Raw genomic sequence first — 115343 nt, 5'->3', positions numbered from 1 at the left:
CCGTTTGCATTTAGAGTTATTAGAAACAACACATCATATCGATTGTCATGAATTAATTGATCGTATTGATCGTTTAGTTAATACCGTCGAACAGTTATTAATGCTTGCCAGAGCTAGTCAAAAATTTACTGTTGGACACTATCAAAAAATTAATTTTCATGATGATATTATGTTGCCGCTTTTTGAAGAGTTATCCGAGCAAGCATTCCATAAGCAACAAGCGATTCAATGGAACATACCTGATAAAAAACTGATGTTTGAAGGAGATACCACTTTAATTAGATTATTGATTCGAAATTTGGTTGAAAATAGTAGTCGTTATAGTCCACCCAATACCAAAATTGTCGTTAATTGTTTTAAAGATGCAAAAGACATTATTATTAATGTCGTCGATGAAGGTAGCGGTATTGATGAGTCTAAAAGCGAAAAATTAACTCAAGCCTTTTTCCGTATGGATCGAAAACATGATGGAATAGGGCTTGGATTAAGTATTGTGAATCGTATTTCAAAGTTGCATCATGGATCGTTCACTTTAGAAAATCGTCATGATCATCATCAAGGGACCGTTGCTCAGCTACGTCTTACTGATTTACCTCATCAATTAAATTAGCCACCAGTGGATTATGCCAATTATCTTTGATGATTGATTTTAAAAAACGTTGCCATGTGCGCTCAATCTTCGATTTAGCAAAATAGGGGATATAGTTGGCAACCGGAATAAAGGTCGAATTACCAATATTATCTATAATGACAAGCCGATTTTTTTGTTCTGAAAGATGTTGAAATAATATATTTTTGCTTTTAATGGTCATCGTAATGATACGATTGTCAAGCAATGTCGATTTTAATGCTTTTAACAAAACAATTAATTCATCATAGTATTGTTGTGTTAATTGTTGGTCAGCAAGATATGTTTCGAGTGGTGTAGCGGTTTTGCCATCATAATTACGAATTAATTCGAAAAGATGGCCTTCACCAAAATTTGTTTGCACAGGGCCATAATATTTGGCTAACGAATCCCACGAGATATTGCGTTTAATAAGATGTTTGTAATAGGCAATTTCGCGGTTAGTTTCTTGTTCTGCCCCATCATTATAGTTGACTTTAATACATTGATCGGGATTAGTCGGATGGTGATAGCACTTCCTATGTAAGCCTTTGCTTATATAATCTTTATCGGTAAGTTGAATTATCTGAGTCATCTAAAATAATATGATTGAGTAAAATTAGTTTTAAGTTTAACAGCAAGCGTTTTTACTTGCTATAATTTTTTATGACAAAACCTAGCACTTTTACTATATTTCTGTATAATATTGCAACCCACGTTACAACAGTGTTCTTCCCAACACTGTTTTCGGTTGTCAAGGTTAATATAACAACTCGAAGGGGTTAGTTACTTAATCATTGCAATCAAAAAGTGTAAATAAATCGTTTGATTTATTAACGTGAGATTAATTAAAAATTGGATAAATACGAATGAGTACTTTTTCAGCTAAACCAGAAACAGTTAAACGCGACTGGTATGTTGTTGATGCAGCAGGTAAAACGTTAGGTCGTTTAGCTACTGAGATCGCAAGCCGTTTGCGTGGTAAACATAAAGCAGAATATACACCACATGTAGATACAGGTGATTATATTATCGTTATCAATGCAGAAAAAGTTGCTGTAACAGGCAAAAAACGCACTGATAAGATCTATTATCGTCATACTGGTTACATCGGTGGACTTAAAGAAGCGACTTTGAAAGAAATGATTGAACGTCATCCTGAACAAGTCATCGAGATTGCTGTAAAAGGCATGTTACCGAAAGGTCCTCTTGGTCGTGCAATGTACCGTAAACTTAAAGTTTATGCTGGTAGCGAGCACAATCATGCGGCACAACAACCGCAAGTATTAGATATTTAAGGGGATAGAAGATGGCTGATAATCAATATTACGGTACTGGTCGCCGCAAAAGTTCTGCTGCTCGTGTGTTTATTAAACCAGGTAGTGGAAATATCGTTATTAACAAACGTTCATTAGAGCAATACTTTGGTCGTGATACAGCTCGTATGGTTGTGATGCAACCTTTAGAGTTAGTTGAAATGACTGACAAACTTGATCTTTACATCACTGTTAAAGGTGGCGGTATTTCAGGTCAAGCGGGTGCGATTCGTCACGGTATTACTCGTGCATTAATGGAATATGATGAAACTTTACGCTCTTCATTACGTCAAGCGGGCTTTGTTACTCGTGATGCACGTCAAGTTGAACGTAAAAAAGTGGGTCTACGCAAAGCTCGTCGTCGTCCACAATTCAGCAAACGTTAATTGCAGACGTTACAAAATTATTTCAAAAGCCCAGCATTGTCTGGGTTTTTTTTATGACTAAAATTTATCACACTTCCAATTACCAAAGTCTTTTTTTTCATTTCATCGGATTATTTAATTGTGAGCCAACTGTTATTGATAAATTGTATCGGTTTTAATTGACTTAAACATGGTAAATTGTCAAAGTTTTTCACAATTAAAACGATTATTTGAAGAAAGATGATAAGAAAATTAATTTTTTTTAACAATTTTGTTATCCAATTTGCTAGAATAGAAACTCTCTAAACCTATTTTAAATTTTGCATATTTGGAGTGAACATGGTTGTTGCTGTTAATAAACGTTCTGTAATGACATTATTTTGTGATACAACAGATATCTATGGTCATCAGATCCGATTTGTGTTGGCAGAAAAAGGTGTGACTGCTGAAATTGAGTTTGTAACTGCTGATAATTTACCTCAGGAGTTACTGGATCTTAATCCTTATGGTTCAATTCCAACGTTGATTGATCGCGATTTAACACTGTATGAGCCTCATATAGCGTTAGAATATCTCGATGAACGTTTCCCTCATCCACCATTAATGCCTGTTTATCCGATTGTGCGTGCTAATTCTCGATTAACGATGTATCGCATTAAAAGAGAATGGTACAGTGCCTATGAAACCATTATCGCCGATCCAAATAGTGATGCCGCTAAAGTCGCACGTAAAAATCTTCTTGATGATTTAGTCTCAATTTCTGTCATGTTTAAAGAAAAAGACTTTTTTATGAGTGATGATTTTACGCTATGCGATTGTTATTTCGCACCTCTACTATGGCGATTGCCAATACTTGGTATAGAATTACCTAAAGTTGCGGAAAAAAATTATTTAGCCTACATGGCAAGAATTTTTGAACGCCCAGCTTTTATCAGTTCATTAACTGAAGATGAGAGAAAAATTAGAGTATAATAATTTATCTGCTCTAATTTATTATGTGATTTTAGAAGGTAATCTAAATGGATCCAAACCAAATGACTGCTCGACGCCCTTACTTATTTAGGGCGTTTTATGATTGGATTGTTGATAATGAACTTACTCCTTATATCGTGGTAAATGCTTCGGTATTCGGTGTTCTTGTACCGCAAGAGTTTGTGAAAGATAATCAGATCGTGTTAAATATTGCGCCACATTCCGTTGCGCAATATATGGCAACAAATGAAAAAATTGAATTTAATGCGCGATTTTCGGGTGTGCCACAACATATTGTTGTGCCGATGTCAGCCGTAGAAGCCATTTATGCTCGTGAAAATGGCGTGGGCATGGGATTTGAAGACGAACCCGAATATAAACAGCAACGCGAAACCGATATTCAGCAATCTGATAAAACCGAGAAGAAATCAACAAACCCATTCCGAGTAGTGAAGTAATAATTTAACCTAAAACGTGATAATAAATTCAGTTGAACAGTTGGTTAACTATAGAAGGTGATGATCAACTGTTTATTCCCACCTAATAGTGTATATTTATTTCATTAATCGGGATATGATATAGCAAATTAAATCATATTCCCGTTTAAATTCATGAGTAATGAAATTGAGTTAAAATTCCAGATAAATAATTGTGACATTGCTGATCTACAATCTTTTTTAAACCAATGGGCAAGTAGTGATGAGCTTGAGTTTTCGAGCTTATCGCACAATCAGCGTACATTTTCAACCTTATCTTTGTATAACTGCTACTATGACACAGCGGATAATTATTTGCGAAATCATCAATGTGGATTAAGACTTAGAGTAACTGAAAGCAACGAAAGTAAACAGTACGAAATGACGTTAAAACGTGATAGTCATGCTATCGCCGGTTTGCATGAACGCGCTGAATATAATGTTGATTTAAGTTGTCCACAACTCGATTTATCTCTATTTCCTGTAGGCGTATTTCCTAACAATTGTGACATCGAAAAGTTGCAGCAAAATTTAAAACCACTTTTTACTACTAACTTTACCCGTCAAGTGTGGTTAATCTCGTTTGCGAATAGCGAAATTGAAGTTGCTTTAGATATAGGCAAAATAACCTCAAATGGTAAATTTAAACCAATACAAGAAGTTGAACTCGAAATAAAACAAGGCAATAAACAAGATTTGATTAACTTTGCGATTGAATTAAGTCGTTTTAACTTACATCTTTTTTCGCAGAGTAAGGCTTCAAGAGGTTACCGTTTATTATTAAATAAACCTGTTACTTCTGAACTCTTTTCTGCACAAATTGAACAAGATTTACCAAATTTACTCAACTTTTGGCAACAAAATGAAGAATATGCTTTAGAAAATAATGATTTCAGTTATTATAAACAGTTACTTATTCAAATAAACGAAGTATTAATAAACCAAAATGTTCAAATTGAACCGGAATTTGAGCAATGGCAAATGGCGATACAACGTATTGACTCAATTATAAAGTTTGCTTGTAGCGAGGCAAACACAAAACTCAAACTTAGGTTAATTTCTGAAATAAATGGAATATAGGTATAACAATGAAATTGAACAAGACTTTTTTTAAATTACCACTATTATTAGTTTTATTTTATTGGTTATTTAATATTTTATATATCATAGTCTATGTTACTGGATTTAATGATTATCCTTTACTGTCAGATATGACAAATAATCAATTTATTCGGTATGTAACTAGGCAAGTCGTAATCAACTTCTTCTTCCAAATACCTTGTTCGATTGTTTTATTTGTTGTTTCCATCGTATTATTTAATAAATACTCCATTCATCAAATCAATTCGAGAAATATTTTTAATACTTTACTTGTTGCTATTTTATTTGCCTCAATGGAGGTTGCAGGACGATCGCTTTTCTACAGTGATATCTTTTTATGGGTTAGATCTAAACTTAATTATTCAAATTCTGTTATCTCTTCTTCGTCTCTAACTTATGAAATGATTAATTTTGTTAACATATTAATTAGTTATATTTTTATAACACTGTGGACTTATCTTAGTATCAAATTGTTGAATAAAAATTTTATTCGCAGCAATGACGTATTAACTCAATCTGAAAGTCAGCGGTTACATTTTGGGTTATTTATTTCGCTTTATAATTGTTATTTTAGCACGTTGTTATTTCCTCTAATTTTTTTCGGTTATTATCACAGTTTAACAAGTTCAATTATTAATCTAACAATTTTAGTTCTATTTTTATTCATGACTAATTTGATAGGCTATTTTTTGTTGAGAAAATGTTTTACAGGCGTAACAGAAATTTTAAACCTGAAAAAGCTTATATTTAGTTCGCTATGTATATTTATTTTCAATTGTATCTTGGTTGCAATAATTTTTTGGGTATCTGTTTTTCTGTATGAATATTTACAAGCATTCTATAGATTCTCCAATAACTTTTTATTGTGTTATACATGGATAACGATAGCAATGGTGTTTATTTTAAGTTCGATACTGGTTAGAATTATGACTAAACTGTTATTTGATTCAAAAAATAAAATTAATATCACGCAATAATACAAGTTGTTATAGATGTATTGGTAAAAATGAGTTTTAACGTAATACTCAGATTATGTTTTCGGTTATAGTAAATGGCGTTGATGCAATGATCTAACAAATCAAACCCGATAATACCTTGTGTGAGACAGAAAAATGCCCAAATCTAATCTTTTTAAAGATCAAAAGCAAAGCGTTATCAATCAGCTTCAACATTGCGATCCAGTACTGGTACAAGCAAACCTTGATATTTTAGTGCAAAGTAATTTTCTTGTTGAGGCATTTTCTCGTTTTCCACATTGGCTTGCTGATTTTGTACAAAACCCACCACTGGCAGATGAAAGACAATATTATCAATCTTGGTTGAATGAACAGTTAGTTTCAGTCATAGATGAAGCCTCGTTAATGAAAATATTAAGGCAATTTCGCCATAAAATGCTAATTCGCTTAGCATGGTCTCAATTAATAAAGGCAAGTAGTGATGAACAGATTTTGTTACAACTCAGTGAATTGGCAGAAATAATTGTTGTAAGGGCTCGTGATTGGCTCTATACATTAAGTTGTCAAGAATGGGGAACGCCAAGCAATATGCAAGGTAAACCCCAACCGTTATTGATTTTAGGTATGGGTAAATTGGGTGGTGGCGAGCTAAACTTTTCGTCTGATATTGATTTGATTTTCACTTATCCAGAACATGGACAGACACAAGGCGGACGTCGAGAATTAGATAATGCGGTTTTTTTTACGCGTTTAGGACAACGTTTAATTAAAACGCTTGATCAGATTACTGAAGATGGATTTGTTTACCGTGTTGATATGCGTTTACGCCCTTTAGGGGATGGTGGTCCATTGGTTCTTAGCTTTTCTTCTATGGAAGATTATTATCAAGAACAAGGTCGAGATTGGGAACGTTATGCAATGGTGAAAGCAAAGGTATTAGGTGATCAGCATGATACTTATACCCAAGAACTCTATCAAATGCTTAAACCTTTTATTTATCGCCGTTATATCGATTTTAGTGTTTTACAATCACTGCGAAACATGAAAAGTATGATTGAACGTGAAGTCCGTCGTCGTGGCTTAAAAAACAATATTAAACTTGGCGCTGGCGGCATTCGGGAAATTGAGTTTATCGTTCAAGTTTTTCAACTTATTCGAGGTGGTCGAGTGGTTGGATTGCAAACACGTTCGTTATTAAGTGCTTTGCAGGTTATTGAACAAGAATCATTACTGAAACTCAATGAAGTGATTTTACTTCGAGAAAATTATCTTTTTTTACGTCGTTGTGAAAACCTTTTACAAGCGATTAATGATGAGCAAACCCAAACTTTGCCAGACAATGAACTAGATCAAATGCGTTTAGCAACCAGTATGGGATTTAATAATTGGGAAAACTTTGAACAAGACTTGGCAAAAAGAATGTTGATCAACCGTGAAATATTCAATGAATTAATCGGTGATGAACAGTCCGAATCCACCCAGTCTAAACAATATAATGATAAGTTTGATGATTTATGGGTACCAGACTTAGAATTAAGTGATGTCAAAGCGGTGTTACCTAACTATTGTGATCAAACGGCAAATCAGCTTTGTCAATTGTTGTTACAATTTCGCAATGATATTGGTAAACGGACAATAGGTGTGCGTGGGCGAGAAATCCTTGATCAACTTATGCCGAGATTATTAGAAATACTCTGCAATGAAAAAAATGCCTTAATTGTGTTAGCAAGAATTTTTCCTTTGTTAGTCAATATTGTTAGCCGTACCACCTATTTAGAATTATTACTTGAATATCCTACCGCATTGAAGCAGTTAATTCGGTTGTGTAGTGCTTCCCCGATGATTAGTGATCAGTTGGCACATTATCCGATCTTGTTAGATGAACTGATCGATATTCATTCACTTTATCAAACGGTTGCCCCTAACGAATATAAAAGTGAACTTTACCAATATTTGCTTCGCATTCAAGTTGATGATGAAGAACAACAACTTGAAGCGCTCCGCCAGTTCAAGCAGATGCAGTTATTGCATATCGCTGCTGCTGATGTGGCGCATGTTTTAACCACCATGAAAGTCAGTGATCATTTAACGTTTGTGGCCGAAGCTCTCCTTGATTTTGTTGTTCAAATGGCATGGAATCAAATGATAGCTCGATATGGCAAGCCAGAACATCTTACTGATGATCATAAAGGTTTAGTGGTTATTGCTTATGGTAAATTGGGCGGTTGGGAGCTGGGTTATGGGTCGGATTTAGATTTAGTTTTTTTACATGACTGCCCTGTTAACAGTATGACTACGGGTGAAAAACAGATAGATAGTCGTCAATTCTATCTTCGCTTAGTTCAGCGTATAATCCATTTATTCAATGTACGTACCAGTTTTGGTATTTTGTATGAAGTTGACATTCGTTTACGTCCGCAAGGGGAAGCGGGTTTATTAGCTTGTAGTTTAGCTGCTTTTGAGGACTATCAAATGCATGAAGCATGGACTTGGGAGCATCAAGCATTAGTCCGCGCCAGAGCCATTTATGGCGAAGTTGAACTTATTGAGCATTTTAAACAAATCCGACATAAAGTACTTTGTAAAGTACGTGATGAACATCAATTAAAAACCGAAGTTAGAGAAATGCGTGAAAAAATGCGTACTCATTTGGGGTCAACTCAACCGGATTCATTTAATTTAAAAATTGATCAGGGTGGAATAGGGGATATTGAATTTTTATCACAGTATCTTGTGCTTAATTACGCACATCATTATCCTAAAATGACAACTTGGAGCGATAATGTTCGGATATTAGAATTAGCTGCTAATTATCAGATTATGGAACAGGATGAAGCCCAAAAGCTCACTCAAGCTTATATAGATATGCGTAACGAAATTCATCAATTATCATTACAACTATTACCCAGCACGGTTGATAACTCCTGTTTTGTTGAGGAAAAACAAATCGTCAATCAAAGTTGGTCTAAATGGTTAATGAATTGAAAAATATTAATGTTGATGCTCAATTTAAACTTTATCAATTATGTAATCGATTGAATGTTATCAGTGAGTTAACGCTATTAAAATTGACGAAAAAAAGATGTTTTAGATTTGTTATCCCACTAAAGTGTTGAGTGGGATAATTTTACAAAATAGCGATAATAAAAAGATTTATTTAACTTCTTTCCATAAGATCATGTCTTGATCTTCAAGGTCGGATGCATCAAATCCAATCGGTTGGGGCATATCTTCGTGATCAAATGCTATATCTCCTCCATCAATTACGTGATCCCCCTTTTTAATTCCTTTGAAATCAAAAAGTGAAGTATCACAAAGATGCGATAAGGTGATATTTTGGGTTGCACGGAACATGGTTTCAATGCGTCCGGGATATTTTTTATCCCATTCATTAAGCATCTCTTTAATCACTTGACGTTGTAAATTGGGCTGTGAACCACAAAGGTTACAAGGAATAATTGGGAATTGCTTAATTTCAGCATATTTTGCAATGTCTTTTTCTTTGCAATACGCAAGCGGACGAATAATGATATGTTCACCTGAATCATTCATTAATTTGGGTGGCATTGCTTTTAGTTTACCGCCGTAGAACATATTTAAAAACAAGGTTTCTAAAATATCGTCACGATGATGACCTAGAGCAATTTTTGTGGCGCCCAGTTCGGTTGCGGTGCGATATAAAATTCCACGGCGCAGACGTGAACAAAGAGAACAAGTTGTTTTACCTTCTGGTATTTTTTCTTTGACAATACCATAGGTATTTTCTTGAACTATTTTATATTCAATGCCTAATGACTCAAGGTAATGCGGTAATACATGCTCAGGAAATCCCGGTTGCTTTTGATCTAAATTAACGGCAATAAGATCAAAATTAATAGGCGCACTGATCTTTAAATTTAATAAAATATCAAGCAAGGTATAACTATCTTTACCGCCTGATAAACAGACCATAATACGATCGCCTTCTTCGATCATATTAAAATCAGCGATCGCTTCACCAGTAAGGCGACGCAATCGTTTATGGAGTTTGTTTTGATTATAGGTTTTCATGACAAATTAATACGTTATTCTGATCGTCCCATATAACGACGTTCGGCGATATGAATTTTGACCTTTTCATTGTTATCAATATATTCTGGAACTTGAATAACAAGTCCTGTTGATAATGTGGCTGGTTTGGTGCGAGCACTTGCTGATGCCCCTTTGATACTTGGTGAGGTCTCAATAATTTCTAGATCAACCGTTTGTGGTAATTCCAATGCAACGACTTCGCCATCAGCCATGAGTACTTGAATGCCGTTCATGCCACCTTCTGGAATAAAAAGAAGTTCTTCTTCAATTTGTGCTTTTTTGAAAATAAATGGCGTATAGTCTTCATTGTCCATAAAGACATATTCATCACCATCGATATAGGAAAAGCTGACTGGACGTCGAAAAAGTTCAATGGTTTCGATAATATCGTCACCTTTAAATCGCTCTTCAACTTTACCGCCTGTCTTGACATCGGTAAAACGCATTTTATAGAGTGTACTTGCACCACGGGCACTTGGACTTTGAACATCAATGTCTTTAACCAGTAATAGTTTTCCATTATAAGTGACGGCATCGCCACGTTTTATTTCATTTGCTTTTGCCATAATAGTTTCTTTGTGAGGTTTTAAAATCGAATTTAAAATTTAGCTCGCTATTTTACCGCTATCTTGCTATTGTCACCATCAAAATTTATCGATGTTCCTTAAATTAAAGGAATCTTATGACAGAATTGGTTAAATGTCGTCAAAATTGTGGGGCCTGCTGTATTGCACCTTCGATCTCGTCCATTATTCCCGGAATGCCCAATGGCAAGCCTGCCGGTGTGCCCTGTGTCCATTTAGATAGTCGTTTTCAATGTCAACTCTTTGGACAATCCTCCAGACCAAGGGTTTGTTGTCGATTAAAGCCGTGTATGGAAATGTGTGGCAGTAATCGTGAACAAGCTTTAGATTATTTAACTCAATTAGAACAGGTCACTAGCGCCTAAATATTGCTAATATTTAACAAACTTGCGCTATTATTAGAATTATTTATCTCGTGTTGTTTTTTTTTTGATACACTTCACCGCATTTCATTATTTAATGATAAATATACACAATAATTAAGATAAATAGTGTTTTCTATCAATTTGTTAAAATAACCGATTGGAAACTGAAGTTTTCTTAATTACCTTTACTCTCTTTAAAAGAAGATTTTTGTTATGAAAAATAAATTAAAACGGGATTTAAAGGCTCGCCATTTAGCCATGATTGCAATCGGTGGTTCAATTGGGACAGGGCTTTTTGTTGCATCCGGTGCGACAGTTGCACAGGCAGGGCCTGGCGGAGCTTTGCTTTCCTATGCCATTATTGGTGTAATGGTGTACTTTTTAATGACCAGCCTTGGTGAACTTGCAGCATATTTACCTGTATCTGGGACATTTGCGACTTATGGCGCGCGTTATGTTGACGAGGCGTTCGGATTTGCGATTGGTTGGAATTATTGGTACAACTGGGCAATTACCGTCGCGGTCGATCTGGTTGCTGCGCAGTTGGTCATTTCGTATTGGTTTGATGCCGGAGCGTATAGTTGGCTTTGGAGTTTGCTATTCTTAAGCATTATCTTCTGTTTAAATTATATTTCTGTCAAAGGTTTTGGCGAAGCTGAGTTCTGGTTCTCATTAATTAAAGTTGTGACTGTTATCATTTTTATTGCAGTTGGCTTATTAATGATTGTCGGTATTTTACGTGGGAGTGATAGCACTGGTTGGCAAAATTGGACTGTTGGTGATGCGCCTTTTGTTGGTGGCTTTTCTTCGATGATTGGTGTTGCTATGGTGGTTGGTTTTTCATTCCAAGGCACAGAACTCATTGGTATTGCAGCCGGCGAATCAAAAGATCCTGAAAAAAATATTCCTAAAGCCATGAAACAAGTTTTTTGGCGTATTTTGCTATTTTATATTTTTGCAATTTTAGTCATCAGTTTAATTATTCCTTATACCGATCCTAATTTACTTCGTAATGAGGAGACCGACATTAGTGTCAGCCCATTTACATTAGTATTTCAACATGCGGGCTTATTATCGGCAGCAGCCATAATGAATGCGGTTATTTTAACGTCAGTCTTATCCGCAGGTAATTCTGGTTTGTATGCCTCGACACGTATGCTATATGCCTTAGCAAAAGAAGGAAAAGCACCTAAAATCTTTTCAAGATTATCTTCAACGGGTGTGCCTCGATTTGCATTATTAGCCACAACATTTGTTGCTATGTTATGTTTTTTAACATCAATGTATAAAGATCAAGAAGTTTATTTATGGCTTCTTAATATGTCGGGGATGACCGGATTTATTGCTTGGCTTGGGATTGCGATTAGTCATTATCGATTCAGAAAAGGATACATGGCTCAAGGTTTTGATGTGAATAAATTACCTTATCGTTCAAGTTGTTTCCCTTTTGGCCCTATATTTGCTTTTGTACTTTGTCTCACCATCACCCTTGGGCAAAACTATGAAGCATTTTTACAAGATACCATTGATTGGAATGGTGTAATAGCGACTTATGTCGGTATTCCGTTATTCTTTATTATTTATTTGGGTTATAAGATTGTGAAGAAAACTAAATGGGTGAAATACGAAGATATGGATTTTTCTCAAACAGATTAGTTTGAGAAAGTTGATAACATTTTTTCTCTTCCGTCGACACTTATGTCGACGGAATTTTATTAAAAAAGAGAAAAATAACCCATAAGGTTAGTTAATTTTTAAATAACAAGTTTGATAACGATATTAGCGACTACGGAAGATGATACGTGCTTTAGAAAGATCGTAAGGCGTCATTTCAACAGTAACTTTATCGCCAGTTAAAATACGAATATAGTTTTTTCGCATTTTGCCAGAAATATGTGCAGTAACGACATGACCATTTTCAAGTTCAACACGAAACATCGTGTTAGGAAGAGTATCAAGTATGGTACCTTGCATTTCAATGTTATCTTCTTTTGCCATTGGGGCCTCTTAATAATAAAAACAAATTAACTATACACAACTCGTTTATGATATCCCTTTTATTTTTGAGGGAAAGAAAAGTCAACTTTGGATGCTTTTCTTAAGTGACTAGTTCAGTATTTTATCATAAGATAAAATGATAGTGTGTATAAACATAAAAAAGCTCAACTTACAACATATAAGTATCGCCGCAAAATAATGCCGAAAAAACTCCCAGAAGTAAAGTCATTTCTAAATTTTCTTTGTCTGGTAAAGACCTTGTTGGTGGATATATTGCCAAACTTTTAGTGGTAATAGACCTTCACAACTTTGTTGATTCTTAATTTTTTGCCTGATTTGCGTTGCTGAAATATTTTCTAAAGGCGTATCAGAAAAATAGATACATCCTTGAGCAGAATCATGCAAATTTTTTATATTAGTCGTACGATTTTTATCAATCCATTGTTGAAATTCAACGTTATCAGTTCTTGCGGCATAATTTGGTCGCTGACAAATAATCAAATGGCAATAATCGAGTAATGATTGCCATTTATACCAACTGGGCAAATTCAGTAATGAATCTTGCCCCATAATGAATGCAAGTGATGCGGTTTTCCCGTTTTCATGACGCCATTGCTTTAAAGTATCGATGGTATAAGAAGGTCGATTTACAGTGCTAGGAACAATTTCACGGGTGTCAATGGTAAACAAAGGTAAATCTTCAATGGCTAATGCTAACATTGCCAGACGCTGTTGTGTGGTTGCTTCTGGTTGCGCTTTATGTGGTGGTATTTTATTGGGTAATAAAACTATCTGTGTCAACCCCACTTCTTGCGCTAATGAAATTGCTGTACGTAGATGACCATAATGAATAGGATCGAACGTGCCACCAAATAAAGCGGTTAGCATTGATTTAATCCCATAAATTGCATCATCAAACTGGTCAAATTGTCCCAAATTTGCAATTGGCTATCGTGCTTTAAACCGATCTCAATATCGGTCAATTTTGCCAAAGTGGTAAATAAATTTTTGATATCACAACGCGTTAAATAGGCGGTATATAAAGCTCTTTTGTTTTGCCATATTTTATATTCATCAAACGCTTGTTTAAGCGATTTTTTTTCTGAAGATTTTTTTAAATTAATAAGTAGAATTAGCTCTCGTTGAAAAATTCGCATTAAAATCAGTGGTTCCAAATCATTCATTTTTAGTTGGTGTAATATATGTGTTGCACGTTTAGATTTATTGGCAACCATGGCATCAATCCAATGATAAGGCGTAAATACAGCCGAATCATTAATGTTATTTTCAACTTGATCATAACTAATGGTATGATTTGGATATAGTAATTTTAATTGTTCAATAATTTGTGTTAATGCGAGTAAATTACCTTCATAATAATAACAAAGTAGTTCAATCGCTTGTGGTTCGATGCTTATTTGTCTGTGCTGAAGATGACTTTTTATCCAATGAGGTAATTGTAAGGTATCGGGCGTGACGCAATTAACGACAACAAGTTTATCGTTTAACGCTTTATACCATGTTGCGTTTTCCTGGGTTTTAGTGATTTTGTTTAAACTGATTATTAGCGCAATTTCAGGGGTTAAAACGTCACTTAGTGTATTAAGCTTTGTTATTAAGGCTGTATTTAATGCATTATCACCAAAATCAAGAAAGATAAGAGTGTTATTCGAAAATAGATTTAATGCCTGACAACTGTCATAAATTGTTGACCAATCGGTTTGATTGTCTATCGTATATGTCAGTTGCTCATCGAATCCTTTCTGTTTAAAAGTATGACGCAATTGAGTTTGTGCATAATGTTGCAGATAGGGATCACTTCCTACTAATAAATAATAGGGTGATCCTAGGTGATTAGTAATTTGATCAGCATTGATTTTAATCATAACAACGTTATTTTTTGGCATCTACAGATTTTAATTTACCTATAATCTGTTTTGCTGCTTGCCTATACATTTCGTCTTCGATTAAATTTTGCTCTGCTGTTTTAGATAATGGCGTTGACGGATTATCAAAGAATGTACGGAATATCCGTACATTAATTGGATATATTTGCTTACCATTGATTACGGCTTGAGCATGGACGGTTAAAACTAATTGATATTCAGCAGCTTTACCGTCTTGATAAATCGATATGGTATTACGATCAATATTTTCATTGGTGATATTCAGTGTCGGATATTTGCCTGAAGCATCATCATTGACTAGTGTGATATGATTATCATGCAAGAGTTCTTTAACATATCTTGATAATTTACCGTAAGGATCATAACTTACGTAAGACATGGTTTTAAATCGTGCAGGTATCTCTGTTTCATTTTGCAAATGAAATCCACACCCTGTCAGTGATATTGCCATTAGCATGATTAAGACGATATATTTTTTCATAAGTATTACCACCAATTTTCGTTATTAACAATATTAACCAACAACCAAATTCAATAACTTACCTGGTACATAAATGACTTTACGAATAGTCACATCTGCCAAATATTTTTGTATATTAGGTTCTTGTTTAGCTTGTTCTACAACAAAATCTTGCTCAGCATTAGCAGGTACAGTGAATTTGCCCCGTACTTTACCATTAATTTGTACTACGATGAGTTTTTCATCTTCAATCATCGCTGATTCATCAGCAATCGGCCATGTTGTATCATCGATTGATTCACTATGTCCTAATGCTTGCCACATAATAAAACAGACATGCGGAATCATTGGATAAAGTAAACGAACAATCGCGTTTAAAGCTTCGTTCATTAATGCATAATCTTGATCGTTTTCTAAAGGTGCTTTTTGTAGACGATTCATAAACTCCATGACAGCAGCAATTGCCGTATTAAATGTTTGTCGACGTCCAATATCATCACTGACTTTGGCAATGGTTTTATGAAGTTCACGACGCAATGTTTTTTGTTCAGCATTCAATTGTGTCACATCTAATTTGACACTTTTACCTTGCTGCGCATATTCATACACTAAACGCCAAACACGTTTAATAAAACGGTTAGCCCCTTCAACACCTGATTCTTGCCATTCAAGCGTCATATCAGCAGGCGAGGCAAACATCATAAATAATCGAACTGTGTCAGCACCATATTTTTCAACCATTTCCTGTGGATCGATGCCGTTATTTTTCGATTTCGACATTTTAGTCATACCTGCATGCACAAGTTCATTGCCTTTGCTGTCGATTGCTTTACAAATGCGACCTTTTTCATCACGTTCAATGGTGACTTCGGTCGGTGATACCCAAATGCGTTCGTTTGTTGGACTGGTATAATAAAATGCATCAGCAAGTACCATACCTTGACAAAGTAATCGTTTAGCTGGTTCATCAGAACTGACTAAGCCAAAATCACGCATTAATTTATGGAAGAATCTAAAATAAAGTAAATGCATAATGGCATGTTCAATACCACCAACGTACTGATCGACAGGTAACCAGTAATTCGCTGCTTTTTCATCTAACATGCCCTTGTCATAGTGCGGACAAGTATAACGTGCGTAATACCATGATGATTCCATAAAGGTATCAAAGGTATCGGTTTCACGAAGTGCCGCTTGACCATTAACAGTCGTTTTTGCCCAATTTGGATCGGCTTTAATTGGACTGGTTATTCCATTCATTTCGACGTCTTCAGGTAAAATAACCGGTAATTGGTCTTCTGGCGTCGGAATGGTGGTTCCATCTTCAAGGGTGACCATTGGAATTGGTGCGCCCCAATAACGTTGACGGGAAACACCCCAATCACGCAAGCGATAATTGACTTTACGCTCACCAATACCCAATGCAGTCAATTTGTCGGCGATCGCATTGAATGCTTGCTCAAAATTAAGTCCATCAAATTCACCCGAGTTAAATAGCTTACCATGTTCTGTATAAGCATTTTCAGACAGGTCAGGAGCTTGCCCATCTTGATTTAAGATAACTGGTTTAATTGGCAGATTATATTTTGATGCAAACTCATAATCTCGCTCATCATGTCCCGGTACTGCCATCACAGCACCAGTGCCATATTCAATTAAGACAAAGTTGGCAATCCATACCGGCACTTTATTACCCGTTAACGGGTGAATAGCATAAAATCCAGTAGCGATGCCTTTTTTCTCCATTGTTGCCATATCGGCTTCTGCCGTTTTGGTATTTTTGCATTCTGCAATAAATTCAGCAATTTTCGGATTATTTTTCGCTGCTAATTGTGCTAGTGGGTGCTCAGCGGCAACTGAGACAAAACTTACGCCCATTAAGGTATCAGGGCGGGTTGTATAAACACGCAATTTATCATTGTAGTTTTCTACAGCAAAATCAAATTCGACCCCTTCAGAACGACCAATCCAGTTTCGTTGCATTGTTTTAACTTGTTCTGGCCAATCTTCAAGCGTATCTAAATCATTGAGTAGCTCTTCGGCATAGTCAGTAATTTTGATAAACCATTGTGGGATCTCTTTACGCTCGACGGGGGTATTACAGCGCCAACAGCAACCTTCAACGACTTGTTCGTTCGCCAGTACAGTTTGATCGTTAGGGCACCAGTTAACTGCTGAAGTCTTTTTGTAAACTAAACCTTTTTCATAAAGTTTAGTAAAAAACCATTGTTCCCATTTGTAGTATTCTGGTCGGCAAGTGGTGACTTCACGATCCCAATCATAACCAAAACCTAATAATTGTAATTGCTTTTTCATGTAAGCAATATTTTCGTAAGTCCATTTTGCTGGTGCGGTATTGTTTTTTACTGCCGCCCCCTCAGCGGGTAAACCGAAAGCATCCCAACCTATTGGTTGTAATACATTTTTACCATTTAGACGTTGATAACGTGAGATCGTATCACCGATTGTATAATTACGGACATGACCAAGATGCAAACGACCTGAAGGATAAGGAAGCATTGACAAGCAGTAATACTTCTCTTTAGATGCATCTTCAGTAACGTGAAATGTTTTGTTCTCTAGCCAATGTTGTTGAACTTTGGCTTCAATCTCATCTGGGCGATATTGTTCTTGCATGACGAATTAATGTCCTATCTATTATTGCTAATAAAAAATAATTTGCTAATTGTATTGGTTATTGGCACGTTTTACAAACGATATATGAAACAAGGAGAATGATTTGATACCAATATTTATAAGAATTAAAATCAATAGAGTTAACAAAATAAAAGAAATAAATCTTTGCTTCTCAATATATTTAAAAAAACTTAAGATATATTTCTAAAAATTTAAGGAATAGCTTATGGAAAATCGTACATTTGGATTTCGTTGTTTCACTCGTCGCTCATTTATTGTTTTAGTTATATCAGTTATTAGCTTTGCTTCATTTGTCGCAGGTTATCTCATTTTTTTATTTACCTCTGATGCTGTCATGCCTTTGATCCCCAAACAATATTTTATGGAGATTCTTTTTGGTGGAATCCTTGTTTTGAGCTTACTTTCTGGCGTTTTGTTTGCTATAAGTATTGTGAGTTTATTCCGTAAAAAAATGACGTTTAATGTCAATTCATATTCGATTAATATTGATGACCATAAAAAATTGAATCAAATGTTTCAATTTTCAGCATTACAAAAAGTAATAATGTTTAAAGTCGAAAACGCTGTTTGGATTAATCAGACACTTATCCTGGAATTTGACAATGAGCGTATTAATATGCAGATAGTAAAGGGAAGAATTCCACTATTATCCAAAAAAGATATCGATCAATTTTTTGAATTTACACAATATCTTCATGAACAAGTTCTCAAACCAGATTTTACATTATTCTCGGTGGATAAAACTTTATCATCTAAAACAGCTGAATTTCTAGTGGATGTTTCACATGATTTAGAATATCGTTACCTTTATATCAGAAAGTAGCTAATGCGCATATGTTGTTTGTAAATTAGTGATAAAACAATGGCTATTGAATGGTTAAATAGCCATCAACTGTTTTGATAAACGTTAACTGTCTTTTAATTGGTCAATATAATAGCTATCATTAAACACACTTAAGATACGAGAAAGAATGATTTTTCTCTTCAACCGGTATATTTTCGAAATTGGTTTAAATAAGTTCATCGACTTTTGGGGCTTCAATCTCATCTAGGCAATATTGTTCTTACGTGATGAATATATGTCCTATCTATTATTGCTAATAAAAAATAATTTGGTAACTCTATTGGCACGTTTTATAAACGATGTAAGAAACAAGAAGAATGATTTGATACCAATATTTATATGAATTAAACACAATAAAGTTAACAATATAAATAAAAAGAAATAAATCTTTTCTTCTCAAAGTATTTAAAAAAAACTTAAGATATATTTCTAAAAAAATATAAGGAATAGCTTATGGAAAATCGTACATTTGAATTTCGTTGTTTTACTCAGCGCTCATTTAAAAATTTAATGATACTCATTTGTTGCTTTGGTGTTTTAGTCCTTGGTTGTCTCATGTATTTATTTTTCTCTGATGCGATCATGCCGATGATTCCCAACCGGTACTTTGAGGTCATTTTTATTGTTGGACTGCTTGTTCCTGAATTATTTTCTATCTTTCTGTTTGCTATATGTATTGCTCGCTTGTTTCGTAAAAAAATGACGATTAATGTCAATTCATATTCGATTAGTATTGATGACCATAAAACATTGAATCAAACGTTTCAATGGTCAGCATTAAAAACAGTAATAATGTATAAAAGTACCGTAGTGCTATATCAAACGATTATTTTGGAGTTTAACAATAAGCTTGTTAATATGATGATGGCAAAAAGTATATATTTATCCAAAAAAGATATTGATCAATTTCTTCAATTTATACAATATGTCGAAGAACAAATTATAAAGCCAGATTTTACATTATCCTCATCGGATACAACTTTATCAACTAAACTTACCCAAGAACTAACAAAAGCATTAACAAATATAAATGATGATCATGGAGTATACCGTTATTTATATGTCAGAAGGTAACGAGGCAATGTTTCTTGATGATAAAATACTAATATGGCTATTTAAACAATTAAATAGCCATACTCGATTTTATACAAATTTGGATATGAAGTGATTAATGGTTAATTAGCCGCCATTAAAGACGCTAGTAAACCGTGAAAAGAATGACTTTTGTTGCTCTTTGGGTATGTTTTCAAGATTAGCTTGAATAAGTTTATCAACATTTTCGACTTCTGCCGTTAACCCTAATTCTTGATAAGCATTGCGCATTAACAATAGAGCAGATTTTGTTGAATCTGTATCGGGAAATAGGGATAGCATTTGTGTCACACGATTAATGACAGCGACATACGCCCCACGTTTGGTGTAAAATTCAGCCACTTTTAACTGATAACGTGCTATTCTATTTTTTAAAAAAACTAAGCGTTTTTGTGCATCAGCGGCATAATAACTTGATGGAAAACTGGAAACGAGGTAGGAAAAATCTTTAAAAGCCGTGATCGCATATTGGGAATCGCGATCTGAACGATCAACATTGAACCAACCTTGAATCATATTGTCATCTTGAGCCATATTAGATAGGCCACGCATATATATCACCCAATCAACATTTGGATGAGTCGGATTCAATTTTAAAAAACGGTCTATTAAGGCTACAGCTAGTGGTAAATCTGCAGTTTTGTAATATGCATAAATTAAATCAAGTTGAACTTGTTGAGAATAGGGACCAAAAGGGTAACTTTTATCCAATGCTTCTAAAACAGTAATACTTGATTTTAAATTACCACTATTAAGTGCATCTTGTGCTTTACTATGGAGTTCAACCTCTGATACATTTTCAACATCAGGCTTTGTTGATGTACAACCAATAAGCACACCACTTAATGCGATAGCCAATAACGAGTGTAAGCGTAATTTCATTCAGTTTCCAATCCAAAAAATAAACAATAACCGTTATGATTAGTATATAATACTCTAAAACATATCAGCTTAAAATAGATAAATTACATATGCAAGAATTAAAATTATCAAATCAAATTGAGTCAACTCAACTTGGGATGCGTTTAGACCAAGCATTATCAGAACTTTTCCCCGATTATTCTCGCTCAAGAATTAAAGACTGGATTATCAATAATAAAGTATTAGTAAACGATGTGATAGTTAATAAACCCAAAGAGAAAGTATTGGGTGGTGAAAAAATTATTATTCATGCTGAGATTGAAGAAGAGACTTATCATCAACCAGAAGATATTAAATTAAATATTGTTTATGAAGATGATGATATTTTAGTGATAAATAAACCACGTGATTTAGTTGTTCACCCTGGTGCAGGTAATCCAAATGGCACAGTATTAAATGCGTTATTACATTACTGTCCTGAAATTGCTCGCGTTCCACGTGCAGGTATTGTTCATCGGTTGGATAAAGACACGACCGGTTTGATGGTCGTTGCTAAAACTATCGTTGCCCAAACGCATTTAGTCGAATCGCTACAATTAAGAGAAATAACCCGTGAGTATGAAGCGGTAGCTATGGGGATTATTACGGCGGGAGGAACGATAGATCAGCCGATTACCAGACACCCTACCAAACGAACTCATATGGCTGTGTTTCCGACAGGAAAACCTGCTGTAACACATTATCGTGTTTTAGAAAAATATCGATTGCATACAAGATTGCGTTTACGATTAGAAACTGGACGAACACACCAAATTCGAGTACATTTAGCACATATTGCTCATCCTTTGGTCGGTGATCCTCTTTATGGCGGACGTCCAAGACCACCAAAAGGGGCCAGCGAAACACTTATTAACACATTACGAGAATTTGATAGGCAAGCATTACATGCAACCATGTTAAGGTTATATCATCCAGTAACGGGTGAGCAAATGGAATGGCATGCGCCTATACCAGAAGATATGCAAAGACTAGTTGAAGCATTACAAGAAGATACAGAATTATATAAACATGAGCTGGATTGGTGAAAGAAAAATGATTAAATCGATTTATCCTTACTGGTTTGCGCCGAAAAATGTTCGAGCGTTGACCACAACACGAATGGGCGGTGTCAGTATGCCGCCATTTGAAAGTTTAAATATGGGAGGGCGTACCGGTGATAATATAAATGATGTTGCAGAAAACCGAAAACGCTTAATTACCGCTGAACAAATACCCAGCGAACCTTATTGGCTTAATCAAACTCATAGTACTGTCGCCCTTGATATTTCACAAATAAAATTACAACCCCCCACTGGAATCGTTAATAATAAACAAATATTTGAAGCTGACGCGGCTTATACTCATCAAGCAAAGCAAGTGTGTGTTGTGTTAACAGCCGATTGCATGCCTTTATTATTTTGCTCTTCGAAAGGCGATGAGGTCGCGGCAGCGCATGCGGGTTGGCGAGGATTGTGCAATGGAATTTTAGAAGAAACCGTTAAAAAATTCTCCTGTAAACCATCCGAAATTATGGTTTGGATGGGACCAGCCATAAGTGCCAAAAAATATGAAGTAGGGGAAGAAATAAAAAAACAATTTGAGGCCATAGATCCAGAAGCAAAAAGTGCATTTAAATTAATCAATATACCAGAGCAAAAATATTTGGCCGATCTCTACTTAATTGCCAAACAACGTTTGAATTCAATAGGTGTAAATAAAATATTTGGTGGTGATTATTGTACTTATACAGAACAAGATAAATTCTTTTCTTATCGACGAGAAAACCGAACAGGAAGAATGGCATCAATGATTTGGTTTGAGTGATATTTAAAAAAATGGTGCAAACATTCTCAGATTAGCTGGCAAATAAAGAAACCAATCATGACGTTCCTCAGTTATTCTATTTTGGTGACTTAAAATATAAAACTTCTCTTCTGCCAGCTAAATAATCATTCTTACGTGTTTAACTTAGTGAAGTTAAGTTAATTTTCATTAAAAATTTATCTTTCATGTTTTGAGCAAGTTAATCTTGGCTAATAGTATGCAAAGTTCAAACATGTTATTCTTATTTTCGTAACAAAAACTTTATTAAATTATTAAGTTATATAATCATTACAATCGTTCAGGGCAAAATTATGAGCCGTTAACGGTAAACAGATGTGCTTTTTCGTGATTAATTATTCAATATTAGCAAATTTATGCGTTTGAATATTCAGTAACCATTTATTTTCAATACGATTTTGATTAATTTGTCCAAGTAATATGATTGTGTCATGCATGTTAAACTCGCCATTTCTTTCACAAGGCGATAAGTAATAGCGTTTAGCTTGAATATTTTGTTCAATATATTGGCAAAACGAAATGAAGTCAGGATGATTTTCAGCAACGATTCTCACTTCATTAGCAATTGACTGAACTATTTTTTGATAACGTGATTGATAGCAAAACTTAGGACTGAGAGCGATATAGTCAATTAAAGCGTCGACTTTGCCTAAACCATTACTTTCAATAGCAATAAAATAACCCGCTTGTTTAAGGGGGAAGAGTAATTTAGATAGATCTTTAACTAAGGTTGGCTCGCCACCCGTAATAATGATATTTTTGCTTTTATACTGTTTCACTTTGTCGAGAAGTTGATCTAATGTGAAACGGGTATATTGGCGAAAATTGGTATCACACCAACAACAATTTAGATTACAACCTGCCAAGCGAATAAAAATGGCGGGCATACCGGTATTATAACCTTCGCCTTGCAGTGATTCGAAGATTTCAACAATACGAAACTCAAGCATAGTTAACCCCGTTGATACTCGCAGTATGAGCTTGGGGTTTCCCACAGTTTAATATTGGATATGGGTAAATAGTTCGATAAACAATCAAAAATGTATTGACTCATTCCTTCAGCGGTTGTTCGACACGGAAAAGCGAATGTTTTTCGATCCATTTCTTGCAATAAGTTAGCAATACGGCATTCATTAACATTATTTTGGTGGTAAAGATAAGCATGATCGAACGGATCAATAATATGTTTTTTTACAATGGATTTGAGATCAGCGTAATCCATTACCATATCTTCGCTGGAACCCTTTTTAATGAGTTCACCACTAATTTCGACAATTAAACGGTAAGTATGACCATGCAGGTTATGACATTTCTTGTTATGCCCGTCTAACATGTGACAAGCATCAAATTGGAACTCTTTGGCAATTTTGAACATTTTACATTCCTAGTTTTTTTTCGTGGGATGGATCACGAACCACGGTTAGATAACCTAACAAAAGAAAGCGGTTAATATAATAGATATCAAGTTATTTGTCACCTTTCAATGATTATCTGAAACCGGATATCCTATTTAGGATGCGATTGTAAATATATTTAAATTTATCATTTTTAGGTCTAAAATGTTTTGCGTAAGTTAATTTTTATTATCTGTAAAAAAATTCTTGACAAGCTCTTGAAATTTTTCCTTCCACACTCATTTAGTCATTATGCAAATGGTATAAGTGTTTAATCATTTATGCCAAATTTATTGCTAAGGAGATAGATAATATGAGGTTAGATAAACTCACAAACAAATTTCAACAAGCTTTAGCTGATGCGCAGTCTTTAGCATTAGGTAAAGATAATCAGTATATAGAGCCTATCCATGTACTCTCAGCAATGCTTAATCAAGAAGGCAGTAGTGTTAATCCATTATTGGCAGCTGCTGGGGCAAATAATGCCATTTTACAACAAGAATTAAATCAATCCATTGACCGATTACCTCAAGTGCAGGGTGTCGGTGGCGAAGTTATCCCTTCTCAAGATTTAATTAAAGTTTTAAATTTATGCGATAAATTATCTCAAAAAAATGGAGATAGTTATATCTCTTCAGAGCTATTTATATTAGCTGCATTAGACGAAAAAGGGAGCCTTGGCGATATCCTAAAAAAATCGGGTGTCACTAAAGATAAATTTCTTCAAGCAGTCAATCAATTAAGAGGAAGCGACAACGTGAATGATCCAAATGCAGAAGATCAACGTGGTGCGTTGAAAAAATACACTATTGATTTAACACAGCGTGCAGAACAAGGTAAACTCGATCCAGTTATTGGGCGTGATGAAGAGATTCGCCGTACGATACAAGTGTTACAACGTCGTACCAAAAATAACCCTGTGTTAATTGGTGAACCGGGTGTGGGTAAAACTGCGATTGTTGAAGGATTAGCACAACGTATTGTGAATCGTGAAGTCCCCGAAGGATTACGTAATAAACGTGTCTTATCCTTGGATATGGGAGCCTTAATTGCTGGTGCTAAATATCGCGGTGAGTTCGAAGAGCGTTTGAAAGCTGTCCTTAAAGATATCGCTAAAGAAGAAGGTCGTATTATTCTGTTTATCGACGAAATTCACACTATGGTCGGTGCAGGTAAAGGCGATGGTGCTATGGATGCCGGAAACATGTTAAAACCAGCATTAGCTCGTGGTGAATTACACTGCGTTGGGGCAACAACACTTGACGAATATCGTCAATATATTGAAAAAGATCCTGCATTGGAACGTCGTTTTCAAAAAGTTTATGTGGCTGAACCGACTGTTGAAGACACCATTGCCATTTTGCGTGGTTTGAAAGAGCGTTATGAATTGCATCATCATGTTCAAATTACCGATCCAGCCATTGTGGCTGCGGCAACCTTATCGCATCGTTATATTTCAGATCGTATGTTGCCAGATAAAGCTATTGACTTGATTGACGAAGCTGCATCGAGTATTCGTATGCAAATGGATTCTAAGCCAGAATCATTAGATCGTCTTGAAAGACGTATCATTCAACTTAAACTTGAGCAACAAGCGCTTAAAAAAGAGTCGGATGATGCCAGTAAAAAACGACTTGAGATGTTAAATAATGAACTTGCTGAAAAAGAAAAGGATTATGCGTCACTTGAAGAAGAGTGGAAATCAGAGAAAGCTGCACTTTCGGGCACTCAGAATATCAAAGCAGAGTTGGAAAAAGCTCGCACTGAGATAGAACAAGCTCGTCGAGCAGGGGATTTAAACAAGATGTCGGAATTGCAATATGGCAAAATTCCGGAACTTGAAAAGAAACTCGCAACAGCTACGCAATTAGAAGGTAAAACCATGAAATTATTGCGTAACAAAGTGACCGATAACGAGATTGCCGAAGTATTATCGAAAGCGACGGGTATTCCTGTTTCGAGAATGCTTGAAAGCGAAAAAGATAAATTATTACACATGGAAGACGCTTTACATAAACGTGTTATTGGGCAAGATGAAGCCGTAGTCGCTGTAGCAAATGCTATTCGTCGTAGCCGTGCTGGTCTTTCTGATCCGAATAAACCGATTGGGTCTTTCTTATTCTTAGGTCCAACAGGTGTGGGTAAAACCGAGCTTTGTAAAGCATTGGCAAACTTTATGTTTGATAGTGAAGATGCAATGGTACGGATTGATATGTCTGAATTCATGGAAAAACATTCCGTTGCTCGCTTAATTGGTGCGCCTCCTGGTTATGTCGGTTATGAAGAGGGCGGATATTTAACCGAAGCTGTACGGCGTCGACCTTATTCAGTGATTTTACTGGATGAAGTGGAAAAAGCGCATCCGGATGTCTTTAATATTTTATTACAAGTCTTAGATGATGGTCGCTTAACTGACGGACAAGGTCGTACAGTGGATTTCCGCAATACGGTTATCATCATGACATCTAACTTGGGTTCTGATTTAATTCAAGGACAAGTTGAGCTTAGTTATGACGAAATGAAAGCATTAGTTATGACAGTGGTAACTAAACATTTTAGACCTGAATTTATCAACCGTATTGACGAAACGGTGGTCTTCCATCCACTGGGTCAAGAAAACATCAAAGCGATTGCTAGAATTCAATTGGCACATGTTGAAAAACGCTTAGATGAACGAGGTTATGAAATGGATATTTCTGATGCAGCGTTAGAACATCTTGCTAAAGTTGGTTTCGATCCAATTTATGGTGCAAGACCGTTAAAACGCGCTATTCAACAAGAAATTGAAAACCCATTAGCACAACAAATATTGTCTGGTAAATTAGTACCAGGTAAAACCATTCATTTGGATTTAGTAGGTGATAATATCGAAGCTAAACAGTAATCAACAAATAAACCGACCTTAGTGGTCGGTTTTTTTATTGTACCGATCCGTCACTTTAACAGTGTATATTGCGGTAAATAAGTCATCGACAATTTTAGATCTCTCAATAATCAATCGATCCATTCTCGTTTTAACTCATTTGCACTAATAATAACTTTAAAATGTTAATAATATTGAGTATTTCCTAATTGAAAAACATCAATAGAATTTAAATGACTTCATTTTTTGTGATCATGATCTCATCCTGAACGATTACAATATTGCCAAATCGATCATAAAACATCATAATCAATCATATCTTGATTGATTAAATGAAATTGCAATGAGAAAGGATATTAAAATGATTAAATTGATCATAAGTGATCTAGATGGGACATTTTTAAATAGCCAAGGTGATTATGACCGTCAGCTATTTTCGCAAGTGTATGCACTCATGGCTGAACAACAAATTCATTTTGTGGCATGTACCGGTAAACAATGTGAACGGGTTGAAGAACTCTTTGGTGATTACAGCGACAAAATCTGGATAGTCGGTGATAGCGCAACGACCATAAAACATAAAGGTGAATTTATTTATCGCTCATTCATACCTAACGAATTAGGACAGAGCATAATAAAAACCTTGGAACAAGTTAGTAAAGCGCACGTTATCATTGCTTGTACTGCTCAAGGAGCCGTCATCAAAGCCCATTTACCTGAACGATTAAAAGCTAAAGTCCGAGGTTCTTATGCAACCATAATTGAAGTGGATGATCTGACTCATATCGCTGATGACTTTATCAAAATCACTGTATATGATGAAAAAGGACAATGTTTACAAACTCGACAGCATTTAACCCCTTTTGAAAACCAAGCTTATATAGTGGTATCTGAAGCTACATGGATTGATATCACTCAGCATGATGTTCATAAAGGGAATACTATCAAAAAATTACAACAACTACTTAAGGTAAATTATCATGAAACCATGGCTTTTGGTGATGGTTACAATGACATAGAATTACTTGAACAAGCGGAGTATAGTTTTGCAATGCGTAATGCATTTGAAGAAACCAAAGCTGTCGCTAAATTTATCACCGGTTTCAATGATGATAGTGCGGTACTGAATACGATAAAGCAACTAATTGAATTGCAAAGCAAATGATGGCATGCTCAGATTGAGTTGATGACAGCTGAATCTATTAAGCGATTTCTATTTTGAGATTAAAATCTTCAAAGCCCTCAATTTTGCTATCTCGACTAGCGATAATGATATCTATATCTTCACAAGTGGCAACTTTATAGCGAGCAACTTGTTGCATTTTGTCGGCAATCACTGCGGCTATAACCTCATTGCTTTGCGTAATGACTTCTTTTTTGAAGCAGGCATCATCATAATAAACTGCGCTTAACCCCGCATGCGGGTCAAGTCCACAAACGCCAATAAAGGTTTGATCAAAGACCATATTTCGGATTTGATTAACGGTATCAGCGCCCATTGTTCCCCCCGTTAACGGATTAACTTTGCCACCTAATAAAATGAGCTCGCCATTGGTACGGCTACTTAAGACCGAAGCAATTTGAGGAGAATTGGTGACAATCGTTAATGTCAAATTTTGTGGGATATAACTTGCCATTGCTAAATAGGTGGAACCAGTATCAATAAAAATGCAGGAATTATTTTTGATTAATTTTGCACATTTTATTGCTACTGAAGATTTTTCGTCTACACATTGATTAATACGAGTTTCAAATGTGGCTGATTGTTTTAAATGGCTAACTGCTCCACCATATACACGCTTGCAAACACCGTCACGGGCTAGTTTTTGTAAATCTCGACGAATCGTGTGTTCTGAAACCCCTAACAATTTAATTAAATCAGCACTGACAACACGCCCTTTTTCAGTCAAAAGCTGCCGGATAAAAGATTGGCGTTGTTCAGGGAATGCATTATAATCAATCATCTAATATCCTTTAAAAAATTATGCTGATTTCTAAAAATATCTTTAATGATCATACCGTTTTTAAGCGAATTATCCTATGATTTTTTAAAAGGATAAATTACTTATGCCCCCGAATTTTTTAATTAACTTATTGATTGTGTGGTTTTTTTGTATTAAAACTTGATTAACCTTTCATATTTTATTTGTTATTATTTAGAACAGAAATTAAAATATCTTTTTTACCTGAGTTAGGTTGGAAGTAATGTCTATTGCTGTCGTTAATGTTAATCGTCAAGCTATTCTGCATAATATTGAGTATGTGAGACGAAATTCACCTAATAGCTCCTTAATGGCTATTCTTAAAGCAAATGCTTATGGTCATGGGATTGCTGGCATTGCTCAATTATTATCCGATAAGGTCGACTACTTTGGGGTTGCAAGACTTTCTGAAGCGCTTTTGTTACGGCAAATTGGGATCATTACCCCCATTGTTTTGTTGGAAGGTTTTTTTCCACATGATGAAATAACGGATTTAATTGATTTTAATTTGCAAACTGTGGTTCATTCAAGTTGGCAAATTGATGCGTTAAATGCGATTAAAATTGAAAATCAAATCACAGCTTGGTTCAAAATTGACACAGGTATGCATCGTTTAGGGTTTCGGTTTGATGAGGCTCAAGGTGAATTTAATCGATTAGCAAGTTGTTGCGTTGTGCGTAAACCATTAAATATTATCAGTCATTTTAGTTCTGCTGATGATTTTTCTTCCAACCAAACGTCAAATCAATGTTTGCTGTTGGACGAATTTGTTGAATCAATTTCTAACAAATCATTGCTTGATAAGCAATCTATTGCTGCTTCTGGCGGTATTCTTGCTTGGCCAAATTCACATCGTGATGTGATTCGATTAGGTATTGCTTTGTATGGCGTTTCTCCTTTTGAGAATCCCATTGCCGAATTACACCCAGCTATGACGTTTAAGTCAGAGCTAATTGCAGTAAGAAAGCATAAAAAGGGTGAATCTGTGGGCTACGGGCAAATTTGGACAAGTCATAAAGAGACAAAATTAGGTGTTGTTGCAATGGGGTATGGTGATGGATATCCTCGCGGTATACCCGAAAATACGCCTGTGTTAATTAATGGTAGACGTGTTCCTATTGTGGGGCGTGTTTCAATGGACATGATTATTGTTGATCTGGGACTGAATAGTTCGGATAAACCAGGCGACGAAGTCATTTTTTGGGGAAAGGAGTTGCCGGTAGAAGAAATTGCTAAATATACAGGTATTAGTGCATATGAATTATTAACGCGCTTAACTACACGAGCTAAGGTTCACTATATAGATAAATAAGTTATGATTAAAAAAATATTTTTATACACGTTTTTGGCAATAATTTTAGTTGTCACCGCTTCGCTTGCGTTGGGTTACTATTTTTTACAACAGTTTTCTAAACAGCATATTCATGTTAACGATGATAATAAAGTGTTTATTATCAAAAAAGGAACGTCAATACATCAGTTAGTTGAACAAATAGATCAAGCAAATTTAATGGATAGGGCTTATCTACTTCCTTATTTGTATAAATTAAATCCTGAATTAAGTTCTATTAAAGCAGGGGGATATAAGTTAGAACCCCATATGACTGTTGATGAGTTTCTAAAATTATTAGTGTCAGGGAAAGAAAGCAGTTTTACGCTAAGATTTGTAGAAGGGAAGCGAGCCAATGATTGGTTAAATACCATGAAAAATACCCCTTACATTCAACAAACTTTGGTTGATAAATCAAGCGATGATATTGCAAAAATTTTAGGTATTGAGGGGCCTCTTGAAGGGTGGCTTTCGCCAAATACTTATCTTTATACGGTCGATACCTTAGATATTAATATTTTAAAACGTGCTCATCTCACTATGAAAAATAACCTGCAAAGAGTGTGGGAAAATCGTGATAGTGGGCTGCCATATAGCACGCCGTATGAATTACTTATTATTGCCTCAATTATTGAAAAAGAGACTAGTCTCAGTTCTGAACGTGCGAATGTCGCATCTGTTTTTGTTAATCGATTAAAAGCAAAAATGAAGCTGCAAACCGATCCTACAATTATTTATGGTTTAGGTGATAAATATACCGGTAAAATTAGACGTATTGATATGACCGATAAGACTAATCCTTATAATACCTATGTCATTAATGGTTTACCACCTACGCCTATTTCAATGCCAAGTTTAGCGTCGTTAGAAGCTGCGGCACACCCTGCTGATACCAAATATCTGTTTTTTGTCGCTAATGGTAAGGGCGGACATACGTTTACGACGAATTATAATAGCCATTTAAAAGCGGTCAATGAGTATCGAAATAAGCTAAAAAAATAAAAATTGTATTTTTTCTTAAATTACCGCGGGCAGAACGCGGTAATTAACTTCTCAGATCTTTTCAATATCACCTTTTCAAATGTTTAAGCCATCATTAACTATTTGGATTGGGTCAATTCATCAAGTTGTTTTATCAGATCTAACAAATGGTCAGTATTCTTCTCTGACTCTTTTAACGCTTCTTCAAAATAGGGGTGTAACGCAAAGGGCGGAATAGCCGAATTTGCATCAATTATAGCTCGAATTCGGGGTATAAAAATCCATTGTAACCATTCGTATGATTTCATGGTATCAAGAGCAAAAGGTTGTTGGCTTAAAAAAGCATCCTGACTGGGTGGCAAGGCTTGCCATAAATCTATTTTTTTTAACGCTTGCTCAATTCGTTCTAATTGATCTTTAATTAAATTAGCTTGCATTTTGTTAGCAAGCAAATGCCTATAATATTGCCAATCAAAATAAGGCCCGGGATCTGTTTTACGTTCTGGCGCAATGTCACTGTGTCCGGTGATATTGTTAAGTGGATAAGTTTGTTGTAGTAGAAGGGTGACTTTTGCCAGTTGTTGATATTGCACTTCGGTAAATTTTTCACTATCACATCCTTCCAATTCGATTCCTATTGAAAAATCATTACAATTTTCTTGTCCTTCAAATGCTGATATACCTGCATGCCATGCTCGTTTATCAAAAGCTACAAATTGAATTATCTCACCGTCACGACGAATAAATAGGTGACTTGATACCTGCATTTGATAGATATCGGCAAAATAAGGGTGTTCATTTGGATCAAGCTGACCTGTGAACAGCTGTTCTACATAAGGGCCACCAAATTGATTGGGCGGAAGGCTTATATTATGAATCACTAATAATGAAATGGGTTTATCACTTGGTCGATCATTATAAAATGGTGAAATGACCTGTTTTACACCTTGTAACCAACCATTAACTATCTTTAAGGACATATCGACTCCTTATCTTATAAAAATTTGTTATCAAATGACTGATTTGTGATTTGACTTCCAATAATTTAAATAATGATGAAATCAGAAAAACAATTATTGTTATCCTTTTTCCATACTTGGCATACCGTTATTATTTCATTTTTTTTAAACGCTATAAAGTTGCTTGTGTTTCGTTAGTAATTTAATAACAGAGAATGAATATGAACAAACAATCGGGATTTTCCTTATTTGAACTCATGATAGCAATTATAGTAATTGCTATTTTAACGGCAATTGGTTTGCCTGCTTATCAAGGTTATGTAAAAAAAGCAGCCATGACCGATATGCTACAAGCCATGACCGCTTACAAAACAGCGGTAGAAATATGTGTAATTGAGCAAGGTGGATTAGCAAATTGTAATAATGCAAATAATGGTATTCCAATGACTAAATCAACCAATTATGTCACCTCAGTGACAGTCACAAATGGAATGATTGAATTAGTTGGACAAAATGCCTTATCTGGCTTAACAGTAACGATGACACCGACGCTGAATATAACCCATGGTAGTGTTGATTGGTCACGTACCTGTGTAACTAATCCTGTTGATGTAAGCTTAAATAGTGTATGTGAAGATATCTTTAAATTTTAAATTAATGCAACAATAAAATGGTTTTAGTCATGCAAGAAGATCAACTAGTCGACAGTATTGATAAATTATTGCTTAGAGCTTTAAAAAAACGTGCTTCGGATATTCATTTTGAACCTTATCAACAAAGTTATCGCATTCGTATGCGGATTGACGGTGTATTGCATACCATACTGGCTCCTCCTTTAACACTGGCAAAGCAAATCGTTGCCAGATTGAAAATAATGGCAAAGTTGAATATTGCAGAACAGCGATTACCCCAGGATGGGCAATTAGTAATAGATCGTTATGCTATGCGGATTTCAACCTTACCGGTTATGAATGGTGAAAAAGTGGTGTTACGCGTACTCGATAATCATGATTCACCGCTGTCGATTCACGATTTAGGATTTACGGATAGGGATCTTGCTCAATTTCAACAAATATTAAATTACCCACAAGGACTAATATTAGTTACAGGACCGACAGGCAGCGGTAAAACGGTAACGCTTTATAGTGGACTGAAAACATTAAACTTGCCTCATTGTAATATCTGTAGCGTGGAAGATCCGATTGAAATACCGGTTGAAGGCATTAATCAAACATCTGTAAATATGAAAATTGGGTTAAGTTTTGCAACCATTTTACGTGCTTTGTTAAGGCAAGATCCTGACGTGATGATGATTGGTGAAATTCGTGATCATGAAACAGCAGAAATAGCCATTCAAGCTGCACAAACCGGACATTTAGTCCTGTCTACCTTACATACTAATTCAAGTATAGAAGCAATAACACGTTTGAATCAAATGGGAATAGAACGATATCTCATCTCTGCTAGTGTTAAATTAATCATCGCTCAACGATTAGTACGTAAGTTATGTTGTCATTGTAAAGTGGTGGCGAGCGAGCTGATTAGGCTAGGACAAAAGCCGATTCCACATTATGTCGCAATCGGATGTGAGAACTGTGTAGGTGGTTACTCAGGACGAATAGGGTTATATGAATTTTTAACTATCACCCCTGAAATTCAACACCAAATTTTAAATCAACAGGTTATAACACCTTCAAATCAAATTTCTTTAAGGCAATCAGCTGAACAATTAATACAGCAAGGGATAACGACCTTAGCAGAAATAAATAGAGTATTAGGTGAAACATGAAAAGGCTCTATTATTGGTACGACATCAATTTTGTAGAACATAAAATTATAGCGGCTTCACAAAACGATGCGCGACGGCAATTATTATTGCAAGGTGATATCGCTATAAAATTCAAGGCAGGTCACTATGTATTTTCAAGTAGTTTTAAGCGTATTGAATTATTTATCTTGACAAAACAACTGGCTACCATGCTAAAAGCTGGATTACCTTTGCTTGAAATTTTGCATTTACTTGCGCATGAACACCCTAAACAGCATTGGCAATGTTTATTGACGGAAATTGCAGGGCAACTAGCTAAAGGAGAACGACTATCAACAGTACTAACTCAACATCAATCTGTCTTTCCACCACTTTATGCTGAAATTATTGCAACAGGGGAATTAACAGGACAACTTGATTTGAGTTTTGAACAATTGGCTTTTCAAATAGAGGCATCAATTAATTTACAAAAACGACTAAAAAAGGCATTGCGTTATCCATTATTTCTTTTGTTTATGTCAGTTGTTGTAACACTAATTATGTTATTGATCGTATTACCTAAATTTGTAGATATTTATCAAAGTTTTGACGCTGAACTTCCCTTTTTTACATTATTGATTATTGATTTGTCTCACTATATTCAGAATAACTATGGGAAATGGGTCGGCATGATTGGTTTGTTTTGGCTTATTTATCATTATCACTTAAAAAAATCTTACGCCCCAAAAATGGATAAATTAATATTGAAATTACCATTCTTGAATTCGTTAATTCATACTTTGCATTTAACCCAAATATTTCAGACTCTTTCGATAACTCAAATAGCAGGTATTCCTATATTGAGTGGGTTGAATGCGGTTGCAACAATTATGCAAAATTACCATTATCGTCATGTTATTTATCAAATTGTCGCCGGAATTGAACAAGGCTATTCATTCAGTGCTGTTATCGAGCAGCAAAGTTTATTACCTCCATTGTGCAGTCAATTGATCTTGGTTGGTGAAGAGTCAGGTACATTAGATTTGATGCTAAAACAACTAGCAGAATATTATCAGGAACAACATCAAACGCTGACTGATAATATGATACAGTTGTTTGAACCGCTATTGATGTTAATTCTAGGTTTGATTATTGGTAGCTTAATTATTGCCATGTATTTACCGATTTTCCAATTGGGGGATGTTATTCATTGATGATTTGGTTAATTATTGGATTGGGAATGTGTTTGGGAAGCTTCATTCATGTGGCTTACTGTCGTTTTAAGCCTATCTATTCAGGGTATGAATATTTAATTGCTATTTCTTTTCATCGCTCTCGTTGTCCACATTGTCACAAACAACTTAGATTTTGGCAACTGTTTCCTGTTTTTTCATGGCTATTACTGAAGGGACAATGCTGGGCGTGCAAAGGGAAAATTAATTATCGTTATATCGTATTTGAGATTTTATTTGCGGTTATTTTTGCTATTCTATTTTTGACAAAAGGCTGGACTTTAAATACGATTTTATTAATGATATTAGCGTGTTATTTTGTCTTATTGGCAATGATAGATCTAAAATATTATTTATTGCCAGATCTATTTACTCAACCCCTACTATGGTTAGGGATTTTAGCTGGCTATTTTAATCTGTTTGGCATTACGTTAAATAAAGCGATCACTGGCATTATTTGGGGTTATTTTTTATTAATTGTCCCTAAAGAATTATTTTATTTGCTGACCAAAAAACAGGGACTAGGGCAGGGTGATGTTAAGTTATTGGCTGCTTTAGGCGCATGGATATCTTATGAAGATCTTCCCTTGTTGTTAGTTTTTTCATCATTTTTAGCTATCGTTTATTATCTTATTTTGCGTTATGGATTAAGTGATCAATCAATAACTGTAATTCCATTTGGTCCGTTTTTGTTAATGTCGGGTTATTTGATTTTGTATTACCATGTGTGAGTTTTTTCAGTTATATACTGTTTTCAAAGCCGTTTTAATGTTTGATTGAAAATAGAGGCGTTTAACTAGTTTTAAATGTGAAACTTATAACTAAAATTAATAATCATAGTAAAATTAGTTATTTTTATTAAGAATGATATCGTATTATAGTGGCTATTAATTTGAGGTATAACTGGTAAATCAATTAGTCAGAAAGGAATAATTAATGGACTCAATTACACAACTAAAAAATGAGATGATCTCATGGCGTCACTATATTCACTCTCATCCCGAAACTGCATTTGAAGAAACTAATACCACTCAATTTATCATTGAAAAGTTGAAATCATTTGGTATATCAGAATTATACACTGACTTTGCACCCACAGGGGTTGTTGGCATCATAAAAGGTAATAAAGAAGGGCGGATGATTGCTTTACGAGCTGACATTGATGCCTTGGATATTACCGAAGAGAATAATATTGATTATTGTTCAACAATACACGGAAAAATGCACGCTTGTGGTCATGATGGTCATACAGCAACGTTATTGGGAACGGCTAAATATTTGAGCCAGCATCGTGATTTTAGTGGAACGGTAGTTGTCATCTTCCAACCAGCCGAAGAAAACGAAGGGGGTGGCCGTGTAATGGCGGAAAATGGGCTATTTGATAAATTGCCTATTGAAGCAGTATATGGAATTCACAATCAGCCCAATATGGCATTAAATCATTTCTATATTAATCAAGGTGCAATAATGGCATCTTATGATATCTTTGAAATTAATGTGACAGGTGTTGGCTCACATGCAGCGGCACCGCATCTGGGTAAAGATACAATTTTAACTGCAACACAAATCGTCAATGGATTACAAAGTATTGTGAGCCGTAATGCCGATCCTCTTAGCTCCTTAGTTGTCAGCGTAACACAAATTCATAGTGGTGATACTTGGAATGTATTACCTCAACAAGCTGTAATTCGAGGAACGGTTAGAGCATTTAGTTCCGATGTTCAGGACATGGCTGAATCAAGGATCAAACAGATAGCACAGGGCATCGCATCAACTTTTGATGCCAAAGCGGAAGTCAATTATCAGCGCCGATATCCTGCTACCATAAACTATGCTAAGCAGGCGGATATAGCCATTAGCGCTGCAAGAAAAGTGGTGGGCGATGATAATGTAACGATTGATCCTCCTCCTTCAATGGGATCTGAAGATTTTGCCTTTATGTTACAAAAGGTTCCTGGTGCTTATGTTTGGTTAGGTGCAGGGCAAGGAGCAAATTTGCATAATCCTGCTTATAATTTTAATGATGAGCTATTAACAACGGGTGTAAACTATTTTGTGCAAATTGTTTATCAAGAGTTAGGTAAGGGATAATTAAAGATTTCATTGATAGCTAGAACATATTTATCTATATTCTAGCTATTCTTATCAATTCAAATTGTTTAATTTTAATGAATATAAATTGAAAAATCGATATCGTTTTTAATTGGAATGATTAATAGCAACTAATTAATCAATGAAAATTTAGCTTGCTTGTTGATTGTCCTTTAATTCTAAAGTCAGTATTGATATCTATACCATTAGGTAGTACAACTTGTACATACACATCATGATTTTGATTAAGTTTTAGTGCTGCTAACACTTTCCCCCCTTCTCGCCAATTTCCTTCTATTTGATATTCTATCGTATCACCAATGATAGGTAGTACATCACTTTTGCCAGATAATAGATAAAGTCCACGTTTATTTGTGCCACGAAATTGCGCTCTAGCAACCATTTCTTGTCCGCAATAACAACCTTTATCAAAACTAATGGCATTATAGAGTTGTAAATTACACGCTTGTGGTAATAAACTTTCTGTATTTTCACTATCAATAATGGCATAGCCTGCTTCTAAATCAAGTTGTAACCATTTATTGCTTGGTTGTAAATGACTTTCAATAGGCTGTGGTGTAATGACAATGATTCGGGGTTGAGGTAACATTAATTTAATATAAGTAGTGTCATTATCATTAACACAATTATCATCATTGAATTTTGATAGTATTTGCGCTGGTAATGCATCAGCCATAATCCCATACATATTTAAATCTTGTTCCTTTTCAATCGTCACTTTGGAAAAAATAGCATATTTTTTTAGTTCGGTAATTTGCTTTTCTGCAACACTTTTACGCAATAAATAATATATCTCAGCACCGCGCATAAATAATAATAGATTACTCCACATTCTCCCTTTAGCATCACAATGAGCAGCAAACAATGCTGAGTGCTCGGAAAGATTTTTCATATCAATAGTCACTTGACCTTGTAAATATTTAAGATTGTCTTCTCCTGTCACTTTTACTAATTGCCAATCAGTAAGCGAGATAGGTTCCAAAGAATAATTGCTCATGATAATACCTTTTAGGAATAATATGTCGGGTTTAGATAAGACTTAAATAGACTTTTCCAAAGTGTATAGAAAAAACATAAAAATAACAATAAAACACAAAAATTATATTTTGCGTTAAATTTTTTAACAATATGTTTTATATTGACTTTTATTAGCATTTGTTTACGCTGTTATCGTATAAAGAAAATTAATAACCTTATACAGTTTATTGATTTAATGTAGTAGTTAATGCAAAATAAATGACTAATTTGTAATATTGGAGGCAACAACGATGGCAAAACTGTCAGGCGCAGAAATGGTCATTCAATCTTTGATTGATCAAGGAGTAAAACAGATATTTGGTTATCCCGGTGGTAGTGTTCTTGATATCTACGATGCAATTCATACTTTAGGTGGCATAGAGCATATATTAGTTCGTCATGAACAAGCCGCTGTACATATGGCTGATGGTTATGCTAGGGCTACAGGTGATGTTGGTGTTGTACTCGTAACATCAGGGCCTGGAGCGACCAATACCATTACTGGTATTGCGACTGCCTACATGGATTCTGTGCCATTGGTTGTTATTTCGGGTCAGGTAGCAAGTAACTTGATTGGCAATGATGCCTTCCAAGAGTGCGACATGGTCGGTATATCACGCCCGATAGTCAAACATAGTTTTCTAATAAAAGACAGTAAAGACATTCCTGAAATTATTAAGAAAGCTTTCTATATTGCGTCAACAGGTAGACCTGGCCCGGTTGTGATTGATCTGCCAAAAGATATTGTTAATCCTGCAAATAAATATAATTACCATTATCCTAAATCTGTCTCAATGCGTTCATATAATCCAACTATTCAAGGACATAAAGGACAAATTAAAAAAGCATTAACGACATTATTGGCAGCTAAAAAACCCGTTTTATTTATTGGTGGCGGAGTAATTAGCGCCGGTGCAAGTGATGCTATTAAACGTTTAGCCGAAAAATTGAATCTCCCTGTTGCGTCAACATTAATGGGGATAAGCGCTTTTCCTGGTACAGATAAACACTATTTAGGCATGATTGGAATGCATGGGGTGTATGAAGCCAATATGGCGATGCATAATGCCGATGTAATATTTGCTGTTGGTGCCAGATTTGATGATAGAACAACCAATAATGTTGAAAAATATTGTCCGAAAGCAAAAATAATACATATTGATATTGATCCAACATCAATTTCAAAAACAATTTCTGCCACTATTCCTGTTGTGGGTGATGCTAAAGTAGTGGTTGAAACGATGTTATCCGAACTTAATGAATTGCAAGCTGATCGTGATCTTGATGCATTAGTGGATTGGTGGAAACAAATTGATCATTGGCGTTCACGTCACTGTTTAGCTTATAGTCATGAAGGTGAAAGCATCAAACCACAAGAAGCAATCGAAGTTTTATATAAATTGACTCAAGGTAATGCATTTGTCACTACTGATGTAGGTCAACATCAAATGTTTACTGCTTTGTATTATCCATTTGATAAACCTCGTCATTTTATTACTTCTGGTGGTCTAGGTACCATGGGGTTTGGTCTTCCGGCTGCGCTTGGGGTGAAACTTGCTTTTCCAGATCAATGTGTCGTGTGTGTAACCGGTGATGGTAGTATTCAAATGAATATTCAAGAACTTTCTACCGCTTTACAATATGGTTTACCGGTTATTGTTTTAAATCTGAATAACCGTTTTTTAGGCATGGTTAAACAGTGGCAAGATATGATTTATGCTGGGCGACATTCTTGTTCGTATATGGAATCATTGCCTGATTTTGCAAAAATAGCAGAAGCTTATGGTCATGTTGGTATGGTCATTACCAAGCGTGAAGATCTGGAAACAAAACTTAAAAAAGCCTTGTCAATTAAAGATCGATTAGTCTTTATTGATGTCATGACCGATGCAACTGAACATGTCTACCCAATGCAAATACGTGGTGGAGCAATGAACGAAATGTGGCTAAGTAAAACGGAGAGAACCTAATGCGATATATTTTATCAATTTTAACAGAAAATGAACCCGGGGCTTTATCTCGAATTATTGGTCTGTTCTCACAACGTGGTTTTAATATTGAAACCATTACGACAGCACCGACAGAAGATCCGACCATGCACAGAATGACCATTCAAACAACAGGTGATGAACATGTGCTAGAGCAGATTCAAAAGCAGCTTCATAAACTTGTCAATGTTTACCGTGTACATGATTTAACCGAAGGGCCTCATGTTGAACGAGAAATTATGTTAGTGAAAGTGGCTGCTAAAGGGTCTGATGCACGAGATGAAGTTAAACGTTGTGCCGATATTTTTAGAGGCTCGATTGTCGATGTTACCGCAACGCATTACATTGTTCAATTATCGGGTACAAGTGAAAAACTAGATTCTTTCTTAGCGTCGATACGTGAAACTTGTCATATTGTCGAAATGGTTCGATCGGGAATTATTGGATTATCGCGTAGTGAAAAAACGGCAAATCACTAAATAAAAGAATCAGATTGACCAATTTTATCAGTTAAATATAACTATAACAATGTTTCATAAGGAATAAGTCACAAAATGAATATATTTGGTTTAATATTAGTCATTCACATTTTGGTTTTGATCGTTTCGTCGATTAGAAAAAACTTTAAAAGTAACAAAAAAAAGAAAAAGTTAATTGAAAAAAACTATATTGTTGATATTAGGCCTATTAGGCAATTGTCCACACTAGAAGAACGTCTTATAACACCTTATCTAAAAACAACAAAACATTTATCTTCAGAGGTAAAAGAATCGTCATTAATAAATTCAGATGTAATATCAATATCTGGCAAATTAGCCAAACAAAATATCAATCACTATGTTGGCGAAACACTTTTTTATAAAATTAATAATATTGATGTCATTATCCCCTATGATATGGATCGTTTTATCTTAGATGATAATGTGGCTGAAGTAGTTTTCACTGAAGATTATGCCATTGTGATTAGGTTAAATGATCACGATATTCGTTATGCAGCGCATCAAAATATCATCAATGAAAAAAAATTAGAAAAAGATGATATGGAGTATTGGGCAAGTGAATTGTTTGATGTTCAACATCCAGAAAATTATAATCATAATCATGACAATGAGACTATAAACAATCGCATTGAAAATCAACAAAAATTTGGTTATGAAATTTTAATGACACGGCAAGAAACACCGTTAGAATCAGCGTATCGGAATAAAAATAATAAAGGGATAGTTGCGGTATTTTTTTGCTTTTTAACAATTAATTATTTTTTAGATTATTGGCAAAGTAATGAACTATTTGATCTGTTTTTATTTGGCATAAATTTACTAGCAGTTATCTATTTTTATTGTCGTAAACCAAAGTCTAAAGTAAAAATTCAATTTGTTAATCGAATAAGAGGAAAAGTTAAAAATAAAAACGCTAAAACGAAACAAATTACTGTTGGTCATAATTCTATTTTAAATTATCCTGATAATTGGCAAGCATATATACCCGAACATACATTAACTAATGTTGAGCTTGATGTTACTTTTGAGGATAAAAAAATAATTCGTTATGGTTATACATTGTCAGTTTCGAAAGAGATTGAAAATTTTGGACCACCAAAGTTTGCTGGGCGTAATTTATGGCTTTTTCTTGTAGGTATTATTTTGACATTTATTGTTTATGCAAAATCCAATGTTAAAGATAATATCTTTTATATGTATCACTTTGCTAATCATGATCTGACAAGTTGGAATTTTGATGATAGTTCACAATTATTAACCAACAATCTAAAAGAGGGCGATTGGGTAAATGTTACCACGGAAGGGGCACTTTGTGATAAATATAACAAAAAGGTGAATAGTAAGTGCGGAAAAGTAGAAATCCATAATCAAACCGATAATGTTTCTTTCTTCATTACGCTGAAAAATAAGTTTTTTAACGAAACAGATAGCAAAGACCAAGAGGATTTAGAATCTAATCGGGTTTCGAATTCAACTTTTCAAAATAGTTTGAATAGCCAATCGGGGCGAGTCAATTTTTCTGGATTAGTCTCAGATATTTATTATCGAGATGATAATTCTATCTCAGGATTTACGATTAATCCTGACATTAGATATCAAATTAATGAACAAGACAGGTGGTTACCCATTATTTTAAGTATCTCTTTATTTGCTTTTTTTGCATTAAGTACGATTTTTAATGGTTTAATTTTCATTTGGAAACGGATACAAAATCGAGTTCGAAAAAATAAGATTAATAACTTTTATGCTAATCTTACAGTTTAGATTGATTGTCGAAGATAATTCTGTTTTCAAATTAAAGTTGATTAGATTGAGTAGCATTAAATTTATCTAATCAGCTTAATTAAAACATCTGTTAAAGATAATTATTCAATTGTGAGCAAGGTCAGATTCTGTTATACTATTTTCCCGTCTGATTTATCGTATATTGTGTTGCTTTTATCGTTTGAAAACGACGCAATATTGTTCTTATAAATTAATAATGGTCTGGTATTAATGGTCACGAATTATATTTTTGTTACAGGCGGTGTCGTTTCTTCTCTTGGTAAAGGCATTGCCGCAGCATCACTCGCTGCAATTTTAGAAGCCCGCAATTTAAAAGTCACCATGTTAAAACTTGATCCCTATATTAATGTCGATCCGGGTACAATGAGCCCGATTCAGCATGGTGAAGTTTTTGTGACGGAAGATGGGGCAGAAACGGATCTTGATTTAGGTCATTATGAGCGTTTTATTCGCACTAAAATGACTCGCAAAAATAACTTCACAACAGGGCGTATCTATTCCGATGTATTACGCAAAGAACGTCGTGGGGATTATTTAGGTGCAACTGTTCAAGTCATTCCCCATATTACCAATGAGATTAAATCTCGCGTTATTGCAGGAGCTAAAGGCTTCGATGTTGCTATTGTTGAAATCGGTGGCACAGTTGGGGATATTGAATCACTTCCATTTTTAGAAGCGATTCGTCAATTAGCGGTTGATGTAGGTCGAGAACATACTTTATTTATGCATTTAACCCTAGTGCCATATTTAGCTTCTGCTGGAGAAGTTAAAACAAAACCTACACAACACTCAGTCAAAGAGTTGTTATCAATTGGTATTCAACCTGATGTGTTAATCTGTCGTTCAGATCGTATCATTCCAGCTAATGAGCGAGCAAAAATTGCACTATTTTGTAATGTGCCTGAACGTGCAGTTATTTCATTAAAAGATGTCGATTCAATTTATAAAATACCTGCTCTTTTAAAATCACAAAATTTAGATACTTTTGTCTGCAATCGATTCCACCTTGATTGCGTTGAAGCAGATCTATCAGAGTGGGAACAAGTGATTTATGAAGAGGCCAATCCTGTTGGTGAAGTCACAATAGGTATGGTGGGTAAATACACTGAATTACCTGATGCTTATAAGTCTGTAAACGAAGCATTAAAACATGGCGGGTTGAAAAACCGTTTAACTGTTCATATTCGTTATATCGATTCTGAAGATCTTGAATCGCGTGGTACGGATTTACTTTCAGGCTTAGACGCAATACTTATTCCAGGTGGATTTGGGTATCGTGGCGTTGAGGGTAAAATCATTGCTGCACGCTATGCGCGTGAAAACCAAATACCTTATTTAGGTATTTGTCTTGGAATGCAAGTTGCCATGATTGAATATGCTCGTAATGTGGCTGGAATTAAAGACGCAAATTCTACAGAATTTGTTAAAGATTGTGCGAATCCAATCATTGCGTTAATCACTGAATGGAGTGATGAATCGGGTAATGTTGTGCAACGTAATGAAAATAGTGATTTAGGTGGTACTATGCGACTTGGTTCTCAGATATGTCATTTAGAACCAGACTCATTAGTATTTGATATGTATAAAAAAGAGTCAATCACTGAGCGTCATCGTCATCGTTACGAAGTGAATAATAATTTATTACCTGAAATTGTAAAAGCAGGATTAAAAGTAACAGGACTTTCAACTGATAGAAAATTAGTCGAGATTATTGAGGTTCCTAATCATCCATGGTTTGTTGCTTGTCAATTCCATCCGGAATTTACCTCGACACCACGAGATGGGCATCCACTGTTTAGTAGTTTTATAAAAGCTGCCAAGGAGTATCAGCAGCTACAACAAAAATAGTTTTAAAGTTTTACATTTGTAATATATCTGTCATATAGAGGAAAATAACATGGCAAAAATCGTTAAAGTACATGGTCGTGAAGTCATCGACTCTCGTGGGAACCCTACAGTTGAAGCTGAAGTTCATTTAGAAGGTGGTTTTGTTGGTCTAGCAATCGTTCCATCTGGTGCATCAACTGGTTCGCGTGAAGCATTAGAACTTCGTGATGGTGACAAATCTCGCTTTTTAGGAAAAGGTGTTTTAAAAGCAGTTGAAAACGTAAATGGACCAATTGCGAAAGCAGTTGTGGGTAAAGATGCGTTAGATCAAGCGGCTATCGACCAAATCATGCTTGATTTAGATGGAACTGATTTTAAATCTAACTTGGGTGCAAACTCAATTCTTGCAGTATCATTAGCTAATGCTAAAGCAGCTGCAGCAGCAAAAGGTGTTCCACTATATCAACATATTGCTGATTTGAATGGTACGCCAGGTCAATATTCAATGCCATTACCGATGATGAACATCATCAATGGTGGTGAACATGCGGATAATAACATCGATTTACAAGAATTTATGATTCAACCAGTTGGCGCGAAAACAGTACGTGAAGCAATCCGTATGGGTTCTGAAGTATTCCATAACTTAGCGAAAGTTTTACATGCTAAAGGTATGAATACTGCTGTAGGCGATGAAGGTGGTTTTGCCCCTAATTTAGATTCAAATGCTGAAGCATTAGCTTGTATCAAAGAAGCTGTAGAAAAAGCGGGTTATGTACTAGGTAAAGATATTACTTTAGCGATGGACTGTGCTGCTTCTGAATTCTATAACAAAGAAACAGGTAAATATGTATTAAAAGGTGAAGGTAATAAAGAGTTTACTGCTCAAGAATTTACTCACTATTTAGAAGGTTTAACTGAACAATATCCTATCGTATCAATCGAAGATGGTTTAGATGAAAGCGATTGGGACGGTTGGGCATACCAAACTAAAGCATTAGGTCACAAAATCCAATTAGTGGGTGACGATCTGTTTGTAACTAACACCAAAATCTTCAAACAAGGTATTGAAAAAGGCATCGCTAACTCAATCCTAGTTAAAGTTAACCAAATCGGTACATTAACTGAATCTATCGCAGCGGTTAAAATGGCAAAAGATGCAGGTTATACTGCTGTTATCTCTCACCGTAGTGGTGAAACTGAAGATTCAACTATTGCTGATTTAGCTGTTGGTTTAGCTGCTGGTCAAATCAAAACGGGTTCTATGAGCCGTTCTGATCGTGTTGCTAAATACAATCAATTAATCCGTATTGAAGAAGCATTAGGTGCTAAGGCTCCATTCAACGGACTTAAAGAAGTGAAAGGACAATAATTGAGTTTATAAAAACTGAATAATTGTTTAATAAGAAACGGTGACCAGTTCACCGTTTTTTATTTTCTTTTCTTATAGAATAAGATGGCAAAGGTTGCGTTGATTTATGTTGTATTGTACTCTTTAAAGTTGGTATTTATGACTAATCTTTGATATCTATTGATATTTTATAATTTAGCCACATATAAATTTTTTATAAATTAACTAACTCAAATTTATTTTTTCTGCTTATGAATAATATTACGAATATGTCCCAGCCAAAAAGCAAATGGCAACTTTTTAACTGGCTATGTACCGGTAAACTTCCGCTAAATGAACTTTGGCTTAATCCGACTTATCGTTATAAATTTTTTTTTAGAACCTTATTTTTAAGTCCTATTACACTAAAATGGTTGGATAAATTAAGACAATATCCATTACTTGGCTACTATTTTTCTTGCCAAACCAATTTACCGTGTAAATTACAAAGACCGTATTTATCATCAAGTTTGTCGCAACAAGAGCGTTTTGATGCGTTAGCATATCACTATGATTTTTTAGCGAATCAGCCTGATAGCATGACTAAGGCTTTTTATAATCCTAAAACTCCTTATGTATTGGCTAACCTAACAGTAAAAAATGAAGCTAATATTCAAATTGCGATTCAAGCGCGTAACAAGTTTGCTCGAGAAGGCGAAATAAGCCTTTATTTTTATGATAATGACGGTATTGATTTAGCAACATTAACTTTTTCAATCATTCAATATCAACAAAAAACGACTTTATTTATTGCAGGGTTGCAAGGTACCGGTCATCATGAAGCTCGAGTTCGGGTACAAAAAGCGACTAAGCAATGTTATGGATTATTTCCAAAACGAGTCGCTGTTGAGGCAGCATTAATCATTGCGCATTATTTTCAGCTTGAGCAAATTGTGGCGGTTGGAAATAAAACGCATGTGTATAACAATTGGCGTTATAACAGCAGACAAGAACGCATTTTGTCTGATTATGATGATTTTTGGTTAACAATCGATGGTCAACAAGATGATCGTGAGTTATTTATTTTACCCACTGAGATTACACGTAAATCGTTAGAAGATATAGCAAGTAAAAAACGTTCTGAATACCGTAATCGTTATGCTTTGTTAGATCAACTCAAACTGAATATTGAAACACAATTAGCATCATTAATATAATATACTAAAGGTAATGATTATTTACCTAATGTAGTGTCAAATTATCAAAATTGATTACAATCGATATTCAACTTGTTGTTTATCGATTTTTTTAATTAAAGCTCAATAAAATAATTGTCTTAAATTAATTAGTAGGGAATGAAATATGTATTTTGGTATTCTAATAGCACTTGTGCCTTTGTGCATTGGTTATTTAATTAAATGCAAACAAGAAAAATGGATAGCTAAAATTAACCAAATTCTAAGTTGGATGGTTTATTTTATTCTTTTTATTATGGGCGCAGAACTTGCTCATTTAGATAACCTTGCGACTAATTTGCAAAATATTCTATTTTATACTGCTATTATTTTTATCTGTACTTTTGGCGGAAATTTTATTTTTCTAATGTTATTTGACCTATTTTTACCGTGGAAAGCCTCAAGCGTTAAACAAACCTTTGGTTCACGCGTAAAAATGATATTGGAATCATTGCGTGTCTTTATTGCACTTGTTTTGGGATTTATAGTCGGACTTTTTCCATTGTTTGTATGGCAATATACCGAAAACATTATTCAGGTTGTTTTAGTTTTTTTACTCTTGTTAATTGGTATTCAGTTAAGAAGTAATAATATTTCACTTAAACAAATTTTACTTAACAAAGTTGGTATTGCAACAACGCTAATTGTCATTATAAGCACTTTTATTGGTGGAATGGTAGCCGCTTTACTATTAGATCTTCCTTTGCGTATAGGATTAGGTATGTCATCTGGATTTGGTTGGTATTCTTTGTCAGGCATTTTAATGACTGAAGCGCATGGGGCAATTATTGGCAGTGCCACATTTTTAAATGATATATTACGTGAACTTTTTGCCATTATACTTATTCCAACATTAATAAAACGGTATAAATTAACAACACTGGGTTTATGTGGTGCAACGTCTATGGATTTTACTTTGCCTATGTTACAGAAAGGAGCAGGAATAATGATAGTGCCACCTGCTATCGTGCAAGGTTTTTTGCTTACATTGCTAATGCCAATATTTATGACGTTATTTAATTATGGATGATAGATTATCCATTACTTGAGTCAAAAATCATATATTGATGAATTGAACAAAATTGCCTGGATTGCAAATTGGCAATATGATTACCTTATGTTACACTGCCAAAATCCGAATGGTTTGAGTGAATTATGAATACTGGATCGATTGATTATTGTGCGATAGGTCAGCGTTTACGGGCGTATCGTATAGCGGCTTCCTTAAAAGCTGAAGACATAGCACAAAATCTTAGAATTTCAAGAGCTGCGGTTTACCGTCTTGAAAAGGGTGAAATTATCAAAATCGAAACATTAGGACGTTTAGCGACTTTGTTAGATACATCCTTAGCAAGCTTGCTTGGTATTGATACTGAATATTATTCAAGTGGTGAAGGTTTTTTTGAACGTATGCGCCAACTTGAAGAACAATCAACACATATTTATTCTCATTTTGATCCTTTTTCTTTTTTACTCACTTCACCAGATTATCTTTCTCATCTTGCTATGATGCTAGATGAATCGGGCGATTCAATTAATTTAAAAAAATATGCAACAACGTTAGCCATTTTAAAAGAACGACAAACACAATTCTATCAATCAGCGCCTAAAGTCATTAATTTAATTAGTTTACGCAATGTAGAACGTTTTTTACATATTGGTTTAGTCGGTAATTTAAATCTTTCACCGGGTAAAAAGTCTGAACGCATGCTATTAGCTCGAAAAGAAGTCTATCACTTAATTGAATTAATTGAACAACAAGCTTATTCGCCAACCATTGCTATTACAGAGCATGCAATTCCATCTATTGCTTTTCAACTATTTTATCAAAATGAAAACCCGATTTCGTTAGCGATGAGCCCGTTTCGATTAGGTGAATTACCGAATGTGACCACAGGGATTGCTTCTATTACCTCGTCTCACGATGCGATTAAGCGATACCGGTTGTTATTTGATAAATTGTGGCAAAATAGTGCTAAAGATAAACAAGCGATTGAATTGTTGAAAGCAACTTTAGATAAATTTTAAAAATCTTAAAAATATAAAGAGAACTATCATGTTATCCCTAACATTACAACCGATAAAAAGATTTAATGGTACGATAAACTTACCGGGTTCAAAAAGTGTGTCTAATCGGGCGCTACTTTTGTCTGCATTGAGTCAAGGTAATACACGTTTAACAAATTTATTAGACAGCGATGATGTCCGTTATATGCTTGATGCTCTTAAAGCATTAGGTGTTACGTATCAATTATCGAATGATCGCACGATTTGTGATATTCAGGGTGTCGGCGGAAAATTACATTCATCCCATGCATTAGAGCTTTTTTTAGGGAATGCCGGTACGGCGATGCGTCCTTTAACTGCTGCGTTATGTCTTGGTGAAAATAATATTGTGCTTACGGGCGAACCCCGTATGAAAGAGCGTCCAATAGGGCATTTAGTTGATGCGCTTCGTCAAGGTGGGGCTAAAATAGATTATCTTGAAAATGAAGGTTATCCACCACTGCATATTCATGGGGGCTTTATTGGCGGTAATATTCAGGTTGATGGCTCTGTTTCAAGTCAATTTTTAACTGCGCTATTAATGGCATCCCCACTTGCTGATAACGATACTGAAATTACTATTTTAGGGGATTTAGTCTCTAAACCGTATATTGATATCACGATCAAAATGATGGCGATATTTGGGGTGTCGGTCATCAATGATAACTATCAAAAATTTGTTATTAAAGCAAAGCAAACTTATAAGTCACCGGGTACTTATTTGGTTGAAGGTGATGCTTCATCCGCTTCATATTTTTTAGCTGCAGCGGCGATTAAAGGGGGCACTGTTCGCGTCACAGGTGTTGGTAAAAAAAGTTTACAAGGTGATACCCAATTTGCCCATGTTCTTGAAAATATGGGTGCTAAAGTTACGTGGGCTGATGATTATATCGAGTGTAGCCGAGGGGAACTTAACGGTATTGATATGGATATGAATCATATCCCTGATGCGGCGATGACAATAGCAACAACCGCTTTGTTTGCCAAAGGATCCACAACTATTCGTAATATCTATAACTGGCGAGTTAAAGAAACTGACCGCTTATCTGCTATGGCAACTGAATTGCGTAAAATAGGGGCAGAGGTTGAAGAAGGTAACGATTATATAACGATTATCCCCCCTAAATCTTTAACACATGCTGAAATAAAAACCTATAACGATCATCGTATGGCAATGTGTTTTTCATTAGTGGCATTATCCGATACGCCCGTGACTATATTAGATCCTAAATGTACAATGAAAACATTTCCTGACTATTTTGAACAATTTAAACGATTGAGTGAATACTAAATGAATACATTAGTTCCTGTTATTGCTGTCGATGGCCCTAGTGGTGTGGGGAAGGGCACGTTGTGTCAAGCGTTAGCTAATCATTTCAATTGGCATCTTTTAGACTCTGGCGCGATTTATCGTGTGCTTGCGTTGTCGGCGCTTAATCATCACATTGCGCTGAATGATGAACTACAATTAACTCAATTAGCATTAAATTTACCTTTAACTTTTGATACCCATCATGGCGAAGTCAAAGTACTATTAAATGGCGTTGATGTTTCTAAAGATATTCGTACTGAAGAGACTGGAGGCGCTGCTTCTAAAGTGGCTTCGCTAAATCAAGTTCGGGCAGCATTATTGCAACGACAAAGAGATTTCAGGCAATTGCCGGGGTTAATTGCGGATGGGCGAGACATGGGGACAGTTGTGTTTACTGATGCACCAGTAAAAATTTTTCTGGATGCCAGCCCGCACTCAAGAGCAGAAAGAAGAATGAAACAGTTGCAAGATAAGCAAAAACATGCTAAATTCGCCGAAATTTTGCAGGAGATAACTGCACGTGATGAGCGAGATCGTAATCGAGCCGTTGCCCCATTAAAACCTGCAACAGATGCACTAATAATTGATACCACATCACTCTCTATTCAAGATGTATTTAATCAATCTATTACGTATATAAACGAAAAACTTGCGTTGTAAATTTATTTATAACGTGAACAAAGCTCCATTATAAGGACGAGTGGAGTATCATAAACAACCCCACAAGACATGATGTAATGTGGACGTTAATATTAATTTAAGTATATAAATATGACTGAATCTTTTGCTCAACTCTTTGAAGAGTCTTTAAATCAACTAGACACTCGTTCTGGTAACATGATCCGTGGTACTGTCGTTGCAATCGACAAAGATGTTGTTTTAGTTGATGCTGGTTTAAAATCTGAATCAGCAATTCCAGTAGAGCAGTTTAAAAATGCCCAAGGCGAATTAGAAGTTAAAGTTGGCGACGTTGTTGATGTCGTACTTGACTCAATTGAAGACGGCTTTGGTGAAACCATTCTATCTCGTGAAAAAGCTAAACGTCATGAAGCGTGGCTTACATTAGAAAAAGCAGTTGAAGATGCTGCAACAGTTTTAGGTGTTATCAATGGTAAAGTTAAAGGTGGCTTTACGGTTGATCTTAATGGCGTTCGTGCGTTCCTTCCTGGTTCGCTTGTTGATGTACGTCCATTACGCGATACTTCTCATATTGAAAATAGAGAAATCGAATTAAAAGTTATTAAATTAGATCAAAAACGTAACAACGTTGTTGTTTCTCGTCGTGCAGTAATTGAATCTGAAAATAGCGCAGAAAGAGAACAACTTCTTGAAAATCTTCAAGAAGGTTCTGAAGTTAAAGGTATCATCAAAAATCTTACTGATTACGGTGCATTCGTTGACCTTGGTGGCGTTGATGGTTTACTTCATATTACTGATATGGCTTGGAAACGTGTTAAACACCCAAGTGAAGTGGTTGAAGTGGGTCAAGAGTTACTTGTTAAAGTTCTTAAATTTGATAAAGACCGTTCACGTGTATCTCTTGGCTTAAAACAATTAGGCGAAGATCCATGGGTTTCAATTGCTAAACGTTACCCAGAAGGCACTAAAGTAACTGGTAAAGTAACTAACTTAACTGATTACGGTTGTTTCGTAGAAATTGAAACTGGCGTTGAAGGTTTAGTTCACGTTTCTGAAATGGATTGGACTAACAAAAACATTCACCCATCTAAAGTGGTTAGCTTAGGTGATGAAGTTGAAGTTATTGTTCTTGAAATTGATGAAGAACGTCGTCGTATTTCTCTTGGTCTTAAACAATGTAAACCTAACCCATGGTTACAATTTGCTGAATCACACAATAAAGGTGATAAAGTTAGCGGTAAGATCAAATCAATCACTGATTTCGGTATCTTCATCGGTTTAGATGGTGGTATTGACGGTTTAGTTCATCTTTCTGATATCTCTTGGAATATGCCAGGTGAAGAAGCAGTTAAAGCTTATAAGAAAGGTGATGATATCGAAGCGGTTGTATTACAAGTTGATGCAGAACGTGAGCGTATCTCTTTAGGTATTAAACAACTTGAAGATGATCCATTTAGTAGCTTTGCTTCAAACTTCAAAAAAGGTTCAATTGTTAAAGGTCATGTAACAGCTGTTGATGCTAAAGGCGCAACAATTGAAATCGCAGAAGGCATTGAAGGTTACTTAAAAGCTCAAGATATCGCACGTGAACGTATTGAAGATGCAACAACTGCATTAAAAGTTGGTGATGAAGTCGAGGCTAAGATTGTTAATATCGATCGTAAAACTCGCGCAATTTCATTATCTGTACGTGCTAAAGATGAAGCTGACGAAAAAGAAGCGCTTGCTGCTGTAAATAATACTTCAACTCAAGAAGAAGCATCATTTACTAATGCAATGGCTGAAGCATTCAAAGCTGCATCAAAAACCGAGTAAAAAATATTCAACTAAAAAGTAAAGAGGGCTTGCCCTCTTTTTCTTTTGTGGTATAAAATGAACAAATTATATATCACATACATAACTTAGGAGTGACCATGAACAGATCAGATTTAGTGGAAAAGATAGTCAACTGGCGGGCACACCTTCCTGTGCAACTTGTTGATGACGCTGTAAGAGATATTATTGAACAGATCGCTTTAGCTATGGAAAGCAACGATCGTGTAGAAATTCGAGGATTTGGTAGTTTCAGCTTAAATTATCGTGCACCACGTAAAGCGAGAAACCCAAGAACTGGTGGTAATGTTGAGGTGAAACATAAATACATTCCTCACTTTAAACCAGGTAAAGAATTACGTGAAAGAGTAAATAATGCCGCTAAAGCATAATATCTAAAATAGTATTTAGTTTAAAAGCCTTTGAGTTAACTCAAAGGCTTTTTTATTAATCCCTCAATTAATATATTGATTAAGCATTAAAAAGTTATTTAAAAATAATTAAAAAGTTTGATGACTATTTAAAGTAATTTTAGTCTTAACACCTATCAAAATACATTTATAAATGTTCTTATCATAATGATCGATTTTTAACAAATGCGAATTAAGATTGGAACCAAGATCGCAATATCTATCAAAAGTTTCTGAGCATAATTTGTTGACAGGTTATGCTAACTTATTGTTAATTCGATAGCCTAATTTGAGTCAATGCGGCAAATTTATTCACATGATTTACTTATAATTACATTTTCATTAGGCTGCTTGCCATTAATGTTTATGTCTAAATTACTTTCAGACATATTTTGGTATGCGACAGCTTTTGGCGTGTTGATTATTGTCATTGCGAGTAAATTTCTATTTAGAAAAACGTTGTTACTTATTAGTATATTTATGTTAAGTTTCTTATGGTCGACGGCATATTCTAAACAGTATTTAATCAATATCGATCCTTACATTGACAAAACACTCGTCGTCAAAGCAAAAGTCGAAAGTATCAATATCCGGCATCCATCTCAGCAAATGAATCCTTACTATCTGCAATGGACTATTCTTGAAAGTAATCACCAAGCATCATCAACTCCTATCCCAATTTCAATTTATTGGGATAATGTTAATGTACCTAAAATAGGTCAAATTTGGCAATTAACGATAAAAACGAAAGTAATTCATAGTTATTTAAATGAAGGAGGATTTGATAGTCAGCGTTTTGCTATAGCCAATCGGACATTATTATCTGCAAAAATCAATAATGCTAAATTATTAAAAAATAAAAATGATATTAGACAAACTATTGTTGATCATGCTTTGCCTTATATGTATTTGTTTCATTACCGTGGGATATTATTTGCATTGGCTTTTGGTGATCGCTCTCAACTTGATCATCATTATCGGCAAATTATGATGAATACCGGCGTTGCTCACTTAATGGCGATATCAGGTATGCATATTTTGTTGGTCTTTGGTATGTGTTACAGTCTCGTCAAATTAACGTTATTTTTTATTCCACAGCGATTCAATAATTTATATGTCCCAATCATAATCGGATGGTTATGCGCCTGTTTTTATGCTTGGTTAACAGGATTCAATCCTCCTGCTTTACGTGCAATAATGGCATTAGGGATATGGATTTATTTACGCTGTCAAAACCAACATATCAGCGCATGGCAGAAAATTAATCGAATAATAGCCTTATTATTATTAACCGATCCGTTGATGATTTTGTCTGAAAGTTTTTGGCTATCTTGTTATGCTGTTGTTAGCTTAATATTTTTATATCAATGGGTACCATTATCAAAAAAGATTCAAAATAACAAAACGTGTTACCTAGTTAAATTAATACATCTACAATTAGGTTTAACAGCGTTATTGTTACCAATACAATTATTTGTTTTTCAAGGTGTCAGTACTATGGCTCTTTTGGCAAATTTAATTGCGATTCCAATCATATCGTTACTGACTTTTCCATCAATCTTGATAGCACTCTGTTTTAGTTTTTTTGATTGTTTCTATTTAGCATTATGGTTTTGGTTTATTGCTGAACAGTCACTTGATTATTTATTTTACTGTCTGAAGCTGATTGATTTCCCTTGGTTTACTACTTCATCTGATTTTTATTTATTAAGTATTATTGGATGGCTGGCCATAATTACTCTTAAAACGGAATTTTGGCGTCGTCATACTATAACCCTCTGCATTTTACTCATGATAATAGTGAGTCCATTTTTTAAAAAACAGCATTATCTATGGCGAATGGATATGTTAGATGTCGGTCATGGTCTGGCAATTGTCATACATGATGGGAAATCCGCAATATTGTATGATACGGGGGCGCAGTGGCAAAATAGTTCTGCCGCAGAACGTATAATCATTCCATTTTTACAATGGCACAATTTAGATGTAAAGGGAATTATTATTAGCCATCAACACAATGATCATATTGGTGGACTTTCTCTACTTCAACAACATTATCCCAATGCATGGCTGATGAGTTCATCAGTAAAATTAAAAAATCACTATCACTGTTTATCAGAAAATCATCTGACATGGAATAATCTAAGTTTAACTGTATTATGGCCAACTCATCTAGCCGAATATGCGCAAAACGAAGATTCATGTGTAATACACATTACAGATGGTCAATTTTCAGTATTATTATCAGGTGACTTAGAAAAAAATCAAGAGTATCAATTGATTGAAAAATATCGAAATACACTTAAATCAACAATTTTACAAATTCCTCATCATGGTAGTAACACGTCATCAAGCTATGCTTTTTTAAACGCTGTTAATCCTAGCGTGTCCCTTTTGTCGACTTCCCGTTATAATCCTTGGAAATTGCCTTCCAATAAAGTTATAGCACGTTACAAAGATCGACAATTAAATTTTTATACCACATCTAAATCAGGACAAATAAGTTTAGTTTTTTATCATCATAAATGGGAGTTGAAAACAATGAGGAATGAAATAAATCCGCGTTGGTATCATAATTGGTTTGGTCATTTGCCTGTATATTAACTAAATTTTCCTTTTGAAAAGGATAGATTAATTTCTCCAATCATCTTCTCAAAAAATCTAACACATAATATTTGCTAACGGGAATTCAACACAGTGACTTATTTGTTAATTTTCTGTAATAAAAGCAAACTTATTTTACAAAATAAATTTTTATGCTCTTCTATAAAATCTCAGTAATAGCTTATTTGGCTAATAATATAATTAACTTGAGGATATTGAACTTACTTAAGTAAGTTATTTAAAATGATTCGCAATAATTATTCATGGAATTTTAGGGCGTTAATCGGCGTAAAAAATTGATCTAAAAGTTTCTAATTTATAGTTTAATAAAAGTGCAATATTCATTAAAGCTAATAAAGATAATGGTTTATTATAGTTTTTTTAGATGTTTTTATTTCTAAATAATATTTATTTGGAAATTTTTGAATAAAAAGGTTTCAATTTTTTTAATCAGTATTATAATAAGAATTCATCATATTTTCGTTAAGAAGATTGATGAATATTAATTTTTTATAAAAAATTGGAAAATAAATATAGTTATACTAAATTATGAATGTTTTTATAATTTAGTTTAAGGATGGATAAAGTGAAGTTGAATTCTGTTAAACGATCGATAAGATTTATATTATTGATCCTCTTTGTAATAGTAATAGCTTATGCATATTTTTTTGATGATCTTTTAGAAGCTATTAATCATAATAAAATTATCAATACCGCTATTATTTCAATGCAAGTTATTGGTGTAATTTATACTTTTATTGTTTCTGTTTCACTAATGAGCGGAATCAATAGCTGGAAAAAGTTTTTATCAGTAGCCTCAGAAAATCCCAATAATTTTGATAAATTAAATAACTTTCCTTTTAAAGGTGCAGTTAAAGGGTTAAGAGGGCGTGTATCTGATTTGGCACTTTCAGGTCCAGAAATCCGTAATTCTGTTCTAGACAAATTAAAAGATAGCTTTTCCCACCGTGTATCTGGCGCAGATTATTTATCAGGTTTATTAGTTGGTTTAGGGTTATTAGGTACGTTCATTGGATTAATCTTAACAATGGGCAGTATCCGTGAATCAATGGATATTGTTACTAATAATACCAGTGATATTTCAGCTTTACTTGGTGGTATTGCCGCACCTTTAGGTGGCATGTCAGCAGCATTTACTGCATCATTTCTTGGATTAATGGGTTCTTTAGTAATGGGCTTATTAGCGCATTTATTAGGCTCAATAGTTGATAATATCTATTTTTCAGTTGAAGATTGGGCTAAAACGAATGCTAATGATGTAGGCGTTTCTATATCAAGTGTAATTAATGGTTCTACTGAGTCTGCTCTTGCATCACCTTCGGACGTTAAATTGCAAACAACGAATTTAAATGCAGCTTTATTAGATTCATTTAATCAATTTCTTAATTATCAGAAAAAATTCGAAGATAATCAATTACAACAGATTGAAAGCACCAATAAATTATCTAATTATTTTGATAAGCTCATTCAACAGCAAGAGCAGAGTTTTGCCTCACAAAACCAAATATTCAATTCTATGCAATCTGTGTTGGGGCAAATACAAAGTGAGTTAGAAGGTGTCAATTCAATGCTTGCCTCTATTGATGGTCAACAACCTATTTTACGAAGTATTCAAGTCGAATTAGAAACAGCGAATAATGCGTTAAATGCAATTGATGAACATACGGTGAAAATTAATGAGGTTCAAAGTCAAACAATTGAAGTTATTGAAAATGTTTATACCTCAACAGATAGAAATCGTACTGCTCTAGTTGAAGCAATTGGTGGAATGAATGCGGATCGCATACAAATAGTTCAAACATTTAAAGAAGTAGCTGAAACACTGACATGTTTGCAATCTGAAATGGAAGGTGTTCGCCAACAGTTATTAACGATTGAATCCGTTGCTCGTATGAAAACAAGTGATTCCGAAGCAGTAGTACAAGTAGTGCGTCAACAAAATGAATTTTTGCAAGAATGTGTTAGTCAAATGACTACATTAAGAGCATCTGTTCAAAATTGAGTTAATACTTTGTGTAGCACAGTTAATTAACTCTATTTTATTAAAGATAAGATGGAGTTAATTATTTTTAAATAGTTATTTGTTATATGGATTATGTTGTGAAAAATAAAATTATCGTATTAAGTGTGCTTTCGTCCCTTATGATTGGTTGTACTGTTAAACATGAGCTACCAAATACCCAAAATACTTACGAAGCAAATGAAAATATTCTATTAGCTAATAAACAATTACCTAGTATATTGCAAAATGGTTTTGATATTGAATCAAGAGGATTATCTTTAGCAGAAGCCATAGAACTTGCTCAATATTACTCCTTGCGTACTGTTTCTGCGAACTCAAGATTAGAAGAAGCAGATGCAAGAATAGATGAAATGAAAGCAACATACTATCCTAAAGTTAATGTGTTAGCTAAAACTCGCGATAAAGCCTTCGATCGAATGAGCTCGATATCAAGGTCTAATGATGAATATGCTCAAGCTCAGGTCTCTTTTCAATATAACCTGCTTGATTTTGGTCGTACTCGTTATAGTGTAGATAGTGCAAAACAACTTCGTGAATCAGCTAAATATGTTGCTGATTATGAAAAGAATAAAGTTACGTTCAATGTAGTGAAAGCTTACTTTAATGTACGTCGTTACACGCAACAAAAAGATTACGCTCAAGATTATATAAAAGAAATGTCACAACTTGTAAATACTATTGGTGTACAAGTTACAGGAGGGCTTTCACCTCAGTCAGAATTAATCAGGGCACAATTAGCATTAACCAATGCACAAAATGCTTCTAAATCAATTGAACTTCAATTGAAAAAATCGATACAAGAGTTGAATTCTTTGTTGGGTCGTTCAGCGCCAACCCATCCTGTAAAATTGAAAGAAGTATTTATTACAAGTCAATTATATGACCAAATCTTGAATAATGTGTTGGAAAATAACCCTGATATTAAATCTTCTGAGGCTCAGTTAAACAGTGCTCGTTCAGAAATTGAGGTTGCAAAAAGTGCACGATATCCTTCAGTTGATGCTGTCGGCTCGTATAGTAAACCTTTCCAACATCCAAGTGATAAAAATGGCAATTTCATCGGTGGTAAAGTGTCACTACAAGTTAGTATGCCTGTCTTAGATGGTGGTATTAATTCATCAAGAATCAGTCAAGCAGTAGCTCGATATAGTTATAGTATGGCTTCTTACAATCAACTGGTACGTGATATTAAAGAGGTTTCAAATAATTTGGTAGAAGATGCGCTTAACTCTACTGATACTTACCTAATACAATCGAAAGCCGAAGATGATGCAAGTAGAACTCGCAAATTATATATGGATGAATTCATTTTAGGTAAACGTAATCTAAACGATTTATTAACCGTAGAAACAGATTACTTTAGTGCGAAAGTAAGTCGATCATCAGCATTATATGATTATTATCTTTCTACACTCGGTTTATATTTACTTGCTGATAAGTTAGATGATGGAATGTTCAAACTTAGCTTAAAATAATGAAAAGAAAGGTATTTCTATGAAATCAAATTCACATTTCTGGCCAGCATATGTTGATATGATGACAGTATTATTACTTGTATATCTTCTAATCACGTTACTTTTTCAAATATTAATGATTATTGCTCAACAAAATGTTGGGATTAAATTGCGTGAGCGTAATCAATTAGTGACTAATGTTTATAAGTATGATCAGGGTGTCAATCCAAATGAATTACGTTTGGATTTTCAGGGGCCTAAAAATCGAAATTTCTTAACAGAAGCAAATAAAGAAAAATTGATTCAATGGATTGATGCGAATAAAGACCAAATCGAAGAAAAAGGTGCTGTTATTTTTGCTACTTCGTCAGATGACGCACAAGTTGGTTTTTCTTTAAGTCTACAATATCAACGAAGTTTAGAAGTGTTTAGTATTTTACAATCTCGAAAAGTTTCCGTTCAAAAAGTAAAAATAGAAAATGCTTCTGTTAATAGGAGTGATATTGGATTTGTATCTATCCGTATATTACGTGATGATGAAGTCAATGTGGTTGAAAATCAGCCTTCAGAGATTCAAAGTCAAAGAATGATACAGAACTAAAATATAGGCGCAATAAATTACTAGTACAGGTAAATTAAAGTGGTCATCGCTGCCAACTGATACCAACAAATTAATGACAATATTTGAATCAAAATGAAAGATAGATTTAGAGAAAAATTTCAAGATGGAGTGGTAGTTTTAAAAAAACTAGCTAACTATATGCCAACAGGAATAGCAGGTAGAACACTACTTGTTATCGTTCTATTTCTAATTTGGATTTCATTATTTAAAGTTGATGTGTTAGTTAAAGGTGTTGGTGTTATTCGTGTCGAAAGTCGAAATATCACTCTTCAACACCCTGAAGGTGGCGTTATTCAACAACTTTTGGTGCATGAAGGGCAGCATGTTACAAAAGGACAATTAATTGCGATTGTTGATAATAGCTATGTTAATGAAAGCTTTGCCAAAAATGAAATTGAACGCAAAGCTTTATTGGTCAGAATAGAACGACTTAATGCAGAATTAAGTAATGAAAAATTTGAACCTAAATTTACGGGTGAAAAATCATTAGATGAAATTATAACAAATGAATTGCATTTATTTGATTCAAGATCCGTAGCTTTACGGGCACAAAAACAAGTCATTAATGCTCAAGTAGAACAGAAGAAAGCGCAAATTTTAGAATTGGTCACTAAAATTGATGATCTTAGCAAACAAGCGGAGTTGGCTAAACAAGAAGTACAGCTTTACAAAAACATGGTAGCTAAGGGAGCAGCAGCACAAGGAGCTTTGCTTCAGAAAAAACTTGAAAATCAGCAAATACAAACCGCACTTAATGAGTCCAGATTAAGAGTACCACGATTAAATAGTGAACTTTCAGAATATGAAGCAAGATATGAACAGATTCAAGCTGACTTCATATCTGATGTTCAAAAACAACTAACTCAAGTTAATATCAATTTAAGCGATGTTGATAACTCGCGAACGCACAGTGAAGGACGACGAGAAAACTCAAAAATTGTCAGTCCTGCCGATGGCGTAGTTCAGCGTCTGTTTGTTGCTCATACAGGTGCAGTTATTCGAGCAGGGGGAGAAGTAGTTGAAATAGCACCTTCAGAAGTCCCTCTCATTGCTGAAGTAAAAGTAAGACCAGAAGATAGGGATCGTATTTGGGAAAAAATGGTTGCAAGATTGCATATCAGTGCTTTTGACGTTTCATATGCTAACACACTAGAGGGAAGAGTATCTGTTATCAGTGCAGATGCTGTTTCAGACGAAAATTTAGGTCGATATTACCTTGTTAGTATTGAAGTTCCTTCTGAGAAATATAATGTAACTATGTACCCAGGTATGAGTGTCGATGCATATTTGCTGACTGGAAAAAGGACATTACTGGAATACTTTTTAAAACCCTTATTGTCAAACAGTTCTCTTGTTTTTTCAGAACCTTAACTTATTTAGATGAATGGATATAAATAGATGTCACAATATAATGAATTACCAATGCCTGCATCATCAGAAACAGCTGTTGTTCCTGTTACCTATGCAGAAAACTATATACCCGTTAATTATAAAGATGTTGAATTATTAATTAATGGTACTGATTTGATTATTCAGTCTGGTGATAAAAAATTAATATTACCATTAGCGGCTAAACTAGCATCATTAGACCCAAATATATTTACTTTTTCATTTAAAGATGGGGTTACAATCAATGCTAATGAGTTAATTTCCAAGTCTCAATCTATTAATACTGCGCCAAAGTTAACTGAAAATAATGAATCTGATGTTACTGAAAAAAATGAGATGAAGGGGCAAGATGAACATGAAGTTATCGAACCTGTCGCTAATGAATCTGTTGAAATTATCGTAGTCAATAATTTAGACAGTCAATTACAAAAAGATGAAGAGAGTATTGAAGATCTTGAAAAGTTTATTTCAAAAAATTCTTCATCAACTATCAGTGATAATGATAACAATATTTCAGAAAATATCCCGTATCCATCAACATCCGATACAGCCGAATCTTCAAAGGAAAAATTTATTGCAGAATCGCATGAAATTATCGATATCAATGATAATAATAATAACAATAACGACGATAGCTCTGATGAAATCGATATTCCTTCAATAAAGTTATTACAAATCAAATCGGTTGTTAATAACTCAAGTAAAATTTGGATAGCGGGTACCGGTAATGACGAAGCAGCTGAATCAGAAAATTTTAATATCCAATATGAAAATATTCATATAGATCTATCGGGAGAAACAGAAAATTGGACAATTTACGCTAATGATGAAACGAAGCTACCTATTGGGCAAATAGGGCGCGTTATAGAAATTAATGATGCAACAAGTGTCGTTTCTGTTACTGGTCAACTCGGAAATATGAAAATCATTACAGCTGATTCGGCACTCGGTAAAGAATTTGGATTAGCTGCAAATCAATTTTTAATTATTTATCCTGAAGGAATAAAATCGTCTTTTAGCCTTGCTTTAAGCTATATTGATAATCAAGGCAATACAGTAAATGAACAGGCTAATTTTGATATTACCGATCACCCAGCAATTATTGTTGATAATACTGGGCATTTTCAACTTTCATCAACCAAAAATAATGTTGATATCACCGCTGGTAGTGGGGATGATACCATTTTTGCAGGCAATCAAAATGGACATTATGATGGAGGTGCTGGTACAAATACAGTTAATTATAGTCAACTTAAAGAATCACTGGTTATTGATTTAAATAATGGAAAAACTGACGCCAAAAATACCCACCATACATTAAAAAATATTCAAAATGTAATTGGAAGTAATAATGGCGATACCATAATTGGGCATAGCCAAGAAAATAATATACTCACTGGCGGTGATGGTAATGATACGATTATGAGTGGTGGGGGTAACAACATTATTGATGGCGGTAAAGGTATCAATACCATTGCCTTTGAAAATGTGACTAGCGGTGTTCACGTTGATTTATCTGCAAATAAAGTTATTAATAACGGTAATGGTGGCACAGACTCTGTTAAAAATATTCAAAATATCACCGGTAGTGATTTTGATGATATTTTAATAGGCGATGATCAAGACAACCTCATTGTCGGTGGTAAAGGTAATGATACTTTATCAGGTCGAGGTGGAAATAATACACTCGATGGTGGTGAGGGAATTAACACCGCTGACTATTCAGACGCTGAATCTGGAATTGAAGTGGATTTAACAAAAGATAATAACCAAGTTGAAGATAATGGATTCGGTGGAAAAGATACACTAATTAATATCCAAGCTATTGTTGGAAGTGATTATGATGATAAATTCATAACAGGTGTTGGCACTACCATTATTGATGGTGGCGCTGGTGATGATCACTTTAAAGTTGGTGGTAATGAAGCGAGCATCACATTTTTAAGTGGAAATAGTGGTAATAACACCTATGAAGCAGGAGCAGGATTTAACAATTATTTAGGGGGAACAGGTTTTGACACCCTTAGTTATGTAAATGCAGCTTATGGAATTAGCATTGATTTCAATAAAAGTATTGTTTATGACAATGGCTTTTCAGGTATTGATATTTTAAAGGATATTAATAAAGTCATTGGAACTAATTTTGATGATTATTTCGTTTTAGGTAATGGCGATCATTCAGTCGATGGGGGTCTTGGTAATAATACAATCATAGCAGGTTCTGGCAACAATAAAATTGATGGAGGAAGTCAAGGCGCAGGTTTCATTAATACTGTTGATTACAGTAATGCAACTTCAGGTCTGGAAATGGATTTAGTAACGGGTGATGTTGCTAAAAATGGCTTTGGTGGTCAAGATAACATAACAAACATTCAAAAAATTATAGCGACTGATTTTGATGATGTGATCTACAGTAGTGCTAACGATCTAAGTATTTTAGCTGGGGCTGGAAATGATACAGTTTACGGCAATTATGGTAATGATATTCTTGATGGTGGAGAAGGTGTAAACACATTAAGATATGATGCTCTCAGTGACGGTGTTACTATCAATATGAGTAACGGCACTGTTACTAAAACCTCTGGTACAGATAATTTTACCAATTTCAATACTTTTATTGGTTCAAAAGGCAGTGATGTTTTCATCGCTGCAGCAGGCAATCAAACAATTGATGGTAGCTCAGGTCACGATGCCATAGATTATAGTGGTATGTCTGGAAGAATGGTGGCTCATCTTGATACTAATCAGATTGATGATGATGTTAAAGATAGACATTTATTTCATCACACCGTAAAAAATATTGATGAAGTTAGATTTTCAAATGCTTCAGGTAATGTTGGTTATACTAAAACATCGGGTTCAACAAAGTTTGTCGGCGGTTCATTAAATGATACCTTCTATATTTTAGGCGGAAATAATGAAATTTTTGGTGGAAGCGGCACAGATATAATCAGCTATCGATACTCTACTACTGGAAAAGGTGTTGTAGTAGAACTCAATCAAAGTGGTACAGGTTATGCAACACAAAATAGCTATGGTGGTAAAGACCATATTGTGGATGTCGAAACCGTTCATGGTACCGAATTCAATGACTATATTAAATCTTTCGCTGAAATGAGAGGATTTTCTGGTAACGATACACTAGAAGGCGTTGGTAAAAATGCGTGGGTTGATTATGGCGATGCATCAAATGTGGATATCGATTTAGAGAAAGGTATTGCTGTAAAAAGTGGTGGGAAAACCACAGGTACAGATAAACTAATCAATATCAATAAAGTTGTAACTGGTTCGGGTGATAGTATTGTTCGAGGCAATGATAACGACAATGTTATAACCGGACGATTTGGAAACGATACATTTTACGCTTCTACAGGAAACGATAGTTATAACGGCGATCGCGGTAATGATACGTTAATTTATAATGAATTAAATAATACTAAAATTGAAGTTAATCTTAATACTAACACAATTGTCAAAACCCATGATAATGGTAATCAAGGTGTGGACAACTATAAAAGTATTGAAAACATCATTGGAACCAATGGTAATGATATATTCAAAATTACCTCATTAGCAGATTTAAATGGCTATCAATGTATTGACGGAGGTCAAGGATTTGATGTTGTTAAAAAATCTGGTCAAACAGATAATTTCTTTTTTGGAAGTTCAACTATTTTTAAACATATAGACAGTTTTGATTTCAAAGACAATAGCATGGATAGAATTTCCATTGATTTATCGACCTTTTTTGATGCTTTGGATACAGATTCAGTTGAGTTTGTTTTAGATAGTAATGACAGTTTAGCATTAATAAATTCTTCTTCTTGGTCACATAGTGTAAATGGTTCAAAAGAAATTTGGACAGATGGTACACATGAATTAATCGTTGACCGAGTATAAATAGAGATAAGAAGTGAGACAAGTTTATGAGTAACACAAATACAGCCTTAACACCGATGGAGCCAGCTCTTTCAATTATTCCTTTTACTTATGAAGACAATAAAATTAATGCTTCATGGGAAAAAGATAAAGTATCTTTATCAATTAATGGTTCGGATTTAATCATTACTACAGGTGACAATCGTAAATTGATTTTAACGATGGGAGCCGAATTAGCTTCTTTAAATGGAGGCGTGCTTTCATTAGCATTTAATGATGGAAAAAAATTAAATTCATATGAAATTATGAGTTTAGCGAAAATTGAAGATATTACACCAGAGATAATTGAAACAAAAGCACCTGAACAACTTACCACTAAAGAGGATGACATCACTGTCGAAAGTGTCGAAGATAAAACGGTTGATCTCACGACAAACATGACAGACAATTTTATTGTTATTGATACAAGTGGTGGTGCGGACACGTCATCAAATGAAATTCAATCTTCACTTGAAAATATGATGGATTTAGACATGCAAGTGAAGCCTGCTAAACTTAAGTCACCTCATGCAGATATTGTTTTTAAGAAGAGTTCATCATCCAGTTCGGATTCTGAAAAGTTTCAATCAAGTATCGATGGCGAAGTTCCAATTGTTGAAAGTAAACCACCTGCAAGTATTACGCCAAAGATGCCTAATGTTAAACTTTATCAATGGGAAGGATTAATCGATAGTGCTCAACATGTTTACGATGTCGGTGGTGGTAATCTAACAGCAAGAACGGATGTTACAGCCAATGCGCAGTATTCAACAACACTGGTTGATCTTTCGCAAGAAAATGCTGATTGGACGGTTAACGTAGCTAATCAAAATTATATTGAAGAAGGTAAAATTCTTCGTATTGTCTCTTTTGATGATGCTCAATCAATAGGTAACATAACAGGGCTTCCTTCTGACTATGAAATTATTCGAGGCGGTACAGCGCAGGGTGATAAATATGGTTTATCGCTCAATGAAATCATTATTTTATATCCAAAAGGTCAGATTAATAAATTCTCGATTTCGGTAACATACACTGATTCAAATGGAAAAACTGTAACAGAAGACTTTAATTTTTCAGTTGTTGATTCCCCTTCATCACTTATTGATATCGATGGAAACATACTGTTATCAAGTTCCGCTAATAATGTTCATGTTGTTGGTGGTGCTGGAGATGATGTCATTATTGCTGGCACAACACAAGATATTTATGACGGTGGAGCTGGAATTAATACTGTAGATTATAGCCAAGTAAAAGGTGACTTAATTATTGATTTACATACGAAAACTGTTACAGGAGCTGTAAATCAACAGGTTGAAAATATTCAAAATATTATTGGTAACAATGGTGATAATACTTTTATCGGAAGCTTAACAGAAAGTAACAACTTGATTGGCGGTGATGGCAAGGATATCTTTTTTGTTGGTGGTGGCAAAGATAATCAGATAGATGGCAAAGGCGGTATTAATACAATAAGTTATGAAACCACTGATAACGGAGTCAATGTTGATTTAACTAAGGGCATTGTTACCGATGCATTTGGTCGAAACGACTCAATTCGAAATATTAATAACATTACTGGTACACATTTTGATGATGTCTTAATTGGAGATGATAAAGACAATATCATAATTGGTAATGGTGGTAATGATATCCTTGTAGGTATGGGGGGTAACAATACGCTAATAGGCGGTAATGGTGGAAATAGTACGGCCAGTTATCAAGAATCCGTAAAAGGAATTAATGTTGACCTTTCTAAAACAGATAAACAAGTTATCAATAATGGCTTTGATGGTTCGGATACTTTAACGAATATTCAATCAATTAAAGGTAGTCAACATGATGATATTTTTAAAACCGCCAAAGGTAGTATAACGATATATGGTGGTGAAGGTAATGATACTTTTTATATTGAAGGTGATGCAATTAGTCGAGCTGTAATTCACGGTGAAGCAGGTAATAATCTTTATGTTGCTGGGCAAGGTTATAACTCCTTTATTGGTGGTTCAGGAATTGACGTTGTAGATTATCATCTAGCGTCTTCGGCCATTGATGTAAATCTTAAAACACGACGTGCCTATTCAAATGGTTTTGGCGGTGCGGATCAGCTAACTAACATAAATGGCATTGTTGGAACTGATTTTGACGATCGTATTGAATTGGCTAATGATACTAATTATCTCATTAGTACAGGCGCTGGCGATGATTATCTTATTGTAGGCAAAGGCGGAATGTCTAATTATTATGATGGAGGAGATGGTGTCGATACTATCGATTATAGTAATGTCGCTAATGGCATTGAAATCAGCCTGAAAAATCAAGTAGCAACAAAGAACGGTACCAAAGATAGCAATGGTCTTGATGGTGTAGATAAGGTCTCAAATTTCGAAAATATTGTTGGTTCAGCTTTTGATGATATCATTGAAGGAAGCGATGCTGATAATATTATTCATGTTGGTGGCGGGTCGGAAAATATCATCTATGGTTCTTTGGGTAATGACCAAATTATCACTAAAGGTAATGGAACGAATACGTTAGATTATAGTCGTTATTCTATTGTTGCACAGAATTCTGGGATTGAGATAGACGCTACTAATGGAACAGTAATAAAAGATATCAACGGACAGACATATCAGGATAGTTTTACAGCGGGTGGATTCGCAAAATTTGTTGGTACGGAATATGATGATACATTCATTATAAACCAGAGTACAACATTTGTTGACGGTAGTGGTGGAACTAACTCGCTTATTTTAGATGAAACAATGCAAGGATCGTATATTGTTGATTTAGAAAACAATCGTATTACAGCTAATAATTATGATGCTGAAATAAAGAATATAAATAATGTGACCATTAAAAATGGTACTTTGCAGTTTTATGGAAACGAAACAGAAGGTAATACCGTTATTGCTGGTGCAGGTGATGATCATATCCATGCTAAAGGTGGTGATAATTTTATAGACGGTGGCGCTGGTAGTGACTGGCTCTATTACGATGATGGAATTCAAGGTGTGGTTGTTTCGTTAGATGCAAACGGTAATGGTACGGCGACTAATGGTTTTGGCGGAAAAGATACGATAAAAAATATCGAAAACATATATGGTTCACAATATGACGATATAATATCAGGAAAAGGAATTTTAATTGGTGGTGATGGAAACAATACATTAATTGGTATTGGCAATAATGCAGTTGTTCAATATAAATCACCAAATGGAATTAAAGCAAATCTTGACACAGGTATAGTAAGCGATAATGGGTATGGTAAAGAAGATCGTATCGTGAATATACACAAAATCATTGGAACTGATAAAGATGATGAATTTTATGGTAGTAGTGTAAGTGATGAAATTCATACTGGTGCTGGAAATGATATTGTTTACGGCAGTAGTGGTAATGATAGAATAGTGAATACTAGTGGTAATACGAAAATAGATTATACTAATTTAAGAGAAGGTATAAGAGTTTATATTACTAACAATAAAGATATGACAGTTTCTAAAGGTAATTGGGGGAGAGATACACTTACTTCCATTACCGATATTTCAGGAACTAATTTTAATGACGAGTTTCAATTCAGTTCGCTTACCGATTTCAATCGATATCACTCAATTGATGGTGGTTTAGGTATAGATAGTGTCACCAAAAAAGGAAGAGCTGGAACGTTTGATTTTAGTGTCGTTAATAAAAATTTATTTAAACATATTGATATTTTCAATTTTAAAGATGGGGTCGCTGGTGATTTTATCCTCGTAAATTTAAGTGATTTATTTGAGAATATGGATAATAACAATATTCGATTTGATACCGATAGCACTGATTCATTACAAATTTTAGATAGTGCAGGTACTTGGGTACATTCTGAAATTTCACCGGGTGTTGATCAGTGGACAGATGGAACCCATACATTAACTTGGAATCATGTATAGGTATCAGATATCTTTATGAATAGTGAATTATCTACAAATTCTGGTGATATTTTTCAACTAAAGTCGGTCTTGTCAGAGGCCGCAAAAAAATTATCTTTACCTGTTGGTCAATGGGAATGGCAGGAGCAGATTGAAAAACTAGAGCAGACTGCTAACCGAGAAATGTTGTTTGAGTTGGCACAAAAATATCTTGGTATAGAATTATTTCCTTGTTCCGAAGAACATAATGCTGTCAATAAAGGGTTATACGTTGCTTTTGAAGAACAAACAGGATGGTCTCTGCTTACCGTTCATTCTAATAAGATAAAAAATGAAAAAAATGTTAAATTAGATAAACTGCCAAAGGAGACTTGGCGTGTCTTGCTAACTGAAAGAAAAAATAAATTAAGTTGGCGTTCATTGTTGGTTATGGGGCAAAAAGAAAATAGGATTATCAGTCGTCTTTTTTGGACAACTCTGATAATCAATCTCTTTATCATGCTCATTCCATTATATTTAAATGCAATATATGATCGAGTAATACCCGGGCAAGCTGACTCTTCACTTTGGACACTATCCTTAGGCGTAATGCTGGCTATTTTAGTTGAGTATTACTTTAGAATGGATAGAATAAAATTGGGGTGTGAATATTCATCTTTAGTACAATATCGTTTAGAACCTAAAATTATTTCTGAACTTATTCAAGTTATGCCTAGCTTTAAAACTCAATGGGGACGCAAAGTAATTGAGGCAATGAACAACTGGAATGTGTTTAGAATGCAGTTTTTAACGTTCTTTTCAAGCACAGTATTAGATCTGGTTTTCAGTCTGCTTTATTTTATTGTTATTGCGATTGTTGCGGGTTGGTTAATAGTTGTTCCTATTTTTATTTTTATATGTGCAATCGTTCGTATTACGCTTTTTTATTTTGAAAATAAATCTATTCCAACGATAAATGCTCAAGTCCCTTTTTCACCGACAACTCTTGAATATTATCAGTCTTCGGTTTCTTATAAAGAAGCGACTTATACCTTTCTAGCCGGTAATGAAAAAGCGCAGCAAAATGAACAAAAACGCTATATTATTCATAACCGCTGTAGTTCTTTTTTAATGGGTTTAACTAGTTTACAAACTGTGCTTGCCGTGATTGTTGCTTTTTACCTAATACAGACAGGTCATATGTCGCCAGCAGGTTTATTTGCGACAATTATTATTGGTGGTCGTTTGAGTCAACCGTTTTTCTCGTTAATGCATATGTTACCTAATCTTGAGCGTATGACTAACTCCATGAAACAGATTAATGCGCTTCTTGATAAAGAACAAAATGAAAACGGATTATTAAGTGGCTTCAACGGCCCTAAAAATGGTTGGGGGGCATCTAAAGTTAGTTTCAAATATCACCCTTCCTTACCTTGTTTAGACGATATCAGTTTGCAAATCAAGTCAGGTGAACGAATAGCGATAGTTGGTGGGCCAGGATCAGGGAAAAGTACTTTATTAAAATTATTATTAGGTATTTTAGAAGCAGATGAAGGCAACATAACATGGAATGGTTTTATGTTAACTAAATCTATTGCGGATTCATTACGAAGTGAAACTCATTATCTATGGCAATATAGTGGTATTATCGGCGAAACAGTATACGAATATCTTACATTAAATAATAAACCTGACCAAATTTCGCATGATCGCGCTTTAGAAGTATTAAAACAAGTGAATTTGCAAAATTTGTTACCTTTTTTAAATAATGGACTTGATACTTACTGGCGCCAATTGCCTGTTCCGTTAACGATTTTACAACGTCAAAAGTTAGCTTTAGCTCGATTTATTTTATCTCCGCATAGCATATCATTTTTAGATAATCCTAGCGCCGAGTTAGATCCGAATACTGAGCAGTTATTGTTAGCACAACTTGATTTACGTGCAAAACAAGGACAAACAATGGTTATTGCAACAGACAGAACTAATCTTTTGAGCTTTGTTGATCGAGTTATTATGCTTAATGGTGGCAATATTGTTTTTGACGGAAATAAGCAAGATTTCCAACAATATTTGCAAAAGACAGCTCAAGATAAATAAATTTGATTGATTACTGATAATCAATTCATTTTTCAATGATAAAAAAGGATTTGATAAGAATCCTTTTTTATTTGTTGTTTCCCTTCTATATTAAAATTATTGTCAGTAATACTGAATGATTAAAAATTCTCAAATTTAAACTTTTAACATTGGTTTAATCGATTTTAAAATTATAAAATAGGGTAATTTTTTAAAAGGCTTACTTAACTATGCTTTGTTAGATTATTCTCATTGTCTAAATTAAAAATGACTAAAATGATTTGGATTAGTCAATAAACACCAGAATAGATTACAATAGCAAATTTAATATAAAAGCATAATTCAATGGTGAATAAACAATGATTGAAAAATTATGGTATGGTAAAACACATTTTTATTGGTTACTGATGCCATTATCATGGTTGTATGGATTAATAACATTGGTTAGACGCCAACTCTACAAAGCAGGAATATTAAAATCTTGGAAATCACCTGTACCTATCATCGTAATTGGAAACTTATCGGTAGGTGGGAATGGAAAAACTCCACTGGTAATAGGATTAATTGAAGCTTTAAAGACTAAAGGTTTAAAAATCGGTGTTGTTTCACGTGGATATGGTGGAAAAGCAGAAAGTTATCCGCTTATTTTAGATGAACAAACAACCACCGCACAAGCTGGGGATGAACCAGTATTAATTTATCAACGAACACATGTGCCAGTTGCCGTTTCTCCCAATCGAAGTCAAGCGGTACAAGCTTTATTAGATAACTATCAATTAGATGCAATTTTAACTGATGATGGCTTACAACATTATGCATTAAAGCGAGATATTGAAATTGTGGTTGTTGACGGTAAACGCTTATTTGGTAACGGTTGGTGGATACCAGCAGGGCCAATGAGGGAGCGACAAAGTCGATTAAAATCTGTTGATATTATTATTATTAATGGCGAAACTAAAAGTCATTTAGCTGAAAAATTCCCCGAAAAAACTTATACAATGCAACTAAAACCGCAATATGCAGTAAATTTATTAACAAAAGAAAAAATAGAATTGCATTCATTAAAAAATATCTGTGCTATGGCCGGTATTGGTGATCCCAACCGTTTTTTTACAATGCTGAATACACTCAATGCTGATGTGATCAAAACAGTATCATTTGCGGATCATCAAAATTATACTTTGCCATTGTTAGCGAATATTGCTACACAAGATCAAACCCTTTTAATGACAGAAAAAGATGCGGTAAAATGTTTCCAATTTACATTACCAAATTGGTGGTATTTACCCATAGAGGCAATATTGCCTAATCAGGTAACTAATCAAATCTGCTCATTGTTAGAAGAAATAAAATCTAAAAGAGAATAAAAAATGAAAGAAATCCTCCTTAAGGCGCTAGCTTGCCCTAAATGTCATGGTGAACTTCAATATGATACTGAACAAAATAGTCTAATATGTCCAAAGGATAAACTTGTTTATTTAATCAAAGATAATATTCCTGTGTTACTGGAAAACGAAGCGAAAACACTGAATTCTTCGATTTCAGTTCACGAATAGGTAAAAGGTTTTAATTATGAATTTTTCGGTTATTATTCCTGCGAGATATGCTTCAAGTCGTTTACCGGCTAAACCGCTTGCTGATATTCATGGTAAACCTATGATTGTGCGAGTGATGGAGCAAGCCAAAAAGTCTTCAGCAAATCGGGTAATTATTGCAACTGATCATCAACAAGTATTCGATGTGGTGAAATCTTATGGCGGTGAAGTAATTCTGACTAGCAATAAACATAATTCGGGTACAGAACGATTAGCAGAAGTCATCAATGCCTATCAATTTTCCGATGATGAAATTATTGTGAACGTACAAGGTGACGAGCCGCTAATTCCACCAATCATCATTGATCAAGTTGCTGAAAACTTAGTACAGTATAAAACAGGAATGGCAACATTAGCTGTTCCAATCGATTCAGCAACAGAAGCATTTAATCCTGGTGCAGTGAAAGTAGTGACTGATAAAGATGGGTATGCACTCTACTTTTCACGAGCAACCATTCCTTGGGAAAGGGATCGCTTTGCGAAATCTGAAGATCTTTTCAAACCAACAAGTATTGGTGATTTTTATCTTCGACATATCGGGATTTATGCCTATCGAGCTGGTTTCATTCGTCAATATATCAATTGGGCACCTTCTACACTTGAGCAGATTGAAATGTTAGAACAGTTACGTGTACTTTGGTATGGTGAAAAAATTCATGTGGCAGTTGCTAAACAGGCCCCTGCTATAGGGGTTGATACACAAGAAGACTTAGAAAAAGTCAGAAAGTTATTCAAGGATTAAAATATGGCACAATTTTCTGGTTTTACCCAAACAGGACTTAATTTTTTACAAGATGTATGGATTAATAATAGTAGAGCATGGTTTGACGAGCACCGATCAATCTATGATAATGAATTAATCAAACCATTCCGGCTGTTAGTAGAACAGTTAACCCCCAACATGCTGGAAATTGATGAATGGTTTGAAACAAAACCAGCTATTGGTAAAACGATATCTCGCATACATCGTGACACACGTTTTTCAAAAGATAAATCGTTATATCGTAGTCGTTTATGGTTGACATTTAAACGACCAAACCGAGATTGGAAAGAAGCGCCTGCTTATTTTTTTGAAATAGCACCAGATTGCTATCGTTATGGACTTGGCTATTATTGTGCATCAAAGCAGACAATGGATATTTTTCGTGAAGAAATTCTTAATGATAGTGCAAAATTTTTAGACATGATTCGTTGTGTTAAAAAACCATTTGAACTTGTTGGTGAAAGTTATAAACGCCCACTAATTAAAGATCAAGATCCAAAAATAGCAACATGGTATAATCGAAAAAGTTTAGCAGCAATGGTTACAAACTCCAATATTGAAGATTTGCTAAACGGCGATCTACCTAACAAATTATCAAAGGGTTTTAAACAACTATTACCGCTTTATGATTATTTAATGCGGGTGGAAATGATAAAAAATATTCCCAATTTATGATTTAACACTGTGATTAAATGAGCTAGCCTAAGTAAACGACATTATTATTAATAAACAACTTTTTCAAAATGATTTAGTTTACTAAATATTGGGAAAGCTCATGATTAATTCTTTTACACCATTGATAATAAATTGAGTACCAACACAAACTAATAAGAACCCCATAATTCTTGAAGTCGCTTCAATTCCACTTTTTCCCATAAAACGCATAGTACTGCCTGCACTTCGCATACAAAACCAAAGGATAATACACAATAAAAGCGGAACTAAGATTGAAGAAGTATAAACAACCCAACTTGAAATATCATAACCTCCACTTTTTACTGTTGAAGCCATACTGATAATCATTGCAATCGTTCCAGGGCCTGCCGTACTTGGCATGGCTAGTGGTACAAAAGCAATATTATTCGATATTTCTTTCATTTTAGCATCGGCTTCTAACGTTCGATGAGAAGGTTGCTGAGGAAACAGCATTCTAAATCCAATAATACCAACAATCATACCACCAGCAATACGCAAACCAGGAATGGAAATACCAAACGTGCTCATCACTAGCTGTCCACCATAAAAAGAAACAACCATAATGATAAAAACGTAAATACAAGTCATCTTAGATTGGTAATTACGCTCTTCATTAGTCATATCACCCGACAAACCTAATAAAAGTACGACAGTAGTTAACGGATTAGTTAAAGGAATAAATAATATTAAACCAAAGCCAATAGTTTGTATCAGTTCAAACATAACACTATAAAATGAATAAAATTGGTAGGTTATAAGTATAATTGAAATTAAAAAGATAAGAAATATGGGCGCTTAATTACGCCCAATATTTTAAATGGGAGAGAAAAATTAAAAAGGAATATCGTCATCAAAATCCATTGGTGGTTCAGGAGCTTTAGGTTGAGCAGAGGGTGCGGCTTGTGGTGCTGGGCGAGCCGCAGCGGCAGGCGCAGTTGAAATATTATTAGCACTTTGGCCCCAATTTTGTGAATTATCATCAAAGTTATCATTGCCATTTCGTGAACTTAAAATTTGTAATGTGCCACCGATTGGATTAACAACAACTTCTGTCGTATAGCGGTCGTTACCTGTTTGATCTTGCCATTTACGGGTTTGTAATTGACCTTCTAAATAAACTTGCGTGCCTTTCTTAATATATTCACCAGCAATTTCAGCTAATTTACCGAAAACAACCACACGATGCCATTCAGTACGATCGCGGTTTTCACCTGTTTGTTTATCTTTCCATGATTCTGAAGTTGCTACGCTAAAATTTGCAACAGCGCTTCCGTTTGGCATATAGCGAACTTCTGGATCCTGACCTAAATTACCCACCAAAATGACTTTATTTATTCCTCGGTTTGCCATTATATACTCCTAAAAATTGCTTAAATATTTAATTTGCGTATTGTAACATGAGACAACAGCAACATCACCGTTTTTAATTTAATTCTGGAATATTACTTCTATTTTTAACATTACAAAAATAACTTTAGACATAGGAATTTAAAGATATTACGAGTATAATGCGCCACATTTGTTAATAGAATGTTCTAGAAACTTTCCTGTAAGGGGGCCTTATGATTAATGCGTTTGGACTAAAGAACAAACAATTAGTAAAAGTTAATGAAGGCGACATCAATAATGCGGCTTGGATTGACTTAATTGAACCAGAAGAAGCCGATCGTGATTTTGTTTTAACTCATTTAGGACAAAATTTAGCAACCAGTATTGAGTTAGATGATATCGAGGCCTCTGCTCGTTTTTTTGAAGATAATGAAGGATTGCATGTTCACTCTTTCTTCTTTTATGAAGATGCTGAAGATCGGGCGGGAAATTCAACCGTTGCTTTTACCGTACACAATGGTCGATTATTTACTTTGCGTGAACGGGATCTGCCTGCTTTTCGTTTATATCGTATGCGATCTCGTTATCAAAGCATGGTTGATGGAAATCCTTATGAAATATTACTGGATTTATTTGAAGTCAAAGTTGAACAACTAGCCGATCAAATCGAAAGTATTTATAGCAAATTAGAAGAATTGAGCCAAGTAATTATGGATCGTTCTGCACAAGAGCAATACGACGAAGCAATGACATCGTTAGCTGAACTTGAAGATACGGCTTGGAAAGTAAGATTGTGCTTAATGGATAGCCAACGTGCGGTTAACTACCTTGTTCGCCGAGCAAAAATGCCGGCAGATCAACTTGAGCAAGCACGTGAAGTTATTCGCGATGTTGAATCATTGGTACCACATAATGAATCATTATTTCAAAAAGTTAATTTTTTAATGCAAGCAGCAACAAGCTTTATCAACATTGAACAAAGTCGAATTATTAAAATTTTCTCAGTGGTATCTGTTGTATTCTTACCGCCAACTGTGGTTGCATCTGCGTATGGTATGAACTTTGAAAATATGCCAGAACTGAAATGGGAATATGGTTATCCATTTTCATTATTACTCATGTTATTGGCTGGTGTTGCACCCTATATTTATTTTAAACTTAAAAAATGGTTATAAATACAGAAGTTGATTAGATGTTAACCTAGACTTTTAAGGTTGTGAATAAAAAAATGCGTTAATTTAAAAAGTTAACAAAGGGAACTGAGTAACTCCACGAATAACTAGGAGACAACGAGGTTGCCTTTTATGCTTTTTAATCTCAATTACCAAGTACAATAAGTATAGAAAGATATTGATTTTAGATCATTAGTAAAATTAGTTTGTCAAAAAAGGGAGTAACATGAGTCAGTACGCACTAGTCACCGACATCGGTGGAACCAATGCCCGTTTTGCATTGTTTAATTTAGTTACAAACGAGTTATCGGCAATCACAAAAATTCTCATTTCAAAAGAAGATATATTACTGACATTAATCAAAAATTATCTTCAAGCGCAATCCGTAAAAATTGAGATTGCGTGTATTGCCATCGCTTGTCCAATTGATGATGCTGACACTGTTACTATGACAAATAACAATTTGTCGTTTTCTCGCCGTGAATTAATCGAAGAACTCAAACTAAAAAAACTTGAGGTCATTAATGATTTTACTGCAGTTTCGACATCCATTCCAAGACTGTCACCGCAAGATTTGGTAAAAATTGGAGGGGATGAACCTAATCTAAATTATCCTATAGCAATTTATGGTGCGGGAACTGGGCTTGGTGTTTCACATTTGATAAAAGTTAATCAGCATTGGGTAAGTTTGTCCGGTGAAGGTGGGCATACAGAATTACCCATGATAAATGAAGAAGAAGATCGCATTTTGGTTCAGTTGCGTAAAAAATTTGGACGAGTTTCAGCCGAACGATTTTTATCCGGAAATGGTATTATTAACATTTATCAAGCCATACAGCAAATTAATCATCAACCATTAACTGATATCACTCCAGATATCATTGTCAACAAAGCACTAACAAATAGTTGTGATTTATGTTTGCAAACCTTAAATTACTTTTGTACATTTATGGGAAGATTTGGCGGTAATTTGGCATTAACGCTAAATACTCAAGGGGGAGTATATATTGCCGGTGGTATTGTTCCTCGTTTTATTGAATTTTTTAAAGCTTCGCCGTTTAGATCTGCTTTTGAATATAAAGGGCGAATGTCTACGCTGGTCAAAAAAATTCCTGTATATGTGATTACACATGAAGATCCAGGGCTATTTGGTGCAGGTGTTTATTTACAAAATAGCCTTCTAAATATTGATTAAAGGTTTTATTTTATGATGTGGTGTTATATTTATCGTAGTCCAAAAAAAGAAAATTGTTACTTGTATATGAAAAATGAAAATGATTTTTCTGGAATACCTGAAAGAATACTCTCAATTTTTGGTTCTCCGATATTTGTTATGAAAGTATTATTAGATGGAAAAAGACGTTTTGTAGTTGGAACATCCGAAGAAATCGAAGAAAAGATTAAAACGGATGGGTTTTTCTTACAAATGTTAAAAGAAGATGATTTTAAAGCATGATTGAGCCATTTTGGAAAGGTAAGACATTAGATCAACTTAGCGATGACGAATGGGAGCAGCTATGTGATGGTTGTGGTCAATGTTGTCTGAACAAATTAATGGATGAGGACACTGACGAAATCTTATACACTAATGTAGCTTGCAATTTGCTCGACGCCAACACATGCCAATGTAAACATTACGTTAATCGATTCAAATATGAACCCGATTGTATTAAGCTCACTCGAGAAAATTTACTTACTATTGAATGGCTACCTTTGAGTTGTTCTTATCGATATTTCCAAAAAAATGGGGATTTACCTGAATGGCATCCACTAATAGTGGGCAACAAAAAACTGATGCATGAATTAAAAATATCGGTTAAAAATCGAATTGTATATGAAAAAGATGTGATTTGTTGGGAAGATCATATCATTTAAAAAAAGGAGCAACAGCTCCTTTTTAAATCATCTAAAGAATGATCCACAGAGCACCAAAAATTTTGGTGGCAAAATAGTTCATAAACATTAGCACGACAGCCACAATAGCAAACGTAACATCGATCATGCCTATAGGAGGAATAAAACGACGAATTGGAGCCATTAATGGCTCTGTTAATTGGTAAAGAATTTCGTCAGGTACAGATTGCCCACGACTAATCCAACTCAAAACCGCTCTGAATAGCAATAACCAAAATAACAGGTAACCCATAGCATGCAAAATTGCGACCAAAGCAAACCATAAATAATCAACATTAAATGGTAAATTTATGGGGATAAAACTAAAAATAAACAAAATTTTAATTAAGGCAACTAAATACAAAAGTAGCCACGTTGCAAAATCAAATTTTCCTACTGAAGGAATAAAACGGCGCAATGGTCCGATAATAGGTTGAGTAACTTTTACAATAAATTGAGTGATTGGATTATGAAAATTAACTCTGACTTGTTGCATCCACAAACGTAAAATTAAAACATACAGACAAAACGTTATTACCGTTTTGCCAAGAAAGTAGATCAATTCCATTGAAAACTCCTTAAATGAAAGTCATTGAGCCAATATATCATAAATACTTTCGCTCGCCAAAGATTGCCGTACCAATACGAACCATTGTGCTACCAGCTAAAATCGCCGCTTTCATGTCTCCACTCATTCCCATAGATAATGTATCAACATAAGGAATATCAATTTTTAATTGTTGTAAAAGCGCCGTCATTTTTGAAAAAATAATGAATTGTTTATCGAAATCATCTTCGATTTCAGGGATAGCCATTAAACCACGTAAACAAAGGTTAGGTAATGTAATAATCTGGTTGGCTAAATCGAACACTTCTTCTGGTTTTACGCCGGATTTGGTGGCTTCTTGACTTATATTAACCTGAATAAGTACATTTAATTTAGCCATATTGGCAGGGCGCTGATCACTTAAACGCTGAGCGATTTTGAAACGATCAATTGTATGCATCCAATCAAAGTGTTCTGCAACCAACTTGCTTTTATTCGACTGCAAAGGACCAATAAAATGCCAAATAAGGGGACAATTTGGCATCGTTTTTTGAAAATAATTTATTTTCTCTACACCTTCTTGTACATAATTTTCACCAAATGCGAGTTGTCCTGCGTCTATCGCTTCTGTAATCAATGTAACTGGTTTAGTCTTACTTACTGCAATAAGTTCAATTTTTTTGGGATCTCGACCACAATTTGAAGCTATTTTCTCAATATCTTTTTTTATAGCCATTAAATTGTCATGTACTGTATTCATGTTTATACCTAATTATCATTAGTATGTCTAAATTAATATTACATTCTTTATTATCGCTTAGTGTAACCCAAAAAGCATCCGATTTGCACCTATCTAGTGGCGAAGTGCCTTGTATGCGCATTAATGGACAACTGCAATTTTTGTCTGTTTCTCAACTATCAGCACAAGTTTTGGAAATAGAATTATTTAAATTACTCAATGATTCCCAGAAAAATCGATTACAACAAAATGGTCAAATTGATATCGCTTATCATCCCGCAGAAATAGGGCGATTTCGAGTAAATATATTTTATCAAATGCGAGGTATTTCAGCTGTCTTTCGTGTCATCAATCACCAAATTCCAAGTTTACAAGAAATTAATGCCCCCAAAATTCTACCTGCATTAACACAAACTCAAAGCGGGATTATTTTAGTTACCGGTGCAACTGGTAGCGGTAAATCAACAACGCTGGCGTCATTGATACAATATATCAATTTGACAGCAACTAAACATGTTATTACTTTAGAAGACCCGATAGAATTTATTTATCAAAATAATAAATCGCTTATTCAACAACGCGAGATTTCTGATTTTGGCTCGGCAATTGATAGTATTTTAAGACAAGATCCCGATATTATCATGCTTGGCGAATTACGGCATAAACAATCTATTCAAGCTGCGTTAACCGCTGCTGAGACAGGACATCTAGTCTTTGCAACTTTACATACAAGCTCTGCAATTAAAAGTATCAACCGAATTATTGATGTCTTTGAAAATCATTCACATAATTTTATACGAGCACAATTATCGACAAGTTTAAAAGCGATTATTACCCAAAAATTAGTCACAAATAACCGGCAGCGTAAAGCATTATTTGAAGTTTTGATTAATACGCCTGCGGTAAGCAACCTTATCAACGAAGGCAAAACTAAACAAATACTTTCATTAATGCAAACGGGTCAACAATATGGTATGCAAATAATGCAAAATGATGATTTGTAATGATCAGTAATACAATAAAATTATCATTATATTAAAATAAAAAATGATTAGATAAAATTTAAAGTTTTCTAAAAAAATAAATTATACTAGTGTTAAAAAATTCAAATGAAAAAGGGGTAAATAATGGAACAACGCATTGGTTTAATTGGTTTAGGTAATATGGGTAATGCTATCTTACAAGGTATTTTATCAAGTAAAATTGTATCAGGTAATCAAATCAATATTTATGATACCCATCCAGAAAAAGGGATTTCACTTAATCAATCTTATGGAATTAATAATTTAGATTCAGCCAGAAATGTAGCAAAAGAATCGGATATGGTTATTGTGGCTGTTAAACCCAATGCTATTATTGATGTTTTAAATGATATCCAAAAAGAGTTAAAAAAAAGTACTATTGTTATTTCTATTGCAGCAGGGGTTAGTATAAAAACGATTGCAAAATATGTGGGATATGAACAAAAAATTATAAGAGTCATGCCAAATACACCTGCCTTAGTCAATGCAGCGATGTGTTCAATCACGCCAAATACAGAAGTCACAGAAGAAGAATTAGCTACGGTTCAAACATTATTTAATTGTATTGGTGAAACTGAAATTGTACCTGAATATTTAATCGATGCTGTAGTCGGCGCAAGCGGATCCTCTCCTGCGTTTGTATTTATGTTTATTGAAGCTTTAGCTGATGGGGCAGTAAAAGGCGGTTTATCCAGAAAACAAGCCTATAAATTTGCTGCCCAAACAGTAATGGGATCTGCGAAGATGTTACTTGAAACGGGTAAGCATCCTGGTGAATTAAAAGATATGGTATGTTCACCAGCCGGTACGACCATTGAAGGCGTGCAAATGCTTGAAGAAAAGGGATTCAGAGCGGCGGTTATTGATGCTGTTGAAGCAACAATAAATAAGTCTCAAAGCATGAGTGAAAAATAACTTAGTCTCAAAATTTACATTTGGCAAAACTCTAAAATTAATTAAAACAAAAAAATTAAATTAATTTAACTAATGAATGCAAGTTAGGTTTTGCCTATTAAATAAATTTGTAAAACTTTACAAACAACACTTGCATTAACAATTAATATATGAGTTAATAGTTTACAGCATATAACGTGCAGATTTATTTAGTGACATCTTGATTTAAGCAGTTTGTAGTTTACTTTCTATTTACATTAGTATTAGTTCTCTTCAGCTTTCACGTTTCAGTGTTTATAAGTAGTCCAAGTTTTATGTTTTTTTTAAATTAGCCTTGTTGGCTTAAATTATTTTATAGGAAGATTATTATGTCTAAGAAAACTGGTCAAGTTAAGTGGTTCAACGAAAGTAAAGGTTATGGTTTCATTTCTCCTGCTGATGGTAGTAAAGATGTATTTGTACATTTTTCTGCAATCTCTGGTGAAGGTTTTAAAACTTTAGGTGAAGGTCAACAGGTTGAATTTTCAATTCAAGACAGTGAACGTGGCCCAGCTGCAGCAGATGTTGTTGTAATGTAATTCTGCACCCATCTTTATATTTTATCAGCATATTATAAATATGCTGATAATTTCCTACATCCTATAAAATATTTTATTTGCTTTTCCAAAATCTCTAATGTATTATTTTTTGCGATATTAGATGTGATAAATATACTAATATTATCAAAAAGATATTTTTTAAATCGAAAGGAAAAGTAAATAATGAAAAAAATACTAGTTTCAGCTGTACTTTTAAGCCTATCTTCAGCTGCGATGGCTGATTTATCTGATAGTTGTAAAACTTATTTTGAAAAAGTGGATAAATTAGTTGAATCTTTACCTAAAGATGCAGCAACAAAACAGCAAACTGATATGATGAAACAAAATTTAGAAGCAGGTAAAAAACAAGTTGCTGCTATGTCTTCAAGTGATCAAGAAACAGGTTGTAAACAAGGCTTAGATGCACTTAAACAATTAGAATCTCTTTATCCTGCTTTAAAATAAATTAATAAATTCTTGATGAAAAATCTATTTCTGATTTAAGCGTCGGAATTTCCATGGGGCTATTGGATTTTTATCTTTCCATAGTCCCTTTCTATTTTGTTTGGCTTGCGATTCAAGGGCTATTAATTGCTTATTTTTAGCCACACCTTTATAGCGATATACCCAAGCATATCCACTTGCAACCATTTTCTGATTGATATTAATGCCATTATAAAAAACGGTTCCTAATGTTCTGTTATAAATATCTTTGTTACTTTCTTTGATATAAACAGATTTTCCTGCGATGAGTGAAGCTAGGTATTTTCTAGATGCATTACCGTAGGCTTGTTTGCTTTCTGGTGCATCGATATCAAGTAAACGGATTCGGATTTTTTGTTTCACAGGGGTTAATACATCAATTGTGTCACCATCTATTACTTTAACGACTTTTCCACTGAAATTAGCATAGGCAATGGTATTGAAAAAACAAGATAAAATAAAAAAAACAACAAAACGATTAAGTAAACTCATGATTAATAAAGACTATAAAAAATTTGCCTCATTATACCTTGAATAGCAAAAAATACGAATGAAAAATCATTAACCTAAAGAAATTTGTATTCAATAGTTAATTTTTAAGACAATAAAAACAGGTGAGAATATATTATTATACAAGGGATAAATGTATCATCAGAAACTGCTTGGATAATCGATATTCAAGGAAGCCTTACCGAATAATGTGTAAGGCTAGTTAAAATCAAAAAAATTAAAATTCGCTGGTATCTTTGAATAACCCAACTTTAAGATCGGTAGCTTCGTAAATCAATTTACCATCTACATAAACTTCGCCATCACCGATTCCCATAATTAACTTGCGGTTAATCACACGTTTAAAATGGATTTTATAGGTAACTTTTTTGTTTTTAGGTAATATTTGACCTTTTAATTTTAATTCTCCAACCCCAAGAGCTCGACCTTTACCCTTACCGCCAATCCAGCCAAGGTAAAATCCGACTAATTGCCATAAAGCATCAAGTCCAAGACAACCAGGCATGACAGGATCATTTTTAAAATGACATTTGAAAAACCACAAATCTGGATTGATATCAAGTTCCGCTTCCACATAACCTTTATTAAAGTTTCCACCTTCTTCATTCATTTCGATAACACGGTCCATCATAAGCATTAAATCTGATGGTAAAGGCGGTCCGTCATGACCAAAAAGTTCACTATTTCCTGATTTAATCAGATCTGCTTTATCGTACGAAGATTTACGTTCAAATGTCATAAAAAAACCTTTTATTTTCTGTCATTACTTACATGATTATAAAAATAATTATTCAATAAAATATTATGAATAACCAATACTGTAAAATCCTTTGCCGCTTACTAAAATGTTACATCTCAACCAAATTCGGCTTTCAAGTTTATTGGGTATTACTATTTTTTGCAATATCTTTGCCATTTTGCAAACCAACCATCTTGTTTTTTATCTTGTAATAGCATAGTTTGCATACGTGCATAAATAAGCTTATAAAGACTAATTGCATTATCATCTTTATAAGGAATTCCTGTTAATAAATAAAGTGCATCCGCAATATGTTCAACAGTCCAAATAGAAAACTTTTCTTGAGCTATTGCTTCAATCACATTATCACTCAAGCACAAATGGCGTTGATTAGATGCGGGAATAATAACGCCTTGCTGACCAGTTAACCCCTGATGCTGACAAACAGTAAAAAAACCTTCAATTTTTTCGTTGATACCACCAATTGATTGTACATGACCAAACTGATCTACCGATCCGGTAACAGCTAATTGTTGATCGATAGGCTGACCTGAAAGCGCACTAATAATTGCACATAACCCAGCAAGCGATGCGCTGTCTCCGTCAATTTCATTATAAGATTGTTCAAATACTAAAGAGGTTGAAAAAGGTAATTGATGATTAATAGCAAATTCTGACATAATAAAAGCCTGCATGATCATCATACCTTTAGAATGAATATTTCCTGCAAGTTCAGTTTTGCGCTCGATATCAATTAACTCACCGTCTCCAAAATGAACAAGGCAACTTAAACGCGTTGGCTCACCAATCGCTAAAGGATAGCCAGGATATTCAACAACAGATAAACCATTAATTTGACCAACAACCTTATCTTGAGTATTAATCATGATCTGTTTATTAAAAAACTCTTCATGAAATCGTTTTTTAAGATAATCTTCACGCCATAATTTATTCTTAGTCGATGAAGCCACTGATAACTCATCAATAACCTCATTTTTGGCATAATAACTAGCATTAACTAATAAACCATGAACCCAATCAATCGCAAGGGGAAGATAAAACTGATCGCCTGTAAAACGCACCGCTTCTTGATATATTTTGTTATAGGCGGATGGTGCAATACTTGGCAGATGAAATTTATCAGCAATAAATTGTAAATAATCTAGCCACGTAGTGAGCTTGTCAGATGAGGTAATCTGCAATTCATTTTCAAATTCAGCATAGATAGACGTATTATAAAATTCTGGATCAAAATCCTGTAATTCAGCTAAACTTAGCCGATCACCAACCAATATAATTCTTAAATCCAGTGGCATTGAAGGAATAGATAACGGCAATGGATGCGACTCATCAGCTGAAAACCAGTCGAATTCCTGTTTAAATACCATCTGCTTTAATTTAATCAATAAAGTAGGTTGGCTTAATAAAGATCGTAAACCTAAAATTAAAACCCCACCATTAGCCTGATGCACTAAACCTGGATCGAGTTTAATTGGGCTATTTTCTGGTTGTCGAACACAACCAAATAATTTCTCGCCATCAACATAACTTGATGCTAAACAATCATCTAAAATGGCAAAGTTATCCTGCTTGCTTTTGGCCTCAGTCAAAGTGACTTTATTATCATTAATAAAATAGCTGTAACCCAACGTTGAAGAGGAAGCATGTAATTTAACTGCTTGTTTTAACAAATCAAAAAATAGTTCACTTTCTGACGCTTTCAGTAACATAAAACGAGGGTGATAACTTGCTCTTTTACTCGGGCATAACATGGATAATGCAGACGCAATCCGAGGTTGCCAAGAAAGAATATTGTTTGACTTTTCTATCACAGATTTAGTTTCTGCTTTACTAGGGTTACCAAGCACACTAATCTGAGACAAATCAGGTTGGATTTGATGTATTTTAAGTTGTGAGATAGCCAAAATTATTATCTTTGTTGTTAGCGAATTTAATCCTTAAATTATAACAAGTATCGATTATAACGCCAAGATCATACCAAAATCTTTATGCTAACAAATAAAAAAATTACAGAAAGATTTTTCAAAATCAGGTAAACTGTAAAGTATCTTACAGTAAATATTCTTCATTACTATCGTTACCAATAATAAATATGCTCAAACTCAAAAATAATCATATCAAAGATACCCAATCCTCACAAATTGTAAGCTGGGGACACTGGTTTACATTATTTAATATTTTTGTTGTTATATCTTTGGGTAGCCAATATTTAATCATTGCAGACTGGCCAAGAACATTTATGGGGCGGTTTTATGCAATCATTAGTGCAATTGGGCATTTTAGCTTTTTAACGTTTATAACCTACCTCATATTACTTTTTCCATTAAGCTTTTTTATTCACTCAGCGCGTTGGCATCGAATATTAGCAACCATAATTGCCACATTAGGAATCGCCTTACTTTTAGTTGATATTGATATCTTCTCGCATTTTAGAATGCACTTAAATTTATCCATATGGCAGTTATTTACAGCGCAAAACGCCACTTTTTTAAGTAGTGCGTTTATAATCATTCCATTTATTTTATTAATTGAAATATTATTTGCATTATGGAGTTGGAAAAAATTACGCAGCTTAAATAAGCGTAAACGTTATGCAAAACCAGTCGTGGTTATATTTATTCTTTGTTTTGTCTTTTCGCATCTGATTCATATTTGGGCCGACGCAAATTTTTATCGCCCAATAACCATGCAACGTTCAAGCTTACCATTATCCTATCCATTGACCGCAAGACATTTCCTTGAACGATATGGATTTATGCCAGAAAATGATTACCGAACTCGGGTCAGCCAAGAAGGTAATCCTTTTGCTATTGCTATAGAATATCCTCTTGCACGGCTGAGTTATGATGAAAAACAAGCAACCCAAAATATACTAATGATAGTTATTGACGGATGGAATAGTCGTTTATTAAACGACAACATGCCATGGTTAAATGAATTTGCGAAAGAAAACCTTAAATTTACGGATCATTACTCTGCAAGTAACCAAACAAATATTAATAAATTTTCATTATTTTATGGACTCGATCCCAACTATTACAACAGCATATTAGCGGGTCATAAACCTTCAGTACTATTTGATGCTATTAATTATCGTCATTACAACTTAGGGATGTTTTCGTACGATGGATTTGATGAACCATTGTATCGATATGCATTGCTATCCAATTTTTCAATACCGCCGGCAAAAAAAATGACTAATAAACAGGTTACTGATAATTGGATGGCGTGGCATGATGAACAAAATAAATTAGAAAATCATGCACCACTATTTTCACTGGTACAATACTCACTCGGCGTAAAACATAAAAATATACCGCTAAAAGAACTTGAAACAGAAGCAAGAAAATTAGATCAATATCTTGAATCATTAATAGCGTATTTGAGACTAACCAATACCTACGAAAACACCGTAATTGTCATTACCGGAACCAATGACATCACTATAAAAGAAGCGAAAAAAACAGCGATACGTAATGACGACATTAATTACAGTCGAGAATCACTTAATGTGCCACTGATTATCTCATGGCCAAATAAAGAACCCGCTCAAATCAGCCGACTAACATCGCAAACTGATATTATGCGCACCTTAATGCAAGATGTGCTTTATGTTAACACCTCACCACATTTATATAATCAAGGTGAAAACTTATTCAACAGCAAGTCACGGCAATGGATAGTGGCGGGGAACGAAAAAGAAATCGCTGCACTATACAATGATAAAACAATTGTTTTAGATGGATTTGGACGATCTAAAATTTACGATATCAATAATACACTACAAAAAGAAGAAAAAATAAGTCTTCCTATATTTTTACAAATTGTCACGGCAAACCGCCGATTTATGGTGGTGTCTAATTAATTTAACGACTTAAAACACTAATGTTTAAAACAGTGGACTTAAAATAAGAATATAACAGTATGATCATCTTTAATGATTGATATTTTTTCTATACAGCACATGTATAACATAGCTATCACAAATTAAAATGGCTAGAAATATCGCTCAAATTTGTTAAACACTAACTATCAATTTTTAACGGCTGGATAAAATCATTCAAATTGGCTTTATTCAGCGCAATAAAAAACCAATAACTCATCATACAGTACATTTAAAAAAGTAAATTTTTCTAGATGATATTGTTACTTTCTAAACAAAAAATAAAATTCTCTCATCCCAACCCCTAAAAAAAACCAAATTTACCTAAAATTACTGATTATTTATAATCATAATAAAAAATAAATAAAAATGTTGACTGTTTAAACAAAAGCCCCTATTTTGTAAACTTTAAATTTAATTTATAAAAAATTTACGAAACTTATAAAAATACATTATAGAGTAAAGAATCAAAAGTAAGGATTTGTGGCATGAATATAATGGATAAGTTGACAAATAGTATTTCTTCACTTAGTGAAAATTTGCCTTTTGCTAGCTCTGCACTGAATAACTATTCCCTTTCAATTGAACGACTTGATGCTTCATCAAATATTTCAATATTATCGATTGAAGGAAAGGAACAAATTAATCAGCCATGGCGATACATCATCAATTTCACAAGCCAAAATAAACAGATATCAATTAATTCGGTATTAAGCCAAGTAGCATCGTTGACTTTTCATCCACGGGGTAAATCACTCGAATTAAAACAAATAAGTTCACAAGACATTCATGATAAGCCCAGAACAATATACGGGGTGATTACCGAATTTAGCTTAGTATCCATGAGCGAGGATCAAGCACAATATCGAGTAGTGCTTGAACCAAGAGTTGCACTGCTATCTAACAATTATCAAAGTGCTATTTTTCAGAATAAAAGTGTAGTGAATGTTGTTGAAGAAGTATTACGAAATCATGGATTAACCGGTATTGATTTTCGATTTGAATTAAACGAAACCTATCCAGCTCGTGAATTTATAACTCAATGGCAAGAATCCGATTTAGTCTTTATCCAAAGGTTGCTTGCTGATGTAGGTATTTGGTTCTATTTTGAAACCCATCCAGAACATCACTGTGATGTCATGGTAATTAGTGATTACGAACAAGGGTTTGATAATGCGGGTAGCATCATTATTAGACAACCAAGTGGCTTAAATGATAAGCAATCTCATAGTGTATGGGATCTACAGTTCAGCAGTAAAACAAAACCAAATCAAGTAAGTGTCAATGATTACAACTACCGTATAGCAAACAACTCTCTACATGGTATAGCCAACAGTCAACCCAAAGATATCACAACGCGTGGTGATGATTATCGTTACGAAGAACATCATAAAACACTGGGTGACAAACACACAGTAGAAAGTGGACAATGGTATGCGAATATACGACATCAACGCTACATATCTGAACAACTATTTATTTACGGTAAATGCAATAATTACACATTAGTACCCGGTCAACGCATTATCATTGAAGGATGCCCAATTAATGATATAAAAGATGGTATTATCATTCTGACTACAGAGTGTCAGGGTGATCGAACAAATTCATACCAAACTCATTTTACAGCAATCCCTTATGACGTATTAAAACCTTATCGCCCAGCCCCCCTTAAATGGCCTCAAGTTACGGGTACATTACCTGCACGAGTGACGAGTCCGGATGATGACACCTATGGATACATAGATACTAAAGGGCGTTATCGCATCAAATTCAATTTTGACTTAAAAAACTGGAAAAAAGGCGAAGAAAGTTTATGGGTAAGGCTTGCCAAACCTTATTCAGGTAATACTTATGGCTTCCACTTTCCGCTTATTGACTCAACCGAAGTCGCTGTAGCTTTTACCAATGGTAATCCAGACAGACCTTACATTGCTCACGCAATGCATGACAGTACCCATCCAGACCATGTTACGACAATTAACAAACACCGAAATGTTATTCGAACACCAGCTAACAACAAATTACGCATGGATGACAAACGAGGGCAAGAACATATCAAGCTGGCGACTGAATACGGTAAAACTCAGCTAAATATTGGTCATCTTGTTAATGAAAAGAAAGAAAAACGTGGCGAAGGTTTTGAACTACGAACAGATGAATGGGGAGCGATACGTTCGGGAAAAGGGCTATACATAACCACTGAAGAACAAGTTAAAGCTGGCAAAACTCAACTTGAAATGGGTAGCGCGATTGAATCATTACAACAAGCAAGTGAAATGGTCAAACGGCTTAATGAGCTGGCTGAAGCGGCCGAAGCTGAACTCGCTGATTTATCGACGCAAAAAAAACTATTAGAGCAAAGTTTAAATGAATTAAAAGAACCGGCAATTTTAAATTATGCACCTTCTGGTATTGCACACACAACACCAAGTTCTATCCAGCACAGTGCAGGTGAAAACATCATCCAAACAGCACAAAACACGGTAGACATCAATGCTTTCAAGCGTTTTATGGTGACTGCGGGCAATATGATCAGCCTATTTGCAAATAAAATGGGGATTAAAATATTTGCTTCAAAAGGGAATGTCGATATACAAGCGCAAAACGAAGAAATGCATTTAACTTCTAAACAAGATATGAAGATCACAAGTACAGACAGTGAAGTCATCGTATCAGCGAACAAAAAACTGACCTTAAGCTGTAATGGTGTTGCCATCGTATTAGAAAATGGCGAAATAAACTTTTATGCACCAGGTGATGTTAAAGTGAATGCTGCTAGTTTTGGCTTAATCAGTCCAGCGACATTATCCGTTGATCAAACAGCGTTACCATCAGGCAGTACATGTAAGGAAAATGCTTAATGAAACAGCAATTATTAAACCTATTAAATAGTGAAAGCAATCAACAATATTATCGATATTTACTCTTAGATCCACTTGTAGCCGTAAGCGAATTGGATTTTATCAGCCTCAATAATATTAAAGATCATTATGGTGAACAAGCGGTTACCCCTGTAATAAGAACAGACTTAGCCTACGATCTTGATGCGTGTCCACAGCTTGTAATACTTGGAAAACCTGAGCAACCGATTGAAGAACGATTATTAAAATTTAGTTTAATAGAAGCCGAAAGTGAATTATTACAAAGCAAGCGTTATGTCTGTAGTTGGCTAGTGAGCCAACATCCACCGAATATAATAGCTCAAATATTAGCTGACATAGGTAAATATTTAACTCAATTTATTGGCACAAAATTTGTTCCTTTTTATGAACCATTCCGCATGCAGTTATTACATCAAGGTAACATGATATGTACTGAATTTTTAGCGGATGTATTTAACAGTCTAATCAGTTACAGCTATTTAACCACTAATAAAACCATTTCGACAATCAATCGGTTAAATTACAAACCCGATTCATATAGTATTTTTCTTAGTGAGGAAGCAAAATTTTATCAACAACATATAAAAGTCATATTCGACATCTACTTATCTCAAGTTAATATTTATACCAAACTGGGCAAAGATGTAACGCAAATCAACTTAATTCAATTAGCTAATACCTATCAAAAAGCGTGTCAGTATGGATTAACTGATTTAAACGACCAAAAGATTTTTGTATTGATGTCATTACGTTATGGTGATTTGCTTAGTGTCAGCAAAATAAAAAATGCAATCGACCAAGCAAAACAAGATAAAGGAAGTCTGGCAGAAAGATTTCAAGCAATCGATAGGCAACAATTTTTATCAATAAAGCAATAAGATAGATAAATACAGGAATAGAAAAATGGAAAAACAAGAAACAAACAAAACCACAGAAGAAGAACAACAAAAAAAACGAAAAGAAGAACAAGCCGCTGAACTCGAAGATCGCATTATTTATGCCGAAGCAAACAAAGATGGTAAAGACTCCCGTTCAGCTTTAGCAAATGGCGGTTGTGGCGTTTGTGAACGTAAAGGATTTCCCATTTTTCTAGTTCGAAAAGCCCCGATTAGTACAAGCTTTAGCTTAGCCCAACAAATGGGAGAAGCTATTAAATTTACCGATACAAAGCGTGAGCCACAAGTTGACTTGCTTACCCATAAATACGTTTATCGAACGTTACGAGTTGGTTACGTTTATATCTTAGTGAAACATAAAACCAAAGGATGGGAATTTTTAGGATACGAAGTGACACCATCAGGGGTATTTCGTCATAAAACCATTACTGACTTAAAAGAGCGAAACGTTAAAGAGATCCCCGCAGCGTGTACCAAAGACGGTAATAATCACCATATACCTGGATCCTTTATCAATATTGACATCACGGTATACGAAGGCGAAGCCTACATTGCCTATACCCGTCGAGCATGGTCTCAAGGTGAAAACAGTGCGGTAGAAAAGTACCTAAAATTAATGAATGAATCCTCGATCACCATTGATTTACCATCCAAACAAGATCAAAAAAATGATTCATCGCAAAATGGGCAAAATAGTAATACCGAATCGGCAAAACGCAATACTAAAACTATCGATTTAAATACGGCGTTAAAACGGTTTACCAAAATCAATTTAAATCAGGAAACTTATAAAGATCCCACCAAATTGGCTGACAAAGATGGACGAAGTTTTGCATTCAACCAATTATTATCAGATAATTCATTATTAGAATTAGCCGCAAAACCGACAAACATCATACATAATCAAGGTAATGATGATGAAAGTGAACATGATAGCGATGATAAAGAACTGATTGAAGATAAAGATACCTTTATTACAGCACACAAATTCAACTCGTTACGAGATCGCCATAAAGCAAATAATAAAGAATATTTGAATTCACATGATGTGTTAAAAGAGCAAATTAATACATTTGAAAAAGATAAGCGTTTTGTTGTGCCAGTTGTTGTGATTGAAGATCCCTTTGGTATCGCAGAAGAGCTAAGCTTACAACGACAGCTAAAAATCGAACCCATCACGCAGTTAATTATTCAATCGGAAGAAATCTATGCCAAGAAAATCGATGAAAATTACAAAAAAATCATTGAAGCAAACAAACGGTTAGATGAAAAATACAATGCAATATTAAACAATAAAGAGCCTGCACGTGATAAAAGTATTTTTGATGACATTAACGAAAAACAATATTATGACACTTACAACTCGTTGAGTTCAGATATTATCAGTAAGCAATATTTTAAAGAAGAAAGATTGCATAAACGCAAAACATTAGCGTTAATAAATGAATACCGCAACCAAATTATCTCGTCTGAAACAGCAAAAGCGAAGGATGATATTCATTATGATTACTTTTATTATTCTTACTCAGGGCACTCAAGACTATATAGAAAATTTCCAAATACGCCTGACTTTTTGAAAAAAGGTTATCAAGAAATCCCAATGAGTCCAGATGAAAAGAAGAAACATTTGCATGAATTAAATAATCGATTTATAACAATATACACTTACGAAGACGTACGTAAGTTTAGAAATAATAACACTGCTGCAAAAGCCGCCAATAAAAACATAGATAAACAATTAGAAAAATACAACAGTTTAATAAGTACATTAGATGAGCAAATTTTTATAGCAATAGAACAAGCGGACTATAACAAGTTTGTCGAATCAATTACTAAGCTTTCACAAGATTATTTTTATTACTTAACCTGGTTATTTGGTTTCAACGGATGTTCACAATATGCCCCTTCAGCAATTGAGCAGTATAATGATTGTGAATTTTGGTTAATCGAGTGTGATACTAACTGTTCCAATAATCATGTTGGCTACCTAACCGATTTTCTAAAACTGATTGATTTTACTTGTCTGGGTAATGTAAAAATGGAAGAGCAATCAGCGGTATGGGATACTCTGCTAAACAATGAAAACAGTCTGTTTTATCACCTGATTGACGGTCAACAAGGCAGTTTTTGGGAGTTAGTTTTCAATAAACGCCTGGATATTATGCAAGACGAACTCGCATCACATTCGAGTTTTACACCACAATTAACGAATAAAACCGAAGATCAAATTAAAGCTTATTTGCAACAGCAGTATGACAGCGAACAAGCAGCGAAGCAAAAGCGCGTAGAGCAAACAAAAGTCCTTTTACAAGAACTGGAACAAGATTTAGGACAAGGCAAGTTAGCGAATAACTTTTTTGCCGAAAAAGGTGAACTTATGCTAAATCTCTATTTCATGCTATTTGCGCGTGTTTCAGCAGGATTGGCAAACCGCCCATCAATCCAATCTCAAACCAACGACCAACAAGATACAAAACAAGCGGACGCCTTGCTATTAAAAGTTATACCATTAATTATTCAAAGTAATCTGGTTATTCATGGTTACTTAATGCTGTATATTAAGCTGCAAAATATCCCGATTGCAAAATTATCTGAAGTTTTGAATTACTGGGAACCATTTGAAAGTAGCGATCAAGAACTGTCTTATAAAAATTACACCCTAACGGATGATCAAGACAGTACCATCGATTGGAATTTGCAGTCTACTTATGCCGATTATCTGGCATTCGGATCAAAAATAATCGAAATTGGCGCAAATGATAAGATATTACAAAATGGTAAAGAGCTGTTTCGAGCGATTAAAGCGACGTTAACATTTGCATTGAGTCGAAATTGGTTGTATGCAGCATTAACGTTTGGATTTGCCCAAAGCCGAAGCTTAAATATTGTCAACCAAATCAAAATTGATTTTTGTACGAGTATATTGAAAGATATTAAAGAAACCCGCATAAGTACTCGCTTACCAAAAACAGCCGATATGGTAGTTGGTATCAGTAAAATGGCAGTCGCTGGCGTACAATCCATAGTTGCCCATATGCAATATTTGGAAAATTTGAAAAAATTAGATGATCCCACATTAAGTGAAACCGTTCGCTTTGAAATAAAACGCGATGTGCAATTTGGCTTATGTAAAGTAGCTGCAAACCACGCATCAACAGTTAATGAAGTGTTATTATTTTTGAATAAAACACTACCAAGAGTCTGGCGAAGAACATTAAGATTTAATAAAAGTATGAGATTGATTAGCAATAGTGTTCTTAAAGGTTCGGTAGGGGTAACAGCGGTATTAGGCTCCATAACCAGTTTTATCACTATACTCGAAGGGAGCATGTTATTTTTAAAAGGTTATGCCAAAGGGGGCAAAGTAGGCACAGCCTATATGATTGCAGGTGGCTTGCAAATGTTTTCGGGTTTTGTATGTCTAATGCAAACAGTTGGAATATTGGGGTTATTTTCTGGCCCGATTGGCGCAGCAATATTTATTCTAGGACTAGTTGCAGGTGTCGCTGCTGCAATTATACAAATGATCTATAAAGATGAAACCGATGACTGGGATAAAATGCAAATCTGGTTTAATTACTGCCTATTTGGATTACAACAACCAAGTGATAAAGGCGTACCTTATTTAGCCAACTTTGACAGCATGGCATTAGCCATTAATGACTTTATGGTGGCAAGAACAGGGCTCTATGCAGTGCTTCAGTTCGAAAATAACAAAGTATACTATAAGGACGAAATGAGGAAAGTACAAGAAATTCTAGAATTAGAAAATCAAATACTAATAGTTGACGTCGGTTCCTACCCAATAGGCGGTTACGTAAATAATACACCTTTTTGTAAGGAAATATATCTTTCGGTGGGGTTACCTAATTTTAAATCGGAACTGAGTGATTATGAAGGTAAAATTCGATTTTTAGATAAACATACGCAAGAATTGGTGACGTTAAATATTAGTAATGGCAAACAGTATCCGATTCTTACTTTTACGCAAGATTCCGTTGAAGATTTGCTGATTAAACGCAAAGCGCCTTTAGCACCTGTGACAGAAGATGATGAATTAGTGAAAAACAAAGTTGGAAAGGTGGAATCTTATAAAGATGCAGTAGATGATGACGGGAATGATTTGGGTTACTTTCAAATTTTCTATAAAACAGGTGAATGTTATTTTTCGACTAATAATGAAATTAATTTACAACTCTACTATTGGCCAACCGGTAGAACCACCAAAGATAATCAAGGTAACACAGTGGATGCCAATCCAATTATCATTTCGGATACATACAAAAGGTAATGATTTATGCAACAAAAAAACAGTAACTTCATCAAACTATTAGCCTTAATGATCGCGGGTAGTAGTTTAGTTGGTTGTTATAATAAAGAAGAATTTAAACACATTATTCAAAACGGGTATGACAAAGTACGTGCCAATACGAAAGTAAAAGGCGATTTTTGCTATTACTTAGGGGTACTAAAATTCCCCTATACCGATCAGCCAAAATTAGACGAAGACAGTCGGTGGACAACTTGGAATAAAGAAGATCTTGCTGTAAGTTTACCCCTATTTGCCGAAATTGGTTTATTAAGTCGACAACCCGTTGAGGGTCAATCAGGACTGTATCATTATGATTTAACCGACTTAGGTCGAGAATATTGGAATCAATATGTTAAGAAAGGCGTGTCAGGGCCACTTTATCATAATCAATTTTGTTATGGACCGATCGTGGTCGAACGAGTGACAGATGTCACCAAAAAGGAGTATACCCGAGCGCAAGGTTATAGCTATAACGAAGTCAATTTGCTGGTTCAGTTTCAATATCATGTAATAGACATTCCCGACTGGGCAATCAACAACCAAGAAAAATTGAATGCGGTATATCCCCAAGTAAAAGTAAGATTACCTGATAGAAATTATTTGCAAACTATAAAATTTTATGTAGGTAAAGATGAAAAATTATATCAAGATAATCTTTCCTATTTTCAAATTAAACCTACAAGTGAAGCAATAGACAATAGCAAATAATTTATGAAGCAAAAAAACAGTAAATTGACCAAGCTATTAGCGCTATTGATTGCCGTTAGTAGTTTAGTTGGTTGTTATAACAAAGAAGAATTTAAACGTATTATTCAAGACGGTTATGACGAAGCACGCGCCAAAACAAAAGTAAAAGGTGATTTTTGCTATTACTTAGGCGTACTAAAATTCCCTTATACGGATGAGCCAGTATTAGAAACGGATATAAGATGGGATATTTGGAATAAACGTAAATTATCAAGGTCATTACCCCTATTTGCCGAAATTGGTTTATTAAGTCGACAACCCGTTGAGGGTCAATCGGGACTGTATCATTATGACTTAACTGACTTAGGTCGAGAATATTGGCATCAATATATTGATAACAGAGGTATAAGAACTAAATACCACAATGAATTTTGTTATGGACCGATCGTGGTGGAACGAGTGACAGATGTCACCAAAAATGAGTACACTCGAGCACAGGGTTATAGCTATAACGAAGTCAATCTTGAAGTAGATTTTGATTATCATGTTATCGAAGTGCCAGATTGGGTAATAAACAATAAAGAAAAACTGAATTCGATATATCCACAATCAGATGTAATGTTACCAAATGAAAGTTATTCGCATACCATAAAATTTTATGTGGGTAAGGATGATAAATTGTATCAAGATAATCTTTCCTATTTTCAATTTAAACCATAAATTCTAAACCATAAATTCAAAGGTTTTAAAAAAGATGAGTAAACTCAACCAACTACTAGCCCTATTGATCGCTGGTAGTAGTCTAATCGGTTGTTATAATAAAGAAGAATTTAAACACATTATTCAAAACGGTTATGACAAAGTACGTGCTAATACAAAAGTAAAAGGCGATTTTTGCTATTACTTAGGGGTACTAAAATTCCCCTATACCGATCAGCCAAAATTAGACAAAGACAGTCGGTGGACAACGTGGAATAAACGTAAATTATCAAAGTCGTTACCCCTCTTTGCCGAAATTGGTTTATTAAGTCGACAACCCGTGGAAGGGCAATCAGGACTGTATCATTATGACTTAACCGACTTAGGTCGAGAATATTGGAATCAAGATGTTGAAAAAGGCGTTTCAGGGCCACTTTATCATAATCAATTTTGTTATGGACCGATTGTGGTTGATCGGGTGAAAGATGTCACCAAAAAGGAATATACCCGAGCACAAGGTTATAGCTATAACGAAGTCAATTTGCTGGTTCAGTTTCAATATCATGTAATAGACATTCCCGACTGGGCAATCAACAACCAAGAAAAATTGAATGCGGTATATCCCCAAGTAAAAGTAAGATTACCTGATAAAAGTTATGTGCAAACTATAAAATTTTATGTAGGTAAAGATGAAAAATTATATCAAGATAATCTTTCCTATTTTCAAATTAAACCCACAAGTGAAACAATAGACAATAGCAAATAATTTATGAAGCAAAAAAACAGTAAATTCATCAAACTATTAGCGCTATTGATCGCCGGTAGTAGTTTAGTTGGTTGTTATAATAAAGAAGAATTTAAAAACATTATTCAAAACGGGTATGACAATGGGAGAGCCAAAACAAAAGTAAAAGGTGATTTTTGCTATTACTTAGGGGTACTAAAATTCCCCTATACCGATGAGCCAAAATTAGACGAAGACAGTCGGTGGAAGACTTGGAATAAAGAAGATCTTGCTGTAAGTTTACCCCTTTTTGCTGAAATTGGCTTATTAAGTCGACAACCTGTGGAAGGGCAATCGGAACTGTATCATTATGACTTAACCGACTTAGGTCGAGAGTATTTATATCAATATGTTGAAAAAGGTGTTTCAGGGCCACTTCACCATACTCAGTTTTGTTATGGACCAATAGTGGTTGAACGAGTGACAGATGTCACCAAAAATGAGTACACCCGAGCACAAGGTTATAGCTACAACAAAGTCAACCTTGATGTCTATTATGAATATCATGTTATCGATGTGCCAAATTGGGTAATAAATAATCAAGATAAGCTTAATGCGGTGTATATTCAAACTAAAGCAAGATTACCCAGAAAAACTTATAAAGATATTGTAACGTTTAATGTTGGTAAAGAGGGAAAATTATATCAAGATACTTTAGGTTACAAACGTATTAAACCAGTAGGCGGAGCACAGTCTGATAAAGAATGATTTATGAAACCAAAAAACAGTAAATTGACCCAACTATTATTGCTATTGATTGCTTGCAATAGTTTAGTTGGTTGTTATAACAAAGAAGAATTTAAACACATTATTCAAAACGGGTATGACGAAGCACGCGCCAATACGAAAGTAAAAAGGCGATTTTTGCTATTACTTAGGGGTACTAAGATTTCCTTATACCGATGAGCCAATACTAATGCTATAAAAGGCATTCAAACAGAAATCTAAGACAAATATGAACCCAATAATTGTATAAAAACTAATGGAATATTAATTAAAGATAATAACTTTAATTTGAATGTTAATTAGCTATAATTAGTTGCAGTATAAACAAATAAAAAAGTTAACAAAGGTAAATAAAAAAGGAATTAAAAATGACTAATTTACGAGGCGTTATTCGTTTAGGTGATGATACTAATCATGGCGGTAAAGTTATTACCGCGTCAACCACAATGAAAGTAATGGGTAAACCTGTTGCTCGAGTCGGTGATTTAGTTAGTTGCCCCATTCATAAGCATGGTGTCAATTCAATTATAGAAGGTGAACCAACAATGACAGATCAGGGTAAAAAAATTGCTTTAGATGGGCATAAAAGTGCTTGTGGTTGTTCGTTAATTTCATCGATATCTAAAGTAGGAAAAAGCTAATGCCCGTTAATCTAAATGCTATCCCTGACTCACTGCCTAAACAGAAAAAAGGTAACTTTTGGCTTTGGCTTGGTTTTCTTATCTTGTCTGTTGCTTTAGGTGTATTGGGTACTTTAATTTACAGTGTTTTTTATAACCTTTCTAATTTTTGGTTTATTTGTTTTTCGATTATTTTTCCAGTCTCAATATGGATGTTTTGTTTTTTTTATAATCTTTATATTCGTTTTTGTAATGATATATATATTGAAAATTGGAATATTGATTGTGAAATCGAACGCCAAGAGTTAATTGAATTTGCAAGACGAGGTTTATACGTGTTAAGTCATTCTCTTGAAACGCATCATGGCAAACAGGGTAGTGGTGTCGGCGTGGCTAACAATAAAGTGTTATTAAGTTCGATGCCTGTTGTTAGTGGTAGAAAGTCTATTGCATATAGTTCATTAGCTATACCTGAAAGTTTGTTAGGTAACTATATTGAACAACGATTAAAAGCAAAATTTGATGAGTGGAAACTTGAATACCAAACAATATTTAATCGTCTTTCTCCAAAATTAAATATTCATGTACGATTGTTCATTGATTCAGAACCAAGTATTGATAATCTTGAAGATATTTGGACACAAACCTTAGGAAAATTAATTAAACCTACTAGTTTTGAAATAAAAAAACCTAAAAATAGTACTTTATTCACTGAGTCATGGTTGGATCATCGTGATCATGATTCTGATTTATTAATTGTCATTGCTGGTCATCTTTTTCAAATACCTTCTGAAAATGAAGGCGAATTTTTATCGTTCATGTTGTTTGCTGGTGAAGAAGCGATTAATGATCCTTGTCTTTCTGATTTTAGAGAATCAGCTATTAAAGTCTATCGTAGTGAACAAACTCAAACATTAGAAGAAACAATCGACAAGGCATTACTTTGGGGTGATGGTAAAGATAAAGATTATGACGGAATTTGGACAAGTTTTATCAGTGAAGATCAAAACAAAGCGGTATTAAATCATTTAAATATTATTGATTTTAAACCAAATAATTTTTTTAGTGTCGATAATTCAATTGGTAAATCAGGTAATTGTGCTTTATGGTTGGCAACGGGATTGGCTATTGAACAAGCGTTAGATAGTAAAAATAAGCAGTTTATCTTAATTGGTCAACCTGAATTAACTGCTTCTGTTGTTGCTTATCCTCAGCTCAGTTAAAAGTAATGAGTGATGAATGACTTAAAATGTTCTTCATTTAGGCAATGGTATACAGCTTCGAGACGTTTTAACAATTAAAATGAACATAATTGACATTAGTTATTGTTGATTCGCGTTTAAATTATTTAACCATAACATTATGGAATCTAGTTTAAACTTTTTCGAAGCTTTTTAAGCATTCAAGAAATATCCGTAGTTGAAAATTACCGTTTAAAAATGGCGTTACGGTTAAGTAATATAAACATTTAATTTGTCTAACTAGTTGTAATAATTAAAAGTTTGTATATACAGTGACCGCACCGCAAACTTTAACAAATCAATAACATTCGTATATCTATAAAGTCTATGTTTTAAAGCAGAAACGAACTGGTAGCGAAGTGTTAAAACATCTTAGAACCCATACCCCGTTTTTTTCTTGTGCGAAAACGCCTTTTTTAGAACTGCAAAAACTTATATTTAGTCAAGATCATTTATTATTAATGACTAAAAATAGCAAACAAATTAATTCATATCGATATCAGTCTAAACCAGACGATCAAGATTATTTTGATGAAAATATGGAGTTAAAAAAGAGTTTAACGGAGGCATAAAAAGAGCCATGAAAAACCCATGCATAAAAAAAATTGGAATGCCTAGGCTACCATGTTCATACCTAACTGATACGAAAAAACTGTTTAGAATAAAAAATCATGACAATGTTAACGTCGAAATTCTAAATTTACCAACGATGTTACGCGGTAAAACAATCGACCTAATGGAAAAATTATAATTGATAGGGCTACTTTGAATGCCGTTCGGTAAATTGATTTAAGTTAGATTATTTGTGCTCAGGGTTATCGAGCGCAATAATATGTAGGACTATTTTGCTTTAATTGCATTCTAATACTACTTACTATTACATATATTTGTCAAAAAATAAAAAAAAACATGAACATTTAAATAATTACTAATTGTGGCACGAACGAGCATGAGTTATTTAAACTGATTTACTCACGTCAACTATTAGTAAAATCGAGAAAGGAATCGACTATTGGAGCATGAAAACACTATTTTTAAATATTTGGATGGATGTAAATAGACGACGATTTTGTCAAATCCTATAACAAACATTGGTTATTGTAATAATTTTATAGCTATGTAATCTAATTGCTTTTTAGTAAATTATTGTCAATTAATAATATCCAGTGTATATTTAGTGGTCGTATTATTTGTAAATAATGATTGAGAATATTTAATTAGTGAAAGTGTTTGCAATAAATTTGAGTAGCGCAGTAAATAGACGGGATAGAATTTCTAATTTATGTAAAAAATTGAAAATGGATTTTGAAATTATTACAGCGATTGACGGGCGTGAATTAGATGAAAATTTTATTAATGACAATGTTTATGATTATAAAAATTGTTTTTTAACGAAAGGTGAAATTGGATGTGCCCTCAGTCATATAGGTGTGTATAAAGAAATTATAAATCGGAGGTTACCTTATGCACTAATTATTGAGGATGACGCAATCTTCGATAGTAGAACAGTAGATTTTATGAGTGCATTCGAAAAAAAACCAAAAAACGGAATTTTTTTGCTAACTGGTGACGTCGAATACGCAAAAAATAAAAAAATGAGACTTGGCGATTTTAATGTTTTCCCAATAGCTAAGGCTATTCGCGCGACAGGCTATATAATTACATTAAAAACAGCAAAAAAGATGGTTGAGTTTCTAATGCCTATCAGATACGAGGCAGATATGTTTGAAATTTTCAGAACGTGCGGAAATATAAAAACATACTTTACCCTACCACATCTCATTGAAACCAACGATCGCGATAAGAACGATTCCTCACTTGAAGCGGAGCGCAAATTGGTTGTTGCTAATCGAGAAAATTACCGAAAAAAATTATATAGCCTAGAGAAACGACCTAAAGTCAATTTTATTGTTTCGATACTGCAAATGTTTTCAAAAAAACCTAAATATAGGAATTATTTTGATTACTGATTGCTAAACAAACGGTATGAGTTTGCAATATCAACATTATTAACATTAATACGTACTAATAGTAATTGGTATTTTTTACAATTGTGTTCCCCATACATATGGGTATAGATATTTAATAACACAGATTAAATATCTATCCCTTGTCTTTTGAAAATACTTCCCATCAACATTTATCAACAAAATATTTCATCACCCGATTATCGTTAGATAGCTCGGGATGAAATGAGCAGACTAAAATATTATCTTGTTCTGCCATTACACAGTGATCATCAATAAATGCCAGTTGTTTTACTGGGTTACCTGCATGGATGATATAAGGAGCACGGATAAAGATGGCTGGAATGTGCTTGCCAATTGACGCTATATCTAAAAAGGTTTCAAAACTTGCTACTTGCCGACCAAACCCGTTGCGTTCAACGGTAATATCCATTAATTCAAGAAGTTCAACTTCATGATGAGTGGTTGTCATACCACAAAGAACTAAGCCGGCACAGGTGCCTAAAATACCTTTGCCTTGACGGGCAAATTCTTTAATGGGGTCAAATAGTCCATTTTGTTTAATTAGTCGGCTAATTGCGGTAGATTCCCCGCCTGGAATAATTAAACCATCTAACCCCGCTAAATGGTCAGGTTTTTTTACTGTTACCGCAATCACATTTTCGATACTCAGCAACATGGTTATATGTTCACTAACTGCGCCTTGTAAGTTAAGCACGCCAATTTTTTTTAACCGTAAGGGTTTGAGTGATTGCATCGTTACCATCCTCGTTCTTGCATTCTTTCGGATTCAGACAATTTACTGATCTCAATGCCTTTCATTGCCTCACCTAATCCTTTAGATAGTTCTGCTAAGCGTGGATAATCGTCATAATACGTCGTTGCCTGCACAATCGCTTTTGCAAATTTTTCAGGATGTTGCGATTTAAAAATACCCGAGCCAACAAAAACGCCGTCTGCGCCAAGTTGCATCATCAAGGCTGCATCGGCTGGGGTTGCAATGCCTCCGGCAGCAAAGTTAACAACAGGTAATTTACCCAACTGTTTGATTTGTATGACGAGTTCATAAGGCGCACCGATCTCTTTTGCCAATGTCATTAGTTCATCTTTAGATTTACTGTTTACCAATCGAATTTGTTCGTTTACTCTGCGCATATGGCGTACTGCTTCAACGATATTACCTGTTCCCGGTTCCCCTTTTGTGCGTAGCATGGATGCCCCTTCACCTATACGACGTAGTGCTTCGCCTAAATCACGACAACCACAAACAAAAGGTACGGTAAATTCATCTTTGAGTAAATGGTACTGTTCATCGGCAGGTGTTAATACTTCGCTTTCATCAATATAATCAACGCCCATTGATTCTAAAATACGGGCTTCAACAATATGACCAATACGCGCTTTTGCCATGACAGGAATTGTAACCGCATTCATCACTGCTTCAACAATAGTTGGATCTGCCATTCGGGCAACACCACCAGCAGCACGAATATCTGATGGAACCCGTTCTAGTGCCATAACTGCGACAGCGCCAGCTTGTTCAGCGATTTTGGCTTGTTCTGCATTCACCACATCCATTATCACGCCACCTTTTTGCATTTGTGCCATACCCCGTTTTACGGTCTGTGTTCCGATAATTTTATTCATCACGTCTCCTGTTTTAAATTAATTAATGCTTAGTTATGTATTATTTAAAATTAACGATAGGTAAGATACAGCCAATTGGACTATAATTAGGTCATCCAATTTTTTATGCGTTGTCTGGCAAGGTTTAAAATGTTGAGTAATCGATAACATGTGGAATCATCAGAAATTAAATGCCTATCAAGGCGCACTTTTTAATAAAGTAAGTCAACTAATTGAATATTATATTGAGCAAGGCATATTGATTGCTGGCGAACGATTACCATCAGAACGTGAACTTGCTAACATTTTAAACATCAATCGAACAACGGTGGTTCGTGCTTTGGATAATCTCTCTGAACGAGGACTTTTAATCCGCAGGCAAGGAAGTGGAACATTTGTTAATGATAAAAAATGGGGTGTTCAGGCGTATACTTCAATAAATTGGCGGTTACCAGCACGTTTTTACCAAAATAAACAATCTCGTTATCAACAAAAAGTCGAACTCATACGACGTCAGCAATCTAACATCATCGATCTTGCTAATGGGGACTTACCCACAATTTGGATGCCCAAATTGTTATTACCCAATATCAGCTCAGATGAGCTTATCATGCATGAAAAAAATAGTGACCAATTACAGTTAGGTTTGCCAGCACTAAAAACGCAAATATCAAATTACATGCAACAACGTTTTGCTATGTCGGTAGAGACATCTCAAATACTCATTACATCAGGTACACAGCAATCACTATTTTTAATTACTCAGGGATTACTTAAATCAGGCGATGCAATTGCTATCGAATCGCCTTCTTATTTTTACTCTTTGCCACTTTTCCAAGCAGCAGGGTTACGCTTATATGGGATTGAGTGCGATAATGAAGGTATTACCTTAGACAGTTTAAGTAAAGTCGTTAGTCAGCAACCCATAAAATGGCTGTTTCTCAATCCTATCTTTCAAAATCCATTAGGTTTTGTGATGAGTGATAAACGCAAAAAAGAAATATTAGCATTTTGTCGTTCGCAATGTATTGGTATCGTTGAAGATGATGCTTATAGTTGTTTAGCATTTAATTCTCAATTATCCATTTCACCCATTAAAAAGTTTGACCACCATAATCAAGTTATCTATTTAGGATCGCTTTCTAAATATATTGGTCGAAATATACGGGTGGGTTGGATGATAGCACCTCGTCATATTATTGAAAATCTAGCGAATATTCGTCAACATATCGATTCTGGGTTGAGTATTTTGCCGCAATTATTGGCAGAAGAATATCTAAAAAATCATTATTTCATTCATCAACACTTTTTGAGTGAACAGCTCAATTTTAAAGCGAATCAATTAATGGTATGGCTCAATAATTATTTTGATGACACAATAAATTATCAAAAACCTTTAGGTGGTTTTCATTTATATGCCCAATTACCTGTTAAATCATCACAACAAGAAATCGCTATTTTAAATCAATTGCTTGCTCAAAATATTATCGTATCACAAGGAAGTGATTATGGTGATAAATTAGGGTGGATACGTTTAAGCTATGGACATTTCAATCAGAATTTGGTTTGATCTTAAAAAATTACTATTATTTTTATGTTATGCAATATTCAACAAAACGCTCAATATCAACAAAAAAACTTTTATTTATTGCCGGTACAGGCTGGCTGTTTGATGCGATGGATGTCGGATTACTGTCGTTTATACTCGCCGCTTTAAAACAAGATTGGGGATTAAGTCCTGAACAACTTAGCTTAATTGGCAGTGTCAATTCTATTGGTATGGCGATAGGCGCTTTTCTGTTTGGGATCTATGCGGATAAAAAAGGACGTAAATCGGCATTTTTATTTACTTTATTAATGTTTAGTATTGCCAGCGGATTAAGTGCATTTGCTTGGGGACTGGCAAGTTTAGTTATTTTACGTTTTTTTATTGGTATGGGATTAGGCGGTGAATTACCGGTTGCTTCTACTTTAGTAAGCGAAAGTGTCGAGCCTGAACATCGGGGTCGAATTGTCGTATTACTTGAAAGTTTTTGGGCTGTCGGTTGGATTTTAGCTGCTCTAATCGCTTATTTTCTTATTCCTATTCCGGCAATAGGTTGGCGAGGAGCGATGATTATTTGCGCTATCCCTGCGTTTTATGCGCTTTACTTACGTTTTAACTTACCCGATTCATCGGCTTTTAATAGTTTGAATGCAAACTCTAAAAATGATTCGGTAATTAAAAAAGTTAATTCATTACTCACTTCAGAGTTTCGCCGTTCGACCATCATGTTATGGATAGTATGGTTTTGTGTGGTTTTTTCATATTATGGCATGTTTTTATGGTTACCGAGTGTCATGATGATAAAAGGATTTTCCATGATAAAAAGCTTTCAATATATTTTAATTATGACATTTGCTCAGTTACCGGGGTATTTTTCGGTTGCTTGGTTGATTGAGCGAGTAGGGCGTAAATGGGTGCTAATCACCTATTTATTAGGTACATTAATTAGTGCCTATTTATTTGGTGAGGCTAAATCTGTTAATCATTTACTCGTGTATGGTGCATTTTTATCATTTTTCAATTTAGGTGCTTGGGGTGCTATGTACGCTTATACTCCAGAGCAGTATCCTACCAATATTCGTGCAACAGGTTCAGGTATTGCCGCTTCGGTTGGACGAATAGGGGGAATATTAGGCCCTCTCATGGTTGGTTTTCTAATGGCTAAAGATATTCGTTTAAGTGTGATTTTTGGGTTATTTAGCTTATCTATTTTAATGGCAATAATGGCTATTGTCCTATTAGGTAAAGAAACAAAGCAAACACCATTAACCTAACTGTTTCCTAAAATGTGAGTTGTATAAATTCAGTGTTGACCTATACTAGTAAAGTCATCCGGTCGTTTCGTGTGATAAATAAATGATAAACATGAAGCGATAACACTGAATTTAACTTTAACGTTGATACCGTTGCTCAAATCTTTTCGTTCTTTATTAATTAATCTTTAGTCATGAATGAGTTTTATATCATTTAAACGTTTTCATTCAAAATGATGAGTATTGCAGTTATTAACATTATCGATTTAACTAATCATTAGGAGGTCATTTTGTATCTTTCAGCAAAAGCTTTCCATTATCTGGGTATTATTGCAACCATTGCTTCACTGGGTATGTACATTTCTTACATTCCACAAATCATTGATAATTTACAAGGTATGAAATCGAATCCTACTCAGCCATTAGCGGCAGCAATCAACTGTTCCTTATGGGTCAGTTATGGTCTTTTACGTGAAAAAAAGGATTGGCCTATTGCGATAGCGAATTCACCGGGGGTGATTTTTGGTCTTATCGCTTTTTTTACCGCCTTATAATTGTCAATGAAAGCGGAAGTATTTGCTTCTGCTCATTTATCTGAAGTCTTTTTTCGTCTATTTAATCCGTCTTAATTTAGCCTAATTTTAACAATTTAATACTTGATTTTTTCTTTAAAATAATATCATTTTTGAGGTCGTTTATTATTTAATCTGAATGATAAATTATTAATAATTAATAAGATAAAGAGTTATCAACAGGTTTGTTAAATACTTATCAAATAGTACAGTGCATAATTTTGATGTTACTCACAGCATCAATAATTATGTTTAAAAGTTTCCGCCTGTTCGATTATTCGTGTACCTATTTGAAAAGGGTATTTGAGTTTATTTGTCTTAAAATCTGCTAAGATAAATGTATGGCAAAGTTAATCGTTATCATTTAATAAGTAATTATAACAATCTGATTTATTTTATTTTAATTTCATAGAATATTATAAAGGAAAGACATGAAAAAAGTAGTTTCTGTTTTGATGATATGTATGCCAACATTTGCGCTGGCATCAAATTGTGACGCTATTTGTGCCGATATTGCTGAAAAAATTGAAAATAATGGTGTAAAAACGTCTGACTATATATTAAAAATTTCACCCACCGATATTGCCGATCAAGTTGAAGGTAAAATTGTTGGATCCTGTGAAGCCGGACAGAAAAAAATTATTTATCTTCGGTTAGATCATGTCTCAGCGGAATTTTTAGATTTATCATCAGAACATCATTCAAGGGGCATTGAATGTAAAAAAAGAAAGTGATTTAAAGCAAAGTACAGAAAATAAAATTGAATGAACAACGTGAATAATTGAAGAGGGATAAAGTTACGTTATTCGGTGATTTAAGCAGGTCATTTTTCTAATCAGAAGTGAGTAATATCTCTTCTACCATGAAAATAGAAGAGATAATCATTACATTATAATAAATTAGTGTAATTTTGATGAGTTACATCGTTCCAAACACTTGATTGTACTTGTCCAATATGTTTTTGTTGTAAAAGTAGCATCGCTAAACGAGATTGACCAATTCCACCCCCTATAGTTTGAAGTAGATCACCATCCACTAAAGCTTTATGCCACGCATATTGTAAACGATCTTCATCATTGGTTGCTTTTAATTGGCGTTTTAAAGCTTCTGGATTAACTCGAATTCCCATAGACGAAATTTCAAACGCACTATTTAAAATTGGATTCCAAACTAAAATATCGCCATTTAAACCTTTTGATCCCATTTCATTATCGCTACTCCAATCATCATAGTCGGGTGCACGTACATCGTGTTTTTCATTGTTAGACAAATCACCCCCTATACCGATCAGGAACACAGCGCCAAGCTCTTTTGTGATGGCATTTTCACGTTCTTTAGGTGATAAATTAGGATAACGTTTTAATAATTGCTCACTATCGATAAATGTGATCGATTCGGGTAAAAATCGTGATAGATGATATTTATCGGATACTGCACTTTCAGTCGCTTTGATGGCGGCATAGATCTTTTCGACAGTTTGCTTTAAATACCCTAAATTACGATCTTCTGGTCGCATTACTTTTTCCCAATCCCATTGGTCAACATAAACAGAGTGAATAGGGGAGAGTTGATCTTCGTCGGGGCGTAATGCTTTCATATTCGTATACACGCCTTCGCCGACAGGAAAATGATGCATACTTAATATTTTTCGTTTCCATTTTGCCAGTGAGTGAACAACTTCAAATTGTGATTGAGGAATAGCTTTAACTTTAACTTGAACGGCTTTTTCAGTTCCCGATAAATTGTCTTGAATCCCATCACCTACTTGACTTAATATGGGTGCTTGCACTTCAATAAGCGATAAGTTTTTTGCTAATTGTTCAGCAAAAAATTGTTTTACAAAACTGATACGTTGTTGTTGTTCTTTAAATGATATCGTCATGTTTACTCTTCAATTATTAGTTAATCCAGATAGCTAAATTAAACTAGAAAATAAAAATATGCAAGTTAGAACATATCGGCACTTTTTCAAAAATACTAAGCAAAATAGTTAACGAGTTTACTTTGGACTTTTCATCAATGATAGGAGCCGATATTAAATGTAAAAACTAAAAATTAAAACGCCTAATAAGACAAGATATTAGGCAATATTTTAATAACACCAGAAAAAGATAAATGGGTTAATTATTGATTAATATAGGTGGTAATAATATTCGCTAAATTTGGTTTTTGCCATTTTGCGGTCAGCACAAAATTAGGCACTTTAAATGGATATCGTTTATTTTCAGTAGTTGTAAATTCAAATTTGCTGTTAATCCAACCTTTTTTGAAGGTCATATTTGAAATTGATGTCATCGGTATTTGGAGAAAATTATAGGTAAAATCTCCTGTTACAGTTAAACCTATTAAAATAATTTCATTGGAATCAAAATAAATAAGGTAATTTTTAATATCTAAAACAGCTAATTCCTGATAAAGTGCAAATTTCCAAAATTTTGGGTTGATACAACCATAAATTACTGATGAGCTGTTAAACTTGGGTAATTCAAATTTTTCAAATAATGCGTTAATGTTTTCTAACTTTAAGCCTTCGTTCATGTTAATATTCCTTATGTATCGAGAATTTATTTTTAGTTATTATTAAAAAAATAATTTTTTAGTTTATATACTGTTTAATGTTAGTTCTAAGGATTTTCGTATTTTACTCTGATGAAATGTTTCATGATATTACAAAGTAGTGAAATAATTGTTTTATCTTCCGTTTTTCGTCATAGGTAATATTCTTTTTTTCAAAAAAATTTTGCAACGATTTTATAGCAGAAGTTTTAGATTCTGAATCTGTTTTAAAATCAGCTTCTATTTCTGCATAATATAAACCGTTTTTTTAATTTATTACTTCACTTCTTTACCCATAGCCTGTAAATCAGCATGATACGATGAACGGACAAAGGGGCCACATGCGGCATGAGTAAATCCCATATTTAAGGCAATTTGTTTTAGTTCATCAAATTCTGATGGTGATACATAACGCTCAACAGGAAGATGATATTTACTTGGTTGTAAATATTGCCCTAAGGTTAACATTGTCACACCATGACTACGTAAATCTTTTAAGACTTGGATAAGTTCTTCATTTGTTTCACCCAAACCAACCATTAAGCCCGATTTTGTTGGAATATCCGGATGTTTTTCTTTAAAGGCTTCTAATAACTTTAAAGAGCCTTCATAGCTAGCACCGGGGCGTATTTTTTTGTATAAACGAGGAATGTTTTCAAGATTATGATTGAAAACATCGGGCGGGTTTTGACTTAAAACTTCGACAGCTTCATTTATGCAGCCTCGAAAGTCTGGTGTTAAGGTTTCGACTTTAATAGTCGGGCTTAATGCGCGAATCTCTTTTGTACATGCTGCAAAATGACTTGCACCACCATCTTTTAAGTCGTCTCGGTCAACCGAGGTAATAACCACATAGCGTAATCTCATCTCTTGAATCGTTTTAGCAAGTTTAATGGGTTCTTCATGGTCTGGTGGTAATGGTCTACCGTGCGCAACATCACAAAATGGGCAACGGCGTGTACATATATCACCTAAAATCATAAAAGTAGCCGTTCCGTGATTAAAACATTCCGCTAAATTTGGACAAGACGCTTCTTCACAAACCGAATGTAAACCATGTTTACGCATAGTATTTTTTATATGGGCAATATTATCACTGTTAGCGGATAATTTAATTCTCATCCATTCAGGTTTTTTTAAGGGGGCAGAATCTTCCACCGTAATAGTTGGAATTAAACGTGTTTTATCTGCATCACGGTATTTTGAGCTTCGGATTATTGGTTCATCATTTTGCATAATTTTATCTTATTGATTTTGTAACTGGCTAATAAAGTTATCCGTTAATTGTTGTTTAATAACTTTGCGATCGATTGAAGAGACATATTCTTTTAATTGTGTCATTTGCAATCCAGCATAGCCACAAGGATTAATATAAGTAAAGGGAGTGAGATCCATATCAATATTTAAAGCAAGTCCATGCAATGTGCAACCACGTTGAATGTGCAAACCAAGTGAACAGATTTTTTTTGTATCAATATAGACGCCAGGTGCATCAGGTTTGGCATAGGCTATGATATCATAATTAGCTAAAGTTTGTATGATACTGTTTTCCAGATAACTGACCATATCACGAATGCCAAGTTTGGCTCTTTTTAAGTCAAACAAAATATACATGATTTGCTGACCGGGAGCATGGTAGGTGATTTGTCCACCTCGATCAGTTTGTACGACAGGAATATTGGTTTGTTTAAGTAAGTGTTCAGGTTTACCCACTTTACCTTGAGTAAAAACAGCATTATGTTCGACAAGCCAAATTTGATCTGGCGATTGATTATCACGACGTTGAGTATACTCATGCATAGCTTGATACGTTTGCATGTAAGGTTGTAGGTTCAAATCTTTGATAATGATGTCTTTCTTAGTCATGCTTGTTTTTTTCAATCTCTACGTTGCATTGCTTTAAAATTTACATTTATATATCAGATTTTACTATAGCTTGACAACCTATGCTTGAACAAGGTATAACCATATAAATAATTCTTTAGTTTTTCACTTCTTAAAAACTCTTTTATATCAATAGAATATGTGTTCAAAGTTATATTTATTGGAATAGTTGATTAATTTGATAGGAATTAACATTCTTTTCTAAACTCAGGTTTACTTTACTTTTTTTGTGAAAATGGCAGACTGATATTAGTAAAGCTCCATAGTGCAGAATTGAAGCTAATATATTTAGTTATGCTTTTGTGATAGCTAAGGATAGCAAAAACTGCATTTTTTTTAACAAAAAAGAGGTTTTTATATGTCGGACATGCAAATGAATGATATCGATCCATTTGAAACGCAAGATTGGCTTAAAAGTATCGAGTCAATTATCCGTGAAGAAGGTATCGAACGTGCTCAGTACATTATCGAACAAATAGTCAACAAAGCGAGAGATGGTGGTGTTCCACTACTTTTCGGTTCTTCAACAAGTAATTATATCAATACCATTCCAGTAGAAGAACAACCTGCTTATCCAGGGGACTGGGAGATTGAAAGGCGCATTCGTTCAATTGTTCGTTGGAATGCTATCATGATGGTATTACGAGCATCTAAAAAGGATTTAGAGCTTGGCGGTCATATGGCTTCATTCCAATCGGCAGCCACTTTTTATGAAGTCTGTTTTAACCACTTCTTCCGTGCACGTAATGATAAAGATGGTGGGGATTTGGTTTATTTCCAAGGTCATATTTCACCGGGTATTTATTCTCGTGCTTTCATCGAAGGACGTTTGACTGAAGAACAATTAGATAATTTCCGTCAAGAAATTCATGGTAAAGGTTTACCATCTTATCCGCACCCTAAATTGTTACCAGAATTTTGGCAATTCCCAACCGTATCAATGGGATTAGGGCCGGTAAGTGCTATTTATCAAGCTCGCTTCTTAAAATATTTAAATCATCGTGGACTAAAAGATACCTCTGAACAAACCGTTTACGCTTTCTTAGGTGATGGTGAAATGGATGAGCCAGAATCTAAAGGTGCAATTACGGTGGCAACCCGTGAAAAACTGGATAATCTAGTATTTGTTGTCAACTGTAACTTACAAAGACTTGATGGCCCAGTAACAGGTAATGGTAAGATTATCAACGAACTTGAAGGGATTTTTGCTGGCGCAGGTTGGAATGTTATTAAAGTGCTTTGGGGTGATCGTTGGGATAAATTATTACAAAAAGATAAATCAGGTAAATTGATTCGTTTAATGAACGAAACCCTTGACGGTGACTATCAAACTTTCAAATCAAAAGATGGTGCTTATGTGCGTGAGCATTTCTTTGGTAAATATCCTGAAACGGCTGAATTAGTAAAAGACATGAGCGATGAAGAAATTTTCAGACTCAACCGTGGTGGTCAAGATCCAGAGAAGATGTTTGCTGCCTTTAGTCGTGCTAAAGAGACTAAAGATCGTCCTACCGTAATATTAGCACATACTATCAAAGGCTATGGTATGGGTGAAGCCGCTGAAGGTAAAAATATTGCTCACCAAGTGAAAAAAATGAATATGGACGGCGTTCGTCATGTTCGTGATTTCTTTAACATCCCGGTTAATGATGAATCACTTGAAAAATTACCTTACATTAAATTTGAAGAACATACACCAGAATATAAATATATTCATGAACGTCGCCAAGCATTACATGGTTATGTACCTTCACGATTAACTAAATTCTCAGGCACAGTGTCAATTCCACCGTTAAGTGAATTTGCACCACTTCTTGAAGAGCAATCAAAAGAAATTTCGACCACTATTGCTTTTGTTCGTGCGCTTAACATCATGCTTAAAGATAAAGATCTTGCACCACGTTTAGTGCCAATTTTAGCAGATGAAGCAAGAACATTTGGTATGGAAGGTTTATTCCGTCAAATTGGTATTTATAATCCACACGGTCAACAATATACGCCACAAGACAAAGAACAAGTGGCTTATTATCGTGAAGACGAAAAAGGGCAAATTCTACAAGAAGGTATTAATGAATGTGGTGCAACCGCTTCATGGCTTGCAGCCGCAACATCTTACAGTACCAACGACTTGCCAATGATTCCATTTTATATTTACTACTCAATGTTTGGTTTCCAACGTATTGGTGACTTAATGTGGGCTGCAGGGGATCAACAAGCACGTGGATTTATGATTGGTGGGACTTCAGGACGAACAACGTTAAATGGTGAAGGTCTACAACACCAAGACGGTCACAGTCATATTCAATCTTTAACCATTCCTAATTGTATTTCATATGATCCAGCTTACGCTTATGAAGTAGCAGTAATTATGCAAGATGGTTTACGCCGTATGTATGGTGAGCAAGAAAATGTTTACTATTACATTACCACATTGAATGAAAACTATGCACAACCTGCAATGCCAGAAGGTGTTGAAGACGGTATTCGTCGTGGTATCTATAAACTTGATACGGTTAAAGGTAAAAAAGGTAGTCCAACTGTTCAATTATTAGGTTCAGGGGCAATTTTACGTCATGTTCGTGAAGCGGCAGAAATTTTGGCTAAAGATTACGGCATTGGATCCGATGTATATAGTGTTACTTCGTTCACTGAATTGGCTCGTGAAGGTCAAGATTGTGAGCGTTATAACATGTTACATCCAAGTGAAAAACCAAAAGTACCTTATGTAACACAAATTATGAATAATAACCCAGCCGTGGTTTCAACAGACTATATGAAACTGTTTGCTGAGCAAATCCGTGCCTTTGTACCTGCTGAAAGTTACAGAGTACTTGGTACTGATGGTTTTGGTCGCAGTGATAGCCGTGAAAACTTACGCCATCACTTTGAAGTGGATGCATCTTATGTTGTTGTTGCAGCATTAGGTGAGCTTGCTAAACGTGGTGATATTAAAGCCAGCGTTGTTGATGAAGCGATTAAAAAGTTTGAAATCAATGCTGACAAATTAAACCCACGTATTGCATAAGAGGTAACCAACATGAGTATTGAAATTAAATTACCTGACATTGGCAGTGATGAAGTCGAAGTCACCGAAATCCTTGTAAAAGTGGGAGATAAGGTAGAAGTCGATCAATCATTATTAACGGTTGAAGGCGATAAAGCCTCAATGGAAATCCCTGCGCCACAAGCAGGGATCGTAAAATCTATCTC

97 protein-coding genes, 3 pseudogenes and 1 riboswitch (2 of these 101 cut by a window edge) are annotated in these 115343 nt (G+C 34.5%); of the genes and pseudogenes, 72 read left to right on the top strand and 28 right to left on the bottom strand.

Features of this window, described 5'->3' with window-relative positions:
- Positions 1–610, top strand: the 3' portion of a protein-coding gene (gene pmrB / locus J3U14_RS07265) for a two-component system sensor histidine kinase PmrB (protein ID WP_267352453.1). It extends 494 nt beyond the left edge of the window; 610 of the gene's 1104 nt are visible here — the last part of the coding sequence; the start codon falls outside the window, past its left edge; its stop codon occupies positions 608–610.
- Here the strand turns inward: pmrB and J3U14_RS07260 are convergent.
- Positions 582–1202 (bottom strand): YrbL family protein, encoded by a 621-nt coding sequence (locus J3U14_RS07260; RefSeq protein WP_267352454.1) that lies wholly within the window; start codon positions 1200–1202, stop codon positions 582–584. The genes pmrB and J3U14_RS07260 overlap by 29 nt on opposite strands.
- A gap of 274 nt (positions 1203–1476) precedes the next feature.
- Here J3U14_RS07260 and rplM point away from each other — a divergent pair, with 274 nt between their 5' ends.
- The 6 genes from rplM to glnE all read left to right on the top strand — a co-directional run bounded on the left by rplM (position 1477) and on the right by glnE (position 8778).
- Positions 1477–1905, top strand: coding sequence for a 50S ribosomal protein L13 (gene rplM / locus J3U14_RS07255; protein WP_267352455.1), 429 nt, complete (start codon positions 1477–1479; stop codon positions 1903–1905).
- Positions 1906–1916: 11 nt separating this feature from the next.
- Positions 1917–2309 carry a 30S ribosomal protein S9 gene (gene rpsI / locus J3U14_RS07250; RefSeq protein ID WP_034901366.1) on the top strand — a complete coding sequence of 131 codons (393 nt, stop codon included), beginning with the start codon at positions 1917–1919 and terminating at the stop codon, positions 2307–2309.
- 318 nt (positions 2310–2627) lie between these two features.
- Positions 2628–3260, top strand: coding sequence for a glutathione S-transferase N-terminal domain-containing protein (locus tag J3U14_RS07245; protein WP_267352456.1), 633 nt, complete (start codon positions 2628–2630; stop codon positions 3258–3260).
- A gap of 47 nt (positions 3261–3307) precedes the next feature.
- Entirely contained in the window at positions 3308–3718 is a 411-nt protein-coding gene (locus tag J3U14_RS07240; RefSeq protein ID WP_267352457.1) for a ClpXP protease specificity-enhancing factor, read from the top strand.
- A gap of 153 nt (positions 3719–3871) precedes the next feature.
- Positions 3872–4816, top strand: coding sequence for an inorganic triphosphatase (locus J3U14_RS07235; RefSeq protein WP_267352458.1), 945 nt, complete (start codon positions 3872–3874; stop codon positions 4814–4816).
- A gap of 1133 nt (positions 4817–5949) precedes the next feature.
- Positions 5950–8778 carry a bifunctional [glutamate--ammonia ligase]-adenylyl-L-tyrosine phosphorylase/[glutamate--ammonia-ligase] adenylyltransferase gene (gene glnE / locus J3U14_RS07230; protein WP_267352459.1) on the top strand — a complete coding sequence of 943 codons (2829 nt, stop codon included), beginning with the start codon at positions 5950–5952 and terminating at the stop codon, positions 8776–8778.
- 168 nt (positions 8779–8946) lie between these two features.
- On the opposite strand, the gene ttcA is transcribed toward glnE, so the two are convergent.
- Both ttcA and yeiP read right to left on the bottom strand, forming a co-directional pair.
- Complete coding sequence (ttcA, locus tag J3U14_RS07225; RefSeq protein WP_267352460.1) at positions 8947–9843, bottom strand: tRNA 2-thiocytidine(32) synthetase TtcA; 897 nt, start codon at positions 9841–9843, stop codon at positions 8947–8949.
- 14 nt (positions 9844–9857) lie between these two features.
- Entirely contained in the window at positions 9858–10430 is a 573-nt protein-coding gene (gene yeiP / locus J3U14_RS07220) for an elongation factor P-like protein YeiP (protein WP_220216846.1), read from the bottom strand.
- Between the two features lie 116 nt (positions 10431–10546).
- On the opposite strand from yeiP, the gene J3U14_RS07215 reads away from it, so the two are divergent.
- Together J3U14_RS07215 and J3U14_RS07210 are read left to right on the top strand one after the other, a co-directional pair.
- Positions 10547–10813, top strand: a complete 267-nt coding sequence (locus J3U14_RS07215) for a YkgJ family cysteine cluster protein (RefSeq protein ID WP_267352461.1) — start codon at positions 10547–10549, stop codon at positions 10811–10813.
- A gap of 213 nt (positions 10814–11026) precedes the next feature.
- Positions 11027–12469 (top strand): amino acid permease, encoded by a 1443-nt coding sequence (locus J3U14_RS07210; RefSeq protein ID WP_267352462.1) that lies wholly within the window; start codon positions 11027–11029, stop codon positions 12467–12469.
- Between the two features lie 123 nt (positions 12470–12592).
- On the opposite strand, the gene infA is transcribed toward J3U14_RS07210, so the two are convergent.
- From infA to leuS, 5 genes are all read right to left on the bottom strand, one after another.
- On the bottom strand, positions 12593–12811 hold the full coding sequence (infA, locus tag J3U14_RS07205; protein WP_025315083.1) for a translation initiation factor IF-1: 219 nt from the start codon (positions 12809–12811) through the stop codon (positions 12593–12595).
- A gap of 231 nt (positions 12812–13042) precedes the next feature.
- Positions 13043–13699, bottom strand: a complete 657-nt coding sequence (gene nadD / locus J3U14_RS07200) for a nicotinate-nucleotide adenylyltransferase (protein WP_267352463.1) — start codon at positions 13697–13699, stop codon at positions 13043–13045.
- Positions 13693–14697 (bottom strand): DNA polymerase III subunit delta, encoded by a 1005-nt coding sequence (gene holA, locus J3U14_RS07195; RefSeq protein WP_267369607.1) that lies wholly within the window; start codon positions 14695–14697, stop codon positions 13693–13695. Before holA ends, nadD begins: the two co-directional genes overlap by 7 nt.
- A gap of 7 nt (positions 14698–14704) precedes the next feature.
- On the bottom strand, positions 14705–15199 hold the full coding sequence (gene lptE, locus J3U14_RS07190; RefSeq protein ID WP_267352465.1) for an LPS assembly lipoprotein LptE: 495 nt from the start codon (positions 15197–15199) through the stop codon (positions 14705–14707).
- Positions 15200–15232: 33 nt separating this feature from the next.
- Positions 15233–17815 (bottom strand): leucine--tRNA ligase, encoded by a 2583-nt coding sequence (gene leuS, locus J3U14_RS07185; RefSeq protein ID WP_267352466.1) that lies wholly within the window; start codon positions 17813–17815, stop codon positions 15233–15235.
- A 226-nt stretch (positions 17816–18041) separates the two neighbouring features.
- Between leuS and J3U14_RS07180 the strand changes: the two genes are divergently transcribed.
- Positions 18042–18659, top strand: coding sequence for a hypothetical protein (locus tag J3U14_RS07180; RefSeq protein WP_267352467.1), 618 nt, complete (start codon positions 18042–18044; stop codon positions 18657–18659).
- Positions 18660–19133: 474 nt separating this feature from the next.
- The gene (locus J3U14_RS07175; protein ID WP_267352468.1) at positions 19134–19754 is read left to right on the top strand and encodes a hypothetical protein; all 621 of its coding nucleotides are present in this window, start codon (positions 19134–19136) and stop codon (positions 19752–19754) included.
- A 177-nt stretch (positions 19755–19931) separates the two neighbouring features.
- Here the strand turns inward: J3U14_RS07175 and bamD are convergent.
- Positions 19932–20654 (bottom strand): annotated as a pseudogene (bamD, locus tag J3U14_RS07170) (outer membrane protein assembly factor BamD); the annotation flags it as partial.
- Positions 20655–20743: 89 nt separating this feature from the next.
- Between bamD and rluD the strand changes: the two are divergent.
- Together rluD and pgeF are read left to right on the top strand one after the other, a co-directional pair.
- Positions 20744–21718 (top strand): 23S rRNA pseudouridine(1911/1915/1917) synthase RluD, encoded by a 975-nt coding sequence (gene rluD, locus J3U14_RS07165; RefSeq protein WP_267352470.1) that lies wholly within the window; start codon positions 20744–20746, stop codon positions 21716–21718.
- Between the two features lie 10 nt (positions 21719–21728).
- Positions 21729–22496 (top strand): peptidoglycan editing factor PgeF, encoded by a 768-nt coding sequence (pgeF, locus tag J3U14_RS07160; RefSeq protein ID WP_411596889.1) that lies wholly within the window; start codon positions 21729–21731, stop codon positions 22494–22496.
- Between the two features lie 353 nt (positions 22497–22849).
- On the opposite strand, the gene J3U14_RS07155 is transcribed toward pgeF, so the two are convergent.
- A complete protein-coding gene (locus J3U14_RS07155; protein WP_267352472.1) occupies positions 22850–23464 on the bottom strand; it encodes a 7-carboxy-7-deazaguanine synthase QueE in 615 nt (204 codons plus the stop codon).
- Positions 23465–23466: 2 nt separating this feature from the next.
- A complete protein-coding gene (queD, locus tag J3U14_RS07150; RefSeq protein WP_267352473.1) occupies positions 23467–23889 on the bottom strand; it encodes a 6-carboxytetrahydropterin synthase QueD in 423 nt (140 codons plus the stop codon).
- A 3-nt stretch (positions 23890–23892) separates the two neighbouring features.
- Positions 23893–23938: riboswitch (PreQ1 riboswitch) on the bottom strand.
- 283 nt (positions 23939–24221) lie between these two features.
- On the opposite strand from queD, the gene clpB reads away from it, so the two are divergent.
- On the top strand, positions 24222–26792 hold the full coding sequence (gene clpB / locus J3U14_RS07145) for an ATP-dependent chaperone ClpB (RefSeq protein ID WP_267352474.1): 2571 nt from the start codon (positions 24222–24224) through the stop codon (positions 26790–26792).
- 340 nt (positions 26793–27132) lie between these two features.
- A complete protein-coding gene (locus J3U14_RS07140; RefSeq protein WP_267352475.1) occupies positions 27133–27936 on the top strand; it encodes a Cof-type HAD-IIB family hydrolase in 804 nt (267 codons plus the stop codon).
- Positions 27937–27973: 37 nt separating this feature from the next.
- Here the strand turns inward: J3U14_RS07140 and J3U14_RS07135 are convergent, their stop codons facing one another.
- Positions 27974–28735 (bottom strand): DeoR/GlpR family DNA-binding transcription regulator, encoded by a 762-nt coding sequence (locus J3U14_RS07135; protein WP_267352476.1) that lies wholly within the window; start codon positions 28733–28735, stop codon positions 27974–27976.
- 241 nt (positions 28736–28976) lie between these two features.
- Between J3U14_RS07135 and alr the strand changes: the two genes are divergently transcribed.
- On the top strand, positions 28977–30065 hold the full coding sequence (gene alr / locus J3U14_RS07130; protein ID WP_267352477.1) for an alanine racemase: 1089 nt from the start codon (positions 28977–28979) through the stop codon (positions 30063–30065).
- Between the two features lie 6 nt (positions 30066–30071).
- The gene (mltG, locus tag J3U14_RS07125; RefSeq protein WP_411590563.1) at positions 30072–31085 is read left to right on the top strand and encodes an endolytic transglycosylase MltG; all 1014 of its coding nucleotides are present in this window, start codon (positions 30072–30074) and stop codon (positions 31083–31085) included.
- Positions 31086–31183: 98 nt separating this feature from the next.
- Here the strand turns inward: mltG and J3U14_RS11735 are convergent, their stop codons facing one another.
- Positions 31184–31501 carry a YqcC family protein gene (locus tag J3U14_RS11735; RefSeq protein WP_416380176.1) on the bottom strand — a complete coding sequence of 106 codons (318 nt, stop codon included), beginning with the start codon at positions 31499–31501 and terminating at the stop codon, positions 31184–31186.
- Positions 31502–32044: pseudogene (ampD, locus tag J3U14_RS11730) on the bottom strand (1,6-anhydro-N-acetylmuramyl-L-alanine amidase AmpD); the annotation flags it as partial.
- Between the two features lie 200 nt (positions 32045–32244).
- Between ampD and ppdD the strand changes: the two are divergent.
- From ppdD to J3U14_RS07095, 5 genes and pseudogenes are all read left to right on the top strand, one after another.
- Positions 32245–32676 carry a prepilin peptidase-dependent pilin gene (ppdD, locus tag J3U14_RS07115; protein WP_267352480.1) on the top strand — a complete coding sequence of 144 codons (432 nt, stop codon included), beginning with the start codon at positions 32245–32247 and terminating at the stop codon, positions 32674–32676.
- Between the two features lie 44 nt (positions 32677–32720).
- A pseudogene (locus J3U14_RS07110) lies at positions 32721–33812 on the top strand (GspE/PulE family protein); the annotation flags it as partial.
- The gene (hofC, locus tag J3U14_RS07105) at positions 33809–34984 is read left to right on the top strand and encodes a protein transport protein HofC (RefSeq protein ID WP_267352482.1); all 1176 of its coding nucleotides are present in this window, start codon (positions 33809–33811) and stop codon (positions 34982–34984) included. The pseudogene J3U14_RS07110 and the gene hofC, both read left to right, overlap by 4 nt.
- Positions 34984–35733, top strand: a complete 750-nt coding sequence (locus J3U14_RS07100; RefSeq protein ID WP_267352483.1) for a prepilin peptidase — start codon at positions 34984–34986, stop codon at positions 35731–35733. Before hofC ends, J3U14_RS07100 begins: the two co-directional genes overlap by 1 nt.
- 205 nt (positions 35734–35938) lie before the next feature.
- Positions 35939–37093, top strand: a complete 1155-nt coding sequence (locus J3U14_RS07095) for a M20 aminoacylase family protein (protein WP_267352484.1) — start codon at positions 35939–35941, stop codon at positions 37091–37093.
- Between the two features lie 139 nt (positions 37094–37232).
- Here J3U14_RS07095 and ygfZ read toward each other — a convergent pair whose 3' ends face one another.
- Positions 37233–38111, bottom strand: coding sequence for a tRNA-modifying protein YgfZ (gene ygfZ / locus J3U14_RS07090; RefSeq protein ID WP_267352485.1), 879 nt, complete (start codon positions 38109–38111; stop codon positions 37233–37235).
- Positions 38112–38382: 271 nt separating this feature from the next.
- Between ygfZ and ilvI the strand changes: the two genes are divergently transcribed.
- From ilvI to J3U14_RS06970, 24 genes are all read left to right on the top strand, one after another.
- A complete protein-coding gene (gene ilvI, locus J3U14_RS07085) occupies positions 38383–40101 on the top strand; it encodes an acetolactate synthase 3 large subunit (RefSeq protein WP_267352486.1) in 1719 nt (572 codons plus the stop codon).
- Complete coding sequence (gene ilvN, locus J3U14_RS07080) at positions 40101–40598, top strand: acetolactate synthase small subunit (protein WP_267352487.1); 498 nt, start codon at positions 40101–40103, stop codon at positions 40596–40598. The genes ilvI and ilvN overlap by 1 nt, the downstream gene beginning before the upstream one ends.
- 75 nt (positions 40599–40673) lie before the next feature.
- Complete coding sequence (locus tag J3U14_RS07075; RefSeq protein ID WP_267352488.1) at positions 40674–42383, top strand: IgaA/UmoB family intracellular growth attenuator; 1710 nt, start codon at positions 40674–40676, stop codon at positions 42381–42383.
- A gap of 231 nt (positions 42384–42614) precedes the next feature.
- The gene (gene pyrG / locus J3U14_RS07070; RefSeq protein WP_267352489.1) at positions 42615–44252 is read left to right on the top strand and encodes a glutamine hydrolyzing CTP synthase; all 1638 of its coding nucleotides are present in this window, start codon (positions 42615–42617) and stop codon (positions 44250–44252) included.
- A 49-nt stretch (positions 44253–44301) separates the two neighbouring features.
- Entirely contained in the window at positions 44302–45603 is a 1302-nt protein-coding gene (gene eno, locus J3U14_RS07065; protein WP_065559328.1) for a phosphopyruvate hydratase, read from the top strand.
- A 248-nt stretch (positions 45604–45851) separates the two neighbouring features.
- Entirely contained in the window at positions 45852–46778 is a 927-nt protein-coding gene (locus J3U14_RS07060; protein ID WP_267352490.1) for a VirK/YbjX family protein, read from the top strand.
- 145 nt (positions 46779–46923) lie between these two features.
- Positions 46924–47826, top strand: a complete 903-nt coding sequence (locus tag J3U14_RS07055) for a lysine exporter LysO family protein (RefSeq protein WP_267352491.1) — start codon at positions 46924–46926, stop codon at positions 47824–47826.
- A gap of 125 nt (positions 47827–47951) precedes the next feature.
- On the top strand, positions 47952–48824 hold the full coding sequence (locus J3U14_RS07050) for a helix-turn-helix domain-containing protein (protein ID WP_267352492.1): 873 nt from the start codon (positions 47952–47954) through the stop codon (positions 48822–48824).
- A gap of 25 nt (positions 48825–48849) precedes the next feature.
- Entirely contained in the window at positions 48850–50133 is a 1284-nt protein-coding gene (aroA, locus tag J3U14_RS07045; protein WP_416380177.1) for a 3-phosphoshikimate 1-carboxyvinyltransferase, read from the top strand.
- Complete coding sequence (cmk, locus tag J3U14_RS07040; protein WP_267352494.1) at positions 50134–50814, top strand: (d)CMP kinase; 681 nt, start codon at positions 50134–50136, stop codon at positions 50812–50814.
- Positions 50815–50925: 111 nt separating this feature from the next.
- The gene (rpsA, locus tag J3U14_RS07035; RefSeq protein ID WP_267352495.1) at positions 50926–52608 is read left to right on the top strand and encodes a 30S ribosomal protein S1; all 1683 of its coding nucleotides are present in this window, start codon (positions 50926–50928) and stop codon (positions 52606–52608) included.
- Positions 52609–52706: 98 nt separating this feature from the next.
- Positions 52707–52997, top strand: a complete 291-nt coding sequence (gene ihfB, locus J3U14_RS07030; RefSeq protein WP_065559335.1) for an integration host factor subunit beta — start codon at positions 52707–52709, stop codon at positions 52995–52997.
- A gap of 384 nt (positions 52998–53381) precedes the next feature.
- Positions 53382–55619, top strand: coding sequence for a DNA internalization-related competence protein ComEC/Rec2 (locus tag J3U14_RS07025; protein WP_267369605.1), 2238 nt, complete (start codon positions 53382–53384; stop codon positions 55617–55619).
- Positions 55620–56205: 586 nt separating this feature from the next.
- Entirely contained in the window at positions 56206–57642 is a 1437-nt protein-coding gene (locus tag J3U14_RS07020; RefSeq protein WP_267352497.1) for a MotA/TolQ/ExbB proton channel family protein, read from the top strand.
- A gap of 98 nt (positions 57643–57740) precedes the next feature.
- Entirely contained in the window at positions 57741–59138 is a 1398-nt protein-coding gene (locus J3U14_RS07015; protein ID WP_179855830.1) for a TolC family protein, read from the top strand.
- A gap of 19 nt (positions 59139–59157) precedes the next feature.
- The gene (locus J3U14_RS07010; RefSeq protein WP_267352498.1) at positions 59158–59718 is read left to right on the top strand and encodes a hypothetical protein; all 561 of its coding nucleotides are present in this window, start codon (positions 59158–59160) and stop codon (positions 59716–59718) included.
- 93 nt (positions 59719–59811) lie between these two features.
- The gene (locus J3U14_RS07005; protein WP_267352499.1) at positions 59812–61110 is read left to right on the top strand and encodes an HlyD family type I secretion periplasmic adaptor subunit; all 1299 of its coding nucleotides are present in this window, start codon (positions 59812–59814) and stop codon (positions 61108–61110) included.
- Between the two features lie 27 nt (positions 61111–61137).
- On the top strand, positions 61138–65028 hold the full coding sequence (locus tag J3U14_RS07000; protein WP_267352500.1) for a beta strand repeat-containing protein: 3891 nt from the start codon (positions 61138–61140) through the stop codon (positions 65026–65028).
- 26 nt (positions 65029–65054) lie between these two features.
- Positions 65055–68978, top strand: coding sequence for a beta strand repeat-containing protein (locus J3U14_RS06995; RefSeq protein WP_267352501.1), 3924 nt, complete (start codon positions 65055–65057; stop codon positions 68976–68978).
- A gap of 15 nt (positions 68979–68993) precedes the next feature.
- A complete protein-coding gene (locus J3U14_RS06990) occupies positions 68994–71036 on the top strand; it encodes an ATP-binding cassette domain-containing protein (protein WP_267352502.1) in 2043 nt (680 codons plus the stop codon).
- Positions 71037–71374: 338 nt separating this feature from the next.
- Entirely contained in the window at positions 71375–72382 is a 1008-nt protein-coding gene (gene lpxK, locus J3U14_RS06985; RefSeq protein WP_267352503.1) for a tetraacyldisaccharide 4'-kinase, read from the top strand.
- Between the two features lie 3 nt (positions 72383–72385).
- Positions 72386–72571 (top strand): Trm112 family protein, encoded by a 186-nt coding sequence (locus J3U14_RS06980; RefSeq protein ID WP_267352504.1) that lies wholly within the window; start codon positions 72386–72388, stop codon positions 72569–72571.
- Between the two features lie 16 nt (positions 72572–72587).
- On the top strand, positions 72588–73352 hold the full coding sequence (kdsB, locus tag J3U14_RS06975) for a 3-deoxy-manno-octulosonate cytidylyltransferase (protein WP_267352505.1): 765 nt from the start codon (positions 72588–72590) through the stop codon (positions 73350–73352).
- 3 nt (positions 73353–73355) lie between these two features.
- Complete coding sequence (locus J3U14_RS06970; RefSeq protein WP_267352506.1) at positions 73356–74048, top strand: DUF2461 domain-containing protein; 693 nt, start codon at positions 73356–73358, stop codon at positions 74046–74048.
- 81 nt (positions 74049–74129) lie between these two features.
- Here J3U14_RS06970 and J3U14_RS06965 read toward each other — a convergent pair whose 3' ends face one another.
- Positions 74130–74792 (bottom strand): MarC family NAAT transporter, encoded by a 663-nt coding sequence (locus J3U14_RS06965; RefSeq protein WP_267352507.1) that lies wholly within the window; start codon positions 74790–74792, stop codon positions 74130–74132.
- 108 nt (positions 74793–74900) lie between these two features.
- Positions 74901–75419, bottom strand: a complete 519-nt coding sequence (locus J3U14_RS06960; protein WP_267352508.1) for a single-stranded DNA-binding protein — start codon at positions 75417–75419, stop codon at positions 74901–74903.
- A 212-nt stretch (positions 75420–75631) separates the two neighbouring features.
- Between J3U14_RS06960 and corA the strand changes: the two genes are divergently transcribed.
- From corA to J3U14_RS06940, 4 genes are all read left to right on the top strand, one after another.
- A complete protein-coding gene (gene corA / locus J3U14_RS06955; protein WP_267352509.1) occupies positions 75632–76573 on the top strand; it encodes a magnesium/cobalt transporter CorA in 942 nt (313 codons plus the stop codon).
- A gap of 223 nt (positions 76574–76796) precedes the next feature.
- On the top strand, positions 76797–77765 hold the full coding sequence (locus J3U14_RS06950) for a glucokinase (RefSeq protein WP_267352510.1): 969 nt from the start codon (positions 76797–76799) through the stop codon (positions 77763–77765).
- A gap of 12 nt (positions 77766–77777) precedes the next feature.
- Positions 77778–78026, top strand: a complete 249-nt coding sequence (locus J3U14_RS06945; protein WP_081299176.1) for a YcgL domain-containing protein — start codon at positions 77778–77780, stop codon at positions 78024–78026.
- A complete protein-coding gene (locus tag J3U14_RS06940; protein WP_267352511.1) occupies positions 78023–78445 on the top strand; it encodes a YcgN family cysteine cluster protein in 423 nt (140 codons plus the stop codon). The genes J3U14_RS06945 and J3U14_RS06940 overlap by 4 nt, the downstream gene beginning before the upstream one ends.
- A gap of 31 nt (positions 78446–78476) precedes the next feature.
- Here J3U14_RS06940 and J3U14_RS06935 read toward each other — a convergent pair whose 3' ends face one another.
- Together J3U14_RS06935 and J3U14_RS06930 are read right to left on the bottom strand one after the other, a co-directional pair.
- Entirely contained in the window at positions 78477–79031 is a 555-nt protein-coding gene (locus J3U14_RS06935) for a YggT family protein (protein ID WP_267352512.1), read from the bottom strand.
- A gap of 37 nt (positions 79032–79068) precedes the next feature.
- Positions 79069–79770, bottom strand: a complete 702-nt coding sequence (locus J3U14_RS06930) for a YggS family pyridoxal phosphate-dependent enzyme (protein WP_267352513.1) — start codon at positions 79768–79770, stop codon at positions 79069–79071.
- A 23-nt stretch (positions 79771–79793) separates the two neighbouring features.
- Here J3U14_RS06930 and J3U14_RS06925 point away from each other — a divergent pair, with 23 nt between their 5' ends.
- From J3U14_RS06925 to J3U14_RS06910, 4 genes are all read left to right on the top strand, one after another.
- Positions 79794–80753: a type IV pilus twitching motility protein PilT gene (locus J3U14_RS06925; RefSeq protein ID WP_267352514.1), complete on the top strand. Its 960-nt coding sequence runs from the start codon at positions 79794–79796 to the stop codon at positions 80751–80753.
- A gap of 123 nt (positions 80754–80876) precedes the next feature.
- A complete protein-coding gene (proC, locus tag J3U14_RS06920) occupies positions 80877–81686 on the top strand; it encodes a pyrroline-5-carboxylate reductase (RefSeq protein WP_267352515.1) in 810 nt (269 codons plus the stop codon).
- 347 nt (positions 81687–82033) lie between these two features.
- Entirely contained in the window at positions 82034–82243 is a 210-nt protein-coding gene (locus tag J3U14_RS06915; protein ID WP_065559356.1) for a cold shock domain-containing protein, read from the top strand.
- Positions 82244–82426: 183 nt separating this feature from the next.
- On the top strand, positions 82427–82708 hold the full coding sequence (locus tag J3U14_RS06910; RefSeq protein ID WP_267352516.1) for a DUF5339 domain-containing protein: 282 nt from the start codon (positions 82427–82429) through the stop codon (positions 82706–82708).
- A 24-nt stretch (positions 82709–82732) separates the two neighbouring features.
- Here the strand turns inward: J3U14_RS06910 and J3U14_RS06905 are convergent, their stop codons facing one another.
- From J3U14_RS06905 to J3U14_RS06895, 3 genes are all read right to left on the bottom strand, one after another.
- Positions 82733–83218 carry a thermonuclease family protein gene (locus J3U14_RS06905; protein WP_267352517.1) on the bottom strand — a complete coding sequence of 162 codons (486 nt, stop codon included), beginning with the start codon at positions 83216–83218 and terminating at the stop codon, positions 82733–82735.
- A gap of 235 nt (positions 83219–83453) precedes the next feature.
- On the bottom strand, positions 83454–83975 hold the full coding sequence (gene fabA, locus J3U14_RS06900; protein ID WP_267352518.1) for a bifunctional 3-hydroxydecanoyl-ACP dehydratase/trans-2-decenoyl-ACP isomerase: 522 nt from the start codon (positions 83973–83975) through the stop codon (positions 83454–83456).
- A 152-nt stretch (positions 83976–84127) separates the two neighbouring features.
- Positions 84128–85900: a Lon protease family protein gene (locus J3U14_RS06895; protein ID WP_267352519.1), complete on the bottom strand. Its 1773-nt coding sequence runs from the start codon at positions 85898–85900 to the stop codon at positions 84128–84130.
- A gap of 188 nt (positions 85901–86088) precedes the next feature.
- On the opposite strand from J3U14_RS06895, the gene J3U14_RS06890 reads away from it, so the two are divergent.
- From J3U14_RS06890 to J3U14_RS06835, 12 genes are all read left to right on the top strand, one after another.
- Positions 86089–87861, top strand: a complete 1773-nt coding sequence (locus J3U14_RS06890) for a DUF3413 domain-containing protein (RefSeq protein WP_267352520.1) — start codon at positions 86089–86091, stop codon at positions 87859–87861.
- A gap of 506 nt (positions 87862–88367) precedes the next feature.
- On the top strand, positions 88368–90743 hold the full coding sequence (locus J3U14_RS06885) for a type VI secretion system Vgr family protein (protein ID WP_267352521.1): 2376 nt from the start codon (positions 88368–88370) through the stop codon (positions 90741–90743).
- The gene (locus J3U14_RS06880) at positions 90743–91642 is read left to right on the top strand and encodes a hypothetical protein (RefSeq protein ID WP_267352522.1); all 900 of its coding nucleotides are present in this window, start codon (positions 90743–90745) and stop codon (positions 91640–91642) included. The genes J3U14_RS06885 and J3U14_RS06880 overlap by 1 nt, the downstream gene beginning before the upstream one ends.
- Positions 91643–91667: 25 nt before the next feature.
- Positions 91668–95951, top strand: a complete 4284-nt coding sequence (locus tag J3U14_RS06875) for a toxin VasX (RefSeq protein ID WP_267352523.1) — start codon at positions 91668–91670, stop codon at positions 95949–95951.
- A 6-nt stretch (positions 95952–95957) separates the two neighbouring features.
- Positions 95958–96680: a hypothetical protein gene (locus tag J3U14_RS06870; protein WP_267369603.1), complete on the top strand. Its 723-nt coding sequence runs from the start codon at positions 95958–95960 to the stop codon at positions 96678–96680.
- Between the two features lie 3 nt (positions 96681–96683).
- Positions 96684–97379, top strand: a complete 696-nt coding sequence (locus tag J3U14_RS06865; protein ID WP_267352072.1) for a hypothetical protein — start codon at positions 96684–96686, stop codon at positions 97377–97379.
- Between the two features lie 34 nt (positions 97380–97413).
- Positions 97414–98124 carry a hypothetical protein gene (locus J3U14_RS06860; protein ID WP_267369602.1) on the top strand — a complete coding sequence of 237 codons (711 nt, stop codon included), beginning with the start codon at positions 97414–97416 and terminating at the stop codon, positions 98122–98124.
- 3 nt (positions 98125–98127) lie between these two features.
- Positions 98128–98850 (top strand): hypothetical protein, encoded by a 723-nt coding sequence (locus tag J3U14_RS06855; protein WP_267352525.1) that lies wholly within the window; start codon positions 98128–98130, stop codon positions 98848–98850.
- Between the two features lie 386 nt (positions 98851–99236).
- Positions 99237–99509 carry a PAAR domain-containing protein gene (locus J3U14_RS06850; RefSeq protein WP_267352526.1) on the top strand — a complete coding sequence of 91 codons (273 nt, stop codon included), beginning with the start codon at positions 99237–99239 and terminating at the stop codon, positions 99507–99509.
- Positions 99509–100711: a hypothetical protein gene (locus J3U14_RS06845; protein ID WP_267352527.1), complete on the top strand. Its 1203-nt coding sequence runs from the start codon at positions 99509–99511 to the stop codon at positions 100709–100711. The genes J3U14_RS06850 and J3U14_RS06845 overlap by 1 nt, the downstream gene beginning before the upstream one ends.
- 377 nt (positions 100712–101088) lie before the next feature.
- The gene (locus J3U14_RS06840; RefSeq protein WP_267352528.1) at positions 101089–101301 is read left to right on the top strand and encodes a hypothetical protein; all 213 of its coding nucleotides are present in this window, start codon (positions 101089–101091) and stop codon (positions 101299–101301) included.
- 648 nt (positions 101302–101949) lie between these two features.
- On the top strand, positions 101950–102699 hold the full coding sequence (locus J3U14_RS06835; protein WP_267352529.1) for a glycosyltransferase family 25 protein: 750 nt from the start codon (positions 101950–101952) through the stop codon (positions 102697–102699).
- A 163-nt stretch (positions 102700–102862) separates the two neighbouring features.
- On the opposite strand, the gene pdxT is transcribed toward J3U14_RS06835, so the two are convergent.
- Both pdxT and pdxS read right to left on the bottom strand, forming a co-directional pair.
- Positions 102863–103453, bottom strand: a complete 591-nt coding sequence (gene pdxT / locus J3U14_RS06830; protein WP_267352530.1) for a pyridoxal 5'-phosphate synthase glutaminase subunit PdxT — start codon at positions 103451–103453, stop codon at positions 102863–102865.
- 2 nt (positions 103454–103455) lie between these two features.
- Positions 103456–104343, bottom strand: a complete 888-nt coding sequence (gene pdxS, locus J3U14_RS06825) for a pyridoxal 5'-phosphate synthase lyase subunit PdxS (RefSeq protein ID WP_267352531.1) — start codon at positions 104341–104343, stop codon at positions 103456–103458.
- Between the two features lie 148 nt (positions 104344–104491).
- On the opposite strand from pdxS, the gene J3U14_RS06820 reads away from it, so the two are divergent.
- The 4 genes from J3U14_RS06820 (at position 104492) to J3U14_RS06805 (ending at position 108427) form a co-directional block, all read left to right on the top strand.
- A complete protein-coding gene (locus J3U14_RS06820) occupies positions 104492–105892 on the top strand; it encodes a PLP-dependent aminotransferase family protein (RefSeq protein ID WP_267352532.1) in 1401 nt (466 codons plus the stop codon).
- Between the two features lie 29 nt (positions 105893–105921).
- Positions 105922–107142 (top strand): MFS transporter, encoded by a 1221-nt coding sequence (locus J3U14_RS06815; protein ID WP_267352587.1) that lies wholly within the window; start codon positions 105922–105924, stop codon positions 107140–107142.
- A gap of 269 nt (positions 107143–107411) precedes the next feature.
- Entirely contained in the window at positions 107412–107675 is a 264-nt protein-coding gene (locus J3U14_RS06810) for a SemiSWEET family transporter (protein ID WP_081299178.1), read from the top strand.
- Positions 107676–108124: 449 nt separating this feature from the next.
- Positions 108125–108427 carry a DUF1161 domain-containing protein gene (locus J3U14_RS06805; RefSeq protein WP_267352533.1) on the top strand — a complete coding sequence of 101 codons (303 nt, stop codon included), beginning with the start codon at positions 108125–108127 and terminating at the stop codon, positions 108425–108427.
- A 155-nt stretch (positions 108428–108582) separates the two neighbouring features.
- Here J3U14_RS06805 and asnA read toward each other — a convergent pair whose 3' ends face one another.
- The 4 genes from asnA to lipB form a co-directional block, all read right to left on the bottom strand.
- Positions 108583–109575 carry an aspartate--ammonia ligase gene (gene asnA, locus J3U14_RS06800; RefSeq protein WP_267352534.1) on the bottom strand — a complete coding sequence of 331 codons (993 nt, stop codon included), beginning with the start codon at positions 109573–109575 and terminating at the stop codon, positions 108583–108585.
- A 242-nt stretch (positions 109576–109817) separates the two neighbouring features.
- A complete protein-coding gene (locus tag J3U14_RS06795) occupies positions 109818–110231 on the bottom strand; it encodes a hypothetical protein (protein ID WP_267352535.1) in 414 nt (137 codons plus the stop codon).
- Positions 110232–110525: 294 nt separating this feature from the next.
- Positions 110526–111485, bottom strand: coding sequence for a lipoyl synthase (gene lipA, locus J3U14_RS06790; RefSeq protein ID WP_267352536.1), 960 nt, complete (start codon positions 111483–111485; stop codon positions 110526–110528).
- Between the two features lie 9 nt (positions 111486–111494).
- The gene (gene lipB, locus J3U14_RS06785; protein ID WP_267352537.1) at positions 111495–112115 is read right to left on the bottom strand and encodes a lipoyl(octanoyl) transferase LipB; all 621 of its coding nucleotides are present in this window, start codon (positions 112113–112115) and stop codon (positions 111495–111497) included.
- 376 nt (positions 112116–112491) lie between these two features.
- Here lipB and aceE point away from each other — a divergent pair, with 376 nt between their 5' ends.
- Both aceE and aceF read left to right on the top strand, forming a co-directional pair.
- Entirely contained in the window at positions 112492–115158 is a 2667-nt protein-coding gene (gene aceE, locus J3U14_RS06780; protein WP_267352538.1) for a pyruvate dehydrogenase (acetyl-transferring), homodimeric type, read from the top strand.
- Positions 115159–115170: 12 nt separating this feature from the next.
- Positions 115171–115343, top strand: the start of a protein-coding gene (gene aceF, locus J3U14_RS06775) for a pyruvate dehydrogenase complex dihydrolipoyllysine-residue acetyltransferase (protein WP_416380174.1). The gene runs 1432 nt beyond the window's last position; 173 of the gene's 1605 nt are visible here — the first part of the coding sequence; the start codon lies at positions 115171–115173; the stop codon falls past the right edge of the window.

Origin of the sequence: Gilliamella sp. B3801 (assembly GCF_026536645.1) — a bacterium.
In the GTDB taxonomy this organism is placed as follows: domain Bacteria; phylum Pseudomonadota; class Gammaproteobacteria; order Enterobacterales; family Orbaceae; genus Gilliamella; species Gilliamella apicola_I.
Note: the sequence above shows the minus strand (reverse complement) of the source record. Positions and strands in the feature narration are given on the sequence as shown.

Bases quoted from the DNA above. Each gene is read 5' to 3' on its own strand.
- J3U14_RS07260 (WP_267352454.1), bottom strand. From the start codon at position 1,202: ATGACTCAGATAATTCAACTTACCGATAAAGATTATATAAGCAAAGGC.
- rplM (WP_267352455.1), top strand. From the start codon at position 1,477: ATGAGTACTTTTTCAGCTAAACCAGAAACAGTTAAACGCGACTGGTAT.
- rpsI (WP_034901366.1), top strand. From the start codon at position 1,917: ATGGCTGATAATCAATATTACGGTACTGGTCGCCGCAAAAGTTCTGCT.
- J3U14_RS07245 (WP_267352456.1), top strand. From the start codon at position 2,628: ATGGTTGTTGCTGTTAATAAACGTTCTGTAATGACATTATTTTGTGAT.
- J3U14_RS07240 (WP_267352457.1), top strand. From the start codon at position 3,308: ATGGATCCAAACCAAATGACTGCTCGACGCCCTTACTTATTTAGGGCG.
- J3U14_RS07235 (WP_267352458.1), top strand. From the start codon at position 3,872: ATGAGTAATGAAATTGAGTTAAAATTCCAGATAAATAATTGTGACATT.
- glnE (WP_267352459.1), top strand. From the start codon at position 5,950: ATGCCCAAATCTAATCTTTTTAAAGATCAAAAGCAAAGCGTTATCAAT.
- ttcA (WP_267352460.1), bottom strand. From the start codon at position 9,843: ATGAAAACCTATAATCAAAACAAACTCCATAAACGATTGCGTCGCCTT.
- yeiP (WP_220216846.1), bottom strand. From the start codon at position 10,430: ATGGCAAAAGCAAATGAAATAAAACGTGGCGATGCCGTCACTTATAAT.
- J3U14_RS07215 (WP_267352461.1), top strand. From the start codon at position 10,547: ATGACAGAATTGGTTAAATGTCGTCAAAATTGTGGGGCCTGCTGTATT.
- J3U14_RS07210 (WP_267352462.1), top strand. From the start codon at position 11,027: ATGAAAAATAAATTAAAACGGGATTTAAAGGCTCGCCATTTAGCCATG.
- infA (WP_025315083.1), bottom strand. From the start codon at position 12,811: ATGGCAAAAGAAGATAACATTGAAATGCAAGGTACCATACTTGATACT.
- nadD (WP_267352463.1), bottom strand. From the start codon at position 13,699: ATGCTAACCGCTTTATTTGGTGGCACGTTCGATCCTATTCATTATGGT.
- holA (WP_267369607.1), bottom strand. From the start codon at position 14,697: ATGATTAAAATCAATGCTGATCAAATTACTAATCACCTAGGATCACCC.
- lptE (WP_267352465.1), bottom strand. From the start codon at position 15,199: ATGAAAAAATATATCGTCTTAATCATGCTAATGGCAATATCACTGACA.
- leuS (WP_267352466.1), bottom strand. From the start codon at position 17,815: ATGCAAGAACAATATCGCCCAGATGAGATTGAAGCCAAAGTTCAACAA.
- J3U14_RS07180 (WP_267352467.1), top strand. From the start codon at position 18,042: ATGGAAAATCGTACATTTGGATTTCGTTGTTTCACTCGTCGCTCATTT.
- J3U14_RS07175 (WP_267352468.1), top strand. From the start codon at position 19,134: ATGGAAAATCGTACATTTGAATTTCGTTGTTTTACTCAGCGCTCATTT.
- rluD (WP_267352470.1), top strand. From the start codon at position 20,744: ATGCAAGAATTAAAATTATCAAATCAAATTGAGTCAACTCAACTTGGG.
- J3U14_RS07155 (WP_267352472.1), bottom strand. From the start codon at position 23,464: ATGCTTGAGTTTCGTATTGTTGAAATCTTCGAATCACTGCAAGGCGAA.
- queD (WP_267352473.1), bottom strand. From the start codon at position 23,889: ATGTTCAAAATTGCCAAAGAGTTCCAATTTGATGCTTGTCACATGTTA.
- clpB (WP_267352474.1), top strand. From the start codon at position 24,222: ATGAGGTTAGATAAACTCACAAACAAATTTCAACAAGCTTTAGCTGAT.
- J3U14_RS07140 (WP_267352475.1), top strand. From the start codon at position 27,133: ATGATTAAATTGATCATAAGTGATCTAGATGGGACATTTTTAAATAGC.
- J3U14_RS07135 (WP_267352476.1), bottom strand. From the start codon at position 28,735: ATGATTGATTATAATGCATTCCCTGAACAACGCCAATCTTTTATCCGG.
- alr (WP_267352477.1), top strand. From the start codon at position 28,977: ATGTCTATTGCTGTCGTTAATGTTAATCGTCAAGCTATTCTGCATAAT.
- J3U14_RS11735 (WP_416380176.1), bottom strand. From the start codon at position 31,501: ATGCAAGCTAATTTAATTAAAGATCAATTAGAACGAATTGAGCAAGCG.
- ppdD (WP_267352480.1), top strand. From the start codon at position 32,245: ATGAACAAACAATCGGGATTTTCCTTATTTGAACTCATGATAGCAATT.
- hofC (WP_267352482.1), top strand. From the start codon at position 33,809: ATGAAAAGGCTCTATTATTGGTACGACATCAATTTTGTAGAACATAAA.
- J3U14_RS07100 (WP_267352483.1), top strand. From the start codon at position 34,984: ATGATTTGGTTAATTATTGGATTGGGAATGTGTTTGGGAAGCTTCATT.
- J3U14_RS07095 (WP_267352484.1), top strand. From the start codon at position 35,939: ATGGACTCAATTACACAACTAAAAAATGAGATGATCTCATGGCGTCAC.
- ygfZ (WP_267352485.1), bottom strand. From the start codon at position 38,111: ATGAGCAATTATTCTTTGGAACCTATCTCGCTTACTGATTGGCAATTA.
- ilvI (WP_267352486.1), top strand. From the start codon at position 38,383: ATGGCAAAACTGTCAGGCGCAGAAATGGTCATTCAATCTTTGATTGAT.
- ilvN (WP_267352487.1), top strand. From the start codon at position 40,101: ATGCGATATATTTTATCAATTTTAACAGAAAATGAACCCGGGGCTTTA.
- J3U14_RS07075 (WP_267352488.1), top strand. From the start codon at position 40,674: ATGAATATATTTGGTTTAATATTAGTCATTCACATTTTGGTTTTGATC.
- pyrG (WP_267352489.1), top strand. From the start codon at position 42,615: ATGGTCACGAATTATATTTTTGTTACAGGCGGTGTCGTTTCTTCTCTT.
- eno (WP_065559328.1), top strand. From the start codon at position 44,302: ATGGCAAAAATCGTTAAAGTACATGGTCGTGAAGTCATCGACTCTCGT.
- J3U14_RS07060 (WP_267352490.1), top strand. From the start codon at position 45,852: ATGTCCCAGCCAAAAAGCAAATGGCAACTTTTTAACTGGCTATGTACC.
- J3U14_RS07055 (WP_267352491.1), top strand. From the start codon at position 46,924: ATGTATTTTGGTATTCTAATAGCACTTGTGCCTTTGTGCATTGGTTAT.
- J3U14_RS07050 (WP_267352492.1), top strand. From the start codon at position 47,952: ATGAATACTGGATCGATTGATTATTGTGCGATAGGTCAGCGTTTACGG.
- cmk (WP_267352494.1), top strand. From the start codon at position 50,134: ATGAATACATTAGTTCCTGTTATTGCTGTCGATGGCCCTAGTGGTGTG.
- rpsA (WP_267352495.1), top strand. From the start codon at position 50,926: ATGACTGAATCTTTTGCTCAACTCTTTGAAGAGTCTTTAAATCAACTA.
- ihfB (WP_065559335.1), top strand. From the start codon at position 52,707: ATGAACAGATCAGATTTAGTGGAAAAGATAGTCAACTGGCGGGCACAC.
- J3U14_RS07025 (WP_267369605.1), top strand. From the start codon at position 53,382: ATGTCTAAATTACTTTCAGACATATTTTGGTATGCGACAGCTTTTGGC.
- J3U14_RS07010 (WP_267352498.1), top strand. From the start codon at position 59,158: ATGAAATCAAATTCACATTTCTGGCCAGCATATGTTGATATGATGACA.
- J3U14_RS07005 (WP_267352499.1), top strand. From the start codon at position 59,812: ATGAAAGATAGATTTAGAGAAAAATTTCAAGATGGAGTGGTAGTTTTA.
- J3U14_RS07000 (WP_267352500.1), top strand. From the start codon at position 61,138: ATGTCACAATATAATGAATTACCAATGCCTGCATCATCAGAAACAGCT.
- J3U14_RS06995 (WP_267352501.1), top strand. From the start codon at position 65,055: ATGAGTAACACAAATACAGCCTTAACACCGATGGAGCCAGCTCTTTCA.
- J3U14_RS06990 (WP_267352502.1), top strand. From the start codon at position 68,994: ATGAATAGTGAATTATCTACAAATTCTGGTGATATTTTTCAACTAAAG.
- lpxK (WP_267352503.1), top strand. From the start codon at position 71,375: ATGATTGAAAAATTATGGTATGGTAAAACACATTTTTATTGGTTACTG.
- J3U14_RS06980 (WP_267352504.1), top strand. From the start codon at position 72,386: ATGAAAGAAATCCTCCTTAAGGCGCTAGCTTGCCCTAAATGTCATGGT.
- kdsB (WP_267352505.1), top strand. From the start codon at position 72,588: ATGAATTTTTCGGTTATTATTCCTGCGAGATATGCTTCAAGTCGTTTA.
- J3U14_RS06970 (WP_267352506.1), top strand. From the start codon at position 73,356: ATGGCACAATTTTCTGGTTTTACCCAAACAGGACTTAATTTTTTACAA.
- J3U14_RS06965 (WP_267352507.1), bottom strand. From the start codon at position 74,792: ATGTTTGAACTGATACAAACTATTGGCTTTGGTTTAATATTATTTATT.
- J3U14_RS06960 (WP_267352508.1), bottom strand. From the start codon at position 75,419: ATGGCAAACCGAGGAATAAATAAAGTCATTTTGGTGGGTAATTTAGGT.
- corA (WP_267352509.1), top strand. From the start codon at position 75,632: ATGATTAATGCGTTTGGACTAAAGAACAAACAATTAGTAAAAGTTAAT.
- J3U14_RS06950 (WP_267352510.1), top strand. From the start codon at position 76,797: ATGAGTCAGTACGCACTAGTCACCGACATCGGTGGAACCAATGCCCGT.
- J3U14_RS06945 (WP_081299176.1), top strand. From the start codon at position 77,778: ATGATGTGGTGTTATATTTATCGTAGTCCAAAAAAAGAAAATTGTTAC.
- J3U14_RS06940 (WP_267352511.1), top strand. From the start codon at position 78,023: ATGATTGAGCCATTTTGGAAAGGTAAGACATTAGATCAACTTAGCGAT.
- J3U14_RS06935 (WP_267352512.1), bottom strand. From the start codon at position 79,031: ATGGAATTGATCTACTTTCTTGGCAAAACGGTAATAACGTTTTGTCTG.
- J3U14_RS06930 (WP_267352513.1), bottom strand. From the start codon at position 79,770: ATGAATACAGTACATGACAATTTAATGGCTATAAAAAAAGATATTGAG.
- J3U14_RS06925 (WP_267352514.1), top strand. From the start codon at position 79,794: ATGTCTAAATTAATATTACATTCTTTATTATCGCTTAGTGTAACCCAA.
- proC (WP_267352515.1), top strand. From the start codon at position 80,877: ATGGAACAACGCATTGGTTTAATTGGTTTAGGTAATATGGGTAATGCT.
- J3U14_RS06915 (WP_065559356.1), top strand. From the start codon at position 82,034: ATGTCTAAGAAAACTGGTCAAGTTAAGTGGTTCAACGAAAGTAAAGGT.
- J3U14_RS06910 (WP_267352516.1), top strand. From the start codon at position 82,427: ATGAAAAAAATACTAGTTTCAGCTGTACTTTTAAGCCTATCTTCAGCT.
- J3U14_RS06905 (WP_267352517.1), bottom strand. From the start codon at position 83,218: ATGAGTTTACTTAATCGTTTTGTTGTTTTTTTTATTTTATCTTGTTTT.
- fabA (WP_267352518.1), bottom strand. From the start codon at position 83,975: ATGACATTTGAACGTAAATCTTCGTACGATAAAGCAGATCTGATTAAA.
- J3U14_RS06890 (WP_267352520.1), top strand. From the start codon at position 86,089: ATGCTCAAACTCAAAAATAATCATATCAAAGATACCCAATCCTCACAA.
- J3U14_RS06885 (WP_267352521.1), top strand. From the start codon at position 88,368: ATGAATATAATGGATAAGTTGACAAATAGTATTTCTTCACTTAGTGAA.
- J3U14_RS06880 (WP_267352522.1), top strand. From the start codon at position 90,743: ATGAAACAGCAATTATTAAACCTATTAAATAGTGAAAGCAATCAACAA.
- J3U14_RS06875 (WP_267352523.1), top strand. From the start codon at position 91,668: ATGGAAAAACAAGAAACAAACAAAACCACAGAAGAAGAACAACAAAAA.
- J3U14_RS06870 (WP_267369603.1), top strand. From the start codon at position 95,958: ATGCAACAAAAAAACAGTAACTTCATCAAACTATTAGCCTTAATGATC.
- J3U14_RS06865 (WP_267352072.1), top strand. From the start codon at position 96,684: ATGAAGCAAAAAAACAGTAAATTGACCAAGCTATTAGCGCTATTGATT.
- J3U14_RS06860 (WP_267369602.1), top strand. From the start codon at position 97,414: ATGAGTAAACTCAACCAACTACTAGCCCTATTGATCGCTGGTAGTAGT.
- J3U14_RS06855 (WP_267352525.1), top strand. From the start codon at position 98,128: ATGAAGCAAAAAAACAGTAAATTCATCAAACTATTAGCGCTATTGATC.
- J3U14_RS06850 (WP_267352526.1), top strand. From the start codon at position 99,237: ATGACTAATTTACGAGGCGTTATTCGTTTAGGTGATGATACTAATCAT.
- J3U14_RS06845 (WP_267352527.1), top strand. From the start codon at position 99,509: ATGCCCGTTAATCTAAATGCTATCCCTGACTCACTGCCTAAACAGAAA.
- pdxT (WP_267352530.1), bottom strand. From the start codon at position 103,453: ATGCAATCACTCAAACCCTTACGGTTAAAAAAAATTGGCGTGCTTAAC.
- pdxS (WP_267352531.1), bottom strand. From the start codon at position 104,343: ATGAATAAAATTATCGGAACACAGACCGTAAAACGGGGTATGGCACAA.
- J3U14_RS06820 (WP_267352532.1), top strand. From the start codon at position 104,492: ATGTGGAATCATCAGAAATTAAATGCCTATCAAGGCGCACTTTTTAAT.
- J3U14_RS06815 (WP_267352587.1), top strand. From the start codon at position 105,922: ATGCAATATTCAACAAAACGCTCAATATCAACAAAAAAACTTTTATTT.
- J3U14_RS06805 (WP_267352533.1), top strand. From the start codon at position 108,125: ATGAAAAAAGTAGTTTCTGTTTTGATGATATGTATGCCAACATTTGCG.
- asnA (WP_267352534.1), bottom strand. From the start codon at position 109,575: ATGACGATATCATTTAAAGAACAACAACAACGTATCAGTTTTGTAAAA.
- J3U14_RS06795 (WP_267352535.1), bottom strand. From the start codon at position 110,231: ATGAACGAAGGCTTAAAGTTAGAAAACATTAACGCATTATTTGAAAAA.
- lipA (WP_267352536.1), bottom strand. From the start codon at position 111,485: ATGCAAAATGATGAACCAATAATCCGAAGCTCAAAATACCGTGATGCA.
- lipB (WP_267352537.1), bottom strand. From the start codon at position 112,115: ATGACTAAGAAAGACATCATTATCAAAGATTTGAACCTACAACCTTAC.
- aceE (WP_267352538.1), top strand. From the start codon at position 112,492: ATGTCGGACATGCAAATGAATGATATCGATCCATTTGAAACGCAAGAT.